General features: G+C 54.0%; 103 protein-coding genes and 15 tRNA genes (2 of these 118 running past the window's edge). 51 read left to right on the top strand and 67 right to left on the bottom strand.

Annotated elements, in window-relative coordinates:
• The 14 genes from FFR93_RS08170 to FFR93_RS08105 all read left to right on the top strand — a co-directional run.
• A protein-coding gene (locus FFR93_RS08170) for a hypothetical protein (protein WP_171049140.1) crosses the window boundary here: on the top strand, positions 1-85 show its 3' portion. It extends 506 nt beyond the left edge of the window; only the last 85 of its 591 coding nucleotides appear in the window; its start codon lies beyond the left edge, outside the window; its stop codon occupies positions 83-85.
• A gap of 232 nt (positions 86-317) precedes the next feature.
• Positions 318-2024: an ATPase, T2SS/T4P/T4SS family gene (locus FFR93_RS08165; protein ID WP_171049139.1), complete on the top strand. Its 1707-nt coding sequence runs from the start codon at positions 318-320 to the stop codon at positions 2022-2024.
• A gap of 69 nt (positions 2025-2093) precedes the next feature.
• Positions 2094-3155, top strand: a complete 1062-nt coding sequence (locus FFR93_RS08160) for a type II secretion system F family protein (protein ID WP_138392832.1) — start codon at positions 2094-2096, stop codon at positions 3153-3155.
• A gap of 9 nt (positions 3156-3164) precedes the next feature.
• A complete protein-coding gene (locus FFR93_RS08155) occupies positions 3165-4289 on the top strand; it encodes an ATPase, T2SS/T4P/T4SS family (protein ID WP_138392831.1) in 1125 nt (374 codons plus the stop codon).
• A gap of 3 nt (positions 4290-4292) precedes the next feature.
• The gene (locus FFR93_RS08150; protein WP_138392830.1) at positions 4293-4808 is read left to right on the top strand and encodes a hypothetical protein; all 516 of its coding nucleotides are present in this window, start codon (positions 4293-4295) and stop codon (positions 4806-4808) included.
• Between the two features lie 72 nt (positions 4809-4880).
• Positions 4881-6431: a hypothetical protein gene (locus FFR93_RS08145; protein WP_138392829.1), complete on the top strand. Its 1551-nt coding sequence runs from the start codon at positions 4881-4883 to the stop codon at positions 6429-6431.
• The gene (locus tag FFR93_RS08140) at positions 6356-7654 is read left to right on the top strand and encodes an SPASM domain-containing protein (RefSeq protein ID WP_205910731.1); all 1299 of its coding nucleotides are present in this window, start codon (positions 6356-6358) and stop codon (positions 7652-7654) included. The genes FFR93_RS08145 and FFR93_RS08140 overlap by 76 nt, the downstream gene beginning before the upstream one ends.
• An 8-nt stretch (positions 7655-7662) precedes the next feature.
• A complete protein-coding gene (locus tag FFR93_RS08135) occupies positions 7663-8817 on the top strand; it encodes a radical SAM protein (RefSeq protein ID WP_138392828.1) in 1155 nt (384 codons plus the stop codon).
• Positions 8814-9932, top strand: coding sequence for a radical SAM protein (locus FFR93_RS08130; protein WP_138392827.1), 1119 nt, complete (start codon positions 8814-8816; stop codon positions 9930-9932). The genes FFR93_RS08135 and FFR93_RS08130 overlap by 4 nt, the downstream gene beginning before the upstream one ends.
• On the top strand, positions 9929-10354 hold the full coding sequence (locus tag FFR93_RS08125; protein WP_138392826.1) for a hypothetical protein: 426 nt from the start codon (positions 9929-9931) through the stop codon (positions 10352-10354). Before FFR93_RS08130 ends, FFR93_RS08125 begins: the two co-directional genes overlap by 4 nt.
• Positions 10355-10369: 15 nt before the next feature.
• Positions 10370-11167, top strand: coding sequence for a hypothetical protein (locus FFR93_RS08120; protein ID WP_138392825.1), 798 nt, complete (start codon positions 10370-10372; stop codon positions 11165-11167).
• Between the two features lie 18 nt (positions 11168-11185).
• Complete coding sequence (locus FFR93_RS08115) at positions 11186-12304, top strand: SPASM domain-containing protein (RefSeq protein WP_138392824.1); 1119 nt, start codon at positions 11186-11188, stop codon at positions 12302-12304.
• The gene (locus tag FFR93_RS08110; RefSeq protein ID WP_138392823.1) at positions 12301-13110 is read left to right on the top strand and encodes a hypothetical protein; all 810 of its coding nucleotides are present in this window, start codon (positions 12301-12303) and stop codon (positions 13108-13110) included. Before FFR93_RS08115 ends, FFR93_RS08110 begins: the two co-directional genes overlap by 4 nt.
• Before the next feature lie 110 nt (positions 13111-13220).
• Positions 13221-13478, top strand: a complete 258-nt coding sequence (locus FFR93_RS08105) for a hypothetical protein (protein WP_138392822.1) — start codon at positions 13221-13223, stop codon at positions 13476-13478.
• Positions 13479-13583: 105 nt separating this feature from the next.
• Here FFR93_RS08105 and FFR93_RS08100 read toward each other — a convergent pair whose 3' ends face one another.
• The 8 genes from FFR93_RS08100 to FFR93_RS08065 form a co-directional block, all read right to left on the bottom strand.
• Complete coding sequence (locus tag FFR93_RS08100) at positions 13584-14834, bottom strand: hypothetical protein (protein ID WP_138392821.1); 1251 nt, start codon at positions 14832-14834, stop codon at positions 13584-13586.
• Positions 14834-15985, bottom strand: a complete 1152-nt coding sequence (locus tag FFR93_RS08095) for a hypothetical protein (protein WP_138392820.1) — start codon at positions 15983-15985, stop codon at positions 14834-14836. The genes FFR93_RS08100 and FFR93_RS08095 overlap by 1 nt, the downstream gene beginning before the upstream one ends.
• Before the next feature lie 133 nt (positions 15986-16118).
• Entirely contained in the window at positions 16119-17258 is a 1140-nt protein-coding gene (locus FFR93_RS08090; protein WP_138392819.1) for a hypothetical protein, read from the bottom strand.
• The gene (locus tag FFR93_RS08085; RefSeq protein ID WP_138392818.1) at positions 17255-18310 is read right to left on the bottom strand and encodes a hypothetical protein; all 1056 of its coding nucleotides are present in this window, start codon (positions 18308-18310) and stop codon (positions 17255-17257) included. Before FFR93_RS08085 ends, FFR93_RS08090 begins: the two co-directional genes overlap by 4 nt.
• Positions 18307-19104 (bottom strand): hypothetical protein, encoded by a 798-nt coding sequence (locus FFR93_RS08080; protein ID WP_138392817.1) that lies wholly within the window; start codon positions 19102-19104, stop codon positions 18307-18309. Before FFR93_RS08080 ends, FFR93_RS08085 begins: the two co-directional genes overlap by 4 nt.
• Positions 19101-20318 (bottom strand): hypothetical protein, encoded by a 1218-nt coding sequence (locus FFR93_RS08075; RefSeq protein WP_138392816.1) that lies wholly within the window; start codon positions 20316-20318, stop codon positions 19101-19103. The genes FFR93_RS08080 and FFR93_RS08075 overlap by 4 nt, the downstream gene beginning before the upstream one ends.
• On the bottom strand, positions 20315-21436 hold the full coding sequence (locus FFR93_RS08070) for a hypothetical protein (protein ID WP_138392815.1): 1122 nt from the start codon (positions 21434-21436) through the stop codon (positions 20315-20317). The genes FFR93_RS08075 and FFR93_RS08070 overlap by 4 nt, the downstream gene beginning before the upstream one ends.
• Positions 21411-22526, bottom strand: coding sequence for a radical SAM protein (locus tag FFR93_RS08065; protein WP_138392814.1), 1116 nt, complete (start codon positions 22524-22526; stop codon positions 21411-21413). Before FFR93_RS08065 ends, FFR93_RS08070 begins: the two co-directional genes overlap by 26 nt.
• A gap of 143 nt (positions 22527-22669) precedes the next feature.
• Here FFR93_RS08065 and FFR93_RS08060 point away from each other — a divergent pair, with 143 nt between their 5' ends.
• The 3 genes from FFR93_RS08060 (at position 22670) to FFR93_RS08050 (ending at position 26527) form a co-directional block, all read left to right on the top strand.
• Positions 22670-23800 (top strand): radical SAM protein, encoded by a 1131-nt coding sequence (locus FFR93_RS08060; RefSeq protein ID WP_138392813.1) that lies wholly within the window; start codon positions 22670-22672, stop codon positions 23798-23800.
• A gap of 236 nt (positions 23801-24036) precedes the next feature.
• Positions 24037-25452 carry a hypothetical protein gene (locus tag FFR93_RS08055; RefSeq protein WP_138392812.1) on the top strand — a complete coding sequence of 472 codons (1416 nt, stop codon included), beginning with the start codon at positions 24037-24039 and terminating at the stop codon, positions 25450-25452.
• A gap of 112 nt (positions 25453-25564) precedes the next feature.
• Entirely contained in the window at positions 25565-26527 is a 963-nt protein-coding gene (locus FFR93_RS08050) for a hypothetical protein (RefSeq protein ID WP_138392811.1), read from the top strand.
• 226 nt (positions 26528-26753) lie between these two features.
• Here FFR93_RS08050 and FFR93_RS08045 read toward each other — a convergent pair whose 3' ends face one another.
• A complete protein-coding gene (locus FFR93_RS08045; RefSeq protein WP_138392810.1) occupies positions 26754-27011 on the bottom strand; it encodes a hypothetical protein in 258 nt (85 codons plus the stop codon).
• A gap of 132 nt (positions 27012-27143) precedes the next feature.
• Between FFR93_RS08045 and FFR93_RS08040 the strand changes: the two genes are divergently transcribed.
• The 5 genes from FFR93_RS08040 (at position 27144) to FFR93_RS08020 (ending at position 37963) form a co-directional block, all read left to right on the top strand.
• Positions 27144-30947 (top strand): strawberry notch C-terminal domain-containing protein, encoded by a 3804-nt coding sequence (locus FFR93_RS08040; RefSeq protein WP_138392809.1) that lies wholly within the window; start codon positions 27144-27146, stop codon positions 30945-30947.
• Positions 30948-31022: 75 nt separating this feature from the next.
• On the top strand, positions 31023-33704 hold the full coding sequence (locus FFR93_RS08035) for a DNA topoisomerase 3 (RefSeq protein WP_138392808.1): 2682 nt from the start codon (positions 31023-31025) through the stop codon (positions 33702-33704).
• 94 nt (positions 33705-33798) lie between these two features.
• Positions 33799-35187 carry a thioredoxin fold domain-containing protein gene (locus FFR93_RS08030; protein WP_138392807.1) on the top strand — a complete coding sequence of 463 codons (1389 nt, stop codon included), beginning with the start codon at positions 33799-33801 and terminating at the stop codon, positions 35185-35187.
• A 4-nt stretch (positions 35188-35191) separates the two neighbouring features.
• The gene (locus FFR93_RS08025) at positions 35192-37072 is read left to right on the top strand and encodes a hypothetical protein (protein WP_138392806.1); all 1881 of its coding nucleotides are present in this window, start codon (positions 35192-35194) and stop codon (positions 37070-37072) included.
• 12 nt (positions 37073-37084) lie between these two features.
• Positions 37085-37963, top strand: a complete 879-nt coding sequence (locus FFR93_RS08020) for a hypothetical protein (RefSeq protein WP_138392805.1) — start codon at positions 37085-37087, stop codon at positions 37961-37963.
• Positions 37964-38060: 97 nt separating this feature from the next.
• On the opposite strand, the gene FFR93_RS08015 is transcribed toward FFR93_RS08020, so the two are convergent.
• On the bottom strand, positions 38061-38558 hold the full coding sequence (locus FFR93_RS08015; RefSeq protein ID WP_138392804.1) for a hypothetical protein: 498 nt from the start codon (positions 38556-38558) through the stop codon (positions 38061-38063).
• A gap of 212 nt (positions 38559-38770) precedes the next feature.
• Here FFR93_RS08015 and FFR93_RS08010 point away from each other — a divergent pair, with 212 nt between their 5' ends.
• The 6 genes from FFR93_RS08010 to FFR93_RS07985 all read left to right on the top strand — a co-directional run bounded on the left by FFR93_RS08010 (position 38771) and on the right by FFR93_RS07985 (position 45601).
• A complete protein-coding gene (locus tag FFR93_RS08010) occupies positions 38771-39469 on the top strand; it encodes a DotI/IcmL/TraM family protein (protein WP_138392803.1) in 699 nt (232 codons plus the stop codon).
• 195 nt (positions 39470-39664) lie between these two features.
• A complete protein-coding gene (locus FFR93_RS08005) occupies positions 39665-40648 on the top strand; it encodes a DotH/IcmK family type IV secretion protein (protein WP_138392802.1) in 984 nt (327 codons plus the stop codon).
• Between the two features lie 15 nt (positions 40649-40663).
• Positions 40664-41842, top strand: coding sequence for a DotG/IcmE/VirB10 family protein (locus FFR93_RS08000; protein ID WP_138392801.1), 1179 nt, complete (start codon positions 40664-40666; stop codon positions 41840-41842).
• A 15-nt stretch (positions 41843-41857) separates the two neighbouring features.
• Complete coding sequence (locus FFR93_RS07995; protein WP_138392800.1) at positions 41858-43333, top strand: hypothetical protein; 1476 nt, start codon at positions 41858-41860, stop codon at positions 43331-43333.
• A 15-nt stretch (positions 43334-43348) separates the two neighbouring features.
• Positions 43349-44077 (top strand): HNH endonuclease, encoded by a 729-nt coding sequence (locus FFR93_RS07990; protein ID WP_138392799.1) that lies wholly within the window; start codon positions 43349-43351, stop codon positions 44075-44077.
• A gap of 207 nt (positions 44078-44284) precedes the next feature.
• A complete protein-coding gene (locus FFR93_RS07985) occupies positions 44285-45601 on the top strand; it encodes a hypothetical protein (protein ID WP_138392798.1) in 1317 nt (438 codons plus the stop codon).
• Between the two features lie 15 nt (positions 45602-45616).
• Here FFR93_RS07985 and FFR93_RS07980 read toward each other — a convergent pair whose 3' ends face one another.
• From FFR93_RS07980 to dnaE, 3 genes are all read right to left on the bottom strand, one after another.
• Positions 45617-46435 carry an ATP-grasp domain-containing protein gene (locus tag FFR93_RS07980; protein ID WP_171049138.1) on the bottom strand — a complete coding sequence of 273 codons (819 nt, stop codon included), beginning with the start codon at positions 46433-46435 and terminating at the stop codon, positions 45617-45619.
• 8 nt (positions 46436-46443) lie between these two features.
• Positions 46444-47028 (bottom strand): hypothetical protein, encoded by a 585-nt coding sequence (locus FFR93_RS07975; protein ID WP_138392796.1) that lies wholly within the window; start codon positions 47026-47028, stop codon positions 46444-46446.
• A 67-nt stretch (positions 47029-47095) separates the two neighbouring features.
• Positions 47096-50767 (bottom strand): DNA polymerase III subunit alpha, encoded by a 3672-nt coding sequence (dnaE, locus tag FFR93_RS07970; RefSeq protein ID WP_138392795.1) that lies wholly within the window; start codon positions 50765-50767, stop codon positions 47096-47098.
• A 126-nt stretch (positions 50768-50893) separates the two neighbouring features.
• Between dnaE and FFR93_RS07965 the strand changes: the two genes are divergently transcribed.
• Positions 50894-52993, top strand: coding sequence for an ATP-dependent helicase (locus FFR93_RS07965; RefSeq protein ID WP_138392794.1), 2100 nt, complete (start codon positions 50894-50896; stop codon positions 52991-52993).
• Here the strand turns inward: FFR93_RS07965 and FFR93_RS07960 are convergent.
• Both FFR93_RS07960 and FFR93_RS07955 read right to left on the bottom strand, forming a co-directional pair.
• Positions 52990-53712, bottom strand: coding sequence for a RusA family crossover junction endodeoxyribonuclease (locus FFR93_RS07960; protein WP_138392793.1), 723 nt, complete (start codon positions 53710-53712; stop codon positions 52990-52992). The two genes, FFR93_RS07965 and FFR93_RS07960, sit on opposite strands and share 4 nt — an antisense overlap.
• Positions 53706-54110: a hypothetical protein gene (locus FFR93_RS07955; protein WP_138392792.1), complete on the bottom strand. Its 405-nt coding sequence runs from the start codon at positions 54108-54110 to the stop codon at positions 53706-53708. Before FFR93_RS07955 ends, FFR93_RS07960 begins: the two co-directional genes overlap by 7 nt.
• Before the next feature lie 65 nt (positions 54111-54175).
• Here FFR93_RS07955 and dnaQ point away from each other — a divergent pair, with 65 nt between their 5' ends.
• The 3 genes from dnaQ to FFR93_RS07940 are packed head-to-tail and all read left to right on the top strand — an operon-like array spanning position 54176 to position 56197.
• Positions 54176-54925, top strand: a complete 750-nt coding sequence (gene dnaQ, locus FFR93_RS07950; protein WP_171049137.1) for a DNA polymerase III subunit epsilon — start codon at positions 54176-54178, stop codon at positions 54923-54925.
• Between the two features lie 60 nt (positions 54926-54985).
• Complete coding sequence (locus FFR93_RS07945; RefSeq protein WP_138392790.1) at positions 54986-55540, top strand: hypothetical protein; 555 nt, start codon at positions 54986-54988, stop codon at positions 55538-55540.
• Positions 55541-55567: 27 nt separating this feature from the next.
• On the top strand, positions 55568-56197 hold the full coding sequence (locus FFR93_RS07940; protein WP_138392789.1) for a hypothetical protein: 630 nt from the start codon (positions 55568-55570) through the stop codon (positions 56195-56197).
• A 63-nt stretch (positions 56198-56260) separates the two neighbouring features.
• Here FFR93_RS07940 and FFR93_RS07935 read toward each other — a convergent pair whose 3' ends face one another.
• Both FFR93_RS07935 and FFR93_RS07930 read right to left on the bottom strand, forming a co-directional pair.
• Positions 56261-56824, bottom strand: a complete 564-nt coding sequence (locus FFR93_RS07935) for an HNH endonuclease (protein ID WP_138392788.1) — start codon at positions 56822-56824, stop codon at positions 56261-56263.
• Positions 56825-57095: 271 nt separating this feature from the next.
• Positions 57096-58121 carry an ATPase, T2SS/T4P/T4SS family gene (locus tag FFR93_RS07930; protein WP_138392787.1) on the bottom strand — a complete coding sequence of 342 codons (1026 nt, stop codon included), beginning with the start codon at positions 58119-58121 and terminating at the stop codon, positions 57096-57098.
• A gap of 86 nt (positions 58122-58207) precedes the next feature.
• Between FFR93_RS07930 and FFR93_RS07925 the strand changes: the two genes are divergently transcribed.
• The 3 genes from FFR93_RS07925 to FFR93_RS07915 all read left to right on the top strand — a co-directional run bounded on the left by FFR93_RS07925 (position 58208) and on the right by FFR93_RS07915 (position 61495).
• The gene (locus FFR93_RS07925; RefSeq protein WP_171049136.1) at positions 58208-59125 is read left to right on the top strand and encodes a MucR family transcriptional regulator; all 918 of its coding nucleotides are present in this window, start codon (positions 58208-58210) and stop codon (positions 59123-59125) included.
• A 67-nt stretch (positions 59126-59192) separates the two neighbouring features.
• Positions 59193-60110 (top strand): HD domain-containing phosphohydrolase, encoded by a 918-nt coding sequence (locus tag FFR93_RS07920; RefSeq protein WP_138392785.1) that lies wholly within the window; start codon positions 59193-59195, stop codon positions 60108-60110.
• 971 nt (positions 60111-61081) lie between these two features.
• Positions 61082-61495 (top strand): hypothetical protein, encoded by a 414-nt coding sequence (locus tag FFR93_RS07915; protein WP_138392784.1) that lies wholly within the window; start codon positions 61082-61084, stop codon positions 61493-61495.
• A 61-nt stretch (positions 61496-61556) separates the two neighbouring features.
• On the opposite strand, the gene FFR93_RS07910 is transcribed toward FFR93_RS07915, so the two are convergent.
• From FFR93_RS07910 to FFR93_RS07790, 24 genes are all read right to left on the bottom strand, one after another.
• A complete protein-coding gene (locus tag FFR93_RS07910) occupies positions 61557-61883 on the bottom strand; it encodes a hypothetical protein (RefSeq protein WP_138392783.1) in 327 nt (108 codons plus the stop codon).
• A gap of 13 nt (positions 61884-61896) precedes the next feature.
• Positions 61897-62526 carry a transglutaminase-like cysteine peptidase gene (locus tag FFR93_RS07905; protein ID WP_138392782.1) on the bottom strand — a complete coding sequence of 210 codons (630 nt, stop codon included), beginning with the start codon at positions 62524-62526 and terminating at the stop codon, positions 61897-61899.
• Between the two features lie 480 nt (positions 62527-63006).
• A tRNA-Thr gene (locus FFR93_RS07900) sits at positions 63007-63083 on the bottom strand.
• A 36-nt stretch (positions 63084-63119) separates the two neighbouring features.
• Positions 63120-63196 (bottom strand) — tRNA-Met (locus FFR93_RS07895).
• A 23-nt stretch (positions 63197-63219) separates the two neighbouring features.
• Positions 63220-63810: a hypothetical protein gene (locus tag FFR93_RS07890; protein WP_138392781.1), complete on the bottom strand. Its 591-nt coding sequence runs from the start codon at positions 63808-63810 to the stop codon at positions 63220-63222.
• A gap of 70 nt (positions 63811-63880) precedes the next feature.
• Positions 63881-63955 (bottom strand) — tRNA-Val (locus FFR93_RS07885).
• Between the two features lie 90 nt (positions 63956-64045).
• Positions 64046-64273: a hypothetical protein gene (locus FFR93_RS07880; protein ID WP_138392780.1), complete on the bottom strand. Its 228-nt coding sequence runs from the start codon at positions 64271-64273 to the stop codon at positions 64046-64048.
• Positions 64274-65592: 1319 nt separating this feature from the next.
• Positions 65593-65668 (bottom strand) — tRNA-Ile (locus tag FFR93_RS07875).
• A 170-nt stretch (positions 65669-65838) separates the two neighbouring features.
• Positions 65839-65914, bottom strand: a tRNA-Ile gene (locus FFR93_RS07870).
• A gap of 191 nt (positions 65915-66105) precedes the next feature.
• Positions 66106-66181: transfer RNA gene (locus FFR93_RS07865), tRNA-Ala, on the bottom strand.
• 793 nt (positions 66182-66974) lie between these two features.
• Positions 66975-67050, bottom strand: a tRNA-Ala gene (locus tag FFR93_RS07855).
• A 932-nt stretch (positions 67051-67982) separates the two neighbouring features.
• Positions 67983-68061: transfer RNA gene (locus FFR93_RS07850), tRNA-Met, on the bottom strand.
• A 184-nt stretch (positions 68062-68245) separates the two neighbouring features.
• A tRNA-Met gene (locus tag FFR93_RS07845) sits at positions 68246-68321 on the bottom strand.
• 470 nt (positions 68322-68791) lie between these two features.
• Positions 68792-68868: transfer RNA gene (locus FFR93_RS07840), tRNA-Met, on the bottom strand.
• 142 nt (positions 68869-69010) lie between these two features.
• The gene (locus FFR93_RS07835; protein ID WP_138392779.1) at positions 69011-69673 is read right to left on the bottom strand and encodes a hypothetical protein; all 663 of its coding nucleotides are present in this window, start codon (positions 69671-69673) and stop codon (positions 69011-69013) included.
• Between the two features lie 58 nt (positions 69674-69731).
• Positions 69732-69805, bottom strand: a tRNA-Gly gene (locus FFR93_RS07830).
• A gap of 709 nt (positions 69806-70514) precedes the next feature.
• Positions 70515-70589: transfer RNA gene (locus tag FFR93_RS07825), tRNA-Gly, on the bottom strand.
• Positions 70590-70838: 249 nt separating this feature from the next.
• Positions 70839-70914, bottom strand: a tRNA-Val gene (locus tag FFR93_RS07820).
• A gap of 432 nt (positions 70915-71346) precedes the next feature.
• Positions 71347-71421: transfer RNA gene (locus FFR93_RS07815), tRNA-Asn, on the bottom strand.
• A gap of 56 nt (positions 71422-71477) precedes the next feature.
• Positions 71478-71553, bottom strand: a tRNA-Ala gene (locus FFR93_RS07810).
• 626 nt (positions 71554-72179) lie between these two features.
• Positions 72180-72656, bottom strand: coding sequence for a hypothetical protein (locus tag FFR93_RS07805; protein WP_138392778.1), 477 nt, complete (start codon positions 72654-72656; stop codon positions 72180-72182).
• An 89-nt stretch (positions 72657-72745) separates the two neighbouring features.
• Entirely contained in the window at positions 72746-73249 is a 504-nt protein-coding gene (locus FFR93_RS07800; RefSeq protein ID WP_138392777.1) for a hypothetical protein, read from the bottom strand.
• Positions 73250-73259: 10 nt separating this feature from the next.
• A complete protein-coding gene (locus FFR93_RS07795) occupies positions 73260-73877 on the bottom strand; it encodes a hypothetical protein (protein ID WP_138392776.1) in 618 nt (205 codons plus the stop codon).
• A gap of 65 nt (positions 73878-73942) precedes the next feature.
• A complete protein-coding gene (locus tag FFR93_RS07790) occupies positions 73943-74776 on the bottom strand; it encodes a hypothetical protein (protein WP_138392775.1) in 834 nt (277 codons plus the stop codon).
• Between the two features lie 268 nt (positions 74777-75044).
• Here FFR93_RS07790 and FFR93_RS07785 point away from each other — a divergent pair, with 268 nt between their 5' ends.
• The gene (locus tag FFR93_RS07785; protein WP_138392774.1) at positions 75045-75239 is read left to right on the top strand and encodes a hypothetical protein; all 195 of its coding nucleotides are present in this window, start codon (positions 75045-75047) and stop codon (positions 75237-75239) included.
• 99 nt (positions 75240-75338) lie between these two features.
• Here FFR93_RS07785 and FFR93_RS07780 read toward each other — a convergent pair whose 3' ends face one another.
• The gene (locus tag FFR93_RS07780) at positions 75339-75803 is read right to left on the bottom strand and encodes a hypothetical protein (RefSeq protein ID WP_138392773.1); all 465 of its coding nucleotides are present in this window, start codon (positions 75801-75803) and stop codon (positions 75339-75341) included.
• 164 nt (positions 75804-75967) lie between these two features.
• Between FFR93_RS07780 and FFR93_RS07775 the strand changes: the two genes are divergently transcribed.
• Both FFR93_RS07775 and FFR93_RS07770 read left to right on the top strand, forming a co-directional pair.
• Positions 75968-76348, top strand: a complete 381-nt coding sequence (locus FFR93_RS07775; RefSeq protein ID WP_138392772.1) for a hypothetical protein — start codon at positions 75968-75970, stop codon at positions 76346-76348.
• A gap of 77 nt (positions 76349-76425) precedes the next feature.
• Positions 76426-76638, top strand: coding sequence for a hypothetical protein (locus FFR93_RS07770; protein WP_138392771.1), 213 nt, complete (start codon positions 76426-76428; stop codon positions 76636-76638).
• A 286-nt stretch (positions 76639-76924) separates the two neighbouring features.
• Here the strand turns inward: FFR93_RS07770 and FFR93_RS07765 are convergent, their stop codons facing one another.
• Positions 76925-77365 (bottom strand): hypothetical protein, encoded by a 441-nt coding sequence (locus FFR93_RS07765; protein ID WP_138392770.1) that lies wholly within the window; start codon positions 77363-77365, stop codon positions 76925-76927.
• 101 nt (positions 77366-77466) lie between these two features.
• Complete coding sequence (locus FFR93_RS07760) at positions 77467-77727, bottom strand: hypothetical protein (protein ID WP_138392769.1); 261 nt, start codon at positions 77725-77727, stop codon at positions 77467-77469.
• Positions 77728-78031: 304 nt separating this feature from the next.
• On the opposite strand from FFR93_RS07760, the gene FFR93_RS07755 reads away from it, so the two are divergent.
• Entirely contained in the window at positions 78032-78580 is a 549-nt protein-coding gene (locus FFR93_RS07755) for a hypothetical protein (RefSeq protein ID WP_138392768.1), read from the top strand.
• On the opposite strand, the gene FFR93_RS07750 is transcribed toward FFR93_RS07755, so the two are convergent.
• From FFR93_RS07750 to FFR93_RS07740, 3 genes are all read right to left on the bottom strand, one after another.
• Positions 78581-79339 (bottom strand): hypothetical protein, encoded by a 759-nt coding sequence (locus FFR93_RS07750; protein WP_138392767.1) that lies wholly within the window; start codon positions 79337-79339, stop codon positions 78581-78583.
• A 99-nt stretch (positions 79340-79438) separates the two neighbouring features.
• On the bottom strand, positions 79439-79837 hold the full coding sequence (locus tag FFR93_RS07745) for a hypothetical protein (RefSeq protein WP_138392766.1): 399 nt from the start codon (positions 79835-79837) through the stop codon (positions 79439-79441).
• Between the two features lie 95 nt (positions 79838-79932).
• A complete protein-coding gene (locus FFR93_RS07740) occupies positions 79933-80286 on the bottom strand; it encodes a hypothetical protein (protein ID WP_138392765.1) in 354 nt (117 codons plus the stop codon).
• A 199-nt stretch (positions 80287-80485) separates the two neighbouring features.
• Between FFR93_RS07740 and FFR93_RS07735 the strand changes: the two genes are divergently transcribed.
• Positions 80486-81058 (top strand): hypothetical protein, encoded by a 573-nt coding sequence (locus FFR93_RS07735; protein ID WP_138392764.1) that lies wholly within the window; start codon positions 80486-80488, stop codon positions 81056-81058.
• 48 nt (positions 81059-81106) lie between these two features.
• On the opposite strand, the gene FFR93_RS07730 is transcribed toward FFR93_RS07735, so the two are convergent.
• The gene (locus FFR93_RS07730; RefSeq protein ID WP_138392763.1) at positions 81107-81361 is read right to left on the bottom strand and encodes a hypothetical protein; all 255 of its coding nucleotides are present in this window, start codon (positions 81359-81361) and stop codon (positions 81107-81109) included.
• A gap of 148 nt (positions 81362-81509) precedes the next feature.
• Between FFR93_RS07730 and FFR93_RS07725 the strand changes: the two genes are divergently transcribed.
• Positions 81510-82223: a hypothetical protein gene (locus FFR93_RS07725; protein WP_138392762.1), complete on the top strand. Its 714-nt coding sequence runs from the start codon at positions 81510-81512 to the stop codon at positions 82221-82223.
• Positions 82224-82266: 43 nt separating this feature from the next.
• Here the strand turns inward: FFR93_RS07725 and FFR93_RS07720 are convergent, their stop codons facing one another.
• From FFR93_RS07720 to FFR93_RS07695, 6 genes are all read right to left on the bottom strand, one after another.
• Entirely contained in the window at positions 82267-83697 is a 1431-nt protein-coding gene (locus tag FFR93_RS07720) for a hypothetical protein (protein ID WP_138392761.1), read from the bottom strand.
• A 48-nt stretch (positions 83698-83745) separates the two neighbouring features.
• Positions 83746-84438, bottom strand: coding sequence for a hypothetical protein (locus FFR93_RS07715; protein WP_138392760.1), 693 nt, complete (start codon positions 84436-84438; stop codon positions 83746-83748).
• 93 nt (positions 84439-84531) lie between these two features.
• Positions 84532-84798, bottom strand: a complete 267-nt coding sequence (locus tag FFR93_RS07710) for a hypothetical protein (protein WP_138392759.1) — start codon at positions 84796-84798, stop codon at positions 84532-84534.
• A gap of 33 nt (positions 84799-84831) precedes the next feature.
• Positions 84832-85209: a hypothetical protein gene (locus FFR93_RS07705; protein ID WP_138392758.1), complete on the bottom strand. Its 378-nt coding sequence runs from the start codon at positions 85207-85209 to the stop codon at positions 84832-84834.
• Positions 85210-85427: 218 nt separating this feature from the next.
• Positions 85428-85919, bottom strand: a complete 492-nt coding sequence (locus tag FFR93_RS07700; RefSeq protein WP_138392757.1) for a hypothetical protein — start codon at positions 85917-85919, stop codon at positions 85428-85430.
• Positions 85920-86708: 789 nt separating this feature from the next.
• The gene (locus FFR93_RS07695; RefSeq protein WP_138392756.1) at positions 86709-87749 is read right to left on the bottom strand and encodes a hypothetical protein; all 1041 of its coding nucleotides are present in this window, start codon (positions 87747-87749) and stop codon (positions 86709-86711) included.
• A 132-nt stretch (positions 87750-87881) separates the two neighbouring features.
• On the opposite strand from FFR93_RS07695, the gene FFR93_RS41885 reads away from it, so the two are divergent.
• Positions 87882-88013, top strand: coding sequence for a hypothetical protein (locus tag FFR93_RS41885; RefSeq protein ID WP_281407899.1), 132 nt, complete (start codon positions 87882-87884; stop codon positions 88011-88013).
• Between the two features lie 76 nt (positions 88014-88089).
• Here FFR93_RS41885 and FFR93_RS07690 read toward each other — a convergent pair whose 3' ends face one another.
• Entirely contained in the window at positions 88090-88362 is a 273-nt protein-coding gene (locus tag FFR93_RS07690; protein ID WP_138392755.1) for a hypothetical protein, read from the bottom strand.
• A 162-nt stretch (positions 88363-88524) separates the two neighbouring features.
• Between FFR93_RS07690 and FFR93_RS07685 the strand changes: the two genes are divergently transcribed.
• Entirely contained in the window at positions 88525-89541 is a 1017-nt protein-coding gene (locus FFR93_RS07685) for a hypothetical protein (protein WP_138392754.1), read from the top strand.
• Between the two features lie 89 nt (positions 89542-89630).
• Positions 89631-89876 (top strand): hypothetical protein, encoded by a 246-nt coding sequence (locus FFR93_RS07680; protein WP_138392753.1) that lies wholly within the window; start codon positions 89631-89633, stop codon positions 89874-89876.
• Positions 89877-89900: 24 nt separating this feature from the next.
• Here the strand turns inward: FFR93_RS07680 and FFR93_RS07675 are convergent, their stop codons facing one another.
• Positions 89901-90665: a hypothetical protein gene (locus FFR93_RS07675; protein WP_138392752.1), complete on the bottom strand. Its 765-nt coding sequence runs from the start codon at positions 90663-90665 to the stop codon at positions 89901-89903.
• 172 nt (positions 90666-90837) lie between these two features.
• Here FFR93_RS07675 and FFR93_RS07670 point away from each other — a divergent pair, with 172 nt between their 5' ends.
• On the top strand, positions 90838-91470 hold the full coding sequence (locus FFR93_RS07670; protein ID WP_138392751.1) for a hypothetical protein: 633 nt from the start codon (positions 90838-90840) through the stop codon (positions 91468-91470).
• 221 nt (positions 91471-91691) lie between these two features.
• Here the strand turns inward: FFR93_RS07670 and FFR93_RS07665 are convergent, their stop codons facing one another.
• Together FFR93_RS07665 and FFR93_RS07660 are read right to left on the bottom strand one after the other, a co-directional pair.
• Entirely contained in the window at positions 91692-91982 is a 291-nt protein-coding gene (locus FFR93_RS07665) for a hypothetical protein (protein ID WP_138392750.1), read from the bottom strand.
• A 70-nt stretch (positions 91983-92052) separates the two neighbouring features.
• Positions 92053-92247 (bottom strand): hypothetical protein, encoded by a 195-nt coding sequence (locus tag FFR93_RS07660; protein ID WP_138392749.1) that lies wholly within the window; start codon positions 92245-92247, stop codon positions 92053-92055.
• A gap of 203 nt (positions 92248-92450) precedes the next feature.
• Between FFR93_RS07660 and FFR93_RS07655 the strand changes: the two genes are divergently transcribed.
• Together FFR93_RS07655 and FFR93_RS07650 are read left to right on the top strand one after the other, a co-directional pair.
• A complete protein-coding gene (locus FFR93_RS07655; RefSeq protein ID WP_138392748.1) occupies positions 92451-93161 on the top strand; it encodes a hypothetical protein in 711 nt (236 codons plus the stop codon).
• A 129-nt stretch (positions 93162-93290) separates the two neighbouring features.
• Positions 93291-94709 (top strand): winged helix-turn-helix domain-containing protein, encoded by a 1419-nt coding sequence (locus tag FFR93_RS07650; RefSeq protein ID WP_138392747.1) that lies wholly within the window; start codon positions 93291-93293, stop codon positions 94707-94709.
• A 280-nt stretch (positions 94710-94989) separates the two neighbouring features.
• Here the strand turns inward: FFR93_RS07650 and FFR93_RS07645 are convergent, their stop codons facing one another.
• On the bottom strand, positions 94990-96681 hold the full coding sequence (locus tag FFR93_RS07645) for a hypothetical protein (protein ID WP_138392746.1): 1692 nt from the start codon (positions 96679-96681) through the stop codon (positions 94990-94992).
• Between the two features lie 399 nt (positions 96682-97080).
• Complete coding sequence (locus FFR93_RS07640) at positions 97081-98259, bottom strand: hypothetical protein (protein WP_138392745.1); 1179 nt, start codon at positions 98257-98259, stop codon at positions 97081-97083.
• Positions 98260-98585: 326 nt separating this feature from the next.
• Between FFR93_RS07640 and FFR93_RS07635 the strand changes: the two genes are divergently transcribed.
• The 3 genes from FFR93_RS07635 (at position 98586) to FFR93_RS07625 (ending at position 109343) form a co-directional block, all read left to right on the top strand.
• Positions 98586-100085, top strand: coding sequence for a hypothetical protein (locus FFR93_RS07635; RefSeq protein WP_138392744.1), 1500 nt, complete (start codon positions 98586-98588; stop codon positions 100083-100085).
• A gap of 177 nt (positions 100086-100262) precedes the next feature.
• Positions 100263-100889 carry a hypothetical protein gene (locus FFR93_RS07630; RefSeq protein ID WP_246661281.1) on the top strand — a complete coding sequence of 209 codons (627 nt, stop codon included), beginning with the start codon at positions 100263-100265 and terminating at the stop codon, positions 100887-100889.
• Between the two features lie 474 nt (positions 100890-101363).
• On the top strand, positions 101364-109343 hold the full coding sequence (locus FFR93_RS07625) for a putative Ig domain-containing protein (RefSeq protein WP_171049135.1): 7980 nt from the start codon (positions 101364-101366) through the stop codon (positions 109341-109343).
• Positions 109344-109600: 257 nt separating this feature from the next.
• On the opposite strand, the gene FFR93_RS07620 is transcribed toward FFR93_RS07625, so the two are convergent.
• From FFR93_RS07620 to FFR93_RS07605, 4 genes are all read right to left on the bottom strand, one after another.
• A complete protein-coding gene (locus tag FFR93_RS07620; protein ID WP_138392741.1) occupies positions 109601-110089 on the bottom strand; it encodes a hypothetical protein in 489 nt (162 codons plus the stop codon).
• Positions 110090-110268: 179 nt separating this feature from the next.
• Positions 110269-110826: a hypothetical protein gene (locus FFR93_RS07615; protein ID WP_138392740.1), complete on the bottom strand. Its 558-nt coding sequence runs from the start codon at positions 110824-110826 to the stop codon at positions 110269-110271.
• A gap of 260 nt (positions 110827-111086) precedes the next feature.
• On the bottom strand, positions 111087-111323 hold the full coding sequence (locus FFR93_RS07610; protein ID WP_138392739.1) for a hypothetical protein: 237 nt from the start codon (positions 111321-111323) through the stop codon (positions 111087-111089).
• Positions 111324-111422: 99 nt separating this feature from the next.
• Positions 111423-112310 (bottom strand): hypothetical protein, encoded by an 888-nt coding sequence (locus tag FFR93_RS07605; RefSeq protein ID WP_138392738.1) that lies wholly within the window; start codon positions 112308-112310, stop codon positions 111423-111425.
• 232 nt (positions 112311-112542) lie between these two features.
• Between FFR93_RS07605 and FFR93_RS07600 the strand changes: the two genes are divergently transcribed.
• A complete protein-coding gene (locus tag FFR93_RS07600) occupies positions 112543-113073 on the top strand; it encodes a hypothetical protein (RefSeq protein ID WP_138392737.1) in 531 nt (176 codons plus the stop codon).
• Between the two features lie 73 nt (positions 113074-113146).
• Here the strand turns inward: FFR93_RS07600 and FFR93_RS07595 are convergent, their stop codons facing one another.
• From FFR93_RS07595 to FFR93_RS07585, 3 genes are all read right to left on the bottom strand, one after another.
• A complete protein-coding gene (locus FFR93_RS07595; RefSeq protein ID WP_138392736.1) occupies positions 113147-113881 on the bottom strand; it encodes a hypothetical protein in 735 nt (244 codons plus the stop codon).
• Between the two features lie 142 nt (positions 113882-114023).
• Complete coding sequence (locus FFR93_RS07590; protein WP_138392735.1) at positions 114024-114665, bottom strand: suppressor of fused domain protein; 642 nt, start codon at positions 114663-114665, stop codon at positions 114024-114026.
• A 183-nt stretch (positions 114666-114848) separates the two neighbouring features.
• Positions 114849-115343: the 3' portion of a hypothetical protein gene (locus FFR93_RS07585; RefSeq protein WP_138392734.1), read on the bottom strand. The gene runs 300 nt beyond the window's last position; the window shows 495 of its 795 coding nt (coding positions 301-795); its start codon lies off the right edge, out of view — the gene reads right to left on this strand; its stop codon occupies positions 114849-114851.

The following is a 115343-nucleotide window of genomic DNA, read 5'->3' as shown; positions in this document are numbered from 1 at the left end:
TCGCAAGGTCCTGTCTTTCGGCGACAGCGTCCCCAGCACCCGCCCGGCGCGTGGTGCATCTCCGATCACTGTTCTCTCGCAGTAATTGCGAGAGACACCCCAACTTGCGAATAGGAATAGGCGGCATGACGTTTCTGGATAAGTTTTTCAAAAAACCGAGTGAAACAGTTCAACCTGCTGTTTCTGGTCAGTCCGCCGCCGTTTCCACTCCCAATCGACCTGCGCAACAAACACAGCGCGCTCCCACTGCTCCGGGTAATGCCTTAGCGCCGGTCCATGCGCAGGGGCGCGGAATTTACAAGACCCGCGACACTGCCTTGGTTGCCAATGATCGCACTGCGGTTTCGGCTGGGGCTGCTAACAACGCGTCCCGCAACAAATCTCGCGAGGCTACTGCTGAAGAAGTTGAAAAACTTTCCAGCCCGGGATGGAAGATTATCACCGGCACGAACGGCATCGTAGAAATTACCGAGACGCAGTCCAAGTACGTTGTTCTCCTGGCATCGGAAAGAGACGGCAAGACGACCCATACGCTTGTCGTCGCCCGCGACTACGCAAGGAATTCTGAAACCTCTTCCGTGAAGATTGCGCTTCAGCGCAAGGGATATAGCTGGGTCAATGAATTCCACGTCGATCTACCGGTGATCGGTACGATCTACGAACGGACGGGTGGAAACGTCAAGGTCAAGTCTGGCGACGTCGCTCAGATGCAGAAAGCCTTTATCGATCTGGTGGCACATGCTGCCAAGCGCCGCTGTTCGGATATCCATCTCGACTACGAAAACCATCAGGGCAAAATCCGTGTTCGCGCCGACAACGTCATGATGAAGCTGACGGACTTGTTGCCAACGGAAGCCTCTGCCATGTGCCAGGCAGCCTTTGCCATGGCCGAAGCCTCCGACAGTACCTACATGCCGCAGCAGCACCAGGGTGCGCGTATTACCGAGCAATCGGTCAAAAAGAAGGGTCTCGCTCTTCCGGCTGACGTCAGTTCGCTTCGCTTGCAGTTCGACACCCTGTCACAGGGTCGTTACCTTGTCGTCCGTCTGCTTTATGCGCAGAAGGTCGGCTCGAACGAGGACGTTGATACGCTTGGCTACGCACCGAACCAGATGCGCGACATCAAGCTCATCCGTCGCCGTAAGGAAGGTGTTATCATCATTTCCGGTCCGACCGGTGCCGGTAAATCGACGACCCTGCAGCGCGCTCTGTCAGCCACAGCCCGTGAATATCCCGGCCTGAACATCCTGACCATCGAAGACCCGCCGGAATACTTCATCCCCGGCGCGATCCAGATCGCTGTCGTCAACGCAACGACTGCCGAAGAGCGTAACGAGAAGTTCCGCCAGGCGATCACGGCTGCACTTCGTTCCGACCCGAACATCATCATGATCGGCGAAATTCGCGACACCGCGTCGGCAATGCTTGCCTTCGAAGCGGCGATGACGGGTCACTTGACCTGGGCGTCTCTCCACGCCAACAACGCGATATCCAACCTTGATCGTCTACGTGACAAGAAGGTCGAGGAGTATAAGCTGTGTGATGCTTCGCTTATCGCTGGCCTTATCGCACAGCGTCTCGTGCGCCGTACCGTTCTCGACAAGGCATTGACCTTTGAACAGGCTGTTGAAGCTGGAATGGTCACCAAGGAGCTAAAGGAATACCTTCCTAAGCTCGCCGGTCCTTATCTGTCAAAGCTCCGTTTTGCGGGTGAAAAGAAATTCAATCCCGAAACCCGTGAGTGGGAAACGCTGGCCGATATCAACGAGGCTTATAAGGGCAGAACCGTTTGCGCGGAAGTCATCCGCCCGGATCAGACTTTCCTGGATTACTACAAGGACGACAGGAAATCTGATGCTCTGAAATACTGGATCGAGCACCTGAACGGGATGACGATGCGCGAGCATGGCCTCATCAAGGCTTTGGCAGGTGAAGTTTGCCCGAACGAAATCGACAACGAACTCGGCTCGCTTCTTGAAATCCCGGTTGAGCGTGTCGCGACCCTTATGAGCTACGTAGCGTGAAATTGGCGTTTCCATCGTCGATTTTTTCAGCGCTACAATAACTGAAACAATTCCTTTTGGGGTCTGCTGATGGCATTCAATATTAACCGCGCGATTATGAAAATGCAGTTCGGCTTCAAAAAGCGGATGCGCATTTATCGTAAGCTTTCGAAATATCTGTCGAACTCCTTTCCTCTCGGTCAGGCTCTCGATGAAATGTACGTCTACGCAAAGGAATCAGGTCGCTCTGCTGCGGTAGAGGCCCTCGTTCTCGATGAATGGCGCAAGTCCTATGCCAACGGTCGAGGCATCGCCCCGGCCATGGCCGACTGGGTTCCAAACAGCGAGCGCCTGATCATTTCTGGTGGTGAAGATGCCGGTAAGTTGGCTCTGGCCCTAGATAAGGCAATTCACGTCTCCTCGTCTGCGGCGAAGATCAAGAACACCCTTATCGCAGGCATGCTCTATCCGGTCCTGCTCTTCTCGCTGTCCATTGGCTTTCTCTGGATGTTCGGCACCCAGGTTATCCCGGCCTTCGAAGAAGTTCTGCCCCGTGATCAGTGGGTTGGGGTTGGCGCTCAGATGGCGGTCCTCTCAGACTTCGTCATAAACTGGCTCAAGATTACTCTCATCGCGATGGCCGGTCTTTTCGTTGTCATCGGTTACTCCATCCCTCGCTGGAAGAAGGGACTTCGCGTTCGGTTTGACCGCATTCCCCCGTGGTCGCTTTATCGCCTCGTTATTGGTTCCGGCTTCATGATCACGCTCGCGGGCATGCTGAAGTCTGGCATCGCTCTGCCGCAGGCTCTGCAGACGATGTCGCGTCATGCGAGCCCCTGGTATCGGGAACGTATCCTGAAGACGCTTTTCCTGGTCAACAACGGTAAGCCGCTCGGTGAGGCTCTTCACCAAACAGGCTACCAGTTCCCTGACCGTGAGAGCGTGCAGGACCTTCGCGCTTATTCGAAACAGGCAAACGTCGAAGACGCGCTTGAAATCACGGCAAACGACTGGCTGGAAGAGTCGGTTACCGCCGTCCAAAACCAGACGGCTCTTCTGAGAAACGTGTCGTTCGTGATGCTCGCACTGATCTTCGCATGGATCGCATCCGGCATCTTCTCGATCCAGTCTCAAATTGCGAATGCAGTGTGAGGCAAGTCGATGCAGTATAACGGCGGCAGAGGCGGTGCTGGCAAAGGTGGGGACCAACTGGTCCCTGCTGATGGACACATGAATGGACTTGACCATTCAGGTCGTCCGATGGGAAAGCGTCTCAGCGAACTCATGTTCACCGACCTCTACATTTCCCACACAGGGGAAGTGCTGATCAAAGGTGCCATGGATGACGAGCGGCCTGTAAAGGTCGCCGATGACTTTGCCATTGCCGATTTGCACGACATTCTGCAAATCCTGCTCCGTGAACAGGATAGGCACGACACCGGTGAATTCCGCGTCGAATACGATAACATCAATTATCGTGTCACGGTCATGGAAGATATCGATGAGACCTGGTTCACCTTGCGTCGCCCGATGTCTGAAATCCCGAGGCTATCGAAACTGGGCGCGTTCAACGCACCGATCATGCGTTTCATGGGGTGGCTTGGCCGCCAGACGAGCCCTGGGCTGGTTCTGATTGCCGGTCGTACCGGACACGGTAAGACCACCACAGCCTACTCGCTCTTGAGAGAATACCTGAAATCCTACGGCGATATTGCAGTCACTATCGAAGACCCACCGGAAATGCGGTTCAAGGAAGGCGATTTCCCTTTCGGAAAGTGTTTCCAGTTGACCCTCAAGCCTGGCCAAACCTTTGGTCAGCGTCTGGTGCAGTCTCTTCGCATGTCCCCGAAATACATTTTCATTGGTGAGCTTCGCCGTGGTTCGGACGCCAGCGAAGCCTTGCGCCATGCAGGCTCGGGTCACCTGATCTTGACGACGATCCATGCGGGTAATGTCATCGAAGCTGTGAATTCCTTCATCAAGCTCGCCTCATCCGAGGGTGTTTCCGAAGGATTCGTGCGCGATTTGTTCGCCCAGAGTATTTCGGCTATTATCCATCAGGAAATCCAGACGGTGAAATCGGGCTCCAGGTTCACAAAGAAGCTGAAGCTCGAAACCCTGTTTTTTAGCGCAGAAGATCATGCTGCTCGCAGTTTGATCCGTGAAGGCAAGACGAGCCAGCTCAACACGTTGATCGCTCAACAAGCCTCCCTGATGGCTAATAACGAGGACCCGACCGATTATCTTGGCAAGAAGGCCATCGCGAACAAGGACGGGAGGCGATAGCAGATGCAGTTTATCTTCATTATCGGCGCGTTCCTGTTCACCATGACTTTGATCTTTTCGTCGCTTCCGCGAACGCCTGAGCCTGTCTTCAAGGAGTCCGAGGGGCTCTTACTGAACATGGCGACGTGGCACATGGCGGCGTCCAAATATTGCCTCGCGAATACGTGCGTTTCGGGTACGGTCAATCCTTCTACAAAACTTCCCGACGTGATGGTGTCGAACCTTTTATCCCTGCAGACGACATTTGAGACGCGATACAATGCATCCACGCGTGACCTGGTAACGTATTTTCGCGCTGGCGCACTTGCAAAATTCGAGGGCCCCACTGTGGGCACGGTGACCGGCGCTCTTGGCGACGTACTTGGCGCAGCCCAAACTTCTTCTGTCGGCGTATATGACAGGTCTACAGGGAAGGTCATTCCGAATTACCGCATTCGCCTGGGTTATGAAAAATCTATTCCCGCCGCCATAGGAAACCGCATCGCCGACGGCAGCCCGATTATTGCAACGAAAATGTAATTGCAGCCGACTCAAAAGTCGCCGACGATTTAAGTTGCATATAATTTCGTGATGCAGGTCAAGGATTACGCGATGTCAGTGAAGAACTTAACAAGGAATTCCTATAGAGGGAAATACCTCCATAAGCGCAATCGCGGTTTCAGCTTGCTTGAAATCGTTTTGGTTCTTGGTATTGCCGCCTTGATGTCGGTTCTCATCATGACAACTTGGCAGCAGAGCGCTGAGCGGATTAGAGCAAAAGGTGTCGCCGACAAGCTTCAAATTGTCACTGAAGCTGCAAAATCCTATGTGAAAGCCAATGCTGCAGAGCTTCAAGCTGTGGCACCAACCAGTGGCGCTCTTTACATCCCTGTTGCCAAAACCAGCGCCACAGGGCCCATCCCTTCAGGTCCCACGGCAAAACTGAAAGGTCTGCAGGAAGGTAGTTTCCTTCCCCTCTCCTTCATTGACACCAATGCCTTCGGTCAAAATACCGCATTGCTCGTCAAGAAGAATGCCTCGGGTGATGGTCTTGAAGCGCTGGTAACGACATTTGGCGGTCGGGCGATGCCAGATGACATGCTCGGCCATGCGTCGAATAGCATGGGTGCTATCGGTGGCTATGTTCCAACGCGGTACGTCAATGCCGCTGACAGCGGCATGGTTGTCGGCAACTATGGTGGATGGCGTACGGCCGCTTCGACCTGGGGGGCCGCTTCGACGAGACCAGCGGCTGGCCATCTCGCGACGACACTTGCTTTCGACGACACTGCTCTTCTTGCAGACTATCTCTATCGCGACGACATCGGTATTCCTGTTGCCAATCAGATGAAAACCGACATCGATATGGACAACAACAATATCGAGAAGGCGGACAAGATTATTGCTGGCTCTTCCGGCACTGTCGAAGTTGTCGGCAACATACGTGCCACAATCGACATTTATGCCCGCAGTGCTTACCTGACGGATAATCTGAGCGTTGGCAAAAACGCAACTGTTGGTGGGACCCTTGGCGTTGGCGGAGCTGTCACTGCAGGTGGCAACATCACAACCACGGCCGGTGACATTACGGCGTCTAGAGGTAATCTGAATGTTACGGGATCAGGTGCCTCATCGCCGAACACAGGCGTCGCAACTGTCAACAATCTGAAAGCTACCTATCTCGATACATCGGCAATTGTGTATGGTTCTGCCGTTGCAGGAGCAAATCAAAACAGCGCGGCAAATGCTGCGGCGGCCGCAACTCCTGTTACACTTGGCGATCTCCTGCCGAAGTCGGTCGCCCAGTTCTCGTATCTGGTCATGGAAGCATCGGCGGGCAATCCCAACGCTAACGTTGTATACAAGCCGACGTGTAAAGGCGGCAATTCGCGTGCTCGCGTGATGGTGTATCCATTGACGGATTCTTGGCGTTCGACCCCTAATGTCACGCTTTCGGTGGTGAACGCGACATCAAACAGTGGGGAAACCTTTGTTGGCGCAGTGGGCGTCCAGTCCGCTACAAACGATATCGCGTCGGCAATCGTTGCTCAGACAACAAGTGTTAATGCTTCGATCTGGCGTATCAGGTGGATCGGTACGCCGGTCTCTGCAAATGGTCCCCGTCGCGCTATTGCTCAGACCTTCTGCTATTACGGCGGATAGTAATTGATTTCCTTGCAAGGAGTTTTAAAGGAGCCTATCGTTTTCTCCTGGAATTCCTTGCAAGGCGGCCTCCCATGTCAATCAGTACGGTCATTATCAAACCGACCAAATTCTGCAACGCCACTTGCACGTATTGTTCTGCTCCCCCTGAAGTGAACGGCGCTCCCAAGTGGAGCCAGGATGAATTCAGGGGGTATTTCGACAAACTTCATCCGTATTTATCGTCGAACGCCGTGCTTCTTTGGCACGGCGGTGAGCCCATGCTGATGGGGGCCGATTTCTATTGGAAAGCCTGGGAATATGTTCAGGAAACCAAGCCTGGCATTCGGTTTTCCATGCAGTCCAACATCCTTGCCTATGATCGGAAGCGCTGGAAGGATGTCTTGCAGGGGCCGTTTAACTACTCGATTTCGTCAAGCTTTGACCCGGATGAGCAAAACAGGGAGTTCAAGGGTTCGACTTCACTCTACACCCGCATCTTCAATTCCCGTCTCGACGCCATGCTCGAAGATGGCTTTCACCCAAAGGTGATCGGCACCTACACTGAAGAAACAATTCCTTTGGCGCTGGATATGTACGACCGTGCCAAGGCGACAGGGGAAGCCTGCTTTGACATCCGGATCAATTATCGCTATCCGGCCGGTCGTGACGAAGGCAACGGCGCGATGTTACTGCCGAAAACCTATGGCAAGGTCCTTCTGGAGTTGTATGACCGCTGGATTAGCGATCTACCGCATTTCGTGGTGACGCCGCTCGACGAAATGTTCAAAAAGACTATCGGCCTCGACACTTCGCGTTGCCCCTGGAGCCGTCATTGCGGCGGTCATTTCCTTGGTCTTGAGCCGAATGGCGACGTTTACAACTGCAGTGAATTCGCTGACCTCGGTGACGAGACCTATCGTTTCGGAAATCTGCGTGAACAGACCCTTCCAGAGGTTCTGGCGTCGAAAATCTCCGTCGCCACACGCCGTCGCCGTGTCGATCTCCCGATGGACTGCAAATCTTGCCGCCACTTCAACGAATGCGAAGGCGGTTGCATGCGGGATTCCGTTCTCTACGGCCGTGGCCTTGGCGGCAAGTTCTATTACTGCCATTCCTGGATGATGGTCTTCGACCGTATCAAGCAAAGCATCATGACTGGTGAAGCGGATGGAGCGATCCGCAAGTATGGCCTCAATCCAGACGACGTTCGCCGTACCCTCGGCTACGCCGCAGCGGCTTAGGAGGTGTCATGATCACCGCGTATGTAAAGCCGACCAATCGGTGTAACGTCGGATGCACCCATTGTTACCTTCCCGAAGCCGTTCGTGCGGACAAACGCAGGATGTCGGACGATATCCTTGTTACCACGGCTCAGTTCGTGGCAAAAATGCAGGAACGTGGGAGGCACTCAGGGGCACATGTTCTTTGGCATGGCGGTGAGCCTCTGGTTCTTCCTGCGGAATGGTATTACCGGGCTGGCGAAATCCTTGATCGCGAGCTTCCTGGTCATACCGAATCCATGCAGACGTCACTGATCCCGTTGCGCGAGGAACACGTTGAACTGCTGGCGACGCGCCTTGGAGGCTTCGTCGGATCGTCGGTCGATTTCTCGCAGAGGCAGATCAAGGGCTCGGTTGATGAGTATCACCGGCTCTGGATGAAGAAGGTCGACATGGCTCGGAAGGCTGGTATCGAGATCATCGCCGGTGTTGTGCCAACCACGCGCGAAATCGGACGTGAAGCTGAGATGGTCAAATGGTTCGTCGATAGAGATTTCGGCGCTTTCAATATCGACAGATACAATGCCTACGGAACCTACTTCGATGATCGGCCGAGCAACAGGCAGCACAGCCAGTTTCTGATCGGCCTGTTTGATGCGTTGATGGATGAAATGAAGCGAACGGGTGTTGCACCTCTTGTCGGTGCTAGCAGGGCTTCAATCACAGGCGTTCTTTATGGCGTCGGGGGTGATCGCTGGGGCGGCACATGCATGAGTGACTTCATCGTGGTCGAGCCTGATGGCGCTTTGAACAATTGCCCTGACAAGGCTTCGTTCGAAGAGAGTTTTGGCAACGTCGTCGATGGCTTCGATGAGTTTGCGAAGAACCGCTTCCGCAGAAAGTGGATTAAGCATCAGGCGCTAACCCATAAGGAAAGCTACTGTTTTTCGTGTGAGAACCAGCATTTTTGTCAGTCCGGCTGCCCCATTACACCGAACGGATCGGCGCATGGGGAAGACGAATGCTCTGGCTATCACTCCTATCTCGCCCACGTCCGCCGGTTCGTTTCCACGCCCGAAGGCGAAGCTCTGGCAAATGCCTATCTCAATCAATCTGGCCGTGCCAAGCTTCTGGAGCAGGCGACGGTCTATGTCAGTGAACCTTCTGGAGCCTGTGCCGCATGAGTGCCCGTGTCCCGTTTGCACCCCAGTTTTCTCATCTTGTCTACATGCGCGTCTTTGAAGGCTGCAACTTGCACTGCGAGCACTGCTTCATCCCCAAAAACCCCAAACGCATGACGCACGACGATATCGTCGCTTCCGTTCTCGATCTGAGGAAATTTGCTAAGCCTGGACAGACGATCCTTGTTCAGTGGCATGGCGGCGAGCCGACAATGTTCGGAGCCAAGTGGCTCTCTGACGCCATCGACGCTGTTGAGGCAGCGGCACCGGAGTTCAAGTTCGAGCATGGCATCCAGACTAACCTGATGACATATGACAGCGCTTGGGCCGATCTCTATCACAGGAAGTTCGGTTCCAATGTCGGCGTATCCTGGGACCCGGTTATACGGCTTCTCAACCGCAGCCAGCCTCAGAGCAACGCGATCTACGAGGAGAAGTTCTGGAAGAACCTCGCGCAACTCATTCAAGACGGCCTTGATCCCTATCTGGTTGTGACCGCGACGAAGGCCTTCTTCGACACCTTTCGCAATCCCATCGCCTTTTTCGAAAAACTCACGGCGGCAGGCGTTCGAAAGGCTCATCTCGAACGTTTGACAGAGACAGGTTATGCGCGTGACAACTGGCTGAGGCTCGGCGTCGACAACGCGAGCTATAGCCGCAACATGTCGCGTTTTATGAGAGCTTACGCGCTCTGGAAGGGCGTGGAAGGTAATGGCGAAAAGCTGATGCTCTCACCCTTTGACGGTATTCTTTCGTCGGTCGAGCAGATGCACAAAGGTTCGGTTGGCTACGGTTGCTGGTCGGGCTCCTGCGATACCCGTTTCCACACTATCGATGCCAACGGCTACAAGGCCGGATGTACTGCGTTAACGTCTGAAGTTGACAACAAAGCGGCCCAAGGCAAATCATTGAATTTAGGACAAGGATTTCAGGAAATCCGGAAAGAACGACGAGTCATTCATTGCAACGGATGCCCTTATCGTTCTGTTTGCTCCAGTGGTTGTCTGGCTCTTTCGATGGACGACGGCTCGGGCGAGTGCTCCGGTGGCCGTGGTTTCTTCGAGACAGCCTCGTTCATCGTGCAAAAAATGGATCAAACCCGAGGAGTTAACGCATGAACACTAAAACAGGCTCGGTCATTGTTTCAGCCTCCCTGGCAATGATCGCAACCCACGCCATGATCGCGGCAGCTCGTAGCAACGATGCTGGCCTCGTATCTTTTTCACAGTCGAAGGGCGAGAAGTCTGATCTACGCAAACGAATTGACTCCGTCGTTTCACAGCGCGACGCCAAGATGGAAATTTCGTCGGCAATGATGCTGCTCGCCACCAAGTTTGGCGAAAACGAAGTCTCCATTGCCGAGAAGTATTTTCCGCACGAATTCCTTGTTGTACAGGCAGTGAAACAGGGTGATGATTTTACTCTCAACGGCAATGCTGGTGTGACTGACCCAAAGGTTATTTACCCGGGCGTTACCTGCCACAGCGCATGTCACAGTGCCTGCCACTCTGCCTGCCACGGTTCACGCGGCTGGCGCTAACACGAGAAGAAAAACATGCCAAAGCTCTCTCACCTGGTCGCCGGACGAACCGAAGAACTCACGAAAAAATATCATGAATTCCTTCAGTCAGGTTCCGAAATCGTTGAGGGAGATGAAACCAGCAAGGAATTCGATCCTGATCTGGTTGATGCGGCCGTTTTTGATATCGAGGTCGATGGTGACGATCTGATCGTTCCATTTGGCCTTCGGGAAGCGGGTCTACTTGCCAAAACTGAAAACGGTGAGCTGACCGAAAACGTGCTCGATACCGCGATCAACATGATCCTGAATGGCGTCGAGGTTCTGATTGAATTCCCAAGTGATGTCGATTGCGGAGAGCCTGTTCACCTCGTCTCGACCGCTGCAGCCATTAAGGCTTCGCTTTCCTTCCTGCCGCCTGAAAACGCTTCTGACGAACAGTTCGAAGCCTGGTGCCAGCGGATCGAGCGCCTGACGGAAGCTTATCTACGTCAGCCGAACATGACACAGTTCGTCCTGCCGGTTTCCAGCTACGTCGAGTACATGTTCATCAACGTGCTCGATTCCAAGGCCGCAAAGAAGTTCAAGCCGACCGATGAGTACATCATCCGCCGCTTTCATTCAGCCATGACCGTCGCACGTGCAAATGCAATGAAGGCACGCGTCCGCAAGATCGTTCACGCACATTTCGGCGGCCGGGAAAAGTTCAAGGAATTCGCAAAGGAAATGTTCTCGTCGATCTATGAAACGGTCGTCGAGAACGTGAAGCAGCGCGCTTCCGAAATTACGCTTGCAAATCCTGCGAACGAGGTCTCAACTGGTCCGACTGAATAAGCTCGGATAGGAATTCTTATGTCTGCACATTTTACGTTGCACGCCCGCCTGATCAAGGGCTGCAACGCTGATTGCAGTTATTGCTCATCCTGGGAGGAAAACCCGTCCGCCCGGATGAGTCCCGACGAATATCGGCGATCCCTGATATTCATTCGAGACAACATCCTGCCTCAGATTACCAGAGATTGGTCTAAGGCAACTCTGACGATCCAGTACGTCGGGGGTGAAATCCTGTTGATCCCGGCAAAGGAACTTCGTGAATCGGTCTTCGCCGCGCGAGAAATTTTCTATCCCGTTTTTGCGGAGGTCGTAGATGGCGTCCAATCCAATCTGGTCGCATCAGAACGCCGGGTTAAAGAGCTTGATCTCGTGTTTTCCGGCAGGATCGGAACATCCGTCGATGGGCGAGGCACGCAGCGTACCGTTAGAGGGAGCGCCGATGCGTATCGGAAGATTTCGACCAGATCGATGGAGACAATCGCCAAGCGCCGCCGCCGGAAGCCTGGCGCTATTTTCGTCGTCGATAACCAGGGACTGGTAAATCTCCCATTCGAGATGGATGAAGCCTCTCGGCAAGGGTATTCTCTTGTACTTCGTCCGGTTTTCCAGGGCGGGTCCGATATCAGTTCAGCCTCCATCCCAGCGCTCGTGGCCGGTTTCAGTGAAGCCTTCGATCAGTGGGTAATGCGCTCCCGTGTTACGGTTGAGCCGTTTACGCATCTGTTGTCTAAGCGTCTTTTCGCTCAATCGTCCATCGGGTCTGTCTGCCCTTTCCAGCGTAACTGCGCAGATGTTTCGCTCGATCTCGAACCTGATGGCACTCTCTACACGTGCCTGGACATGGCGGATTCGGGACAGATGCCTTTTGGGAATGCCTTGGCAGGTACATTCGACCACCTCGCATGGTCGCAGCTTCGAGCGCGCATGAGTGAGGTCGACCCTCGTTGTCGGAGTTGCCCGTTCTTTGGGGCCTGTCAGGGTGGCTGCATGAGTGAAGCATTGCATCACACCGGGTCGATCTACGGCCGTTCCGATCTTTGCGCTGTCTGGACCGCTCTCTTCAAGCGGATTGATGCAGTGGCGGAAACCCATGGCCGTGATGCCGTTGGTCAGTGGCTACAGGGGTTGGGGCAATGATCCAGAGTATCGCTTTTGCGCCTTCCCATCTTTTGACGGCGGTCCACGGTGACGGTTCAGTCATCGGCGCTCGCTTTTCGGCATGCACGAATATGCTTTTGCCGCTCCATAAGGGGCGTAAGAACATCGTTTCCGCATACGCTCAGTTTGACGCAGTCGTGACAGACCACAACCCGTTTCTGGCTGCGATCAGTCTCCGCCGTCTTGTAGAGCAGGGAAAGTCGTGCCTTTTGGTTCATAGTGGCGACAGCGACGACTGGCCCTACGACCTCCTGTTTTCGACGCCGATTGCCAGCCTGCTGGCGTCGCTTTCAGCTCGGGACGATGGTTTCGAGGACGATCCCGTCCCGGTACCGACGAGGCTCATAACCGAATACCTGAGGCCATCTGCCAGCCGGATTACGGTGACCAGGGCCTATAGCGGTGTTCATCTGGCCAATCGTCAGCCGCCAGGTTCCCTGGCACTTTTCGGCAACCTGCGCCAGCGTGTTCCCGAACATGATATTGGTGCGCAATTGGGTTCTCTTCGCGCCACTCTGCATAACGTGCTGTTCTATAGCCCCAGGCTCGGCTTGCCTTCATGGGGTCGCCTGGCTCTCTTCACAAACGAATTGGTCCTGACTGGTCGGCCGCATAATTTCGGGCAGTCTGTACAAATTGACGACAAACTGGATTGGGGAAACCGTCTGATCACCCCTATGGGCAGTGCTCAGTTCGCGAACCGGACGAATCCGGAGGCTGCGCGTAAGATGCTGGAAGAGATCGTCGCACTCCACGAGGTTCGTCGATCCCTGAGGATTGCATAGGCCGAGGGGACATCTCCAGATATTGTAGCTACTCTGAACTATGGTTGCTCCATGCTGCACTCCATCAAATACTTGAGGGTAGGACCCCACCTGAGAACCGAGAAAACAAGATGACCCACGAGGAACGCGCAACGATCATGGCCACTATCAACGGTTGGCACATCGACCAGGATGACAACTTCGCTCGCGCGCTCGACGACGCCGCGCCTGATGTCATCACGAACATTGCACCGACAGACGTCGGAGCTTGGGGAATGTTGTGCGACATGGAAGGCATCGAGGTACCCGATTTCATCGATCAGAAGACTGTCGATAAAGCAAACGAGATGGGCAATCCGTTTATGCAGAGCGCCCAACCCAGGATGTAGTGTCAGAGTATACCAACGGGGTGTCCGGAATACGCAATCGTTTGCTGTCACACATACGACAATGATCTGCCTGCGCTTCGAACTAGTCGCGGATGCGCTCCGGACCTAATCTTTTTCTGAAAACCTCTTGTAGACATCCGCATTAAAGGGCTGGGCCGCATATCGCCGAATGTCTGCTTTGACCTCGTCCGTTTCCATCGCCATCGTACGCAACAGAGACACCTTGCCCTTTTGCTCTGTTTGCGATGACGTCGACCAGGCGATGCCGTAGGCTGCCGTGCGCCCTTCTGGCTGGTGGTTTTCCTCGGCAGTCGTCCAAAGGCTCTCCAGGGCCTTCTCTGACAATTTCCGATCATGTTCCAGCCTGAAGAGTGTATCTTTCAGTCGAGACCTGAACATCGGATTTGCCTGATCATTAAAGAGCAAGCATGAGGTTTTACCCGTCCAATCGGACGGGATGTCGTCTGCGGGTTCGACGAGTGCAATATCAACCCTTTCATCGAACCCTTCCTCGGCGATGGTGATTCTGGAACGCAGGCTTGGGAATCCGCTCAAAGCTGATTGAACCTGCGCCACGTTGGCGAGACTTGATATAACATCCACTTCATCGGCTGTCCGCAACACTTCCGCAATAGCATCGTTCATCGTCATCGTGATGCAATCGACGATGAGTGAAATGTAGGAAGGCAGTGTCCGTGTCGGCGGCAGCCACAGCTTGTTTTTTGACCACAAGAACCGGCCGGATGAGGCTCCGACCTCTCCGATGAAGCTGTGCTTGACTTCAAGCGATCCGAATGGATCATCGGCTGGGGAAAGGCAGAGCGCATATCTTTCGCAGAACCAGGGGTGTACCTCCAGTTCATGCCGCCCAGGTGGCAGCAAGCGCTGCGTCTCTTTTTCCTGTGTCCCTACTTTACTCTGGATGATGAGATCAAGTGGAGTTGCGGTTTCGACGACCATGGTCCAATCGTCCACTCCGGACATCCTAGATAGGAATTTTACCTCCTGCTGCGGATGAATTTCCCCTTTCAACGCAAAATGACGACCATCTTTCATTCGAAGGCCGACTTCCAACACTTCCGGGTCCGGCTTTAGTCCGTACAGAAAGACCTGAAGGACATCTTCATTGCCAAGTTTGAAAGGAATGGCCGGATCATGGTGATGCCGGTGTCTGGCTCGTTGCTGCGCGTGATCCAGGCAGACGTGATAGTCCGCGTAGTCGATTTCCTCGATCTGCCGCAGGTCTTCGAGCCGTCCAATGATCGAAACCGTCGCTTCCTCCGACCGATGTCGATCAGGACCGTTTCCTGTGTATCTGGTCAGGTCCGTCAAGTGAGGCGCGATGACGGCCCTCATCAGAAACCAAGTTCCTTGAACCCGTCGACCATGTTCCTAAGGAAAGGTCGGTCACTTTGAAACTCGCGAATGACAGGCAGATATCCATAGCAGTGCTTGCCATCGTCCTGCTGCCATTTGCGAAAGAGCGGGATGGCGTGGCTCGCGCAGAAGCTCTTGTACCGGCAACCAGAGCACTTTCGATTGGTAACGAGGTTTCTGATGACCTCGTTCAGCATCTTGTTCATGACACCGTTCGGTTCGGTGATGAACTCATGGATGGGGCGATCACGAACATTGCCCAGCGGCTCGAAACCGAAGTTTCTGTCGAGGACGTGCTGACCCATCGATTCCGACCAGACGTGAAGGTCAAGGTTGTGATCGATATAGAGTGAAGACAGGAAGATATCCTTTGTCTTGCGCCTCACATTGTCGATGTCGAATGGCTCTGGTTCTGGCAGGAGTTTCTCGTCAATCCTTCCGTCCAGGCCGATAGCTTCGACCTCATTGTACTCGTCAAGGAAGGTGACGGCATATTCTCCAATCGGAATCGGGTGAATATCGTATTTTCGGTCAAGAATTCCTCTACTGACAGCAGTCATCCATTCGACTTCTTCGTCGACTGAGACAACCTGGCTGGTCTTGAAACCGCGCGTTTTCGAGGGGGTATATCGTCCGAGCTGGAGCTGGGTGCCGATATCGCCGAGAGGGCCGAGCGCTTCCTCAACGAACCGTTCCGGGCTGAACGCCTTGATCAATCGTTGGGTGATGAGAACTTCCGGATATCCAAGAATTCCATGACTGCGCATGTCGATGATCATGTCGCGGATATCTTGGGCTTTATCGGCAACGGGATCATAGATGATTTCCAGGTAGTAACTTCCAGGGTACCTTTTCCGGAGATCGACGAATTTGTGTATCTCGTCAGATGGGGCTGTGGAAAAAACGCGGAAATCGCTCACGCAGGAACCGGCGATCTCATCGAGCATGTCAGCCGGTAGTTCCGAGTGGTTTCCAAACCGGAAAGTGTAGGAATGATGGTCTACGGTGAAGCCGCTTTTGCCAAAATAGCCCTTGTCCTGCGTGTTCACGTTTTCCTTGATCCACGCGTAGTATTCCTTCACGCGCTGATCGATCAGCATCATATCCTTCACCGGAATGATGTTTCTCATTCGCCAATTGTTTTTGAAATGCTTGTCGACGACGCATCCTGAACAGCCCCTGGCGCAACCGTCGTAGGTGTGTACGGCAACCTGGAGGTCGTCCATAATGCCCAGCGTTGATCCCCGGCGGTCGAATAGGCGATTATGAGAAAGCATGGACGGCCTCGCGGGAATTGTTCGTTTTTGCTTGTGTTGCCTTGGCGAATGATTTCTGCAAGCCATTCGGACAGGTGGTTGTGCCTTGGGTGAAGTTCCGAAGGGCGATTTGTGCAATCTTGTGCCCTCCAGCACTTACGCATGGTCCGGTAAAAGGACAGGCTGTGCAAGCCGGATTGGTCATGAACTGTCTCAGTTCACGCGCCGAGACGCCTGCCATGGTCTTATCTGTCGGCACCGGATCGAAACGGACCGGGTCCATTTCCGCAAGGGCCGTAAAGAGCCCGTTGTGCCATTGACCGTCTGGCGAGATATAAACGATTGCTTCGGACGATCTGGCGGCGTGCTGTGCTGCTTCTGTCAGGGTAGGCATGGCGACATCTACTGCAGCGCCGATACGATTGACCAGCGAGGAATCCAGGCCATGAGTGATGCTGAGGCCGTAAAAATCGGTGAGCCAGTCCTCTAGTCGCTTGAGGCCTTCTTCACTGCGTGCACCACTATCATGACCTGGAGCCCAGGCCACGTTGATGGGAAAGCCGTAGCCAATCATGCGTGAAACTAGCTTTTCAGGATTCGGCAAGCTCTCAACGCTGAGTGCGAGCTGCAGGATATCACCATTATCTTCGACCTTGCGCCCACCTCGGAATTCTTCCATGGCTCCGAGGAATTGGTCCAGGTTTGCCCAATACTTTTCCGAAACGAGCGCAGTGTTCCCGACAACGACGAATCTCGCGTCGACACCAATTCCTTCGAGAGCGATTGCCAGTTTCTTGGCTCGCTCAATCTGCGGTTCGATCTTGCCGATCAACGACGTGGAAATCTCCGCGATGATGGAGCCGTACTTGAACTCGCGTTTCGCAATTTCAAGGATTTCAACGATTTCTGCGATGGAGCTATGGGGAAGCATCAAGACGTTCGCACGTCCTATCCCAACAGCCAGTGTCTCCACATAACCATAGTGTGCTGCAGCGGCTTTCATCCCGATAGAAATCGCTTCAACTGTTGATGCAGGCCCGGTTTCGAGCCGTTCGGCCTTCCCCAGCACGCATGTCGGGCAGGTTCCCGCGCATGTCGTTGTATAATCCATCGTCACGATGAGATAAGGAAGGCCTTGGACCGTCATGCAGCTTCCTCGAAAGAAATCGGCCCGTGGCACGATCCGGTTCTGCTTTCATGACCACGATAGACGCGTCTGACAGCCCCGACGCCATGGAATGCGCATGAGGCGAAATGCCTGCAGTCATGGCAGTTGAACTCGCCTTCCGACATTCCGGCTTCCCCGAGGGCGGCGGCACGCTTTGCAGCTCTTCCATGCAGGATATCATCGAGACTTTCCTGTCCGAGCGTTCCCAGGGATTTCCCGCCGTTGCGCTCATCCATGATGACATCGCCGAAAAGTGTGTATCCGGTTTGCCAGATCGACAGGTTCGGCCCGATGTGGAACGTCTGCGCGATGAAGTCTTCGTAGTGCCTTCCGACTTCATACCGGTCCAGCTCCGCTTTTAGGAGACGCCTTCCCTCCTTGGTCGCGTTATAGAACCGCCTGGCCCATTTCGCGGCGCTACCAACCTCGTACTTGAAGTTCACGCCCTCTAGCCTCGACAGCGCTGGTGTGAAGCCGAGCGATATCGGGCGATGCTCTAATGCGTCGCTGATCTTGAGCGCCAGTTCCTCCGGGGTGTTCCTGGTCAAGACAGCTTCGGAAAGCAGCATTTGAAGGTGAAGTTCCGGAGCCAATCTGGCACCCATCAGGACACGTTCATGATAGCCTTCGTCCTTGAAGAGCCTGATCGGATCGACCGTGATGTCGAAAACCGGGTCCAGTCCCAGCGATAGAACTGCATCCAGGCCTCTTTTGTAATTCTCGATGCGATCAGGCTCTACGAACGTCATCGTGAGGCCGATAGGCAAGCCCACATCTCTTGCGGCGGCGTAATAACGGTTCTGAAGATCGACCGGCAGCCAGGGAATGTCGCCATAGACCAGGACTGGCCGGTATTCCGTCCCGGTCTTTTGTCCATAATCGGCAACCGCTCTCATAGCCTTACCAAAAGCAAAAGGTTGCATGACCGGTGTCAGAACCTTGCGCTCCGCAACGGTCAACATGCACCCGGTGCACGATCCGGAACAGTGATTGAACACTTCAATCGAAATATCGGTTGCGCCTCTACTCATTGTTCTGTCTCCGCCACCCAGTCGTTATCCAGGGCATCTGTTACCATTGCTTTTGCGACCGACCGGTTCAGGTTCCATTCGAGACCTGGTTCCGGTCGGTCAATTGAAACGTATGAACCGTCATCGAGCCAGGCGCTGGCGCTCCAGGGTCTCGATTTCCCCAGCGGGAGTTTTACCCTGTTGCCCTCAATGATCGGGAAGAATTCCTTCTCTTGCCAGTCTGCAAATCTGTCGAACCCCGGGAAATCTATCCTGACGTTCGCACTGCTTGCATTCTTCATCATCACCCTGAGTGACCCGGTGAAAGATTGCGCCGGATCAATTTCGTTCGAAAAATGCAAATAGGAAAACAGTCCTCTTTCAGGCGCGACCGTCAGGTGACAGTCCGCAACAGGAAATCTGGGCGTAATCGTCTGAATAAGAAAATCCCGGCTACGGACAGCTGCCGCACGGTCGATCTTGCCTCGATGGCGGCGTAGCTTGGGCACGCATTCGACGACATTGCCGTTGGAGCAGATAAAGCCTTCACTGTCGACCTCGAAATCCGTCGCGTAGATCAGCCCTTTGGCGACGACGCGGATTTCGTGTCTTGTTACTGACAGGGGTGAGACCTGGATTACGGGTGAGCGCTCATCAAGAAGTAGTCGTTGCCGAAACTCCTCGATCTCGTGTTCTATGAAGGCCTGTTTCGTCAGCCCATCATGCCTGGTGAAGGACGGGCTCAAGCAGCGAGCGGCTTCGCCAGCTCTTTGCGCCATGAGTGCTTCAACAAAGGTCTTGAGACGGTCGCTCATGCTACAAGCCCCCGTTCCTGATGACGTGCCATCATTTCTTCGGCAATCCGGTCGATCAAACCGAATGCGACATGTGGGCAATTACCCTGGCCGCCCAGTCCGACACCGCTCAATCGAGCCACATTGGTCGCAATGTGGAAGCCGGTACCGGCACAGACCGCAGAATACTTGCAGGTCGCACATGACCCCTTCGCATGGATTGCTGCGATCTTCCTGGCGACCTTCGGCATCGCCTGATCGATCAAGGTTGCGATTGGCGCTTCCGCGATGTGACCAAGGTTCTGCATTCCGTGTCGGTCAGCATGGGTGATGTCGCCAATCGCTTCGAATTTGGGCAGCAGGTGACCCAGATGGTCTATTTCGATGGATTTGAGGATGGTTTCAGGGACGAGGTCAGTCACTGTAGACATCAAAGAGGGAGGTGTTCCGTCATAGGTGCACATCAGGGCATCGATAGTCCGCTCGATCACGGGACGGAAGCTGGTGGTGATCTGTTCGACGCCCGCTTGTGCAAGCGCGTCGAATTCCAGGAGCCATTTCGCCATCTTTGCGTTTTCGGAAAGCGTTTTCGGGGCATTCAGGAGTGTTGGTGCCCAGTTGATCGTAACCTCGTCAAATCCATTGTCCTTGGCGAACTTCACGAGCTGAACCGGTGACATCACGTTGATGGAGTCGACTGACAGATTGGTCGACAGATCGACCTTTCCAAAGAGCGCCTTGGCCTCCAGCACCATCTCCTTCCAGAGCAGTCCGAACTTGGCTTCCTCGATCCATCGGCCGTCGAGCACCACAAGGGGAATGAGTTGGACCTCATCGCCGATCCGGCTTCGGATATCTTGCATCATCGCAATCACCTTGGACGGCTTTCCGACCAGGGATGTGGTGAAGAAGACAGCGCTATGTTGCCGATCTTCCGGGTTACCTGCCTTGATGATCTCACTGCCTCGACGGTGCAGATCAACAATGTAATCAGCCCCGATTAAGATGTGGTCGGCAATTCCGAACGTCACGTTTACCCGTTTCAGGGGAGCCATCGCTGCCGCGTGTTCCTTCAGCCTGGAAACGGAAAGATCGAGGATCGCCGGTGACATATCGGGATTGGAGACCCGCCGCTCATCGGCTGCAAGAACGCAGCCAGCACACTGACCCAGGCAAGCGTAGACATCATCGATCTGAATTTGCAGCTCTGCTGCGCGCTTTTGAACGGCCTTCATTGATGTTCGCTCTCCCAGGTCATACCGTCTCCATCGGTGTTACCGGCTGGGCGAATATAGATTTTGATTTTGGCTTCTTCGCCAAGTGTCTCCAGGCAGAATGCATCAAGGACAAACTCGCCTTTTTCGGCCTCTTCCTTCAGAGCCCTGAGATCAGCCGCTGCCGGAAAGGATATGCCCGGCCGCCTGAATGCTACACGCAGGCCTTCAAGTGCATCGAATGAGAAATCTGCGGCGCTTTGGTCAGCGTCAAAGGTCTTTTCACGTTTCCACAAATCGAAATAGAGCTTACTCTTCATAAGACCTGAGGGCTGCATCTCTGCGGATATCTGATTGAGACAGAGCGTCGGGTTGCTGGTCATGATCTCTCTAAGGGCCGCCCATGACTGAGGCTGGAAATAGGTCATCGAAGCAGCGTGAAGAGCAGCCAGTGCACGTTCTGCCCTGGAGTAGCCGCCCGCTCCGCTCAAGCCCGCAACGCCTTCGGGTGGCGCGAAATAGAGCTTCAACTCGATGCGACCATCATGTCGCAGGTCCAGGCCGACCATATCGAGCCCCAATCCAGCAGCATGACGAACTGCAGCAGTCATGGCACAGGCCTTCTTGGCTTCGAGGTGCAAGAACTCGCACAAGTGGCCGAGTACCTGCAGATCGTCTTCTAGGTCCGCTGGACTGTGGTTTATGCGGCCATCGACGAGATGTTCATCCTTAATGTTCGTTTGCAGGTAGATTTTTGCTTCTGAAAATGACTGGCCGGTCAGTTCCAATCCTGTGTGTCGGAGGGGACTGCGCAACAGGTTCAACGCCCTTTTGACGATCAATGTCGCTTCCTTGAGTTCTCCAGCTCTCTGGATATGGTCGCAGTCGTCACAGATCAGCACGACGCTCGCCGCGCGCGCCGTATTTTTCAGACCGCAGCCTTGAAGGCTATAAGCGACGGCCTTCGGAGCCTTTAGCCGGTTATCAAGCTTCAGAAAGGACAGACCCACCCCGGCGATTGCCGTGTTCCTCCCAACCGCCAGCAACTGCTGTGACGTGAACAGGCTCCTTAGATATTCGTGATTGGGGATAGTCAGCGCTCTCAGGGTCATTTCAGCACCCCATGTTGCCGCCAGCATACACGCTGTACTTCGGAACCATGCCATTCGTATGCATGGTGCGCATGTGGTCGATAAAGCCCTTGAACCCTGGGCAGTCCTTGTCGGTTTCCGGGTTCCAGTGTTTTGCCAGGACGCCGCAGCCGGATCGGCAAAAATCGTAGGCGTCACAACCGATACAGGCCTTGTGCGGCTTTGCCGCCTTGATCACATCCTTTTTGTAAGATGGCAGGTTTGCCACCTCTGAGACCGATGTCTCGATCACGTTGCCTGAGAACACGGCATCACGATTTCCGCCTGCTTCAAGACAGGTTGCCGCGTTGCCATTCCAGTCGATATCCATGCTGCCTGCGATGATCGGGCAAACGATGTCGTCCATTGGCGTGTTGGTGTGGATAGCCGCCAGCATGCTTTCTGCCGGGTTGACGTACAGGTCAGGGTCGACATCCCGGTGCCGCTTATACCATTCCGCCGCGTCGATCAGGAACTTCGACGTCTCGTGGAACTCAGGGAAGATGTCCTTGATGTTGTCGAGGCCATCGCCGCTCGGGATGAAGAAACCGAAATGGATATTCTTGATCTTTTCGATGTGGTATAGCCGCTCCAGGATTTTGTCGGCACCGAGATCGACAACCGGCTTCGTTACCGCTGTCGTTACGCCGAACTTTATCCCGGCATCCTGCAGGGCTCTGAGGCTATCCGTCCATTTCTTTTCGAGTTTTGGCTTTGGAAAGCGCGATACCGGTTCCCAGGATGTGTTGATCCGGTCGAACAGCTTCGCAAAGCGGAGGATTTCGGGGTGCATCAGGTTCGAGACCAGGCAGAGTTCAAAATGGAAGCCGTGACCGGAAAGGATTTCCCGAACTTTCGGCATAACCTCTTCGAAAAATTCAGGGCCCAGCATAGTAGGCTCGCCGCCGATCAGGTGGATTTCGGCGACATCGTAGCCGATCTCCTTCATATGCTTGGCGATGCCGCGTGCGATTTTGAGTACGTTTTCCTTTTCCATCTCGCCCGATATCTTCTTCACGAACGAGCTGATGTAGCAGTGCGTGCAGCGCAGATTGCAATCACGTGTAACGTTAATCTGATAGAGATATGTCTTCGCCATTCCACACCCAATCCTGTAAAAGGAATTCTTTGAACCAGCCACTCCAATTTCAAGCGTAAATGGCCTCTTTCTTTAAAGGATTTTCCTCCGTAATATCTGACTTTGCAATCGGCGGCGACACGATACACGGAGATTTGGCTGAAATGGCGAAAACGGGGGACAGTATCGAATCTGGCTACTTCGTATTCACGTTGATGCCGAGCCTCTATTGCCATCTTACCTGCCCCCATTGCTATCTCAGCAAGGAAGAGCGCGCCGACAAGACAATATTGTCCCCTGACATGATCGAACTCGCCTGCAGGAAGATCGATGCCTATTGGGATTCCAAGTCGGTCAAGGATCGGACGGTGATCTGTTACTGGTACGGCGGCGAGCCGACGTCTATGGGCATCCCGATGTTCAAAGAGATGGCGGATCGGATAAATGGCGTGTTCACGGCCGACAAAGGCTATTTCGTCAAGCACATCGTGCTGACGTCGCTCGTTTCCGTGCGCGATCCCTGGTTCGACGTGTTCAGGGAATATGGTGCTGGTGAGTTTCAGACCTCATATGACGGGGATATGCGAGGCGGTGCCTATGTCCGCAAGTGGGAACGTCGTGTCCGGGCTGCGAAAGAACAAGGCCTTCGCGTCTCGACGATCAGCGTCGTCAACCATGAACTACTTGAACAAGGCCCGGAGCGTACACTTGATTATCTTTCCGATCTCGGCATCAGTGAGACAAGCTGGCTCCCCTTCATGTGGAATGAGCAGAACTCGAACGGCTCCTACGACAAATATGCGCCAACGATGGAGCGCTGGTCCGAATTCATGACCGCTTTGACCCAGCACTGGCTGAGGCGGAAAGAAGCCGGGCAGCATGTACCGGAAATCGGTCAGATGCGCTTCATCCTTTCGCAGGCCGAAAGAGATGGGCTCGCGAATATTGCTGCCCAGACCCTATTTCTGATGCCAAACGGTGATTTTGTTCTCCCTGATTACGAGAACGGCTGGAAGGAATTCATGAAGCCGTTCGGGAATATCCTGACACAGGATTTTCACGAGGTCCTATCGTCACCGTCTCGTCGTTCCTATCTGCGTCGCCAGGCAACCCGTAACGGCAATCCCGAGTGTCTTTCATGCGAACACCAGGATTCTTGTGTGATGGAATTCTGGAAAGAAAACAGAGAGGGTGACGATTGCTTTGGCGGAAAGCGCTATATCGACTGGCTCAAGGGCAATTCGCAAGGAATTCTCGCCGCTTTGGGTCAGGAAACATCGACGCAGCTTTTTTGAATGACCTCATTCTGTGGGCTTTTTTCCAGAAACTCCTTGCGTTATGAATTTCTCGCCGATATTTTTTGATGGTTTCTTGCAAGAGGATCAAAAAAGATTTCCTTGCAGTTAATCTGTGAGACCTTCTCTCGATTTCACGAGTCGATTTGGTAGAAACCTCGACCCCGAATAGATTGAAGAACCCGATTCAGAATGAAAAGCACTCAGCGTTTTCGAACACAGAAAGGTCGAACAACATGGCATTCAACAAACCAGCTCGTCAGAGCAACAACAATGGCACCGGTTTCGGTGGTGGCAGCGAGACCGTCGCAGTCCGCCTTAAGTCCGTTCATCTCGTAGACTCGAACTACGTCAATGAAAAGCGCGCGCCGCAGAAGAACAAGGATGATTACATCATCGCTACCCTGCTGCAGCCCGCTTTCGGTCTCCAGGTCGAGCGCGGCGAGAACGGCGAATCCCTGACGGAAGTCAAGATCAAGCTCAAGGAACAGAAGAACACCAATCCTGACAAACAGGGTTACGGCCTCGCTGACTTCCGCAAGGGCGCGAAGAAGGACTCCGGTCCGAAGATGGGTGCCAACCCAATCATCATTCTCGAAAACGCCTCGCGCGACTTCAAGACCGACGAAATCACCGCTGGTTGGCTCCATTGCGGCCAGGCTGATTCTCGTCCTGAGCAGTACCCTGAACTTGGCGCGGTCACCGATCCGGATACCGGGGAAGTCAAGAAGCCTGCTGTTCTTGACCACATCCACATCAACGCCTGGGTCCAGGTTCAGGAAGAAAAGGAAGGCAAGGATCGTACCGGTCAGCCGACGAAGCGCCAGAACCGCCTTATGCTGCTGACCGATCTGGCAGCTCCGGTTGCTGACAAGCAGGATTTCCTTGAGAGCCAGGTTATCAACTACCTCTACAATGATCCGGATCACGGCGGCGGTTCCCCGTTCCTCGTCATTCGCCTGTCCCAGATCAACCCGCCGATGACGATGGCCGCACAGACCATCTGGCCGACCTACAACGAAGACGGCACCCCGAAGGAGCCTGTTGACGTTGTCCAGGAATTCCTGGCCAAGCAGATCGAGGAAGACGAGAGCCCTGAAAAGGATGGCAACTTCGACTTCTACCTGAACAACATCGCTGATCAGAACGCTGCCGAGGATTCGGAAGGCTACATCATCGAAGTTATTCCAGGTTACCGCTTCTCCACCGGCGCGAAGTCGCTTCCGTCGGCAATGAAGCCAGGCCGCAAGCTCGACAGCGATAACTTCAAGTCGTTCCGTCTCGACGATGAAGGCAACGCAATCGTCAAGGAAAACGGCGAGTTCGTGATGAGCCAGATGTACACCCGTGCGCACCTGACCATCAAGCGTGGCGAATTTGAAAACGGTATCGGAAACTGGTACGCAACCGGCACTCACGCTGTTCGCTCGGCCTTCAACGGTCAGCCGAACAAGCGCGCCGAGTTCCACTCGATCTTCGACATCCCGACGGACGTTACCCCGCCGGAAGTTGCCGCTCACTTCGCTTCTCTCGCTGCCAAGCGTCAGAGCCTGGCTGCCGACCTGCAGCCGAAGAAGGATGCTGCTCCTGCGGCAGACGGTCCTGCTGACGAGCAGATTCCGGATCAGACCGGTGGCCTGACCCCGAACTGATCTTGTGATCTTCTTTAATGCAGAAAGGCGGCCCTCGGGTCGCCTTTTTTGTTGACCGAATTCCATGTTGAGGCGACCATTTTTCGTCTTAATTCCTTTTGGTTTAAATTTCATGCAGAATTCCTTGGTCGCCGTCCCGACATCGCGTGTCGGGCGTTATACCGATTTGCTATTCACAGGCCGCACGAGCCAGTCGAAGCCCCTTTCTACCGATTGGTCCGATGTCGAACGCTTCATTGAAAACGCTGGAGGGGAAGTGAAGTCCGGCTTCACACGCTGGATGACCCGAAACAGCGAGAAGCGGCCCGATTTCGCCAAGTGGTATGGCGTCTACAGGGGATTTCGACACGAAACTCTATTCACAATCAAGCCCGATGAAATCATGGCACATGTCCGGCGTCTGGCTTCGATGTCAGGCGAGCACGCGCTTGGCACTTTGAAGGGTAAGGAGCAGACGAGCCTTATCAAAAACGTGACGCCGACCGCGCCCATCATGCTGAGTTTTCATACAGTTCTTGAGCTTTATAGGCGTCCCTTCTTGTGGACTGAGTTCTGGAATTTTCATCTGGAGAATGAAGACTATTTCCTTCGCCATGCACTCGACGCCATCGGCATTTCGGCCAGGGCAAAGGATGTGGATTTTGAAGGCAGCCTTCATTTGCGCACGATCCGATACCGCCTGGGAATGGGGTTCTACACGGGTTGGAAGGAAGCTTATGTTCTTTCCGTTCTTCGTCACATTCACGGGCTGGATGTGCGGTACCACTTTTTCCTGGACCTGGAATGGAAGGCCGATCTTTATGCCGGTGACCTTCTCGTGGAGATTTTCCTGAACAATGAAACCATGAAGTCGGTTGAGACAGCTAATGGACGTTTGACGTCTGAAATGACGGGCAGAAAGACGCCCTGCTCGGATCGTAATCCCGGCAAAAAGGTTCTTGTTGTTGCGAAGGATGCTGAAAACCGATTTGGCTCATGCTGGTTGCACAATAGGCCTGAGATTGACTGGATGGCGTCTCGTCTTAAGGCATATGGTTGCCCGTCAGTCGTTGGGTTTTCCAAGCCCATTCATTGAGACCTCGTTGCTTGAAAAATCGTCGATCTCGATGGACTTTCGGACCGCTTTCAAGGCAGAAGCCACTGTCATCGCCCTATGTTCGCGACAGTTGTCTTGAGTATCGAAAGTCCATCCGGACTTCAATGTGATAGTGATCCCGTCTCCGTTTGCTCTTTCGTCGCAAATATAATCGACCCTTGGGTCCTGCATCAGGACTTCGAAGGTCGACCTGAAGAGGAACCGCTTAAAGACCCGGGGCTTTCGCGTGCGTGTTCGCAAACTCGTCCTCGATCAGTTCGCCATCGACGGTCAGGACGTAGTGAAGTCCGTTTTCATGTACCGCATGAATGGCTGCGAGATTGTCGGCTGCTCTTGCCTGCGACATGATTTTCTTCGTCTCTTCCCGTGAAAAGGCATCCGCATACCATTTTGGTCCTGCGCCGTAGTCGGAAGAAAGATCGTCTCCCTCTTCGCGGTAGATCGTAAACATCGGTTCAGTCATCCGGGTCTCCTTTGCGCTGACCTTAGCCAAGCTCGTAAATATGTCAACACTTGAGTCTATGCTACGTGTCTCGACACTTTTTCTTTTCATAGATGGACGCTAGAATCAGGCATCAAACAAGGAATTCATCCCGTGAGCGAACAAATTGAGTGGGTAAACCTCGGACACGTTGGTGCTGAATTGCGTGTCGCGAGCTTTGACGACACGCCGTCGGAAACCGCACTTCTTATTCGCGCCAATTCGCCCTTTGCCGACGCTGTCGAAGACAATTTGCGGAAAGCTGGGTTCAGAAAGATCAAGGGGCCAAAGACCGTTTGGGCGCGCAGAGGACGTGATCTGAAGCTACGGGAACTCAGGGCCGCTTTCCCGCTTATGCGTGCTGTCCACATGGACCTGGACGATACGCGTTTCCGTGTTCGCGGTCCCTCGCCTTTCTACAAGGCTCCGACGAAGGTGACGCTTCCGAAACCCGTCAATCCGTTCCAGGTGAAATACCATCCCGGTTCCAAACTCGGCACACCCATCGCCATGATACCGGTGAATATGGCGGAGCCCACGCGAAAAGCCCTTGAGCGTGTGGAGGCTTTCTATGGCCCCATCGATGATTTCGTCGCCGGTCGCCTGGACATGACCGTCCATGAGATGGAGAAGGTGCTTTCCCCGGAGCAGATCGATGCTATTGCGCTTGGTATCGCTGCCACGGAACGCGGTCGTGAATTCATTCTTGCCGACCAGACGGGTCTCGGTAAGGGCCGCGTTCTTGCCGGTCTCGCTCTTGCCGCTGTCGTCTCCAACAAGCCTCTCGTTTTCATCACCGAGAAAGCCAACCTCTTCTCCGACTTCTGGCGCGATTTGAAAGACATTGGCGCGGACAAGTTCCTGGGCCAGCCCTTCCTCTTGAACAGCGGTTCAGACATTGTCGACGTCAGCTCATTGAACGGAGACATTCTTTTCCAGGCCATGGAAGACAAGGAGCTGAAGAAGGTCATCAAGTCCGGCAAGTTGCCGGATGGCATGAAGTTCATGATGTGCACCTACTCCCAGTTCAATCAGCTGCATTCTGCCAAGGGGGATTTCCTTGAGAATGTGGCTGACGGGGCCTTTGTTCTTGTCGACGAAGCTCATAACGCGGCTGGTGACGGCTCCAACACCTCGCAGACGCTTGAGATTGCACTTGCCCGTGCCTGGGGTGTCCTGAGATCGTCAGCGACGTTTGCCCGTCGCGTTTCAAGTCTCCTTGCCTATTTACGTGTTCTACCCCCTTCCCTGCGTACCGAAACCGCCAGGGAGCTTCTCCTGCAGTCCGGCAACGTTCTTGCCGAGGTGTTGTCTGAATCGCTTGCCGAAGACGGTGTTCTTGTTCGTCGCGAGCACGACCTGTCCGAGATCAACATCGAAGTCGTTTTCGACAATAAGCGAAAGGCACGCAATGCTGCGATTGCAGATGCACTGGCCCCGATCCTCGTGAAGCTGTCGAAACTGCAATACCTCGTCAATGACGAGATCGAAAACCGGAACGAAGAGATTGGCAACCCTGAGGGAAAACCGAACAAACCGCGCTGGTACACCGCCAACTTCGGTTCGCGTCTGCAGCCTTTGATGCGTCAGTTCATGACCGCACTTTCCGTCGATCATTGCGTCGAGGAATGCGTCGATTACCTCATGCGCGATATCAAGCCGGTCATTGTTATCGAACAGACGATGGAATCGTTGATGCGCGAGCTGTCGGATGACATACCATCCGCCGAGGACACCACCATCAATGATAGTTCACCCGTGTCTGCTGAGGAGGATGGCGTCGAGAATACCGACCCTTCAGCGAAGCCTCCGGCTTTCCGAGATGCATTGTCCCTGATGCTCTCTCGCATCATGGAAATGTCCTACAAAGTCCCGAAGAAGGACCCGGAACGCATCAAGGTCGATGACCCGATATGCGTTGCAGAGGCAAAGAACCTGCAGGATATGATCGACGCATTCCCTGATCTTTCCTTGTCACCTATCGATGACATTCGAGATAAGGTTGAAGCCATTTCGAGAGACCTCCACGCTGCTGGGAAAATTCCTCGTCCATGGGTCATGAACGAAATCTCTGCGCGTGGAATGCGGGTCGAGAACGGCAAGTACATCCCGTATAAGCCCCCGCTCCGCAACGAAACCATCGTTGGCTTCAACTCAGGCCGTATTGATGGCCTCGTCCTCACCAGGGCCGCTTCTACGGGCCTCTCGCTTCACGCTGCTGCTCACTTTGCCGACAGGCGTCAGCGCGCCATGATCGAGTTGCAGATCGCGGCGAACGTTGTCGAACGCGTTCAGTTCTTCGGTCGCGTCAATCGCCGTGGCCAGGTCTCGACGCCCTTCTTCAAGACCCTTGGCACCGGCTTGCCTTCCCAGGTCCGTACGCTCGCGAACGAGAACCGCAAGCTCGCCATGTTGTCTGCCAACGTGTCGGCGAATGCTGAGAATGCAACGGCTATGGATGTGCCGGATATCATCGACAGCGTTGGCAATGAAATCGCCCAGCGGATGCTGGAGGATCAGCCCCGTCTGGCCGAGCGCATGGGCATCGCGATGAAGAACATCGACCAGGAAGTCGCTGAAGCCGAACTCTATTACATCAACAAGCTGCTGCAGCGCCTGTGTTTCCTGAAAACAAGCGAACAGGAGGCAATTTTCGAGCGCCTGCAGGCTGGCTATGCTGACATGCTGGCCGGGCTTAAGGCACAGGGCAAAACGCCCCGTGGAACCCGTGAACTCAAGGGGCAGTGGAAGGAAGTTTCTCGCGAAGTCTACGAACCCGGCAACGAGGATGATGGTCCGGTATTTGGCCGGTCGGTCGAAATCGTGACAATGGAAGGCGAGAGCCAGCGCGATCCCCTATCCTCTGCTCGTGTACTGGAAACGATCCGGGAAGCGCGTGCGCGTCTCGGAAAGGCCAGCGGCAACGCGGTTGGCCCCTTCTTTGAGGGCGAGATCAATCTGATCAAGAAGAACCGTCGCAATGTCCTGCAAACTGCTGTATCCGGCCGCCTAATCTCGGTCGATACGGCTTTGAAGGATCGTGAAGATAACGCGGTCAAGCGTCTCGATACCAAGCTCACTTTCCTCCAGAACCTTATCTCAATAACAGCTCCAGGGGTCGGCATCACGGTTCCAGACGAAGATGATGACCGTAAACACGGGATCATCGTCGACGTGTTGCCGCCTGAGGTGGCTCTGTTGCACAATCCTGGCCAATGGCGTGTCCGTTACGCTTTGCCCGGGGAAGGTCACATTAAGGAGGTCTCTTTTGCGACAATTCTGCGTGATCCTCAATTCCAGATCATACAGACTCGTCCGGCTGATCAGCTTAATCCTGACCTTGCCGTCTTTGACCGGGCACCGAAAGGCAGTGTGAAGGAGATCAGGACATTCCTGTCCGGCAATCTGGTGAAAGCCGTTGCTGCTGCGACGGATGTTCAGGCCGGTTCGCTCGTTGCCTGGTACGACATGGAAGGGGTCCGCCATCGTTCGGTTCTGGTCAATCAGCGCAAGCTAAAGGCTCTGCTTGATAGAGCTTCTCGTGCATCTGACCCCAAGAAGTGTCTTGAGGTGCTTATGGGCCGTAACATCCTGTTCTCGAACCCGGCCGGTCGCATGAAAGGTCTGTTGATCGAGAAGCTGGATAAAGGTTTCCAGGTGCGTTTACCGGCAACAAAGGAATTCCAGCCTGTGTCTCCGGATCAGCTGGAGGCTTATTGTCAGACGTTCCGCACGGAAAAGGGCGAAAAGCTGGCGCGTGTGAGCGACATGGAAATCGAGCGCCTTTTGACTTTCCTTTTTTCCAAGGAAATACCCCTGCATTACGATTCCAGTCTCGATAAGCCAAAAGTAGCGCCACAGGGCTTCGGACAAAAAGGTCAGTCAGGTCCTCGCAGGGGTCCGCCGCCCAAGCGGTAAAGGAATTCGGGCAAAAATTCTTGACTGAATTCCTTATACGGTCCACGCTGTGCCTACTAAATTGGAGTGAATTCCTTGGGATACCTGTTTATTGCCGAAAAACCTTCACTTGGCCGTGAAGTTGCGAAGGCTCGCGCTTCCATGTTAGGAGTGAGAGAAGAGAGCGGCAGTGGTTATATCAAGGTCGGTCCCGACATCATTACCTGGGTTGCCGGTCACTTCTATGAGCTTCAGCCGCCTGGCTTCTATAAGCCTGAGTGGCAGTCCTGGCGAATTGAAAGTCTTCCTCTGCTTCCTGACCGTTTCCAGCGCAAGGCCAGCGACAATGACTTTGCCGTCAAGCAGCTTGGTCTGATCCGTAACTTCCTCAAGAATGTTGACTCTGTCGTCAACGTCGGCGACGCCGGTCGCGAAGGACAGTTGCTGATCGACGAGGTACTGCAGGAGCTGAAGTGGGACCCCTTCAACGCCAAAACCAAGCGCCTTTGGCTCCAGAGCTTGACCGAAAAAGACATCATCGCGGCCATCAACAAGATGTTTAACAACAGCGACAAAAAGTCGTTGTTCGAAGCTGCGTTCGAGCGTCAGAAGGCTGACTGGATGCATGGTCTAACCTTGACCCGTTTCTATACCGTCAAGGCACAGCAAGCAGGTGCCCAGGTCACGCTTTCCATCGGTCGCGTTCAGACGCCGACACTCAAGCTTGTAGTCGACCGAGACCGGGAAATCGAAAACTTCAAGCCGGTTCGCCATTTCCGTCCGATTGGACTTTTCCGCCATGAGAACGGTGCGTTTCGCGCAGCCTGGGTGATCCCGGACGATTTTGAAGGACTGGATTCCGAAGGTCGGTTGATCGACAAGGCCGTGGCAGACAAGTTGCTGGCCCGTATCGGCGGCAAGAGTGGCAAAATCACCGGTTATGAGGTTTCCAAGAAGAGCAAGTCCGCTCCCCTGCCCTACACGCTCGACAGCTTAACGAAGGCCTGTACGTCCAAGTTCGGCATGACGGGTGACGAGGTCGCAAAGACGCTTCAGAAGCTCTACGAAGAGCACAAGATCGTGTCCTATCCGCGTACGGAATGCGAATTCCTTCCGACCTCGATCCTCAAGGAAGACGCCCCGTCTATCATCGCAGCTCTGAAGGGCGCGTCCTCGACATCGCGTGCAGCCGCGAGTGCCAATCTATCGCTGCGCTCGGCCGCCTGGAACGATTCCAAGATCACAGACCACTATGGAATCATTCCGACCACCGGGTTCTCTGCTGAAAAGTATGCTCGCCTGGACAAGGCCGAAAAGGACATGTTCGACCTGATCGCGAACCGCTTCATCGAGCAGTTCTATCCTGATCAGACCTGGAACTCGACCGTCGTTAACGTGGAAGTCGACGGCCTGAAGTTCAAGGCAAACGGCCAGCAACCCCTTAACCAGGGTTGGCGTGCTGTTCAGGACGGCTTCAACGAAGATGACGATCCCGATGCCGAAAAGGAAGACGACCAGTCAATTCCGGTCATGAAGAAGGGTGATCCGGTTTCTGTGGAAGGCGGTTCCCTGAAGGACGACACCACCAAGCCACCACCGTACTTCAACGACGGTACGCTGCGTGAGGCGATGAAGTTCATCTACAAGTTTGTCACCGATCCGGAAATCAAAAAGCGCCTCAAGGATGGCGGCCTCGGAACTGCGGCAACGCGCAAGGATATCATCGAAAACCTGCTCGAAAAGGGCAGCCTGAAGCGTAAGGGCAAAACTGGTCTGACCTCGACGGACCAGGGTCGCGCGATCATCGATGCCGTTCCTGGTAAGGTCAGTAGCCCGGAGATGACGGCAATCTGGGAACAGCAGCTTGGCCGCATCGAACGCGGTGAGGCGAGTGCCGAGCAGTTCAACCAGGCCATTCGCAAGTCGCTGACTGACCTGATTGAGAGCATCCGCAACGTCGATCTCAAGATCAAAGGGACGATCAAGCCGCTGCCAGGTCATGGAACCACCTGTCCTTCCTGTGGTAAGGGCACACTGATCACCCGTCAGATCATTCTCAAGAAGGACAAGAGCAAGAAGACCATTCTCACCTGCTCTGCGAACGATCATAACGATCCGAATTCGTGCAAATACGTCGATTGGGGTGATGGTCCGAAGGTCGTCGTCGAGCCGCTGCCCGATCACGGCAAGACCTGCCCCAAGTGCGGCAAGGGCAAGATGCTGACCCGTATGATCAGCAAGGGTGAGCATACGGGGAAACGGTTCCTGTCCTGTGACCAGTGGTCCAAGGATGATCCGAAGTCTTGCAGCCATTCCGAAGGCTTGCCTGAACGCCCGAAGCCCTCCGAGACAATGGAAGGTGACGGCACGACGTGCCCTAAGTGCAAAAAGGGAACGCTTCGCACGCGTCAGTCGAAGACAGGAAAGATTTTCCTCGCCTGTGATAACTGGCGTGCTGGCGACAAGAAATCCTGTGACCATGTCGTCTGGGGTGAAGACAAGGTCGACGCTTTGGAAGGTCATGGCGTCAAATGCGGGAAGTGCGGCACCGGCGTCATGATGACGCGTTCGGGTAAGGGTGGACGTTTTCTGTCCTGCAACTCCTATCCGAAATGCGATAATGCTGTCTTCCCGGACGATTATCAGCGTCAATCCAAACCATCCGGTGGTGGCGGCGCGTTCTCGAAGGGCAAGGGCTTCCCGTCAAAAGCTCCGGCAGGAAAACCTGCTTCATCGAGTTCGGGTGCTCCTCGCCGTATCCCGACGCGGCTGAAATAGTGAATAACCAGGGTACGACACAAGGAATTCCTCAAAAAAATTGTTGACGGAATTCCTTGTGTCGGGAATTATTTCAATAATCAGGAGATTTCCCATGAAGGCCATCCGAGCAGCGCTTCTTGCTATGACTTTTCTCGTCCCGGTCACGTCGGCCGTGGCTCAATCGACCAACCCGCTGGCGGATCGTGAGGACAAGATCATTCCGGCCGTGCTTCTGTGGATGCAGCAGACCGGCGTGAAACTGACCTATCTTGGTAATACCGGTGGCCTTCGCGGATATCTCGCTGAATCTGCGACCGGCAGCATGCAGACGGTCTACGTCACGCCTGACGGCCTCAATGCGGTTATCGGACTGCTTTACGGCACCAATTATTCTGAAGCTGGCTCCAATATCACAGGCCGCCAGCTTGACGATATGCGCAAGCGGTACGACGCCGTGGCCAATGCGGTCGCTTCCGTCGACCTGAATGACAACGCCACCGTCGAACAGGCTCTGCGCGAACTTCCACTTCAGAAGCCGGAATTCAAGCTTCCGGAGTTTCCGCCTGCCGATGAAAAGGCAGACATTCTCAACAAGCTTCGTGAAGATGGCTATGAGCTGACGACCCTTGGACAAGAAGGTGGCCTGAACGGTTTCTTCGCGAAGAAATCGGGTATTGGTCAGGCAGTCTACATCACCCCGGATGCGAAGCATATGGTGGTTGGCTTCATGATTGAGCGCGGTGGCCGCAATGTATCTGGCGTACAGATCGGCGAGATGCGTGCGCGCTTTGAATCGATGGATCAGAAGTCTACGCCTGCCGACGGTGCTGCCGCTGCCAAGGAAATTCCGGCAACTACTCAAACTGCGTCGGCAGTAAGCCAGGCTTCTAATCCTGCTCTTCCGACTGAAACGCCTGAAAAGGCACTGCCAGCGCCTGTTGCTGCGGTCAATCTACCTGCGGCCACCGGTCCCGCAGAGGGCAATGAAGGTAATCCTTCGACGGTTTACCTTTCCACCATCGACGAAAATACCTTTGTTGATGCCGTTGATAAGGCCTCGTGGTTCGACGTAGGCTCTGCAACCGCTCCTAATCTTCTCTACATGGTTGCTGATCCCGGCTGCCCCTTCTGCCATCAGACCTGGGATTACATTCGTCCCTTCATCGCCTCCAATCAGCTGCGTGTTCGCGTCATCATGATTTCCTTCCTGAAGGGAAGCGATCCGAAGGCCATGGAAATCATGGCGTCTCCGAAGCCGGGTATCCGTTATATGGAAACGGATGCCGGTGCGCGTATGGGCACTCCCAAGATCGATCCGAATTCCGACCACTACAAGTCGATGGCTGGTCATCTTCTCAACAACCGAAAGTTCACCGAGAAGTTCTCAATCGAGGGAACACCTTTCCTGGCCTATCAGGATAAGGACGGCCAGTTCTACATCTCCAAGGGGCTCCCAGCCAGCCTCGCCGCCTTCTTCCATGCAGCCAATCTGAAAAAGTAAGCCAATGTCCCTCACGTCCTCGGAAATCCAGAAGAAACTCGAAAGAGGCGCGTTCTCGATTCATATCGCTCACAAGCGTATCGAAGCGCTGAAGGCGGAAATCGCTGAGCACGAAGAGCAGATGTATGACACTGCTCGCTCTCTTTACGACAATGAAGGTCTGGTTGAAGCCGCCATTGCCATGGCGCAGATGTCCATTCCTACTCTGGAGCTGCGGGCTTCAAAGCTTGTTGCCGAAAACAGTCAGTCTTCACCAAGCCCTGTTACGGGCGGAGAAGCCCTGACGCACCTGATCGATGCATCCGTGAATTCGGTTGTTCCACCGCTGGTTGATGGCGACGGCTCTTCGACTGACGAAGATGCCGTCGCCGTTGAACCTGTAACGGACGGCACCGGCCTGGCAAAGCTTTATGCCGAGGAATTCTTCGGTGTTGAGGTTCCTGCTAGCCAGATCGACTTCGCGCGCGAGATCAAGCACGAAGCCGCCGTTTCGGTGAAGCAGAACACGAAGAACAACACCTATGCGAGTGATCGCGGCAAAAACGCGTGGAGAAAGGCTCTCTTTACGAGAGCGCGGGCTGAATATCTCAAGAACGGCGTTCCGGCTGACGGCACGGCCGCCACGCCTGAAGTCGATACACCCGAAGAGACTGTTGTCGAGATCGTTCCTGAGACTGAGCCTGTCATCGCTGACATCGTTGAACAGTCTTTCGATGATGCGACAGTGAGCGAACAGGTCCCTGAAGGCGACGTTGACGAAGTAACTGAGGTCGAGGAGGCTGACGAGGTCGTTGAACCTGTGTCGGCTGATGTCGACGACCAGAACGTCGTTGATGAAGCAGACGAGGCTCTGCCCGACGATCTCGACATCGTCGAAGAAGCCATTGATGATGACCAGCAATGGTCGCCAGAAACTGAAAATGCGTTCGTATCCGAGACTTCAGAAGAGATTTCAGAGCCCGCTTCGGCCGGTTTCGCTGACATTCCATTCTTCGATGAGCCGACCACGGATGTTGCCGCCGCCGAGGAACGCACAGACGAGGTTCCGGATGAGGCAGTGTCGACGGTTAACGACGACCATACGCTCTCCATTGCCGATACATTCTTCGCCGACGACGATGTTCCGGTGCTCGATCCGATTTCGTTTGAGGATGAGACGTCAGACCATTTTGACCACGACGATCTGACCACGGCTGAGGAACCGGAGGATATCGACGTTCCAGACTTCGATCCGAATGCGGAACTGTTCGATGAAAAGACCCCGGAAAACTCTGTCGAAGACACCCCTTCCGCGCCGCGCGATGAGCCGGTTGCAGTTGAGACGACCCCGGCATTCGCGGAAGAGCGTGCTGCAGAAGCGGCTCACCAGCCTGTGCCTGAAGCCTCACGTCGCGCTGTGCCGATCTCGTCCATCCCTGCACACCAGCGCCCAGGCGCTCCGCGTCCTCACGCCGCAACTTCGGCTCGTCCGCAGCCAGGAGGGGCTCCTGGAAGGGTTGTGACCGTTCCAGGTCCTCGCCCTGCACCGTCGACACCGCAACAGCCAGTGGCGTCGACTGCTGCTCCTGCTGCCTCGCCTGCTCCAGTCTCAACTGCCGCACCAGCACCGTCAGCGCCATCGCGAGCAGTCCCCTCTCGTAGTGCACCTGCTCGCACGGGGGAAGCTCCGCCCCGTACGCATGGTTATGGTGCAAAGGTTCCTGCCCCTCCAGGTCCAGGTCTCGATGAAGCCATTCGAGAGCGAGATGCGGCGGCAGCCAAAGCAGCTACTGCATCTGCAGCATCGACGCCTTCGGCACCGGCCAGACCGGGCGCTGCACCAGTCCGGCCCGGTCCAGGTGCGCCGCGTGGGCCACTTTTCACCAAGCCCAGCTTTGGCCGCTGAGAAGTCTGACCGATGACCCACGATTCCACCGCGCTGAACACCTATTGGCCACAGCTCATCATGGTGCATGGCTTGATGGAGTCTGGGAAAAGCACCCTGGCGACATATCTGATCGAGGAACACGGCTATAGACGCGTGAAATTCGCAGATACGCTCAAGAACATGATACGCCACATCCTTCGCCGCTGCGGCGTATCAGAGGCCCGGATCGAGGATTACCTTGAGGGCAACTTTAAAAAGGTTGCTATCCCCGAACTGAACGATCCCGCACGGCCGGAACTGTTGCTCGAAAATCTTCCAGATGAAGTGATCATGGAGCTGGTCATCGGCTTGCTACGTGACGCCGGTCTGACTGATGAGAAGATCGCCTATTACTCAGACAATCAAGACGCACCGGTTGTCGAACTGCGTGGCGTCACCACACTCCGTCGGCTCTATGACACGCTACGACATAACTGGTCGCGACAGATGTTGCGTGGAGAAGTCGTGACTTGTCGTCGCATGATGCAGACGCTGGGCGAGGAGTGGCGCAATCTTCATAGCCACAAGCTCTGGGCCTATATTTCGCTCTCAATGTCGGAGGTTCTTTTTGCTGCCGGTCATCGTGTTGTAATCGATGACAATCGGTACCGCTTTGAATTCGATCCGTTCTCACATCTGCTCTATTTCAGGTTCGTCGTCACGCGCGGGGACAGGCATTTCCTTCCAGTCACGCCCGAAACCCATCAAAGTGAAATCCCGATGCCGGTTGAATGGTTCGATGCGCATCTTAAGAACGACTACACCATTCAGTCGCTCAGGGACCTCGCTCGTATTCACCTGGATTCCTTTGCTTCGTACAGACGCGTAAAAACCGTCATCGAAGGCCAATATCGCGGCATCGCCGCCTGATAACTCCTTGCCTAGTCAGACTGATCTCAAACAAAAAGCGCCCAAGATAAACATCATTGGGCGGCCCGCGTTTCTATATGGGATGATGTGTGGTTTGTTACCACTCGTATGGGTCTGAAGTCTCGGTCTTCTTGCATGCATTGCAGCGCCGGTTTCCGGCCCATTCGGACCAGAAAGACTTTTTGCATTTCATGCATTTGCGATCCATTGCCTGTTGTCGGCGGTCGGTCGACTTAACTTCATCGCATGACATGGTAGCAGCAGCGGATGCGGTGGTTGTCGCCGACGCGATGGATGTCTTCGTGACCTTGATCTTCTCGAAGAGTTTCTCTTCATCGCCGAAAAAGTCGTTTTCGGCCAATTTCGCAGCAACCGCGTCGATGGAGCGCTTTACCTGTTCGGCGATTTCGCAGATCAGGACGTCTCCATCGGCCGATGTGTTTTCCTTCAGGGCATCTCTGAGACCAGCAACATCATCTTCAGTCCATTTCCGCCGATGGCGTTCGTTATTCTCCATACGTCGCGGCAAGCCGGTCCTGCTTGCCTGGGTTTGGACGGATGACGTCGAGCGCTTCAGTTCAAGTGCAATAAGCACGATACTTCCCACTCGGGGCCACATATCGATGAGCGCGCGAGTGTCCGAATCTTGCCACTTGCGTCTGCGAAACTCAGACATCGATTAAACACTCCCGGGGGAAACATTGACTTATATAGAATGTTCGGGAGAATTGATTATGGCGTCAAGAAAAACTCTTTGAAATTCGAAAGACGTCTCGGTTCTCAAGGATTTATGGGCGGAAAACAGCAATGAAATTACTGAATTTGACCAAAGAGTCGGCCGAAAAACCTGGCGCGGCGTCACGTCGTGTAGGTGTCGGCGTTCAATCTCATGTCGACCAGGCGACCGCGATGGAACTTTCGCGGAATTCCTTGGCGCGCGCAAAGTACGAATTCCTTCTTCGTGTTACGTTTGTGCTCGCTGCCACGCAGATCATCATGGCGGTCCTGATGGTTTACCTTGCAACACGGCCGGTGGAAGAGCGGTTCATCCGCACGGATTCTCAAGGTCGCCTTTCGGAAATTCAGGTTCTTGACCGACCCATCCAATCCAACCAGGAAGTTATTCAGTGGACTGCAAGGGCTCTTACGAGCGCCTATACACTGAGTTTCGCCAATTACTCGCAGCAGCTTAACGACATCAAGCCTCATTTTACGACAGAAGGATGGGAATCCTTTAACCAGGCCCTTTCTCGCGCTGGCTTCATCGAAAACCTGCTCTCAGGCAAATATGTCACCTCCGCAGTTCCGTCTGCCGCCCCGACCATTGTCTCGGAAGGCACCGTGCTTCAAAGCTATGGCTGGCGCGTGCAAATGCCGATCACGATCAGCTATCGTTCGTCGGGCGTCGAAGAGACCCGATCTATCATGGTTGAGGTCACCGTTGTTCAACGTCCTGCTGTAGAAAACCCGTCTGGTCTGGGCATCGCTCAGATCGTTACCCGATAACTCGAACCCGGAATCGTAACAAATGAAGTGGTCAATTCCTTCCCAACCTGGTGACAAGGGTGAGGCCACCTCAAGACAATTCCTTAATTTTCTGCCCAATTGCGGTATCTTTGCTCTTGTCAGGTCGCTCGCCTCGATTGACAATTTTTCAAAGTTCGCGAATTCGCGCCAGAATTCCTTAGTGAGGACGTCCTGATGAAACGCATTTTACAGCTTGTGATGGGAGCGTCACTCGTGCTTGGCAATGTCGGCATGAGCGCACATGCTCAGGACGGCTCCGATCTCCTTCTGCCGCCACCAACATTTAACGGTAACCAGATCAATCAAACGCGCGGTGCGCAGCCGACGCAGGCTGCAGCCCAGCTCCCTGGCGCAGCTGAAGAGCCGAAGGTTCCCGAGACAAGCAAGGACGATCCCGGCTTTCAGGAAGCCCTGAAGATGATCGCGCCAATGTCTCCAGAGCAGATCGAGGAATATAATCGTCAGCTCGATGCCCGTGATCGTGCCCGTGGCAAGGAAATCGAGTCGATTAACTCGGGTACCCGTTCGGTCAGATTGTCGATGCGTCCTGGTGAGCGTCCTCCTGTCATCAAGGTTTCGCCTGGCTGGATCAGCACCTTGACCTTCTCGGACGTTACCGGCGCACCGTGGCCTGTCATGAACGTCCTTTCTGGAAACAGAGACGCTTACGAAGCCCTTAACGCTGGCGCTGCTGGCGACACGAACATGATCACGATCAGCACGAAGCAGGCCTACATCCGGTCGAACCTTGCGGTGACGCTGATCGGGGCAAGTGTTCCGGTCATCCTGACGCTTGATCCGACGGAATCGAATATCGACGTCCGCGTTGATATTCAGGTAGACCAGCGTGGTCCGAAGGCTGCCTACGACATGCTCTCTGGCAGTGGCCTTGCCCCGACCAATGACAGCACCATGCTTGCATTCCTCGACGGCGTTCCGCCGGAGGGTGCTAAGAAGCTTCAGACTGGCAGCAGCGAAGTCCAGGCCTGGCGCTATGATGAACAGCTCTATGTCCGCACGTCGCGCACCATGCTCTCGCCCGCCTATATGTCCAAGCAGAGCAATGTCAGCGGCACAAACGTTTACGTTTTGAATGAAGCCCCTGTTCTCCTTCTATCGGACAACGGCCGCATGTTCAGCGTGATGATCAAGCGATAACCGGGAGAGGGACCCATGTCACAATTTGGAAAAAACTTTAAGGCGACAGTCCTCGGAAGCAAAAAGCTTTTGATCGGCCTCTTCCTGCTGATTGTTGTCGTTATCGGTTATGTGCTGTCGAGTGCTCCCGAGCCGGTCATCCCTAAATCCCAGGTTCCGTCTTCGGGTCTGTCCGGTGATACGCCTGTTCAGGGTCTGGTCCCGAACAACCAGAAATACAACGAAGAACTCGACCAAAATGATGCCGATGTCTTCAAGGAAGCAAAAGCGACAGGAACGTCTGCCATCCCGACGTTGCGCGCCAATCCAACGCAGACTGTTGCGCCGGTTCTGGTGACCCCTGAGCCGACCCCGGCTGCGCCGGTGATTGATGAGCCAGCTCCTCAGATCACGCAGCAGCCGATCCTCGTTCAGGCTCCGATCAACAATATTCCAATCGTCGCGCCGCCGAATGCCGCCCGTGTGAACAACGACAAGGCTCGTGCTGATGGAATGATGAAGTACATGGCGGAAATGCGCCGTACCATTCCGGGTGCCTCCGTTACCAACTTCGGCGATCCAGCAAACTTCGTGAAGGAAGAGCCGCAGCAGTCTGCGTCGATTGCAGAGTCAGGCGTCAGCGCTGCGGAGCAGTCGAAGATCACGCTGCCGCTGTCAGGGAAAATCCTTTACGCTGAACTTGTCGGCCGTGCGAACTCGGATGTTCCTGGTCCTGTGATCGCCAAGGTTCTCCAGGGCGAATACGCTGGTGCTACCTTGATCGGTTCGTTCAAGGCTGCTCGCGAGCATCTGGTTATTTCCTTTGACAAGATGACCGTCGAAAAAACGGCCAATGGCGAAGAAATCAACGAGACAGTTGATATCAAGGCGGTCGCAGTCGACACCTCCAATATCGGCACCGGGCTTGCAACCAGCGTGGACCGCCACCTCTTCCAGAAGCTCGCCATAGGTTTCACCTCGGCTTTTGCTCAAGGGTTGGGTGACGCGATCTCCGACAAGGGATCGACCACGTACAACACATCTAACGGCACGATTACGACCCGTAACGGCGACCTCAACACTGAGGAGCAGCTTCTATCGGCAGGTGGTCAGGCTATCGCCCGTGGCGGTAACATTCTTGACAGCGAGTTTGGCAACCGTCCCACGACCATCATTGTCGAAGGCGGTACCGCCATCGGCGTCCTTTTCCTCTAAGATTGCGAGAAGAATATGCCTACTAAGGACAACAAGGATTTTGACGACGTAAACGGTGGTTTCGAGTTCGAAGCGGTTCCGACATGGGATGACGTCGAAGAGGAAAAATCAGGCCCGGCAGAGAAGACGGAATTCGAGACCGATTTTTCCAATCTCGAATTCGGTGGCTCGTCAGATGCGGACAACGAGAACGACAATGGCTTCGGCTTCAATTTTGACGCCATGCCAACTGAACAGTCGGTAACGGCTGATCAGCATCGCGGTGACCCCTCGTCGGAATTTGAGGAATTCGGCATCTCGCAGGACGAATATCATTCGCATAACACCGGCTTCGGGGCTTCCGATGACGACGCTTCTCATCCGTCATCTGCTGAGGAAGCCACTCAGTTCGACGAGTTTGATCAGGCGTTCTCAACGGGAGCCAATGATCATGGCCACCAGTCGACGGCTGACAATTCCTATTACGATGACGCAACGGAAGCGCTGACGAATGGGCAGTATCTCGGCGCGGCCGAAGATGATCCCTATACCCAGGTGCAGGATCAACAGTCTGTGCAACAGAGTGCCCAGGCAGCTCCGGCGTCCACCGGACAGAAGTCCCTGCTTTCCAAGCTCATTCTGCCGGTTGGTATCGGAGCAATCGTGCTCGTCGGCGGTTTCGTCGGCTATACCAGCCTGATGTCATCGACCGCTCCTGCACCGGCCGTCGTCGCCCAGACACCGTCTGTCACCGAAACACAGTTCCCGAGCGTATTGCCGCCGCAAGAAACCGCTCAGGCTCCGGTTGCCACTACTCCATCTGTCGGAACCGAAGTTGCTTCGAACCCGCCGATGAAGCAGACGAACGAACCGCAGGAATTGACGTTCGATCTTCCGGGTAACCCGTCAACTGACGTTGCATCGTCGGTCGAGACCCCGATTGTCGACACGCCGCCTGCAGCGTCCACACCGGTCAATGTAACTCCAGCCACTCAGCTTCCTGTCTCGACCCCGGTCGAGACAGCTACACCGGTCAAGGAAGCAACTCCTGTCACTCCTGTTGCGGTCCAGCCTGTCGTCGACAGCAACTTGCCCGCTGCGAAAGATATTGCGTTGAAGGCCGATCTGAAGGACGTTCTTGATCGCCTCGCCTCGCTCGAAGCAAAGGTCGACGATTTGGCCGACAGCTTCAGCGCCAAGGTGGATGTTCCAGCTGTTCCGACTCTTCCGGTTCAGACACCGCCAAGCGACGTTTCTGCCGGGTCCGGCTTGAACACGAACGCATTGCCGGTCGCGTCAATCGACAATATCGATCCACCGCTGAAGCCAATCGTTATCAAGGGCCTTACCCTTGTTGGCGTGTCGGGTGACACAGCCTGGGTCAATACGGGCAAGGATGTCATTTCCGTCAAGAAGTCGGACGTTCTGCCGAATGGTGGCAAGGTCGAGGATATTCGCCAGTACCGTGGTGATTGGGTCCTGATCGCTACCGACGGCATCGTTCTTCGCTAACCGGAGGTCACGCTGTTGGCAAAACCGCATATTTCCTTAACTCTGAGCGTTAAAGCCAAGAATTGGCGCTTAGCCGATCATCTGTCGGACGAAGCCGATAACGAGTTCGGAAAAATGCGCATGAAAGCCATGCAGCGTGACAACTATACCTGCATCGGGTGTGGGTTCCGCTCCGTCAAATGGCAGGAAGTCCACCATGTCGACGACGATCATCACAACAACGATGTGAGCAATCTCGCGACCGTCTGCTCCTTCTGTCATAGTTGTCAACATATCGGCTTCGCAGGTATCAACAAGGAAGCTGTATTGATCTGGTTGCCTGAATTCACTCAGGTGGAGGTCAACCACATCGTCAGAACAGCCCTTGTTGCAGATCGCTGGTTTGCCAATATCAAGGAAGATGTCGGAAGCGAAATCCAGAAGCTGCGCCAGGCTCGTCATTTTTCTGAAGCTGGTCAGAATATCAGAAACGCCATGCTGGAGCGGCAGACCGAGGTTCAGGCCCGGCTTGGAACTTCTGATCCGACAGAATTGGCAGAGGCTCTGATGCAACTTGAGGATCACGTCTATGATCAGCGTGACCGGTTCCTTTCTGGTGTGCGCCTGTTGCCGCTTGGCGTAAGAACGGTGGGTGGCGACGACAAAATGAAACAGATGACGCAGCACTGGCTTGAAAACGGTGGTGGGTATTACGGGTACAGGCCGACTGCCTGGGCTTCCTTGCGAAAAAATATCTTCGGCTAAAAATATTGACCGAGGTCGTATTTGTCGTATTCAATCCTATGATTTTCTTGTTAAAGTCATAGAGAAGCACAGAGTTTTTACATGGCACGCCCTTACGATCCTGACAAGAAATTCGGATTCGTCCTCTTTGACGACATCAAGGACCCGGCCTCTGGCTGGGCATCGATTGCTGGCGGCAGTGCCACTCGTATCGCCACGATTGACGACTTGTCGACCGGCGTCATCTGGTGGACAAATGTCGCTTACAATGAGTTCTTTTATGCCACCGAAATCTGGCGGAAATCCTTTCTTCGTCATGACAAGTATCTCGTAATTTCTCCTGATCGGGCTCTTGCCGAGTGGAATAACAACCCAAAAACGGCTAGTCCGGACTTCAAGTGCCTGTTCCTTGCCCAGGTTTTCAACAGGGTGATGTATGCGGCATTTAATCTAGCCCGTCGACAAATCCCGGCGATCACCATGGAGAAGCTCTTCGGTGGCCAAAAACTGGCGGACGATCTGCGGGTTCTCATGCCCGAAATGGATTATCCGCGCGGTGAAGCCGCCGCCGTGATGAAGGCCGATCTGTCGTTCTCATATTTCACAAAATCCTTGCTGCGTATGCCGTCGGATGGCGATCTCATCATCCTGCGTAAGCCACGTCTTCTTTACGCACAGACAATGCTGAATTTCCCTGTGCCGGTCGGCCCATTCGAACCGTTGACGCGTCGGTCAATGCGGGAACTTGGCGCGGGCGATGATCGCGCACAGTTCATTCGTGAAGCTGACAAGCCGTATATGGTGGAATTGACCATCGAGCGGATGAACCCTGATCTCGGCCCGATCTACAACTTCTCCAGCTCATCGGACAAGAACAAGAAAAAGGTCACGCGCAACTGGGTTGCGCATCCGGAATTCCTTTGCCTTGATACGCTGGCTGAAGTGGACGTTCGCTCTGCCTATGTCGGCGATAGTTACAAAAACCTCTATGATGAACTTGATGAGAACATCAAGGATTTCCTCAATGACGTCATGAACGATTCTTTGTGGACTTCCGGAATCATCGCCGAGACCCTTTGGCAGTGTATGCTGTTGAAGGAGTCGACGGATCGTGTCGGCCGTGCTGCTGACGGCAACGAAAAGGCGGGGACGTCCTGGGAAGGTGCCTGGCTACGTGCTCACGACAAGATCGTCATGTTTGCCCATGCAAAGGAACTGACCCAGCTCGGCTATGCCGTCGCTTCCTATGGGCCAGGCTGGATCATGTGTAAGGTTCCCCGAGAAATGAAGGCGGACTACCTCCGTGATGCCCTGTCGCTTGGCCTTGTTCCGGCCATGACGGACTTCCCCGACGGTCTGTTTGATCGTAAGAAACGTATCCCGTGGACCAACGATCCGAAGTCGATCTTCCTTGCGACCTTGCAGGCGCAGCGGCGTAACAACGCTATCTGGCTCCTGGACCAGTTGTCGGTGGTGGATGATCCCAAGCAGCGCAAGGAACTGCAGAAGCAGATCATGGAAAAAGTTACGAAGATGGGCTGGTGACCGGCAACAGGCCGGTCAGATCGTGTTTGCCTTCATCATTATTGCCTCACACCACCTGGACAGGATTGTTTCTGTCGCAGCCGCATACCAACCGGATGAATTGATCGGGTTGAACTCGACGACCTTGTAGCCATCCTGCGTTTTCGCGATATCCATAACGATGGTGCTGATAGGAAGGTGCTGTGCCGCCAAATCGGTTGCAGCTTTGAGAACCTCATGTGATGTCTCTCTCTTGAGGCAGAGTTCACCCTTGTTTCGGTACATGCTGACATTGATCAAAACGTTGTCGATGAACCAGCACCTATACTCTGCCTCGATTTCCTTGACCGGGCTTGCCCAGCATTCAAGCTGCGAATCCGGCAGAGTCTGATGCCTTTCCTGCCGCAGTTTCAGCATGTTTTCCCAGGAGGCAATGTCGTAGACCGCACCATTAAAGGCTTTATCGTCCCGGTTCGGCCTTATATGCACCCGTTCGCCGCGCTCCAGACGCCGTGTGATCTCGGAGACGGTCTGAACCTCGCCATTGCCGTTCAATGCATTCTTGCCGAAAGCAGGAGCCCAGCTTGTCGCGGCAAAGCGGTGCCTATCATAGAACGTCCAGGGAGCAAGTGCGCTGTCGGCACAGCGCTTGACCCAGCCAACGGAGCCATAGATGACCACGCCCGGTACGGCATTCCAATCGACACCAATCTTCTCCGGGTCAAATGTCTCGGTCAGTGACCTGTCGATAAATTGATGATCGTGTTTGTTACAGAAATCCAGGCACGGCTGGATCAGTCGGCCAATCTGGTCGAAATAGTTGTTCTGCAGCAGAAAGATGGGCTTTTGTGGCACTACCGCTCTCAGTCGTGAAAGCGGTAGTCAGTTTCACCAATGACCTGTTCTGTTGCCGTTGCGATGGCTCGATACCGAAGAAGAGCGTCCACGTTGGTTCCCTGATCCCATGCGGAATTCCATACGATGGTCGGAGAATGATCGACCGTGCGGAGGATTCGCCTGACCTCCATCGGGAACTCCTTGAAATTGAAGGATGCGCCGTCTTTCACGCTTTCGTCGTCATACCAGAGTTCGTCACCGTTCCGTTTTGCCGGTGTGTAATACTTCCTGCTATATTCCTCTTGAGCGAACCCCAGTGAGGGCGCGTCTCGCAGGTATCCCACGACATGCAATTCCAGTTCGCTTGAGGCAAGAATATCCCAGCTCTCGGCAATTTCAGGCGCGTTGTCGATCTGTGTCATTGCCGACGTCAGAAACCCATAGAAGTCGGAGTGCGTGCTGAAGCGCTTTACCGTATGCCCTTTCCACGAAAGCTCCATAAAGGCATAGCTCTCGCGAACCCAGGTGATATCGATTTCGGCCTTGTGCAGCGTGAACTTGTTGCCAGTAAATGACGTTTGCTTGTCGATGAAGATGATTTTCTCGCGCACGGGCGCGAATTCATGATACCCGAGAACCAGATTTTCTTTTTGCATTTGAATTTGCCCTGAACAAGAATTAATCGGAAATGGATTCCTGAACGGACACGATACCGTCCATGGATTTCAAAGTTGTCTCTGCTGCGAGCGAGATCACGTACCTACCGGCCATCGCCCGTGCATTTACCTGCTCGCCCTGGATGAGCTTCATGACAATCGGAACAGCTTTTGGGTTGTCGTCTTCCCGGATGGTTGCCGCGAAATCGAGGAACTCCTTGGCCTTTCGGATAACCGCTTCCTGTTTGATAGCGTCTTCGATCTTTGTCGCATCGTCGGCGGTGATCTTTCCGTTTTCCAGATCGATCCGCAGCTGGCTCAGCTTGCGCTGCTCCTCAACCGTCGACTTTACAAAGTCCCGATCCAGTGTGATCAGCATTTTGCCGCGTTCCTGAGAGACGAGTTCTTCTGCATCCAGGATTTGGCGACCGAAAATCGAAAGGCCGTCAAATCCCTCGTCCAGACGAACCTGGGCTTCGATCACAACCGGGCGACGGCCAAGTTTCGCGTTCGCGAGGATAATTTCGAGCTGTTCGATATGGTCGGCTGGCAGGTCTCGCCGGGAGAAGAAGCTCGCATAAAACACCGTCTTGCGTTCCTGGAATCTCGCACGCAGGTAGGGTGCCCCGTTCTTCGTGCGCTTCCGTTCGAACTCTTCGACCAGCCCTGCCATACGGACCTTTGGAAGGTCGGCAAGCCTGTTCTGCTTCATATACTCGATCAGCGACTGTTTACGCTTCACCTTGAGCTTTTCGAACTTCGGCTGGTAAACGTCGAGAGGATGGGTGCCGAAATAGAAGCCGACGGCGTTGAATTCGCGATCTGCCTTGTTTCCCCATTCGGTGACGTCAGCAACCTTCGATGGTATCTGGACAGGCTCGGAGGAGCCGAACATGTCGATCTGCGTCGTTTCTTTCTTGTTCCCCTTTGCCAGCCACTTCAGAATGCTGGTTGTCGCGGCCCGGTTTGCGTTCAAACCGTCGAATGCGCCTGCTTCGGTGAGCTTCTCGATCTGGTTGCCTCTGAATTCTCCGCCCATGCGCTGATGGAAATCGACCAGCGTGGTGAAGGGGCCATTCTTGTGAGCCTCAAACAGGGCGTCCATGTCCCCGTTGACGCCCTTGATGGCGTTCAAGCCGAAGCGCACGCCGAACGAGCCATCAGGCAGTTGCTCGGACTTGAAGCGCGGACCCGATTTGTTGATATCGGGCAGCAGCATCGGAACGCCATCGGCATCCATATCTTCCTTGATGAGCGCCATCTTTTCGGGCTTGTCCGAATATGTGAGGGACGCGGCATAGAACTGCGCGGGATAGTTCTTCTTCAGATAGGCGGTTTGATAAGAGATCACGCCATAGGCTGCAGCGTGCGACTTGTTGAAGCCGTAGTTCGCGAATTTCGCGATGGTATCGAACAGAGCGCCTGCGTCTTTCTCCGAGTGGCCGTTCTTGACGGCACCTTCAACGAACAAGACGCGCTGCTTGTCCATCTCTTCCTTGATCTTCTTACCCATGGCTCGACGCAAAAGGTCAGCGCCGCCGAGCGAATAGCCTGCGACAACCTGGGCCACCTGCATGACCTGCTCCTGGTAAACCAGAATGCCAAAAGTCTCTTCCAGGAACGGCTTGGTACCGGCAACTGGCTCCGGATATTCCGGTTCCTTGACCCCGTTCTTGCGGTCAGCGTAGAGCGGGATCATTTCCATCGGACCCGGGCGGTACAGAGCGCCAACGGCGATCAAGTCGTCGATCTTGGTTGGCCTGATCTGCTTCAAAGCCTTCTTCATGCCTTCGGATTCAACCTGGAAGACGCCGTTCGAATGGCCTTCAGCGAGCATTGCGTAGGTCGCAGCGTCGTCGAGCGGTATCAGGTCGATGTCGATGTCTTCTCCCGTGCTTTCCCTGATGTTCTTGAGCGTTTCCTTGATGACAGACAGGGTCTTCAGTCCGAGGAAGTCGAACTTCACCCAGCCTGTTTCTTCAGCCTTCTTCATGTCGTACTGGCAAACGCGCATACCCGACTTCGGGTCGTAGCCAACCGGTCCCATCCGGTGGAGCGCGCCACCACTGATGATGACGCCTGCGGCGTGCGTGCTGGTCTGTCGTTTGGTGCCTTCGAGTGCCGCAGCATTTTTTGCCAGAACACCGAATTTCGGGTCGGATTCGACAAACGCCTTGAACTCCGGGTTTGCCGGATCGTCGAGCGACTCCTGGACAGACTTGGGGTTCGGTCCATCCATCGAGACGAGCTTCGCCATGCGATGGGTGTCATACGGCGTGAAGCCGCCGAACTTGTCGGAAACCATGACGCGGCCGGTATCGTGGATCGCAGTCTTCGACTTGATTTCCGTAAAAGTCTGAATCAGGGAAACAACTTCCGAGCCGTACCGGTCACGAACATAATGCACTACCTCTTCGCGCCGGTCGGTGCAGAAGTCGATATCGAAGTCGGGCATGGAGACGCGTTCCGGATTGAGGAAGCGCTCGAAAAGCAGATTGTAATCGAATGGATTGATGTTGGTGATCTGGAGAACCCATGCAACAAGCGAGCCCGCGCCAGAGCCACGGCCTGGACCTACCGGAATTCCTTGTGCCTTCGACCATTTGATGAAGTCCGAAACGATCAGGAAGTAGCCCGGGAAGCCCATCTTGTTGATGATGCCGAGTTCATAAGCGAGACGCTCCTGGTACTTCGGATGATCTTCAACCGGGATGGAAAACTTTTCCAGACGCTCGATTAGACCCTTAGCCGACTGAACTTCCAGTTCCTCCGCCTCGGAGCGGCCACCTTCCGTTTCGAACGGAGGCAGTACAGGCTTACGTGACGGAGCCATATAGGCGCAGCGCATTGCGATATAATTGGCGTTGACGACAGCGCCTGGGAGGTCGGCGAATATGTCTTTCATGATGTCGGCCGGTCGAATGTGGAACCGGCGTTCCGAAGCAGGGACAATACCCTGGTCGGTCACGGCGACCTTTTTGCCATTGGAAATCGCATCCATCAGCTCGAACGCGTCAAAGCGATCACGGGTGGCGTACCAGATGTCGGAAAGGGCGACCAGCGGAATTTCGCCGAGGACCGTACCATCTTCGAAGGCGACTTCGTCATTGGTACGGGCAATCTCGATCAGTTGCTGCTCGATATCTTTTTCGGCTGGTGTTTCATCCCCAAAGCGGGAGATACCGATGTACAGTCGATCCTGGAAAAGCATTTTGAACCAGCCGACAGTGTTCTTTGCGTCATCATAAAGACCATTACGCAGCATCTGGTAAAGCATGCCGTCATAGCCACCGGTAATCATGATAATACCGTCGTTCGGATATTCCGCGAGAATGTCGATTGTCGTCAGACCCTCGCCACCTTCGTAGTCTTCCTCGGGGCGTGGCTGCTGAGTGGCGTCGAGGATTGCGCAGATGTTCTGGAAACCGACATCGTTCTGGGCAAGCAGGATAATGCGGCCTTCCAGGTTTTTGCCCAGCGTGAGGCGCAATGTGACGCCCATAATCGGTTGAACGCCGTATTTTGCGCCATATTCCGCAAACTTCATCGCGCCATGCATATTTCCTTCATCGACAATAGCCATGGCCGGAACTTTCAGCTTCGCAGCCTGTTCCACAAGGATTTCTACCTTGCTAACGCCCTTGGAGAGGGAAAAATCGGAATGGGCGGCTAGATGGGCAATGAAATTGCTCATTAAATAAAATTCCTCCAGGGCTTTCGAAGGATTCAACCTTAATACGGAGCCCGGCTTACGTCGATAACATTAATCTCTTGACACGTACTGGCTTATTGCGTCAACAGTTTTTGCAAGGAGTTCTCCATGAAAATAATTGACGAACTGGACCCAAATCAGTTGGCGGCTGCCACATCTAAATCCTTGAGGACAAGCATTAATGCTGGTGCCGGGACGGGCAAAACCAAGACGCTGACCGCTAGAATCGGTTGGCTGCTCTCCGAGCAAGGAATTCCCGCCGAAAATATTTTCGCGGTTACATTCACAGCCCGAGCAGCGCGTGAACTTCAGGAACGTGTCGAGAGCAATGTCGGCGGCCTGGCTCACGGACTGCGCATCGGAACCTTTCACAGTCTTGCTTCGCGCATCCTTCGCCGTCATGCGGCTCAAGGCGGCCTGAAGGACTCAACTTTCGGCATCGTTGACGAAGACGAGGCAAAAGCCATCCTGCGCGAGATCGCTGCAGACCCCCGCATCATCGGTCCCTTCGCTTCTCCCGATGGTCTTGACGAAAAAGCCATGAAGGAACTGGAAAAGGACCATGCCAGTGGCGTCGGCTCGTTCGCGGCAAATACGCTTCGCCAGATCGGTCTATGGAAGTCCTGGGGTCTAACCGAAGCTCTTGCGACGGACCCCCACAGGGAGGCTCGTGACGAGGTCACAGAGCGCATGGTGACTGCTTATGGTCTGTATCAGCATGAGCTGGAGCGCCGTAACATGGCTGACTTCGGTGACCTGATTCTGAAGGTGGTCGACATCTTCGACCGGCACCCGGAACTTGCAAGGCTTGAGGCCTTGAAGGTCAAGCATCTGCTGATCGATGAAGCCCAGGACGCAAACCCGGTTCAGATCAGGTTTGCCCACCATCTGGTCTCCCAGCATAACGGCCTCACGATTGTCGGTGACGATGACCAGAACATTTTCGGTTTCCAGGGCAGTTATGCCGGAGCCATGCTCGACCTGGCAGGTGAAGGCGCTGCGGAATTCATGCTTTCGACCAACCGTCGTTGCACGGAAGAGATACTTCGCCCCGCCAACATCATCGTTGGATATAACCGGCGACGTAAGCCCAAGCAGCTGGCATCCGGCCGACACGGAGCGAAGGTATTTGCGACTGGCCACGTGACCGACATCAATGAAGCCGCCTGGGTGGCTCAGCAGATCGGCAAGCTTGTCGAATCCGGTGTCGATCCCCAGCAGATCGCGATCCTGTTCCGCTCGAAATACACCATACCACCCTTCGAGGAAGCCTTGCTCCGTTTCGGCGTGTCCTCTCTGGTGATGTCCGGCACCTCCCTCATGGAACGCGAAGAAATCCGGGATGTGGTGGCATTTCTCCGGTTGGCTCTGAACCCCGCAGACGAAGTGTCCTTCACGCGGATTGCGAACAAGCCAGTCCGTGGCGTCGGCCCGGCAGCTGTCGAGTTTGTCGTATCCCTGGCCCGTTCGAAGTCCATCGATTACCTAGAAGCGCTTCAGATCGCGTCTGACAGCGGCAGCACTTTCAACCTGACCAAGGGTGCAAGATCGGGTATGCGGGAACTTGCAAACGCGCTGTCATTCCTTGTCGAAGACGGTCGCTGGAACCGCCCGCCTTATGACATCGTGACGACTGCGCTTACGGCAACAGGTTATCTGGACTGGCTAAAGAAACAGGATGGAGCAGACAAGCGGGTAGGCTTTGTCGAGGGGTTGCACCGTCTGGCCGAAGGCTATGAAGACCTTCTGTCGTTCCTTGGGGACATGGCCTTGATGACGGATGGCGAGGTCTCGAAGGAAGCTCAGACCGGTCGAGTGAAGTTGATGACGATCCATGCCTCGAAGGGACTGGAGTTCGACCATGTCTTCAGTGTCGGTTACGACGAGGGAGTCTTTCCGAATGCTCGTGCCATCGAAGAGAAGGTTGTTGCCAAGCCTGGCGACCCATGGAATGGCCCACAGGGTGGCGGCCTGGAAGAAGAGCGCCGTCTTTGCCACGTCGCCTTCACGCGTGCCCGCCACAGCCTTACGGTCTCGTTCCCTCATAAGAGGATCGGCAACAAAGGGAAAATGAAGGCGACCGGCCCTTCGTTCTTCATGGAAGAATGCGACCTGCCCTATAAGGAGATGGCGCAGATGTCGGCTACCGACCTCGGGCGAAAGAATGCACGTCGCGGTATGAAGACAGGTGGATATGAGCGCCGTTAGGTGTTAGCACGAGCATCCCATGCAAGCACCATGGGATGTTCCATATCTGACGGCTGCGCTGGCGACAGCCACAGCAGAAGACCAGGCTTCTCCCGGCAAATCTTGTAGCGCGTCGTCACGACCACGAAACGGTCATCCTTGAAGGCAATTTCGTTCAGTGCGTCGGCCGCAGCCTTTTCCAGGTTGTCCGCATCCCCATCAGCGGGAGATGTCGGCCAGAACTTGCGATCCCCTTTCAGGACGAAGAGCATTTCGACTTTCACCGGGCCGTCAAAGGGCAACCTGTCTCCAAGTACCTTGCGCACTTCCTTGCGGATGAAATCCTCGTATTCAACAGTGTCCTTGGGAGTGATCGTGACCTGAGCCCTGCTCTTGTTCGTGACAGGATCGCGTAGCAGCGCCTTGAACCGCCCGAGATTGCCCTTTGCGGCGAGGAATGCGTCACCGATAACCTTCATGTTCATCATCGTCCTCGGTCGCTTCTTCGGCCGAGGATCGTGTGGAAGGTCGATGTAAAATTCCATGATCGTTTCACTGCTCGCTACGATCTCCGCACGATCTCTTCCTGCCTTCTTGCTGCCCTTCGGCTTTTTGACTGCTTCCCCCGGCTCTTTGTTGACGGTCTCTGGTTTGCTTTGTCTTATCGGCTGCGCAGCGGGTGCCTGGCTGCCAGTTCTCGTTTTGAAGCGCGAGAGGACATTAGGGTTGATTTTCACCATCTCTCGTCCCTCGCCTTCATTCGTTGGCGTTCCAGGTCATTACCGTGACTTGAGATCGCAAAAGCCATTACTGAAAGAGTTTTGATGGGGCAGGAGCCGAGTTCATATCGTCTTGCGGCTTCGTCTTCGCCTGCGGAAAGACGGTCGGCTGTCGGCATCCAGTTGGCCACACGAGCTTTCAGGCCCGTCTCGACGAGGTTGATTGCGAGCGCTTCACACGCCGGGGAAAGTGGATCGATTTCACCGATATCCCGAACGATTTTCAGCGCTTTTTTATGCTGTCTGCCACCCGACAGGCTGCTTAAATCGTAGGAAACGCTGCACGCAGCGAGCCATGTTGAAGCACCAACGAGCGCCAAAAGGAAATATCGGTTTAATTGCGTCACGCGCGTTGACATCAAGGAATTCCGGTTGTTGAATCTGAGCCGCATTAAATTAAAGAATTCCTTGAGGAGACATGTCAATGTCCGCGACCCTTATGTCATCGACACCGCTACAGGGTGCCCGAAAAATCATCGGCGACTCTGAAACGACTGGTCTCGAAAAGAAAGAGGATCGCGTCATTGAACTGGCTGGTGTCGAGATCATCGGCAACGTGATCACCGGCAATTTTTATCACCAGTACATCAACCCCGGCCGCCGCAAGGTTCATGATGACGCTTTCAAGGTCCACGGTATAAGCAACGAATTTCTGGCCCCCTATCCGACGTTTGACCTGATTTACCAGGATTATCTTGCGTTTATCGGTAAATCGCCCGTGGTTTTCCATAATGCTCCGTTCGACATCGGCATGATCGCCGAAGAGTTTGCCCGTCTGAAAATTCCAATGTTCACGAACGAAGTTGAAGATACTCTCGTACAGGCCCGAAAGCTCTTCCCCGGCTCGCCAGCCAACCTCGATGCGCTTTGCCGTCGTTTTGGGATCGACAACACGCACCGTACAAAGCACGGAGCTTTGCTCGACTCCGAAATTCTCGCCGAGGTCTATATCAAGATGCACCGGCTTGATCAGCTGAAGCTGACAGTCGCCGATCAGGCCGTCACAGCAGCCGTCGCCGCGTTGCAATTCGATGCAAATTCTCCTTCTCTCGCCCCGGAAAAGCAGACGCTGATCGTATCGCCGCGCGCTGCAGAAATTGCTGCCCACAATGAATTCCTTACGAAATTCATTAAAGGTGCAATTTGGAAGGAATTCTCCATCCAAAACGGTTGACAGCCTCACGCATTTAACGGCTTATATCTTCGCACAACGAATTTAGAAAGGAATTCCTTGATGACCGAAGTTGGGTCGCGACCGCTTCTCCCTGCCGAGCAGGTTGCTACGATTGATGAAGCGCGTGCACAGAACCTCAGTGAAATCATGCAGCGCACTGCCCGGGCGATCAAAGAGCAGCGCATGCAGGATCAGAGCATGATTTCCGCGCTTCAGACATCACTCGCCGAAAAGGAAGTCGAGTTGTCGCGCGTTCGCAACGAGGCCGTTGCCATTCGCATGGAGAGCGAACAGGCGATCCGTGGCCTGCGCAGTGACCTGGCATATTCGCGCTCTGAAGCCGATGAGCTTCGCAAGAAGCTTTCTGCCGCGAATGAGCATTTCGAAAACTTCTACGAACAGGCAGGTGTTCTATGGAACACCATCGAGCAGCGTCATCGCGATTTCGTGTCCGTTGAAGAGCGCGCCGACGCCTTCTTCCTGCAGCAGGACGCCAGCAAGGCCTTGAACCGTCCAGCTCCTTTGTCGCCGACCCAGCGCGTCGACGAATTCCGCAATTTGCTGGAGCGTTTTCAGACCGAGAGTCTGGTCCCATCCGCTTCCGCCGTCTATTAATCCCACCAGTCAGTGAAAGAGAAAACCATGACAGAACAAGCACTCCGCAATCAGTCTCCTGCCGCGCCGCCGAGCGGCCTTGCCCTTTTTGAGCAGGTCAATGCAACCCTCAAGGCTTCCGAAGAGGCCAAGCGCCATCTATCGGCCCAACTGCAGAAGTACGGCGCTGCGTTTGCAAAGCTGAAGCAGGCTTATGACAAGCTGGCCGCTGCCCATGAAATTCAGACGAACGAGTTGACTGAACTGAAGGCCGCTAAGGTGACCTTGACTGAAACCGTCCGCCATCAGTCCTCGATGCTCCAGTCCTACGAGTCGCAGTTCCAGATGTTCTCGGCGGAAGTCGTTCGCTCGGACGCGCAGCTTCTCGATTGCGATAGCCTGGTGTCGCCGGTATTCGACCTGGATGCGGTGAATAACGGTCAGCAGAGCCCGGTCCTCAGTTTCGACCTGGAGCAGACAATCAACGCCTATGCTACCGATGCTGCTCCCGAGTCCACTCCTTCCGTTATGACGGTGTTTCCGACCCTGTCAGTGCCGGAAGAAGTTGCTTCGACTTTTGAAAACGAAGGTGAAGCGCTGATCACCGATGCGGACTTCAATCTCGACATGGAGGCTATCGCCCGAGATATCGAATGCGAGACCGAAAAGGCAGCCTGATCTGCCATCGCTGACTGATCACATGGAAAAGCCCCGGCGTCTTAAAGAACTCCGGGGCTTTCGCTATTTTTCGAGTGGCACGTCCCAGTATATGAAGGACAGCCAATCCTGATGCAGGGCCTGAGTGCCGTCGATTGTTCGCTGACGGACAGCGATTTCGTACGGCCTAGGTTTACGCGGCTCGGTGAGCAGCGTCATTTTCGCTTCCTTTGGCGTCCTGTTTGCCTTGAAGGTGTTGCAAGGCTGGCAGGAGCAAACAATGTTTTCCCATGTCGTGCCGCCACCGCGCGATCTTGGAATCACGTGGTCAAAGGTAAAATCACGGGTCGTCACCTCTGTTGCGCAATATTGGCAAACACCACCATCGCGAAGCCAGATGTTATAGCGATTGAATGCTATCGCACGCGAAACCTGCTGGTATTCCTTCAGAGCAATTACGCTCGGAAACTTTATCTCATGAACAGGGTGAGGAATTGTTCGGTCATATTCCGCTACCGTGATGACGCGATCCAACCAGACAGCCTTAACCGCGTCCATCCAGGACCACGTCGAGAGCGGGTAGAGAGATAGCGGCTGGAAGTCGGCGTTCAATATGAGCGCGGGGAACTGGCCAGGATGAATCGTCATAAAATAGGTCCTTTGTTACGAACCCGGACGATCCCATCTTACTCCTTAATTGGACCCGTCCGGTATAGCCGACACGGGTATTAAGGGTGAACCGGTCAGCAGTGATTGTATGCGCATTCGACAGCAAAATACGATGCCATCCCAGAGCGGTCGCCCGCCGGGAGGTTAATCGCAAGTCTGCTTGTCGTCTGCTTCGTCAACACTGCTTTATTCCTTCTTCACGATTTCACCATGGCAAACTTTTTTGCCTGGATCAACCGCTTTGTTGACATTAACGGCGAACTTGGCCCTGCTGTTGCCTTTGTTGCTCTTCCGGAAGCCTTGCTGGCTGGTATTTCTTGAGCGAGTTTGCAAGGTTCTGAAGGTTTCCCTCCTCAAGAGCGCTTCTTACCGGGTCAGTTACCTCGTTTGTCATCGTCACCTGCTCGATGAACGGGCCTCTGGGCGTCATGGTTTGATGAATTACCATTCTGACGTTTGAAGCCAGGGACCGGCGGGCGGACTCGCGCATTTCCGGCTTCAGATACTGAAGGAGAGAATTCACGGTATCTGCAATGGACGACGAGTGGATCGTGGCTACGACAAGCTGTCCGCGTCCTGCGGCAGCGATTAATTGCTCTGCGGCTTCCATCGAGCGGATTTCGCCAAAGAACATCCAGTCCGGATTAAAACGCTTTGCCTTCTTGTCGATCTTTTCCCAATCGCTTTCGCGGTGAATTTCATGCTGGAAGCACCAGGAATGCTCGCTGAGTGCGCCCGACAGCATGTATTCGACAGGGTCTTCCATCGTGAACAAGGTGCCGCCCATCTGGACGCAGAAGTTTCGCAAGAACGAGGCGGCCGTTGTGGTTTTTCCTTGTCCGGTCTTGCCGCCGATAAGGATTAGTCCCTTTTTACGGGCTTCCATCATCACCGCTTCGACAAGGCTCGGGTGGATGAGGAGTTCATCGGGCGTTGGGACGATCAGAGGAATCGGGCGAAGTGCTGCCCAGATTTCGCCGTCGGCCGCTTCGGAAATCGTGTAACGAAGTCTGAGATCGCGATACATGATGACGCCAATTTCCTTGTCGCCAATGAACGGCAGCAGCTGCATGCGGATTTCGCTTATTGGATCGGAATATTTATCCGGAACCGCGAGATTTGCCGAAATCAGCGTGGCTCGACCCGTTCTCGTAACGTCTGGCTTGTATCTGGAGCCGAAAGTCGGGTCATCTACGCGAATGTACAACTCTGTAAAAGGCAAATCCGACAACATCGCCGCCTGGCTGATTTCCTGCGCGTGGAACGATGGAGACATGGATAATTCCTTTTAGAATGTGTGGATTCATTAACCTCTTTAAAATGCTGGCATGTAAATATCGGGGCTGCAAACGCCGATGGCGCTTGCGTGACTTCAAAATTTCTGGCATCTGGCACATGAAAAGGGAGTTTGCGATGACAACGGATTCGATTTCTCGTCCTCACACCACCTCAACCGAGCGATTTCAGCGTGTTGTTCTTCCGGCGACGGTCGAACTGATCAAGTCCGCAATCGCCAGTTCTGTCGTGAATGCTGAGAACGCATCGTCGGTCGTGGAGACCATCGCGAATGCTGTCGCACGGCTATCTTCTCGCCCTGGCGCACATGACCAACCTGACTTTCCGAACAGGGATTCCGATCTGTCTGGTGTTCCTGTCGACGTCCAGCAGGTGGTGAAAAATTACCAGAAATCCTATCTGTCTGGTCGCCTTTATGTCGTTCAGCCGAAAGCGCTCGAAGAACCTGTCAAGCGTGGCCCAGGTCGCCCGAAGAAGGTGAAATTGCATCCTGTCGCGGAAGCCCGGCCACAGCCACCCGCTCCAGCTCCGGCCCCTGCTGCTCGCATCGCCACTCCGACCCGTGACAAAACAGCCACTCCCTCGGTCACTGCCCGCGCTCCTGAGCCAACAGTAAAGCCCGTGCAAGAGGTTTCTGCTCCCTCGCTTCGGATGGACATGAAGCGTCGTAAGGCAGACACAGAAGCGAAGACCAAGCCGGTCGAGAAGCGCCTTCAAGCGCCGCCGGAAAGCACCCGCAAATTGCCGAGGGGACTGTCCTCGATCAACGAAGCAATCCAGGACGATTACATCGTCTGCCTCGACGACGGCCGCAAGGTCAAGGACCTGGAAAAGCACCTCGACGCCAAAGGCGTAACGATGGAAGCCTATCTGAAGAAGTGGGGCCTTCCATCTGGCTACCCAACACGAGCCCCGAAGCTTATTCTGACGAAGGGCACGGTGTACGAGTACAATATTCATTCTGGAAAGTTCGAGACGAACTGATCCCGCCGATCCCTGTTGTTGGTTTCGCGCCCGTGAGCAAGCATTTTCCGGCAATACGGAGAATGCGATGCACCCTACTGTTCAAGCAAATATCGACGAATTGAAGCGGATGCTGTCTCCAGAAGACAGCTACCGTCAGCGACTGGGCAAGCTTAGCGTTCTGGAGGCCGAGAGCTACAGCGACGTCGCCATCCATTCGAATGGCGTGCTGAAAGTTGCTGTGCAGATCGCAGAATCCATGGGAATGAGCGAGGACCGTATCAAGGAACTTGCCTTCGGAATTCGATGGCACGATATCGGCAAGCTGGCAATCCCGGTCGAAATTCTTCGCAAGCCGGGAGGTTTCGAGGACGAAGAGTGGCAGATCATGAAGGAGCATGCCCGGGCCGGTATTGACCTGGTTGGAGAAGATGCCCCTCAGTCACTCCAGAACATCATCCTTTATCACCATGAGAAATATGCCGGACGCGGATATTTTGGCCTGAAGGGCGAAGCGATCCCGCTGGAAGCGCGTATTGCCCAGGTTGCCGACGTCTATGACGCACTTTGCAGCAAGCGTGACTACAAGTCGGACATCAGCGAGGAAAAGGTTCTCCTGATGATGACAGAAGACGGACCGCGCGGTCGTTACGAGCATGATCCCTTTATCTTGCGCCGGTTTGTCCAGCTTCGCCTGCAGGATCAGAACCTGAGGCTCGACGACAATTCCCGGGCTTATCTTTCCGAATATGCTGCATCCGACCCAATGATCGATTTTGGCAAGGGTAAGAGCGAAAACCGGAACGATATGTCGCATCTCTGGGCCAACGACGGGTGGCAGGTCGAAAAGTCCGGCCACCGCATGCTTTATCGCCTCGATGAAGTATCCGGCAACAAGAAGCTCGTCGAAGTCCGTGACCCTGCGGGTATCGTCGTTCGTCGTATCGATCCCCCTGCCCTTAACAATGAGATCGAGTTCGAAGTTCCGGCTTACGGCCGGGCATAACGAATTCACCGACAGTCCTCCCGGCGAAAAGCTTGTCGAGGCTGTCGGTTTCCGCCGCTTCCTTTAGGAACTCGACCGGAATTTCGCTGTAAACGGCCAGGACATTTACCTGCTGATATGGGCTCATGTTGTCCCACCTACTCGCGCCGTTGCCCAATCGGGTAATTAGGCCGCTGATCAGCGTGTGATAAGCCTTCGCGCCGTTCATATGGTCCGTAACCGACGGGTCCAATGCTATTTGCCGCCAAACTGGGAGTTCGGATATCGGCAACTGCTCAACCTTTTGACCCATCGTGAATTTCGTCATGGCGGCTCCAGTGTTATGTCTGCTCGACGATAAATAGGTGTTTCAGGTTCCGCTAACAACGTTTTCTATAGCGTTGGTTGTCACAATGTCGAAACAAACGAAAGCTGGAGAAACCTATTTCCAGAAACGAAAGGAATTATCTTGTCGTTACTCCTTTGTGTCCAACTCGATAGGCACAAAGACACTGGCCCCTAACCGATTTTCGGATTTCGGTCAGGGAGCCAATGCGATCACTGGCACTAATCTGCGATTGTCGACATCCGTCGGAACTCGCCAATTCCACCAGACCCACTTTCTCTCGAAAGCTTCATATTTTGCGACCGCCGGGTGTAAGGAGCGGTCGTGTTTGGTCGCCAGCTGATCCCTGGCACTCGATATTGGTCCCTTATGGACTGGCCTCGATGGACGGCGCTCGTTCAGACCTGTGCAGCTTGCGCACAACTCATTTTTAGAGCCCGTGAGGCGTATCCACGGTCCGTGCGGTCAAACCTGCACCTGGTCATGGTGCCTTCGGCCTTTGACGTGGTCAAACGCTTTATAGCCGTTCGGTGGTAAAAGCTACTCGAAGGACATCTTTAGCACCGAACGGCTATAAACTCGGCACCAGGTTGCGTTTCCGATAGCGGCAACCTAAATGAGGGGATACCGTGACCTGGATGAAAACATGAAGGCCTGCATTTCCACTGTTCAGTTCTCCTTTTGTGAAGAAGATCGAAACCAGGCCGCTCAACGATTGTTGGCGAAGCTCGCAGGTAAATACGATTATCTCTCGTCCGGACAGTATCGGGCGGTCTTCAAAATGCGTGGTGAACGTGTTCTGAAGGTCCCGCTGAGCGAGGCGGGCGAATTCTGCAATGACGGCGAAGGCTCGATCATCGACGACACCTGCGCTCGTGGTAAATGGTTGGAGATCGATGGTTTCGTCTGCGTCATGCAGGAATATGTCGAGGACGCATCCTTGTCGACGATCCGGTCCCGGCTCGGGCGTCTTCCTGATTGGGTCGCCGGGGTCGATAGCGCCCAGGTCGGCTTTACGCGATCCGGGCAACTGAAGGCTTACGACTTCGTTCACCCGTGATCGCTATGTCGACTTTCAATAAGTTTGCGTCGTTGAGATACAATAGGTTAGTGATGTATAGTTAGCCGAAGCTGCGGGTCAGGGCTGCGTCCGGATCGGCATCGTCCCAGGCTTTTTCGATTTCTACCTGGTCGACAAGCACGTGCTTTGCGGTCGATATAAAATCTAGAACTGCCTTCGCCCGGAATGCCGTGTCTTCCGACAATTCATCGAACGTCATCTTCCCCTTGCAATTACCGTCCTGGTAGAAGGTGAACGTGACATAACCGCTTGGGAAGGCTTTTTCACACGTGATGAGGTCCGAGGCTTCATGTGCTTCGATCTCCGCTACGACGTCATCGTAATTAACGACAGGGTAATCATCATCTTCGTCTTCGATATGGGACATGTGTTCGCTCCGATTATGGATCGATCATGGCGACAGTCTTTGCAGGAGACAAACCCAATGTGTCGGGGGTCTCAGTTGCCGAGGTCGTGATCCTTTTCCCGTGGAGCCATGATCCTTGCCCATTCACGGAGAACAATGGCTGATAGTGAAGAATTGTCTTATCCGGCCGGACATCTCTATGGAGACTGTCCAGGATCATCGTTCCTTTGTCGGTTGAAACCGACAGAACTGCGTGGACGAGGTTCCTCTTCGTGTCTTGTACGACCACTATCGCCATTCTCTCCCGGGGAATGCCAACCCGCAGCAACGAAGCCATTTTCAGGATGGCAAAATCCTCACAATCCCCTGCTAGTTTCGCGACGGTCTCGTTCGGTGACGCCCAATAGTCTATCCGCGCGTAAAGCGTTTCATCTGAAGCGTATTGAATTCGTTGATTGACGGCCGAGTTGATGAGTGAGAGACGCTCTTGAAGGGGTGCTTTCCTGGCCCGCTCGATCACGTTACTAAGTATACAGTTTTTCGGGCAATCAAAATCTAAGCTCGGAACTGATATTGCCGCGATTTTTGCGATAGGTATCGGAACGCTGTCGAAGGCTCCGATTGCTGAGATCGTGGCCAAAATAAAAAATGCTTGAAATGACATGCGGAGCCTCCGAGGCTTCCAGCTTCCGACAAGATATTCTTGTCAGAAATGTCACTTCTAGCAATGCACCAAAGGAGTTCTTATGCCTCCTGGCACTTCAATTCCGTTGCCAGTGCGATTTTATCGCGGCGGCGACCTCGGCGATGAAGGACTTTGGTCATTTCGGTGTGTTTTTTCTTGGAACGCCGGTTGTTATAGCATTCCAGTGAGAAGTGATCATGACCGGGGCAGCATCGAGGAAAGTCACCAGGGCCCATTCCGTAAGCACGCATGGCTATTTTCCTTATTCAAGTCGGGTGTCTTTGAAATAAATAAAGCACCTATGCGCCCCCAGCCGGTTAGCTGCTTACACAGCGGCCGTAACCTAGTCTTGGCAGAGTTACGAGGCATTCCTGCCGTCGGGTCTCAAGGCTCTCACCCTGGTGAATTTCCCTGAAAAAATCGTTTTTCAAGGTCCTCACGGACTGCGCATAGGAATTCTGGTGCTGCCGATGGGGCTCGAACCCACGAACCTCCCCCTTACCAAGGGGGTGCTCTACCAACTGAGCTACGGCAGCATGACTGCAGGTAACGTACACACGATTTACTGAAAATGGTAGCAGACGGCAGACTTGAACTGCCGACCTCCGGGTTATGAATCCGGCGCTCTCACCAACTGAGCTAGTCTGCCAAAGGGTGGACTCCAAGGAGAAATTACATTGCAAAACCGAGTTGTCTACCTTCACCTGGATGGAGGGTCAGTTCCTGTCCCATATCGGTATCAATGTACTCGGGTGCGTCTTCTTCGCGTTCATCACGCGATTTCGTCTCCACGTAGGAGCCGCTGAGGAATAAGAGCTTCCGAAGGCTTTCGCGGTCGGTGAAGTCAAAGTCAGCGCTACCTTCATTGTCGATGTCGAGCCAGACGCGCTTACCTCCCTCGACGATCAAAGTGAGTTTGCACTTCGTCTCGTCTTCGATGGCATCAACGAGGTCCGAAACGCCGACGAACTGTTGCCGAAGGAGCGGAATTGCATCGTAGGGCTTCGATATATCGATTCCTGTCGTGTCCGGACCACCTTGAATGATGGTCGCGAGCAGATATTTGACGATGTTTTCCGGCTGATAGTAGCGATACCGCTCCTCACCATAATAGCTATGTTCGCCGCACCTTATGTTGATGAAACCAGCGCGAAGGCTTTCCTGGTCAAAATTCTTATCCAGAACATCGCCCTTGCCGAGAGCGACCGAGTGGCTTGACGAGCTGTTGGTTTCGAATACCTGATCTCTGATGACTGCCGTCATTGGAAACTCCTATTGATGTGCTCACCAATGACAACCGATTGGCATGCATACAGCCAGTATTTAGAAGGAATGGTGGGCCGCACAAGGTTCGAACTTGTGACCCCTACGATGTCGACGTAGTGCTCTACCGCTGAGCTAGCGGCCCATGTTGAGACCTTGCCGAAGACGCCAGTACATCCGTGGTCGTCCTCAAGGCTAGGTCTCATCCTACGGCACGTGTTAACGCGCCGAAGTCTTATGCGTAGCGTTTAGAGATCGAACCGAATGGATCGCGATCTCTCGCCTGCTTTTCGCGAAGCATCTCTTCGCTAATTCCTTTATCCGCCACCTGGTCGACCTGCCAGCGGCCGGTGAATGAATCATCTTTAATTTCCACCGATTTGCCGACAACGGCACCGCGCTCTGGAATATATGCGGTGGTTCGTCCGGTCCCTTGGGACAGATTGCATTGGAAGTATCTCATTTTCCTGTCCTTTCTCTGGTTAGCGGAAGATGAAGTTGTAACAGCTCTACAGGTATCCCTTGAGCCAAGAATTCGAATTGTCTGAATAAGGAGGTGTCCTGGAGCGGCTAGAACGAACTTCCCGTTCCTTTCGCAATACAGCAGACCATGGACACCGCTTGTACCGCTATCCCCATCGGGGCCGCATATAGGAAAGAGGCTGACCCTCTGAAAATGCATGAGGAGCCTTGTTCCCTATCCGGGAGGCTCCATCATGGCGTCGTTATGTTTTGAAAGCCTGAGATATACGGCTTTCAGTGGTGTTCGTTAGGGTGTACCACAACCCTTTGCGGGGCTGGTTGCCTTTAATCCACGCAAACGTCTTTCGACTATCTGCGTCACACCAATGCCGCCTTTTTAAGAGGGTGGCATTTCCCTCGTCGTCAGAAGTAACTCGGTGTTCAATCTTACGCCTTCCCTGCCGGGCAATAGTTAAGGGTTCGACCCCAAACGTCGTCTTTTCCACCAATTCTCTCCACCTTCCGGGCTTCGAGAACCCAGATTGACTTTCGTCTCTGGGCTTAGGCATCTTATCACTCACTGACCGGACCAGTCTTTGGATTTTGATTTTTGCAAGAGATTATGAAGTCTCAAACATCGATCCCAATTCGATTGCCCTCGCGGGCGTTGCTAACTCACTCAAGACGTGCTGGTCCACTTGCTTCAATCTCCTTTCGGAGACCAAAATACAGGACGCCTTTGCTACCTTTCACGCTGCTAACGCTAATCAGTCATCTTTCAAAATCCGAGACATTACAGACCCGAACTTCTCAGATTGCGAACCGCCCTCACCCGCTAAGGTTTGAACCTGTTCACTACCCTTTGTCATCAGCTCTCGATCAGTTGCACAGGGCGAAAGATTTGCGGTCTTTCTTAAGCCTCACCGTTGGCCTGGCTACATTCCGCCTTGCGGGCGAAACCCTCTGATCTTCGAGCCTATCTCCACCGAAGTGAAGCCGGGTGGCCCCGTGACTAGGCTTGCGTGGATGGACCAGTTTGCTGGCGGGGGCCTGTGAGAGGTTACCCCTTTTGGTCGGTTACCCGAGTTTATCCTAATGACGCTACGCCGCCAATTCGTTGGGATGCTCACGCATCTCAAACAAGATTTCCCATTCAGGCTCTCGCCTTCGCGGGCATCGATATAAAATCGAAGGAAACCTTCCGAGCTTCAGGCAGAGCCTCGTGGCCGGTTGGTGATTTTATAATACCGAAAAGATTTCCTTTGTAAACATCTTTGCACATTTTTTTTGAAGGAATTTCCAAAGAATTCCTTTTGTAGGTGGTGCCTGGTACTGGACTTGAACCAGTGGCCTAACGCTTATCAAGCGTTTGCTCTACCAACTGAGCTAACCGGGCATCTTATTTCCATGTTCGAACTGAGAGAGGGCTGGCCCGCCGGGAATCGAACCCGGTAGAGTAGCTAACTCCGTCATCCGTAGCCTTCCGAGCAATCCAGCAACCGGTCCACCTGATTGGCAGGTGAGGAGGAATCGAACCTCCTGCATCGGGCCATTGCCCTCGTAAAATGGTGCGCCTTCCAAGGATTGAACTTGGGACCCCACGCTTATCAAGCGTGTGCTCTGACCGCTGAGCTAAAAGCGCATAGTCGTGTTGAGGCTATGTCTCGAATTCGGTTCCGATTGACGTGGGTCCGACACCTGTCTTAGTCGGCGCTCGCGGCCTTAAACGGGTTTCCGTCCAGCCAATCGGCATGCTTCAAGGGCTTCTCTCCCCTTTGTCACGTCTACCTGACGTCAGGAGCGAGCATCGTCTCGACCAGCGAAGCTCGAATGTGGTGGAACCAGGGAGAGTTGAACTCCCGACCTTCGCAATGCGAATGCGACGCTCTCCCGTCTGAGCTACGGCCCCATGAACTTGTTATGTGTGATCCTTGCGCAATGGTGGACCTGACCGGATTCGAACCGGCGGTGTCCAGGTCAATTCCCGCGTACCTTTGCGTCGCCCATACGAAGTTTTGGTGGACGAGACGGGATTCGAACCCGCCAGAACCCAGGCCCATTAATGGTGGAGTGAAACGGAATCTCACCGTCGTCCCAGAGTTACTAAGGCCTGCCCCTGCGTCAGGCAGTGTCACCCCATCATTGGCTTGCCAGGCGGGTCTCTCACCCGGGACCACCACAGCCCCTTTTTCGCAACCGTCCACCCCACTGACCATCGATGTCCTCGCTGACCTGGTTGAGGTCTAGATCGCATCGGCCGGGCCCTCACGGGTTACCCTGGTGGCTGCTCTGTCTCCCTGAGCTTGCTGGCAAAGTGTTTATCCTGTTCAAAGCAGTTACTGTGATCAGGATGTGTGTTGGTGGACTGTACGGGCAGCGAGCCCGCCTTCAGGAGCGACCTGTCCCGACCGCCGTCGACAGCCCATAAGCGAATTGGTGAGCAGGGATGGATTTGAACCATCGACACGACGGAACCACCCGCCTGCTCTACCGCGAAGCGCTTTTCCCGGGCCCTGGTACTTCGCGCTCCTCTGAGCTACCTGCGTCATACGCAGCGTCTGCTGCGAATAGCCACGAAGGTCAAATTCCGTTTCACCGGCGTTTGAAAATCGGGACGATGATCAGTCGCGTTCCCCGATCCCCTGCTTTATGACCGCGTCCATGCATTGACGTTGCGATCAGCCACAGGGCCTTCGAATTCTTGGTGGAGTTAGACGGAATCGAACCGACGACCTCTTCCATGCCATGGAAGCGCTCTCCCAGCTGAGCTATAACCCCATATTGATACCGGCGGCAGTTTCCTACCACCGGTAAGCCCTACCCTGCACTGAGGACCTTGTTGAAGGCGACGCCTGGTATGTCTGAGGCCCCGACGCCGTTCAGGCTATCTGTAATTTGGTTGAAGCGGACCGTTTTCCGGGACGTCTCCGGGCACGGACAAGTTGGCTCATGAGACACAACCCCAATTTCGCTGCACCCGGGCGTCACACCGAGCTTACCTTTTCGGTCGCTTTCTGCGCTTCGAACTGTCTAGGCGGTGTCTTGTCAGACACATCTTTGTTATCCTTCACCCGAAGGTCGGACCCATGTAAAATGATCGGCGGCTCCCTTATCCATAACGCCTCTCGATTCCTTGAGCCGTTGGACCCCGTATTGTCGAGGTGGTGAGCTAGCATCCCGTTAGGGTGTGCCGCCTGAAGGCCGCAACGTTCCGGACCATGCGCCGGGGTAGCGTTGCCAGGGAGACTGTCGTCTCAGCCCTTTCCTTAATTCCGTGGTGGAGAAGTTCGAACCTTCCCCTTTCATGCCTTTGCGACCGTCAGCCTGTATGGACCAGGCGATCCAAGCGATGGCAGCCAAATTGATGATTGTCTGCTTTATGCCTGTCGTCAATGGAATGCCGCCCAGGAATTGAACCTGGCATGGAGCCGAAAGGATCACCCAGGCTCTATTATGGATTCTGGCCACCCAGTTGGCCCATGCGACATGTTCGTTAGATAAGACGGCGCGGGTCGCTCCGTAGAACGCCCGCAATCGATCCTTTACGCCACCAGCCCTAAGCAAGGTGAATACACGGCCTGCCCCATACCACGGACCTCTGGACAGATTGGCTGTGCGCTTTTCTGGTCCGCCGACCCCGTCTTTCAGGCGACTTCCATCACCTGTTTTCATTCTGCTGTGCTGCCGTGATCGGCGCAATCAGTATGACTTGGTTGCGGGGGACGGATTTGAACCGTCGACCTTCAGGATATGAACCTGACGAGCTAATCCGGGCTGCTCTACCCCGCTTTATTCGAAAACTGCCACGATGACCGAGGACATCACCTGATTAAGGGCTGATCGCGCGTGGCTACGCATTGAAGGTATCACCTGGTTTCCGTGTTGACGGACCTCCCGGCCAAGTCCCCGAGTGATCCCGAGGGGCATGGGTGCGCATTTAGACAGCTGGCTGACAGCGCTTACCTGGTGAATTTGGTTGCGGGAGCTGGACTTTAACCAGCGACCTCCGGGTCATGACCCCGGCAAGCTTTCTCTGCTCCATCCCGCCAAAACTGATTGCCGTTTCTCTCCCCGGCCAAGTCCGGAACACCCGCTGGATGTTCACTGGAGCCTCCGAACGAAGGCACACGAAACCGTCTGAGACGGCTCGGAATCGCCAGCTCTGCCGAGCCAGCTGACCGCCATCGTGAAGATGCCGGTGTCTGTGAAAAAACTTGGACGGTAATCAGGGTGGGATTTCAACCGCACGACCTCCAGCTACAATGCTGGACTCTGACACTGAGCTACCTGACAACCTCAGACCACTTAACAAGAAGTCCTATTGGCCCCGTCCTTGTCGACATGACGCCCATTCTTTTCGCTTTGCCAGTAGACGTTTCGAACCGTACTGGGGCTACTCAACTCGGGAACCACATCATTTATCGATCACACCAGCCGTATGATCGTCCGGCCCCGGCAGATTTGCCCTCACTGGTATATCAACTACCTGCTGACTGCACCGCCTGGGTTCAACGGAATTTGGTTGCGGGAAGCGGATTTGAACCGCTGACCTAATGGTTATGAGCCATTCGAGCTACCAGACTGCTCCATCCCGCGTTATGCTGTTTGAGGCGCTAACCTCTTGAAAAACATCGATATGGTTTGGGATCAAAGTCCCTCAGGCTCCGCCCAGGATTGATGCGTTTGCAACCACACTTCATCCCTTAAGGGCAGGTTCGCATATCGAATTCCTGCAAAATCAGTCGTCGTAAGCTGAACCTGGAGGGTCCCGGAAACGAAACTTTGTTAGATTCTCGATCTCTGCCTTCATTTCCTCGGTCATAAAGACCGTCACGTAGACCGTCCCTTTCGTTTCCCACTCAGGTTTGTGAAGCGAGACCATCCCGATCTGCGCGCCTACACTGAGCGTCGCATGGAAAAAGATACCGAGCGAACTTTTCGATAGCGAAGGCGAATGATGATCATCTGAGTGAAACCAGCGAGCACCCTTCTGCTTCAATCCTATCTCTTCCGACGGCTGCCAGTCCTCGTATCGGTCAATCCTTGTTTCATCGTACTGGATGAGGCTGATCCGTGGCGGAGTCCGAAAGCGGAATTTAGTCCTGGTCTCGACCTGCTCCTTCATAGAGGGTGTCATGAAGACACTAACCGTCACCAAAGAGCCTCTGAATCGATAATTGAAGGGCCAGATCATTCCGATCTTTGCGCCAGCGCTGAGGATTTCCAGGAAAAATGTCCCGAGCGATCCAGCCCGTAATTCCGGCGACGGATTTTCCGAATGCCACCAGGATGGTTGCTCAAGGACTTCTTGTTGATCACTCATAGAGGTGCTTTCTAAATTGGAGCCGGTGGTGGGATTCGAACCCTGGGTCTGCGCAAACCCTTTCTCATCTTCCGCCAAAGGCGGCTGTTCTACCGTTGAACTACGACCGACATGAAGTGTGCATTCGCACGAAATTTGGAGCGGGTGAAGGGAATCGAACCCTCGTATTCTGCTTGGAAGGCAGTTGCTCTACCATTGAGCTACACCCGCATTTGGCACGTCCAGGCCCAACCCTCACCTGGGAGGAAGCCGCACGCCTCCTTTGATCCCAGGCTTTCCGCCTAGCGCAATGAGATCGCGTCAGATGCATGACATCCCCGATCTCCCCTACCTCGCGCCGTCCTACCGGCCAGGTAACTGGTTTCCATTAGGAAGGATACCAGCTCATTAAACTGTTCTATTCGCCCCACACCTATCGAAACCGGGAGGACACAACGCGCCGTAGCTGGCCGTGCTATCCCGTAAGGCTTAACCCCGTGAGGTTTACCCCGAAGGGTATGTTTGGCACCTTAAGACCTGATGACTTACGCCATCGTTTCTTTTTCCGCGAATAGCATGGATGAGCGACACTCATCCCCCTGCTACCAAAGCCGTCCGACCGGCTTGCAACAGCTTGCCGTGCTAGTCGGATCAGGCAAGTGCTGAAAACAAGAATTTCTCGAAAAGGAATTCCTGTCAACAGGCTTTGCGGAAAAATCGGTCGGAAGCTGAATACCTTTGAGTGGATTGCCGTCACTCGTTGAAATTCAGCTTCCTCAGGAAATAGTTGCTGCTCCTAGGCCCTCAGTTATTCCCAGACTCGGAGGGCTCCACGCCTTGTGGTTATCCGATTTGGTGTCTGGCTAGATGTCCCCATGTCAAAGCAGCTGGGAGACCCACGCTCGTGGAACAGTGCTGCGTGTTTCGCGCTCCGTGAATTTGGAGCGGGCGAAGGGGATCGAACCCTCGACATCTTCCTTGGCAAGGAAGTGCTCTACCGCTGAGCTACACCCGCATTTGACCGTAGGAGTGGCTGTCAACCCGAACTTATGAGGCTCAGGGTCACCATCATGCTCAAGCAGCGCGCGGCCTCTTAAGTCATCTTTCTACGGTCGTGGTCACTACGCAGCACCCGCGACCGGTGTTAAACACCTGTTTCTTGCCTTTCGGCCAATCTTCCCCGGCATTTATCAGACCTGCGAGTCTTGCAGATCACCTGACACCTTCAAAGAAGCATGTCGAGGAGGGCCCGAGGCCCCTTATATGGTAGGTCGTGACGGGATCGAACCGCCGACATCCTGCGTGTAAAGCAGGCGCTCTCCCAGCTGAGCTAACGACCCATTCGTTTTTCGTTGTTTATTGACTTCGCCACGCCTTTCGCCAGAAGTGGCGAAAACCACGGCGCAGCCCTTTGTTTTCGTCTGCCGTTAATATGCCCTGGCCCGCGTTGCCTTATTAATGGCAACCAGAAGCGTCGTTTTCCTTGGCCGTAGCGCCACACCGGCATCTTGATCTGGGTCGGGAAGGAGAGGCTTGGCAGTTCAGACACCAAGCCGCCTCGGGCTGTCGAAAGCCCCGCTACCCCTGCAGGCTTCCTTCCCGATTTCGTGGGCCATCGTCTCGAACGAACAAGGCCCGAGATGATCACATGCGCATGGAATTCCATGAGTGGAAAAGATAACATTCACCCGAATTTCCTCCTGCCGCGACCATATAGTCCGCAGGAATTCGGATTGCTCCGAAGTTCACAGGAGGTTTGCAAACCTCTGGTTTGGCTCTAAGGGCCGGATTCGAACCGGCGACCCCCTGATTAACAGTCAGACGCTCTACCGCTGAGCTACCCTAGAATAAACCCTTACAGAGGCGTCATCCGACGGCCCTGCGTATTTCTTTAACGAAACGGTGGTGGAGCTGAGCGGGATCGAACCGCTGACCCCCTGCTTGCAAAGCAGGTGCTCTCCCAGCTGAGCTACAGCCCCATTACCGTGTGTACGTTACCTACAATTTCAAAAAGCGCTCCAGGTTGCCTGGAGAATTCCGGTGAAGCATTTGCGCTTCGATGATTTGAAGTTAGCGGCGGCAAAAACGAAAGTCAACAGCAAAAATCAAAAAAATTATTTATTTTCAATAACTTAGGTTGATGGCGCAGGTCTTCGTTCGCCCAGTTTTCAGAGCGTTGGCAAAGTCCCGTCGTGTGATCCGAAGGGTGCGTTCAGCACCGCCCCATTACCGTCTTCGTCCATTTCGTTTCCTGTTCCCGGGCCAAAGAAAAAGGCCCCTCCGGTTTCCCAGAGAGGCCTTTTGGTTTTCACCAAACCCAGGAGTTTCAGCTTCCTTGCTTAATCTCCGTGCCTCTCTGCCATTGCGCACATACCGACGCCGCGCCCTGCCACGTTGGTGGCGGTCGCTGCGTTAATATTGGCAATGGCGAAAAAGCCGGACATGTGAATTTCAATTACTCCTGAGCAAAATCGCTCATTTCCATTTATGTCGTATCGGCGGAAAATGTCAACTCTGCATTCAATAAAAATTTGAAATGCAATTGTTCGTTTTCCTTGATGAGATGCTGTGTCGAGCGCTTTGCCTGGTGAGTTATGGGCTATTTTCAGAAGGCTGGCGCTGGTGCTGATAATGGGATGTCGGTGATCTGTAGCTTTCCACTCGATATCATTTCTACTGCCGTTTCATGCTTGATCGCGTTCAGTATCCTCAGTTGCTCGGGATAGAACATCGCAAATTCAAACATCTTTTCGCCTTCATGCGTTTCGAAGCAAACGGAATCGTATCCCTCAGCTATGAGGTCATCGGCGTATTTTATGGCTTCCTCATTGGAATAATTGCGTTCAATGATCGAGATGAAGCTCACGTTACCACGCAACGGTTCGAACTTTAATTGGTTGAAATCGCACTCTACAACGTACAGGAAGCCATCTGAGGATTTGGAATAGCGCGCAGCGTACTCGGGATTGTTGGTGACGAAGAAGCCAATGTGTTGCTGCGCGTTGTCGTAGCGAGGGAAAACGTCCTTCGAAAATGAATCAAAGCGACGATGGCTGCCGTGATAGAGTATGACCGAACTCATGCTGGTGTCTCGCGAAGTATGAGTTTTCAGTCTTGTCCGGCAAGACGGCAAAGGACAAATCGTCAGGTTGGGCAGGTCTCTTGTTCGCTTTAAAGACCTGGTCCCGGGCCGTACTCTTCTTCGATATCCCTTGCCGCCCAGGCTGACTTCAACTCTTCGACGAGTTCGAGATCACTCTGCGACAGCCGGGTACGTAGCTGGTCCAACATTTCAGCCGTGATCGGGATGGTTGCGGCCGAAGAACCATTTTCCCGATAAGCTCCAACAGCTGAATAGGTATCGGTTTCGAGATTGTAGGTGAGCTTGTAGCTGCGCGGACGAAAACGGTCCGAAAGCTCCCAGTCGATCAAGGGATGGTCCTTAATCGTATTCTTGATTATCGGAGCGGACCGGCAAACGATTTGCAGGTTGTCTATGCCCGCTCCGAACAGATCGGCGCGGTACTGATTGAGAACGTCGACCAGGCCTTCGACCTTCGTGAGGTCGCCATCGATCTCATCCAGGAGGGATGAGAGGTCCAGATCGGTTACGGCCGCGAGCTTGCACTGCAGAATGTTTCTCGCCGATTTTGTCTGCGGCTTCGGTGTCGCCATTGTTTTCTCCTCAGCGCATCACGATGCCGTGGGATCGGTACTCGGCCTCGAACATCTCAACGCGGATGAGTTGTTCCGCGTTCAGCGTCTTTTTGAGCCGCTTGACCTCGACGTCATCTCCTTCGCGCCTTTCATTTGACGCCGTACGCAGATGTGCTTTGAATTCGGCCGCCGAAAAGTCATAACTCAAGACCCAGCGCTCGTTAGCGTTGACGTCTTCGATTGTCCAATCGATAGCGTCTCCGAAAACGTTCTCTTCAACACAGATCAGACCGTCGCCCTGTTCCAGTACGATCTTTTGCAGAGCGTCAAATTGGAGACTCCAGTCGTCGAGTTGTTCCTTTTCCGTAACCGGAAGCATTGCGACGAGGGCTTCGACCTGCCCGGTCGGCAGCTGCCCGAGTTCACCCGCCCACGCAGGCTTCCCATTAATCTGCTCGATCTCCATCACGGTGGCGGCGAAGCTCTTATCGAAGAAGCGATACTGCAGGAAGACGTCAACCGGACCAGCCTCAAATCCCCAAGCGGCATTGATCTGGTTTCGGGGCCTCTTGAAATTTGGAAAATCGGGTCCTCCTCTAAAGGAGGCCAGGCCGAGATTAAGGTCGTGGTAAATCGGTGTGGTCATTAATGTGTCCTCGATCAGTATTCAGAGCATTTCTCGCAGGGAGCGGGCAAGGCTTTCCATATGCCTTAGCGGAAAGGCGCGAACTCGCGAAACATGACATGGTCCCATTCTTCGATCCGCTCCTTGTGCTCCGTCGGGAGCGCATCGCGGAAACATGCGATTTCGCGTTCGGAAGCATTTCGGAAGCTCGCGGTCGCATCGTTATGCGGAATGATTATCCGCGCATCGAATGTTTTTTCGGGCAATCGATAGGTAAGTTCGATCTGCTGGCCGCTGCCGTTCGAGAACTTCCACATGGCCTTGAGGTCATCTGTTCCGTCGTCAAGCTCTTGAAGCTCCGGAACCTCTGGGTTGTTCAGTTTCAGCGCGGTTAGGAGTTCGACCTCTTCGTAAAAGCTCTTCAAGGCGTCGCTGACCGCTTTCAGGGATTCCGCATCATCGACAATAGCGTGAAAGGCAGCGGCTTTCTCGTAACCGATAGCCTTACTCAGAACCACTGTGAGATGGTCGCGCGACGTAAGGGACGGCCGCTCGGTGAGTGCCTCCCGTTTATCCCAAGAGGAATTGGCATCGAAGCGTACGAAACCATCGTAGGGAGCAATGAGTGTGTCGGCAATTTCCTGGTTTCTGGCTTCGTCGATCTGGCCGCGAGGCGGGTTGATGGTGACAAGGGTGTAGTCCCCCTCGAAAACCTTTTCATATTCTTTGTCGGCCCCTACCGGATGGACATTGATCACTCGTTCCCGCCCATCCTCATCAAAAACGAGACTGGCCGTTGCTTGGCTGTTCGGAAGCACTTCGATCTTTATGGTACCAATGTTTTCGCCTCTTCTGAGGACCTTGAGGATTTCCAGGTAGTGAACGTCTCCGGCCAGGACAATTTCGGTTCTATCAGCCATAACAGCAACTCCAATTAGGTCGCTGAATGGTGCATGGGGTCCCAGCAAGGTTCAAAGGGGATGGGAAGAAACGGCACTAGAAGGCTTGGCTGGTCAGCGTTTACGACGCTTGGTCGCGATTAAAATGCATAAAACGTTGATCTTTTGCATGAAAAGGAGGCGGTCCCGTCTCTTTAGCGCCGAGGATTCCCGCAGTAAGCTCGCCGCATCAGGAAGCGGCACCAGACGGTCCGGGAGACTTCGCGAGCATTGCTCGATAGCGAACACGATGTTTTTGCCGATTCCTCTCGATCCGGTCGCCGTCGAAAACCCCGTGCTTACAAACCTCTGCCAGAGAAGCGTCAATCATCGCATCCGTCGGTTCTTCGGGAACGAGTTTCCAGCCAGGCGGGAGCTGAGTTTCGTTCTCAGACGTGTTCAGAAGAGCTTCTATCGCATCCACGATCTCGTTCTGGTGGAGTAACCTCCACTTGGTTCTATCGTCACCGTGCTTAGCGCGATTGACCTCCAAGAGCTTCGCGTTGACGGCAGCGAGGATATCTTCCCGGCGGACACTCATACTTTACTTCAGCCTCCGCAGTTTCGGCTGCTCAGATCGCGCGTCGAATAACGATTGCATTTGCTTCACCTGGGCGATTTCGTTTTCCGGAAGGAGTGCGTAGACCTTCTGAACTATGTCGTCGTCGAAAAACCTCGATTGGTCATTCGCGTCTCGAACTGAGTACCTCCGGAAGCCGAAGTTGTAGACGAGTTCGAACAAGGCTTCGGCCGCCTCGTCTTCTGCAGTCCAGATAACGTTTACTTTCGCAGCAGGTCTGAGCAAGTTGTATGGCCAGAGCGATTGCGTCAGCCGCAGCGCGCCCTTGCAGCGTTCTGCCGCGTCCTTGCGAACTACGGAGAGGGCGGCGATGACGTCATCGATCTTGATGACGTCGGTTCCGAGACCGGCGAGCAGACCGTCGGCGTCAGCGCCCAGCGCGCGCTTCAATGCTGCTTTTGCCTGCTCGATATCCATCTCACTTTTCACGGATAGTGCGCCTCAATGTTTCCTTTTTGATATAAGGAGAAAACTAGGCGTTGGAAAGTCGTCGGCTGTGCGCTTTAGGACTTTTGTCCTGTCGACCTTTCGAACGCTGGACAGCGCTCTCTTATCGCAAGCATAATTCCTTCAATGGAAACGGAGAGACCACCATGTCCTTTCTCGCTGAAATAAAATCCACCACTGAAGCTGTTGCGGCCGAAAAGGCTCGCCAGGAACAGGCTGCTCTCGAAGCGGAGGTTGTTCGTCTGAACCAGCGGCAGACCCGCGAGCTTGAGCGCTACTCCCTGGAGGGTCTCAAGGAAGAAATCCGCAAGGCAGCCTCGGAGGGCAGGACGCGCGCTTCAATCAGCGTTTTCAGCTATGAGGATCAAACGCCGTCGTGGTGGGAGCCTGTAAAGGAAAAACTGACAACATTGGCATCCACTTTAGAGGTGGCTGTTGATTTTGACGTGTCCTCTCTCGCCTCCAGTGGTTCTGATCCACTGTTTGATCACACAACTTATTACGGTCGCGCTTACTTCAGTTGGTAAGCTTGTCGCTTCACGGGCTCTTGTCCAAGGCTCTTGACCAGACTACGGTGTGTCATTGTCAGTGATGTGGGTGTGCGATGTCTGGTCCTTTTTCTTCTGATGCCTCCAACAGCGAAGCTCGTTTCGATGCCATTTTAGCGGCACTCGAAGACCTTGAGTTGGACGAGGATACTGCAATGAAAGTCGCGGAACGGATGGAGCGATTTGTGGCTCAAGCCGAGCGTAATGCGGCTGAAGACGCCGTTAGCGCGGAGCGAGAGTTAGAGCAAATTGTCTCTCGTCGTATTTGATGATGCCCAGCATCCTCCGCCGCGATTTGTCGACGGGGGATGGCAGTCGTCGTAGTTCCTCAGAATTTCGGGGTCAGGCCTGGTTCCTGGAAAAGATAGTTGAAAACGCGGATCGTCCCCTTGCACGGTGTGTAAAGGAGCGGCCCCAAAGTAAGCGGTCACTGTGAACATCCGCCTCATTGCCAATATGTCTTCACGTGAGACCGCATGACCGGAGCTGTAGCTCAGACCTTCACCGCTTCCATTACCTGACTATCGCGTTTGCGCGATGCTGATGCGCAGGGAGTTAGCCTGCCTCTTGAGGTTCGGCGATGTCGGTTTTCAGAGTGAGGCTGGCGTAGTTATCGCTGTTTGCTTTGATAGCGTCTCTCAATTTTACAGGATCGGTATCGTTTGCAGAGCAGATCGCAACTACTTCCAGCAGTGCCTTGCGCAGATTGGCGATGTCATCCACTGCGCCTTTCAGTTTGCGTTGAAGGCGATACTGCTCCGGGGCAAATGGCAGTGTGTCATCGACTTGTACTCCAAACTTCATGGATTGCCTGATCGCGCATGGTCCGCATCGAACCCTATCGGAATATTCAAAGCACAGGTTCTGACTCGGGCAGATGTCCTTGACATCGCTTTGACGCAGAAGCCTCTGATGGTCTTCCATCGTAAAACGAACCGCGCTCGCCAGTTCCTCACATGACATGTTAACGGTGTGTTCTTTGCAATCGTTCGCCATGAGCCCAATCGTTCTAAGAGATGTGTTTCCTATTTTGTCGCTTCCGACGGGATCATGTCTATGGTCAATCGACAGGTAATCAGACTATCCGGCAGATGCCATCAGCGGCCGAGCCAAGGTTTCCCGAGGGCACTCAGGAGGGCACGTGCCGCCAAGCGCAGGCTGGGCTCGCAATCGGTTGCCGTCGAGTCCGCGTAATGCCGAGCATCCGAAAGGAGTTCTTCCATCTTCGGATCATCGGGCCGGACAAAATAGTGCGATTTCGTGGAACGGATGATTTCAGGAGCAGGAAGATCGCGCTCCATATGGTCTATTAAAAAGGTCCGTGGAACCCGCACAACATTTTCTGAAGCTTTCTGCATGATGCCCCATCCGTTGGTTGACCGGATTTATATGGCGCATGCCCACATGTTTTACAACGAAATCGCAAGAGGTGGCCGCTATCTTGTTATTCGCGAGCCAAAGTGCTGAGGTGCTGGAACGTTTCTACGAGGTTTTATCGCCATGTCCTCTACCGATTTTCTGTTTGCGCAGTCCGCCATCGAACGCATAGGACAGCTTGAAGAACACTTTCTGCTGCGCCGCTCGAATCTGACCATCAACAGGTGTGGTGGTTGCGGTGGTCCTGCTTACCAGCAGCCCTGTTCAATCTGCAACTTTTACCCAATGGGTGAAAACAAGGGCCATTACTCTCCGAAGGTCGCAACCCTCGATCATTTCAGGTCCGCAATCGACCGTAGCGCTCCGGCTGGAATGGTGTCGAACCTCGCAACCTGGTACTTCAAGACGAGGTTCGAGCGAGTCTCTGTGTTGAAGCATATGGTGCCGGAAGCGATTTCCGAGGCCGCTAAGCTCGATATGCCCTCTGCAGATGCGATCTGGGACCTTGTCGTCAACGAGGAGCGCTCCCTTGGCAGAGAGCGCCCTCCGCTGCACATCCAGTATGGTTGGGATGCCGTCGACGGGCTCAACTATCTCCGCACTCATCGCCAGATGGATACGAAACTTGCCGCCCGTATTGGCGAAGCGGTCGAAACCTGGGTCCGGGCTGTTTACAGTGACGATCTGGACGCGACCGTATCCGCGCTCAACGAGGTCGGGCTGCTTCTGCGGAACCACACTGCACACATTGTGAACGGGAACCGCTCGGCTGCGCTCAAGGCCGCCGAGCAGGCTATCGAGAACCTCCCCTCCGCACCGGCACCGACTCCGTGATCAGGCTTTTTGCCGGGCAATCGCGAGCTTCAGCTGGCTCATTTTCGCTTTTCGGCGGTCGATCAGGGTCTGCAGGGTCTGATTCGCCCGGATGAAAACTCCGTTCTTCCGGCTGTCGAGATAGACCTCATGCTCGTTGCATGCCTGGATGGCGTCGTCGATGAGCCTATTGATTTCATCTCCGGGCAGCTTTTTGTCCATCCACTCTTCCAGGGAGAGACCTGCTTTTGCCGCCCGCGTTTCTTCATAGGTGCGCTGTGACGGATTGAGCTTGGTGATTGCTGCTGCAACGACGGCTCCTCGATCTTCGTCGGCTCGGATACGCTTGCGGCGACTGACGGGCCGGTTGAGGAAGTCGAAATCCGGCTCGAAGCTGAAGTCCCGAAGGAACAGGATAGAGGTCTCGCCGTCTGGCTTCGGGGTAACATCGATCAGCTCGCGGTTCGGGTTTTCCCAGACCATGTGGAATTCTGCCGTCCAGAACACGCCCGGCCATTCCCAGATCATCCAGCCATGAACAGGCTTTCCACCTTCCTTCTTGATCTTTTCGGCAACTGTCAGATTGCAGAAGCCGTACATTCCGTCCTGATCGGATTGGACTGGGATGAATGCCGGTTCGGACCAACAGAGGTCGATGCAGAATTCTTTGAGCGCTTCGGTAATCTCTGTAGGTGTCGTTTCAAGGACTTGGGTTGGATTTCTTCGGATGAGTTCGTCGGAAATCATCTTCGCTTGCTGAAGCTGTTGAGAATTGTTCATCGAAAGGCCTATCAGATGTCGTTGGCTCGCATTTAAGGCCCTGTCCGGTATCATTCAAGAAACCGGACAAAGGTTTTCGTGCTGAAATCTGGTTTGATTTTAAAGGATTTCCGAAAGCTCGTAGCTCTTACCTTCCTCACCTTTCGGTGTGACAAGCATGATTTTCAGGCCGCCGTCAAAGAAATCGCCGTTCCCTCCGAGCCGACGCATTCCTCGAATAAAGGCGATTGGAACGAAATCGCTGAAATCATCGAGATCAGGCTCATCGTTCCAATGATCCCACTCGTTCGTTTTGATGAATTGCAGCAAATCTCCGAGGTCGTCCCATTCGAAGAATGAAGACCCGTCTGCAAGCTCATGTTCTTGATCTCGGTACGTGGTCATCGTCTTTTCTGGATTGAGACGATGGAAGATAGCGACTTCTTCCTCGGTATTGACGTAGCGCGCGATATGATTTGTTGACGGATGAAGAAGTCCAAAGGAAATTTTTTCGACCACGATTTACTCTCTCAGATTTGATGCGAGAGAGATATTGTTCCGCCATAAATGCCGAAGATCAATGATGAAAAGGATGACGTCGTCACCCCTGTCTTTTACATGCCGGGAGCAGCGGCAGGCTGATCGAGCTGGAATTCTTCCGCAAATTTGGCCGCAACTTCTTCAACCGTTTCAATCAGCTGCGGAACAGGAAACTTCGTGTAGTCGAATTCGTGGAGGATATAGCCGTAAAAAGTTTCTGAACCTACGGCGTCCAAGCCACCTTCGGGCAGTTGAGCTCCGATCTGATCGACGACAGCAGCCATTTCGATCAATGCGTAGTGGGTGCCGCTCTGGGTAGCGTTCTCATTGAACTTCGCCAGGTCTTCATACATCTCAAGCTTTCCTTCGAATTGAAAAGCAAGTGCGAGTGCCGTTGCAGCCTGGTCTTTCGAGATCATTTCGGTCATGTGTCACCTTTTTTTGCGTTCAAAGAGATCGTTGTCCACGGTTGCGCAACCGACAAGCAAGTCTCAGTCTACTGGTGACAGCCTTTAAAGGCAGCTCTGGTTCTCTATATAGTCTCAGAATTAACCCGGACACTTATCCCCTATGCCCGTTCAAGCAGCCGTTCGAGCCGAACTCGATGAATTCGTTCGCAGTGGATGGATGGACTACGTCCTGCGTGCCGATGGCTGGTGGTATACGGGTGACGGTGCTCTCAAGTCGATCCGGCGAAGCAATGCGCCGATAGCGTTCCAGGAGACGAGGCTCTTGCTCCGCGATGACTTGCTCAAATCTCCGACGCTGTATCGTTCCCTCTTGCTGGCGAAAGATTACGATTATGCCGCTCTGTTGAATGTCCCCTATGACTTTGGGCGGTATTGGACAAACGACTGCTCTGTAGCGCACGAATACAGGCCACGTCGCTGCTATCAAACCGATCACCCAATGCCGGAGACGGGGATTCCTTATGTCGTTCGCATTGACGATGTCGCGATGGACGATGTCGATTGGATCGCAACAATTGGCTGCCGGTTGACGAATCCGACTCTCAATGAGGTTCGTTTGAAGCCAGGCTTATCGAAGATTGCTTCCAGCATCTCCAGAGCGTGGGGCTTTGATGATCGAACCGTACGGTCAACGCCTCCCGTACCTGGTATCCTTCCCGTTGCAGAGGGGCCGGGGTTTCTCGAAAATTTTACTGCTCTTAACGCAGCGGTAAGTCAGTGCGCAGGGTGATTAGTCGCTCGCCTCGTAGTCTGTCTTCGGCTACTAAGCTGCGTACATTCAGCCAGGTCTTTTTCCTAATGCCATCGGCGATTTCGGGGTGTCCTTTGGATTGAACTGGATCGAGTAGATTATGCCGACCAGCCCGATAAGGAACATCCAGTTCCCTATCGCTGTTTGTCGCCCGGCTGCCAGTTGCATAATCGAAGTAATCATTAGTGTTACCAGGCTTGCCGGACCGATAACCTGACCACCTTTTGCAGGACACATGATCCTAAGTCCGCGAAGAGGAATGAATTTGGCGAGTGACTTCATAATTGCCTCCAAGTTTTGAATAGCTTGGAGCGAGGCAGTTGTCGGCGCAAGCGCGTCTTCTTGAAGTGCAATGTGATTGCGGGAAATAGGTCACCTTGAAAATTGCAGAGGACCGCGTCAGTCTTGCCTCGTCGTGAGGAGATGGAAAATGAAGGTCGACGAAAACCTGATCGCGGTAGCCGAGATATTGACGTCGCATGTCTCTAGCGGGAAAAGCTATTCGTCCGATATTGCTGAGTTGAAGAGCTTGGTTCCTTTAGCTTATCGCAAGGCACCGCGCGACCTCTTCCGAACCGTTGCCATCTCTGTTGCAGATCATGATCGCCTCAATTCGGACGGAAGCATCAATCTCGTTTCTCCGCCATTTACCTCATGGACTTCTTCCATCGACGTCGCGGTTAGACACGCTCGCGGAATTGCACGAACCGGCAACGGGTTTGCCGTATTGGTCGTAAAACGCGAGATTGACGCGCAGCAGATCGTAGCTGACGTCGAGGCCATTTTTCGTGCAGTCGGATGGGACCATCCTGATGTGGAGGAATGGGACTTATACGCGTCCAAGGAAAAGGAGTTCATCGTTGAGATGGACGACAACCTGACAGTCGTGCGGCTGGCGGATTGCCAACACCAATTTCTCGATCTGACACATCCTTTACTTCATCCGGCACCCGGCGACCAAATCTGGTCTCAAGATGATGGTGTTTTCCTGGAGGTGGATGAAGTGATCGCAACGCTCGATGAAGATCGCCCCCTCACCTTTCGCGCCCTCGTTTCAGACGACACGGAGTGTTCGATCTCGTGGGATGCCGCGCATCTATGCTGGAACCTCAACGAACGCTTTGCCCCAACTTACGAACCTTGATCAGCAGCCAATCTGCCGATCCGGCTCACCTATGGTGGGCTGGTCAGGGTACCGGCCGTCTCGCAAAATGGTCCGAAATTTCAATGTCCTGAATACTTCCGCATGGCGACCGTTTCTTGAACCCCATTTCGTCGATTTCGTGATCACCATTGAGGACGGCGGTGAGGCGTTCCAGGTCCGTCTTTACATCCAAAGGTAGATGCGCCAGATACCTGGTATCTGCTGCCAGTGGCGTTATCTCGATTGTCTTAGAGGCGATGTCGTACGAGAAGGCTAGTCCCTCGGTCGGGAGTTCCCCGGCACGCAGCTTCCTTACGATCTCGATTTCGGTTGTGAGAGGTGGCGTGTTTGTCGCCAGGTATTCGACATATTCATTTTCCATGCCCGGTCTTACCTTCGTATCTGGGGAACATCCGAAGTTTTGCTCGAAGTTCAAGCCCCATGGGCTGGCCAGGTATACGTCCACTCTGCTCGGCTCACCTTCTTCGTGTGTGATCACCGTTGCTAAGGTAGGATCGTCACCATCGACATTGTTATTGACGTATAGCTCTCGGTCTCCAAAACGCTCTCCGAAGACGTGTACGTCTCTGTCACTATGAGCGAATACAAGTTCGGACGACAGACCCAGGTCATGGCTTTTGCTCACGATTTCCTTGATGTCGTCCATATGCTTTTTGAGGTGGTACCCGAAGGCCATCGCACAAGAGGATGCGAACAAGGCTTCAAGTTGGCTTTCACGAAGCGCTTGAAGGTGCTCCTCACCTCTGTTGATTTCGACATCTTGGCTGATGTTGAACTTTGAGAGGACCTTCTCAGCATAGTTGACGACGAAGTGGTTGCGTCCTCCGGTGCCGTCCCACATGGAAATCCCATGCGACATCTTCCTTTCCCTGCAGTATCCAAGACCGGCTGAGTATCCTTCGTTCTCTATCCTGGAGCGGTTTAGCCTCTCAACCACTTTCGACAGCGTCCTGGGAAGTTCGGAATATAGCTCTGCGCCGGTCTCATATGGAATTGCGGTGAACTTCGAGAACTTCCGGGCAAGCGGTGTCAGTTCTCGATAGGTGATGCCGCCCGCCACCGTTTCCCTCAATTCCGCCATTAATTCTGCTGGCGGTTCATCTCGCCACGGCACCGCAGCGATGATCGTGAGGTCTTTTTCGTCTTGCCAGGCAAACACGAGATGATCGCCATCGTCGAAGCGGACGGACAAGCCTTGTGCGTTCGCGAGCGTAACAGCGCTGATCTCCGTATTCTTGTCTTCCCCTCGGTCAATTACTCCGTTCTCGACGCATTCGGCCCATTTTGTCCGCAGATCGTCAATGAGACCCGCGCCAAGTGCAATGAAAGCTTCTTCATTGAAACGCTCGGTCATTACGCGATAATGATGATCGACCTGTTGCTTACCATAAGCTTTCGCCCATTCAAGCTTTTCCGAAAAGGCTCGTGCCGCGATGTCTGTATTCGTTTTCATGATCAGTCTGCCCAGTCTGAGATTTATGAGTTCTTCTGTTAACGCAGGTCACATTCCTGGTGCTGGTTCGGGAAATGCCTCTTGGAGCTTTGCAACCGCATCATCTGCGCCATAGGCCATGACGATCATCGCGACCTCCTTGAAGGGGTAATCGACGAGACTTGTTTGCTGGTATGCAAAATCGATGATCGCTGCGTATGCTGAACCTTCTTTCACCGTTGCCCCGAGCGCAAAGCTTTCGATCTGGCGTAAGAACAAGGGATATGCTTCTCCTCGCAACGTCACCTTCTGATCGTCCGAAAGGTTTTCGAAACGGGTTTTCAGGAAGATCATCTGCACATTAACCGTTGTTTCCAGGCCGGTCGCGACCTGCTCGAACAGGTCCATGGTTTTTTCTATCTTTTCCTGATTGGTTTGGTGCCAAGGAGCGCCTTCATCGGTTGGACTTGCCCCTTTGTTTGCTCGGCTCCACTCGGCCTTCAACACGCGCTCGACCAGAAATTCATAGTTCACCTTGTCGGTCGACAGCATGTATGTCTGGAGTTGCCCCTCGCTGTCGTTCGCAATCGCGATAACGCGTTCCAATTCTTTCACCATGTCGTAGTGGAGGCCGCATCCGGCCCATCCACCGTATCCAAGGGCGAAGACCCTGGCTTCGAGGTCCGGAAGGGTTTCCTTGATCTGCCTGCGCCAGGCGTAGTGATTGGCAATAGTTTCCGGGTCGAGAATGAATTCGGTCATGGAGCAATCCTGAAGTTCGTGCTCCATGATCCGGCTTCAAGGTGAAATGAACAAGTCCAGGGTTTTCCTGCCTTGAAGGCTAAAACCGGTTAATTAGCTAATCGTCGCCTCAAGATGACTAATGAACGCGGCTTTTGCCGCCTTTATCTCATCCGGGTCCCGGGCGCTGCGGCCACCAATCTCAGGATGAGCTTCATAAAAGCTTACCTCTCGGTCGAGCAGCCGCATCTGTTTGGCAAGATCGCTGTCGATTTTTCGTTCCTCAGCGGTGTCGGGAACCCATCCAAGCTGGCGGGTATTCCACTCGTCCTGAACTGCACTGAAACGATCATGTGCCTCGTCCCATATCGTGTATGACATCTGTCAATGACTTTCGCCTAGTTTGCCTCAATATCAGGCAAAAATCTCTTCACAGATAGTTTCGACACGCCGGGTTACCTCGTCACGCCTCAGAACCGGATCGCTCAGAAGTTGCTCGAATTCCGGCTCCCATCGTCCTTTGAAAGCGTATTCCTTCAGCGTCATTGAGATGTCGAGTTCCTTAGCCTCTTCACGGGGCTCGCTTTCATGGAATCCATAGAACTCGACGAGTAGCTCAACGATGTCTTCGTTTGACAGCTCGACACCACCGTCTGTGTACCGGGACGCATATCCTGCCAGGAAGGCCGCAGCTCTCGATACATCGATTTCCGATTGACCGTCCGTCGCAACAAATGCGTCGCTGAAATTCTCATTCAGGTAGTTGGTGATGCGATAGACTTGAAGCGTCATGGAGCCGTCCAATCAAGATATAACCCTTATATCGTCCGAGTTATCGATCAGGAATGCAAGAGTGGAAAAGGGTTGTTCCATTGGTATCAACTAGGATGAACGAAAGCCTACTTCCAACTCGTTAGCCAAAAGCACTGCCGCCTAGTTGTGCCGTGACCTCTGGCCCCAAGATTACGGGATTGCGGTTACGACTGCCTAGAGGCGCGACGCCTGATGCGTTAAAGGGACGGGCCGTTCATAGAGTTGACCGTTTCAATCTTTAGGAGACCGCTAAAGGCACGTTCGACAACTCTTTGAGCAACGGCGACGTCTTCATCGTCGTAGGAATCCATCGGACGATCAATTTCCTCTTGCCCTTCTTCACCCCAACATCCAACGAACTCTCGTAGATCGTCCTCAGACCACAGCAGTCGGCTACTGTATTCAGAAATTTCGTACCACGATGTCATCTCTTCAAATATGTCGTTGCGCGGGCGAATGCCCCTGACATCCCAAAATTGCCCCTGATCGTCGACACAAAATGCATGTACCGTGGAAGCGATCCAGCTAGAGCTGTCCTTCGGATCGACCCAATATGGATCGCCATCGTCCAGCACGAGATGAATCGGCCATCCAGTCATACGGTGAAGGGCGACTGCGAAAACGTGACAGTTCCCTTCGGTGTATTCCCTGATTTCAGTTGGACTTGCTTGCGATTCAGTTACTGCCATCGGTGACCTACTCCGACCTGGGTGCCGTACATTGTGCGTTGCCCTTAAGGCATGGCACAAGCACGCCACCGTCGCGTATCCCTTATCGGTACGTACGAATGGGATAAGCCTTCGCAGGGCTAGGCCCACACAGGAAGTAAGTTTTGTGCCGCCTCCGCCAACAACTTTTGCGTCAAGATACTGGAATTCAGGTGAGATGACAGATTTGCAAAAAATCACCTCGCCATCGACTTCAACCTCAACAGAGCCCCTAGAGGTGATGTTCGGGCATATAGCCTCGAACGGCAGGAATACCTCCTGAAGGTCGTTCATGACACCCTCGCAAACATATTCCTTCTGGGTCGACATTGTAGCGGTCCTCATAGTAGCGATGGCGACGGTAACCTTCGTGATTCCAGTGCATGCCCCCCTGTTGTGTTTAACACCTGTGCGAACGGCATGAGCCAAGAATTCCCGGATACCTGAGAGAAGCACCATTCAAGCGTGACGACTAAACCCGCTTCATCGACCTGGCTGTTGAGGGACTGGAACTGAAACGCGTGGACGCCAGACACAGCGCCTTGGCGGCTGGAAGATGCGGGGTGCCTGAGAATCCCGTTCAAAAGGTCCGGGTACGAGTAAGATTGTAATCCGGAGCCTTTCCGGGTACGCCCCAGCTAGCCGTCCCCCGGATTTCGCTTTTAGGCCTCCGCAGCAATGCAGGGGCCTTCACTTTAATAAGCCAGCTCCGACTGTCTGTGCGTAAAAGCACCTCAGAGCGCTTATTGACGAGAAACGTCCAAACAGTGGCTACTGATAGCGATTGGCTATCGAAAAGCTTATGGCGACCCTATCGCAAAGGTCCTTGACCATCGAAAAGCGCTTTACAGCGATGGTACGCTCTTGAACCGGTCGGCCAACGGAACAGTTCAATTGCAGGAGTGCGGCATCCTGGAAGATATTATATATGCGTGTCTGCATGCCGATTTCTTTACCAATCATCTCGCGAGTTATCGCTGCATCAATCATGACCGTCGGTGCACCGTCAATATGAACGAACTTCGAGGCGATTAACTCATCGGCTGCCCCCAGGAAATCTCGCGCACCACCTTGAGCAACCAGGTCTTCCACGTCTTTTTCGGTGATCCCGCGCAATTCTTCCGAGCTTTTTACAAGAACCGAGAAGCTCATGTCCCCGGAGCCGTTTTGGCTAGTCCATTGTTGAACTGTATTAGGTCGATCACCCTCGACCTGCCTCCAAGATATCGGAGCCGACAAACTGAATTCGATGCCCTTCGATTTTGGATGGTTGGAGGAGTTGTAGCGAACCGTATAGCCATCGACCATCTCCGCGACTGGGCGCGAGGCATATTTTAGCCAGAGAATGTTCTTCAAGACCTCCGGGTCGATCTTGCCCTCAAGCCTTCCTTGCAGCTCGGATGCAAACGTGGTGGCTTCCTGGGCGGAAAAACGACGCGCCATCGCTTGATCGACTTTTGACAAGTGCTTTTTGTGAAGGTCGCTTATCGCAGAGTGGCTAAGAGTTGCAACGAGGGCTTTCGCCCTGGCTTCAGGCCACCCATACGTGGCTGCAAACTGTTGCTCCAGCGAAGACAGCTGTCCAGCCAACTGCGGGTACTGACTGCTTAGCGTTTCGGCTGCGCGATGCTGCCCATATAGAAAGCCATACACTCTTGCAGCCTGCTTATAGGCAAGTTCGCTCGGAACATAATTCGAAACATCGACCGCTTCAGATTGAACGCTCTCTTGGGCGGTTGCGGTAAAGGAACTTGCGGTGGTCATTATAACGGCCACAGTACCAGCGATATGACCAGAACGAATGTAAGACAACTGTCGACTCCTCACTACAACTAGTTGTCGAAACATAAAGCAATTTTTATGCGAATCCACTGTGGAGTTTGCTGGTTGGCGAAAATATCCGGCCTCTCAAACCCGAAGAATCAGAGTGTCTTCCGGAACCGGATGGACGACAACATCAGCGGGCACGTCATCAAGTCCGCCCGGCAACGTGTTTTGCGTGTTGACACCCTGCCCGGTTCGGCCCGAGAATTCGAATTGGAGATGCCGAAGCACAGCGATGTTGTCGTCCTCTGAAGGATATTGGACTAAGCCTTCACGCCTACCCTCGCACGGCCGGTCTCACGGTTACGCGACATCTCCGTTTCTCTTTTTATTCCGCTTTAGACCCCATCGTCCTTTCACGATGGATTTCTCGCGCTATTGCCCAAAGCAGGCTTTTCTCATTGTCGTATTGCCCATTGCTATCCATCAACCAGAGTAGGCGAACGTCGATCTGGTAGGCCAGCTGCAGGCCACCCAAGATGAATGTTGGTAAACCTAACACTACTGCCCAGAACAGCCATCCGCTTAGCGCGTATCCAATCCAGCCGAAAAACGCGAATACGGCTCCAATGGAGATTGCGACCTTTAGAACTTCTTTCATTTTGGTGAATACCCTAACACTTCAGCTCTTTCTAGTACGCCGCAAGTCGAAAAGGGTGTCACCATCTTTCTTCTTCGCCGGGATTTCTTGTGAGGCGATCTTTCTTTTACGGCCCGTGATCGCTAAATATTCCTTTGACTTGAGGAACGGGGGCGAGCACGCATGTCGATCTATGTCATCAAAGCCGGTGCCGATAACTACTTCTGGCCGGAAAGCCGGAAACGCGGAATCGCCGCTCTCATGCTCGACAAGCCCTATTATGAGGCATGGGCGGCCAACGATCCGGACGCTCATCTCGCGGTCCATATAGCTCTCGCCGGTAAGGGTCGTGACCCATCGTCGGTAAAAGCGGAGTCGACCCGCTGGTTCAATTACGCTTCCAAGGTCTCGTCAAGCGTCGATGATATCTTCTTCAACATCGTTGGGAACGATGTCTGGTGGGCGAGGTCCCGACCGCTTCATGCGTCAGTAGCCGGGGGAGACCCCGTGATCATCCCACATATTGATCCAGCGAACGGCCAGGAGGTTGTAGCCGTCGGCGTTCAGACGGATGGATGGCGGCAATATACTAAGGACGGGGTCAAACTCCAGCTCGCGACGACCCATAAGCGGGCATGGGATTTCCTAAAGAAACAGTCCGCGCTCGCTCCAGTGGCTGATGAAGACATGAAATTGTACCTGATGACGCTCCTGGAAGGTGGGGACTTGTCGACTTGGCATAACCGGCCTGATTGGAAGGCGAAGCAGGGCGAGGACAAAGGCAAGTATCTGGCGGTGCAGGCTTCTCTTCTCGAAAACGGCCTGACGCAACTGATGCTCTCCATCGAGGGCACTGTGGCATTTGCCAATGGTCAGATCATCGACAAGAAGGTGAAGGACAAGCAGTTGGTCGGCTGTACGCCACAGGAGATGAAGCAGCATCTGAAGGCACTCTGGGACCAGCAGGATGGCAAATGCGCCCTAACGGGGATTGAGATGCACCTGCCAGGCCAGCCTGATCTCGACAAGGATTTGATGATCTCGCCGGATCGCATCGACAGCAGTGGTCATTACTCTTTGGAGAACGTTCAGCTTGTGTGCCGGTTTGCAAACTTCTGGAAGCTGGCCAGCGACAACGCGCGCTTCAAGGAGCTGTTGGACTTGGTGGTGGCGACGAAGGCGTCGCAGGTCTCCAGTTGAACCTCGTTTGGCATGTTGATGATCGAGGGGGCTTGCCCTGTGCACCCATCACGCCAATGATGACTTTAACGCAGTCGGGATTTGCAGACATGAGCACTTTGGCGGAAATCGAGAAGCCCGAGGTTGGGCTTGAAGTCATCTCGGTCATCGGCACACCTGGGAAAATTGCCGAAATCCAGGTTCTCAGCGAGCACGATGTTCGACACTGGCGTCACACGGAGGTGGGCGAACTCCTCATTACCATTAAGTGGGAACATGACGGTCATTCAACATTCCCGCAGTCGCAGCTCGACGGCATTCAGGTGAAGGACGTCGATCCGGTTCCAGTTCCCTGAGGCGTAGCATCATCGGGATGCCGCTTACCTGCGTAGCTCCGCAAGTCTCGCAAACTTGTCGTAATCGACATCATCCATCACGGCTGGCACATCAAACCAGGCTTTTTCCAGGTTGATGAAGTCCATGTTGGATTCTATCTGCTCAACTGTGCCAGCGAGAAAGTTCGCGCCACCTTCCGAGTGTGCTTCGCCTTCGATGAAAATCTCTACCTTGTGTTCCTTAAAGGATTGGCGGCTCGATGCAGGTGCTTCGGCAAGGGCGTACAAAATTCGATCCACTTGTTTACCGATTGCCCATGAAAGCGCTTGAGAGTGTCCCTCTCCTCGTCTTTCGGACGTAACGTAGACGGAATTCAGGTCCACGCGCAGGGCGATGGTTGATTGCGAGTCGGCATCTGTTTTCCCTTCTACCTCAAGTCTCGTAGCGATTACGGCAAAGCCAGCAGGCAGCTCGTCGCCTTCACGTTTCACTTCGATGATCGTTGAATGGTGGTCGAACGCTCGGTCGAGCCAGATGTCGAATGGCCACCTTTCCTTGGAGCCCGCCTGAGCTTTGAAAATCTCGGTCAGAGCGGCAACCTGCTGCCTGCCACTCACCTGGCGAAACAGGAACCCAGCCTCATCTTTTCTATCGTCACTAGGGAAGATTTCCTCGGCCGTTCCATCCTTTACGACCGGCTGCTCCACCAATTGCGCTAGCAAGCGATCCAGGTTGCTGGCGTCGATGATGGATGAGGCGTTGCTTTTTGCAGATCGAATTCTCTCCTGCAGCAGGGTGACGGTTTCCAAAGCGCTGATCTCAGTTTTTTCTATTTGGGAGTTTCATTGCGCCGAAAGCCTTTAGCAAGGAGTTCACCGACAGAGGTATTCGGTTTCTCCTTGTTGTCGGCGCTTCCACATTCTACGTTTTGTGGTGTAAGTTTTTCCCCATGCTGATGGCAGCGCACCAGGAGAACCCCGCATGACATATCAATCCCGTGGAAATATCATTTTTCCAGAATTCACCGGCGTCCGTTGCTACATGATGCCTTTTATCCAAGGGCGTGCTGACAGCTTGCCGAAGGAATTTCAGCAGTATTCCGAGATCGTTGAGCAGCTTGTTCTCGACGGCCAGGAAGGTGAAATCGGTCTCATCACCATCGACGAATCTCCGGTTGTTGCGGGCAAGTCTCAGCGTGGATATGGCGCAGGCGAGCGAACCATCCATACGGAGGCTTGCCGTACGCGTGACACCTTGAGCTGGGGCCCGCCAACATGGGGAATGCGCTCTCCGGTGCTTCTGGACCCTGATCTTCGCGTTTTGATCGCCAACAGCATCGCAGACACCTGCATGGTCTGGGATGTGGCAGTTGAAGACACTACGCCAGATGGCGATCTGTCGATGCGCGCCTCTGAGTTCCCGCGCGAGGCTGGCCGTATGATGGCGTCCGGGGAAGTGATGGAGATCGGCATCTTTACGCCGCATGAGCCTATTCCCCAGAAGGAGAGCGGCAACAGGCAGTTCTTCCGCATCGTCGGCAAGGGCGTTACCGGCCGTGAGGACTACTTCACCCGCAACGAACACCTGGAGCGTCTGGGTCTGATCGCGGCCTAATATCTTCTGGATTAAATGACTTTAACGGCTGACGTCCGCCAGCCGTTTTTTATTGACCGTCGTTTTTCCGATCCTCAGCCGACAGATCGGGATACGCCTCGAAGCGCGAGCGTCACGGGGCACTCCTCGGATACGGCGGTTTACGCTAAAGGGAGAAAACGAACATTGACCGTATAAACCTCGGAACACGAGTCGATGATGCCGGTACGTCGGACGTAGTCTCACGTGGAGTAATCGTGGGCCTCGGTGCTGCCAGCTGCCCATTGGTCGGCTAGAACGAGTTGCTGGGTCGCTCTCTCGATGATCTCTTTCCGTTCGATCTGGAAGAGATCATTTGCTACCCGTTTGCCATCGATCACCGCGCCGATGATGTTCTCATCGTGAAGGTAGTCGTCGCTTGGCATGTGGTAGTAGCCTTGGCGCACCAGCCAGATTTTATCTTCGACGAGCTTTCCGGAGTGGTGCTCAATGTATGCGATTTTCGTCCCTTTTGGGTATTTGCTGGCAGTCATTTTCACACCTGATCTAGGCAATAGACATTGATCCACTTATGGTGCAAATCATCGCACAGCAAGTGGAGGGTTAGCGATATTCCGGAGTGCAGCTCATGGGCATGATGTTTTTTCCGCCCCAGCCATCCACGCTCACGTCCTCAAGCGCAACAATTTCCGTTGCCGCCTTTTTGCACAGATCGAGATCATTGTACGGGCCGTACCTCTCGGTCGAGGTGCCCGAGTTCATCACATACGCAACAGTCAGAATCCAAACCTTAACCACAGAGAATTCCTTGATATGAGTTCAATTCTACCAATATAGTGACCGAATTTCATGATGCAAGGAACTTGCGGGGTTTACCGTCTCTTAATGCCGATAGTCAGATGAATCTTTGCTGTTACTATGTTCAGTGAGTGTTTTATGAACTTGCAACGAAAGGAATTCTCGCTATTTTGGCGGCGTTGCAATCCTTTTAAGGAATTCTCATGTCCAGCAGATTTCGTAGAGCATTTTTCCTGGCAATCGCCGCAGCTTGCGTGGCCGCATCTCCATCGATTGCCCGTGATGCCCGTAACGCGCAGATTTCGGTCGACGTCATTTCCGTGACGGACAATAATCCATTCAAAACCGTCGGCGGTTCGCTCTCTAAAATTCCTGGTGTCAAGGCCACCGCCGGAGTCGATGGAGATGACAGAAATCCGGTTACCGTCTTTGTCCTACCTGCTGGCGAAAATGCCCAGCGCCTGGTCGAGCGCGCCCTCTCCGGCTTCACAACTTCACTTGAGACATCACTCGCGGGCAAAGTGCCATTCGGGAAGTCCCTGCCGGTTCAGGTGGGCATGACACATTCCTACGTCAGCCAGATCACGAGCACAGTTGACGACGCAGGCATTGTTCATCACGCGCGTCTGATGTCTGAAGTGGACGAGGGCTTCAAGATGTCGTTGACGCCAAGGATGATTAAGGGCAAGTTCGTCCTGGATTACAAGCTCGACGTGAAGAAGTTGACTGGTCCCGATGGCGGTTTCCAGAATCTGTCCATTGGCTCCCACACCCTGCAGGGTGTGCGCGCAGCTCACCGTTCAATAACACAGAAAATCGGCTTTCCAGAGATTTCGGGGGCTGTTGTTTACGTCACGCCGGGTCTGGAGAAGAACCAATACTTCGTCTCGATTGCTCGGGCATCGAAGGCCTGATCTGATCTCCCTAACGACCCATCCACTGCTTCCAGCGGATGGGTTTTCACTCGTTTTTTATTTTCGTTGCTTCTATATAGGTCCCAGCCAGGCTGATTCTCACGCTTTGATGGATGAATAAGAGATGCGATGACGAAAAACCGTTCTCAAAGCCCTCTCACCGGGTTGCGCAAACTCTCAACAGACCCTCAAGCCGCATCAGCTATTCGCAAAGCGCTTGCCAAGGTGCTTCAGGTCGCCGCGAGTGGCGTGGCTGACGATTGGGGGTACATCCGTATAGGGACGCTGCCAGCGCCATCTTATACCTACGCCGACGCTGAAGCCCATGTGACACCAGCTCAAATCGAAACCTTTGGTTATGAACTGGTCGCGAAGGACATCTTACGCGACATTGACCGCCATCCGAACGGCGGGTTCAAATTCGTCCCGACGAAGCAGGGATGGATCGCAATTCGGAAGGGCAATAATCGGCTAACGGAAGCGCCAAAGACTGTGTTCACTACGGACGTCTCCAGTCGACAGAAGCCCTTGAAGCGCGACAAGATAGCGGAAACGTCCATCAAGGTGGCTCAAGCACCTAAGCAGCCGGATCGTTACAGTGACTCCCTGCCGACGGCTGAAGAGCTACTGATGCCCTTGTTGAGGGTGGTGGCCGGTCAAACGGTTCAGAAGAAAGTCGTCACCAAAAGGCTCGCAGATCACCTCGGCTTTCCTACAAAGCGCATTAATGTAGCTCTTCCGGCCAACACGAACCAGACATTCGGCTCCAAAGCGCAGTACGCGATTAAGTATCTGGTCAAAGAAAAATTGCTGCACACGACGAAAAAGACCCTAAGCCTTACCGCTCCTGGGCGGCAAATTCTTTCTTCATCCGGCCATCATTGGTCAAATTTTGAAGAACCCGCAGTGAGAACTGTTAAGCAGACGCCTCCTGGCAGTATGTCGCCAGGTCTCCAGATCGACATTACGCGTGTGCTGTTGAGCATACGCTCCATGGAGCCGTTCGACTTGATCTCGATGTGGGAGAACGCCCGTCGGATTCTCGACGACCCGCGCAAACACGAGCAGCACGAGAAGGTTACGACCGCCATCCGGGGGATTGAGGCTGAATGGGCGCGGCGAAACTCAAGCGGCAATCCCGACGAATATTTCGATTGGCCGACGACCGAGGCTCGTGGTGGTGACGGCAGCTTGTCTTTGGAGAATGTCCAGAAGAGTGGAGTTCTCGGTCAGCTTGACTATCATGTCGGCCGCACGTTGGGGCAACCGGATGCATATCGACGCCGTACCCTCATGAAGATTTTCGAGCGACCTATACCTCCTTCCTTGAAGGGCTTCGAACCTGATGAATGGGGTCAGCCGGGTTCGGCTCATAGACTTCGTAAAATGGCGTATTCAATCGCCGCTTTTACACGGAGTGCGAAGCGGAAAAAGCTGGCCAGCTTCGAGGAGGCTATACGGCATTGGGAGACCGATCTGAAATACCTTCACGACCAATACTATGCTGGCAAGTTTGGGTTCGCCTGGCCGTCTACACAGGTCGTCTAACACTGTCGCCTCTCTCCAATGCCACAAGAGCGGCTGCGACATCTTCGACGCCCTCGACGAGGTTCGTCGCGAGGAGAAGCGGCACAGATATCCATCCGCTAAGCCTGTCGCCGGACGAGATCGCGGCCGGATACCTGCGCCGCTTCTCCTCGCGACGAAAATCACAATTCCTCGCCGCCGGAAAGAGCCTGCGCACGACAAGGCTGCCACTGCCGCGTAACACGATCCGACCCTGCAGATCGGAATCCGACGCCGCCAGCCTGACCATCCCTTCCTCTGCTCACGCTAGGAGCCACCCCTCTGAAGGTGGGAGGGAATAATCGAGTGCCTGCGGGGTGACGTCTGGCGGATGGACCTGGTTGAGGTAAGCCTCGCCAGCGGCCTTTCGCACTGCCGGATCGACAAACTCGTCGTAGACCCATGCGGTCGCGAATGCTCCCGCCGCACCGACTGCGAAAGCTCCCAGGACGGGTGCGCCCATACCCGCAGCGGCCAGACCGACTGCGAAGGCCACACCGTCACTGGCAAGGTACTTTACGGCTTGGCTCGCAAGATTCTCCGTTGCCTGCAAATTGGCCGTTTCACGAATTTGATCAGCGAGAACCGGATCGCTCTTGTCCAGCTTGTCGGCCAGCTTGAAGGCAGCGGACCATTGTTGCGTGATAGCGCCCGCATCGATGACGACACCCAGTTCTTTTGCCACGACCCCGAGTATCTTCGCTGCCTGCGCCTCTGGAAGATTTTTGCGGGCTTCTTCGATTTGTTCGCAGAAATCAAACCACTTCTCGAACCCAGACACCCAACGGGTTGCCGTCGTTGCGTCTGTAGGCATTCCTGCCGTGCCGTCCAGAATGCCCTGCGCGACATCCCGAAGCTCCAGTGCGAGGGTGGCTGACTGGTTGCCGGAGCCCTCCAGCCCGAAATATATCTTCTCATCGCTCCCCAGTGCGGTGGCTGTAAAGGTGAAGGTTCCCTGTTCCGGTCGCTCCAGGATCGCGTCGCGAAGCCCAGCCACCAAGGGCGACTCCCAGTAGGTAGTATTTTCAGGAATCACGATGTGCTGCGAGAAAAGCACGTCGTTCTCCCATCCCTCTCCAGAAAGGCTCACGTTGAGATCGATGGCGTAGTCCACCGACTCGGAGAGTTGGATGCCTATCTTTCCGGCAAGCCCCTGCTCGTAGATCAGAACTTTGTCCAGCGATCCGGTGAGCGACCCGATTGTCAGATAGGGGCCGTCATCGTCTGTCACCCGGATTTGACTGGGGTCGTAACTTACGCCGCTCGTTACATCTACGGCGAACGTTTCGTCAGGTTCGTGTAGCGCATCCCCCTTGAGGATGAAGGTGACGGTCGTGCTCGTCTGCCCGGCGGGCATCGTCACCGAATGGTCGGGATCGATGAAATCGGCGGTGGCGAGTTCCCCATTCAGGGTGACCCGCAGCGGAATCTCGTAGGGGGCATCCAGCGCTTTGTTGGCCGTGACGGTCAACTGCACCACCTGCGTGTCGTTGGTCTCGGTGACATCGGCGGAGGAGAGGACAAGATGGAGAGGTTCGTCCGGATTCGGCGGGGGAGGAGGCGGAGGCGGAAGCGGCTCGTATGTCGCCACCCAAATCCAAGACCAGTCCGAATATGAGAACGAATAGGAGGTACCGGTCCTCCAGTCGACTACGACGGGCGAAGCAACGTCCTCACTCCAGAATACTTCCGGATCGGGGCGGCTTCCCACCTCGTAGTAATCAACAATTGATGCGCTCCAGTTTACATATGTAAAGTTTTCGGGGGAGGTCTCTGCACCATACCAACTGACTGGGTTGTAATACCAGAGGGTCATGACATTGGTGCCCCCTGTCAAAGATACGTTGTAGACATCAATGGGAAGGCGAAGTCCCTCCAGTTCAAGAAATTCGCCTCCCGACTCGAACCCACCTACGGTCGCGTTCCAATCAACGAGAACCCAATAGTCGGACATACTAACCTCCCTCAAAATTAGATAAACCTAACAAATACAACCGCAGGAACGAAAGTCGTCTATATTAGGTATAGGTGCAGCCTTCCAAACCTCCCGATCAGGGGTAGTTCTGAGTCTTGAATTAGAGGCGATGGTCAAACTTTGCATCCGAGAAATCGGCCTCTTCGTGGCCCCGCTGGAAGTCTCTGCAAGATCGGATCGAGGATCAAAGATCGCGGCGGAAATCGCCTGTGCGCGACAAAGTTCGCAAAATTCCGGCATGAGGCGATACTGGCTAACGAATCTGCGCAGCCTGCCCAGTAGCGGCCGGATCGACCTGAAATTGGAGCCGAAGTCATTTTACTCTTGCCATTGCCTGCGTGTTGCCTGGCCTAAGCTTACACTCCAGAGTTAATTGCGTCACATGCTCATGCCGCGTCCCATTGACATTACCTGCTCATGTTTTGGCGCTAGACGGGCCATCTCCATCGTGTTGAACTCTTCTCGGGAGAATGTTTCCACTCGTCCGCGCCATAGCGTTCTCGTGATAGTCTGACCATCTTCCGACAGCTGATAGTGATATCCATTCTGGTCGTGAATGCCTTCCGGCTTCTTTTGAATCATATCGAGGATGTTTGTTTTCCTGGCCTCATGCGCTTCAGAGAACCGGCGAGTCTTCTCGATGAACGCCTCTTGCTCAGCAGGAGACGGCATCTGGTCACGTTTAAAGGGATACTCGATTTCATATCGGAACTGTTTGTCGTCCTTGCCGAAGGAGAGGAGCAGCCTCCCTTGAACCAGTGTCAGTGTGCCGTCTCCTTTCGCCTGTGAAGTTTTTTCGACGAAGGTAGCGGGAATCTTTGCCCCAGGTCCCATCTCGCTCAGTTGTTCGGCAGCTTCCTTGATCGCAAGGCCGTTCCTCACATCTTCAAACTTCGCTTCCTTTGGCCAGTGGCCAACCGAGATCACTTGAGACGGCGCAGTGGCGTCGAAGATGAACCATTCGGTGTCGGTGACCATGGCTAGTTCATCGCCATGTACGGAGAACTGACCGACGTGCCGGGCTCCATTACGGAGGCTGATGAAGGAGGCTTGGAAACTCTTTCGCTGTCCTTGAGCGATCAGGTCATTCACATAGCGGAGAAATGTCTCATCGGCTTGCGCCCTGCTCTGCGCGGACATGTCGACCTGCACCGGTTGTTCGTTCTCGACCTTAGGCTTTGTTGCGGTCGCATCTGCCTTGATCTGCGGGCTGCGCAAGCGCCGGAAGAGCGTCATGATCATTCCACCGCCATCATCGTTCTTCGGATCACTGTCTTTCTTGTATCGAAGGTACTCCTCAGCCACCTGAGGATTACACATGACATGCTTCTCGATTGCAGGAAGAGGTTTCCCGGCGACATCACGCATGTATTCGAAGACGACGCGGGCGTTCTTCTTGCTGTAGGCATCCACCTCCCGCGCTTCCAGATAGCTTTCGAAGTGTGGCAGCCTGGCATTGATTTTCTTCGCGTAAGCGAGTGTGTCGGCCCATTCTCTCGGAAGGAAGTTGGTGAAGGTCTTTTCGGTATCCATTTGTCGTCCTGCAGGAAGTTCCATTGGAAATATCCTTCGCAGGGTCGCTTTTGACAAAAAGGCGACCTACCAGGCACATCCATCAGACCTTTGCCGGTGTGGATGCGCCGATAACACCTGTTATCGCTTCCTCTGGCGCGAACCGCGAACTTCTTGACGGCCGGGGAAATCCGCTTCTAAATAATTGAAGGCTTGGCTGTGCCCTCAGCCCCCGTCCGGAAACGGACACGGTAGAACAGCTGAAAACAAACGAAATGAATTTGCACATGCGATCACTCTCAACCAATCGGCGGAGGCGTATGGCAACGGGGACACCAGAGAAGCCATAGTCCGTCTCGCGGAGTTTGAGAATGAGTAAGTTAGTATTGCCAGCGGTCGACGCTGCGCGTGCAAAAATCCTGGCGAGAGCTGTCCAGCGTCGTCATCAAGAACTGGGAACGACTGTTTCCTTAAACCATGCCTATGAAGTTGTCGCCACAGTATGCGGCTTCGAAACATGGTCCAGAATGAAGTCTCGTCTTCACGAATGTGATGTTGAGGGCGAAGAACCTGCAAAGCTTGCGCGTGGAAACCCTGAGCGTGTCCTGGCTGAATCCACCCTGTCTTTTGAAGATTTTGTTCCTCACGATGTTACGCCCTCAGTTGTCGTGTCGGGACCTGATGGTGCGGTGAAAACAAAAATACTTACCGAGCTGATCTCTAAGTGGCGTCATAACCACGGCTCGCAAGCGCGAGTACGTCTTGTTACTAAACGTCCTAAACCCCATTATATTGAACAACTGAGAGGGGTTTTAGCTTCAGGAAATCGAGGAGGCATCGATGCCAATCTCGAAGTGCTGCGTATCAGGTCTATGGGTAGAATAAGGTTGAACCCATTTGATACGCCTCTGGGCGAGCGGCAGCCCAATTCAGCTCACCGGGCCAGGTTGGTCGACTTGATATCTGTGATCATAAACGAGGAAGCGTGGGAAACCCCGGGCGTAAAGTCTTTGGCTGGGCTACTCATCGATATGGCCTACGACGCCGTCAGCGACCGAACGCGTGACGGTAAGCCTAATCTCTTTGTTCGTGGCACGGATAAAAAGATCGACGGTAAAGTCTTTGGCAACGACGGTGTTGCCACCTGGTGGGACGTTGCTGAAGAGCTTTCACTGCGTGGAGACAGAGATTTGGCAGTCCAAGCTCAAGCCTATGCAGTGCCTAAGCTGGACATAATGATGCGGCTGCTTCGTAGTGATCAAGTGGACTCCACGTTTGGGTCTGCTATGGCGTTAAACGGGGAAACGCTGGTGAACCAAGCTGCTCGCAGGATAGCCTCGGCAATTCGGGAATGTGTCTCTCTTCAGTCCCCATCCAACACAACAATCGATCCAAACATCCGCTCGATCATCATCGATCTGGACGACGATGATGAGGCTGGGTTTTTTGGAAAATTGACAAGCAGGATATTCTCAGACCTGTGCTTCTCATTTGAATCTCTGTTTGGGCAATCGACTTCGAAGGAGCGCACTCTCATTGTCCTCGACGGCTTGGACGATGCCAGCTGCCAAAATTTCCTGATCAATATCGACCCTGTACTTAAGGGGCCCGAAAGCAAGAAGCTTCACATGATTGCCTCGACGCGTTCGGCTCAACAGGCCGAAAGGCATTCTGATGCCTCTTCGTTCCTGTTGCATGGCTTTGAAAGCAGAGCGGAAGTGAATGACTTCCGCAAGATGATTGAGTTTGGCGACGATGCGTTCGAAAACGCTCACAACTTCCTCTTCGATCCAGAGCAACCTCAAAGCGTAGCATTGGGCGTCCGACGGGGTTTCCGCACCGTAGCTGATGGTATGGTTGCCATCCCTTAGCCTCGACGCAGAATCAATGATCGGCAGTTCCTATCCTTCACGAGGGCTGCCGTTCCCATCCCCATAGAACATCCTAGCCCTTCTCGAACTGAAAATTTGGCCAACACGCCCGCTTGACATATGTCATGGGTGTGTTATTTCACAGGTAAGAGCATACGGACCTACGAGGGGAAGATGATGAGAGATTTTGAAAATCACGTCGACAGCGTCATTCTAAACTTCGACCTAACGGGCTTCACGTACGATCCACAAAACTTCCGAGAGCTTTACGAAACCGACCTTGGTGCTGCGGCTCTCATTTTCATGACCCGCCCGGCCGCGATTGCGCTGATGTGCGCTGCAACGGACATCGAACGTGCTGCCGTGGAGCCTCTCGCTCCATTCCTGGTTCAGGTCTTCGGTGACGCGGCCATAGACGACCGGTTCAAGCAGATGATCGGCCATATGGCCCGGCAGGTTCTCGAACACATCGGTTACTACCATGACCGCAAGTCGGTGCAGATCACCCGCGCGAATCTGTTCAGCACTGCCAGCGGTTACCGTAAGTCCCCAAAGGATAAGAATACTATGCGGGTTACGCCTGAACAGCGGGCGGCCTGGCTGATGAACACGGCCAAGGGGCCGTTCAATCAGTGGCTCGATGGTCAGGTCAAAGTCGATGGTGTTTTCGACCTCAAGCGTCTTTACGAAGTCGCCGAGAAGTGGGGCGTTACCAAGCGCTATGACCACCTGAACCCTGGCCAGCAGCGCATGAACATCGGCGTCGCACTTCGGAAGGTGGTTCCGGAAAGCGAGTATACCTAACAGCCTCGCGATGTGAGACCGCTCTTCGACTGTGCGTGCGATATGCCACGCCGTGAAATGTCCTCTAGTCGAGACTCGGTTATGCCTGTTATCGGCTGGATGGGTCGCTACTACTAGCCATAGCCGATAACTTCAGCCTCGGGCCATCAGTGTCCGTCCCTCATTTTCCACGCGACCCGATCCTTCGCAAACGGTCTTCATGTATTGGTTCTTTTCCGCTCGGGCGCTTTCCACATCCCATATAACCCCATGGATTTCTTCTAAGGAGATTCGCTTTGCGACAAGGGACTTGGCTTGAGCGTACGTGGTTGCCTGGTTGCCTGCCACGAGAAGTCCTCCATCGCCTTCACATAAATTCTTGCGCCTAGTATCATGTTGACACCGTAGCAACGGTGCAGTGACATTGCTGATATATTACCTTGATTAATGCCCGCCCCCGGACAATCATTTCCTTTACATGCCGAGGGTCGAGCAATGTTCCGTAAGATTTTTTCCACACTGATCTCTGTGTCGCTGATCGGGACTCCAATCAGCGCCTCCTCTCAGGAGTATTTCTTTCGGTACAACGTTTCGAGCGTTATAAAGGCAGAGACACCGACTGAAGAGGAGCCGGATTTTGAACCCGGCAACGACATTTCGGTCTATTTTGTATCGCCGGTAGGGGAGGCGTTTACGCGCGAACTCCCAGTCGCCACGCGGAATGTAGTGCTTTGGACGCTGGACAGCGGCTCTGTCCCAGCTGGATTTTCGATCAGCCGTGCCAGTGGCGTCATTTCGGGAATTGGTGAGCAAGCGCAGAAGTCGGTTGTGACCTATGTCGGCTACGATAGCTATGGAAACAAGATCGCACGCGCTAAGGTAAACTTCACCATTTTTGAGCGGATTGGCGTTGGCACGTCGGTCGACTACTACACTCACACAAACGAGTATTTTTATGCACAAATTCCGACGCCTGGTGGAGTAAATGTTGCCCGCTGGGAGGCATTCCCTGATCTAACCAATCCAGATGGGATGACGACCCGCAATGGGGCATTCGAAGGAATTCCGACGAAAGCAGGTACATATGCGGTTGGTTGGCAGGGGTACGATTATCTCGACCGTCCAATTGCTTATGCATATGGTAGTTTCCTGGTCGAAGACGGCCCGAAAGTAGTTGATATCGCGGACCAGACGATTGACCTGAACAAGGGGGAAACCTTTAAAATACAGGCCTCGGTTGAGCGTTCAGTCGGGACAATGACCTACAAGCTGGTTCCCGTGACTGTTCGGCCGAGTGGAATCACCTTCTCTTCGCTAACGGGCGAGATTGGTGGTGCATTCACAACATTCGACACATCGGCGCAATTTCAGATCGAGGCCCGGGATACTGCTGACGGCGCAGTCGGCCTTTCGAACGTCTTCACATTGAAGACAACAGCCGAGGAACTCTCACTCGACCGCATGGGGAACCTTTCCGGAACGGTTGGTAGCTACTTCGAGCGCACGTTCCCGACCGGATTGGGCAATGCCACATACACCGTTGTTTCAGGAGAATTGCCTCCAGGGATTTCGCTTTCTTCGACCGGCGTTCTTGCGGGTACGCCCACGATGAGTGGAGCGTCCTCCAATATCGTAATCGGCGTTAGTGGGCTCGGTGTTGAAGAAAAGACTTCAAATCCGTTCGCGTTTTATGTGTCGGCAGCGCCGTTTTCGGCCCAAGGGACATCTCTACATGTCCGCACGAACCAAGCGTTCGCGGTCCCCTTGCCAACCGTCAATGGAGCGATGGCGGAAATAAGTTATACGCTCAAACCGAGCACCACTCTTGTCGGCGATGTGACGTTTGCAGACGGCCTGTTCTCATCGCAAGCTGGCATCGCAGAGGCCGGTAATTACACTTTCGGAGTTTTGGTTTCGTCTGGCGGACATACCGTGTCGGCATACAACTACGTGACGGTTCATGACCCGTTGTCGCTACAGTATGCGTCGTCCACAGCTGTGAAGCGCCGCGAGCGTGTCTTTATCCAGCCTACCTTCAATTTCCAGAACACCTTCGGCGAGGCCCGCTTCACGGCGTCTGGTCTCCCTTCTTGGATAAAATTGAGAGCGACTTCAGGAGTCATTACGGTCGAGCCGAGTGCGTCTGTTACACCAGGAACTTACGGTCCCTTCAAGGTTACGGTAACGGATGATTTCAATACTCCGGTTGATTCCAATAATTTCAATATCGTTGTGGAGGATCGTGAATACGTTGAAGGGACGCTCGTAGACACGACGGTTGATCGGTTCGTAATGAATGGGTTCAGCTTCACCAGCCCTCTCGGCAAGATCGACAATGCGGTAGGTGAGATCAGTGTTAGCCTGGTTGGCGGCGACCTTCCAAGCGCGTTGAGTATCGAAAAGGCCTACGTCAATTACATCTTTGTACGTGGCACGACGTCGGACCCAGTCGGCACCGTTTACGAAAACCTTCGGGTGAAGGTGACCGATTCCGACGGAGACAAATATTCCTGGACGAGCGAACCATTCGACCTTGTTGTTGTTGAGCCCCAAGCTCCGCGCCCAATCAATGGAGACCTTAATTTCGAGCACACGTGGTCAGTTAATCAGGAAATGACCCGCCTGGCCCTGCCAGAGGTCTCCAATGCGTACGGCAACGTGACGTACGCATTGGATGCGGAAGATGCGGCAACCTACGGACTAACGTTGGAAGACGGAACGATTGGGAATAGCGCGACTGTTCGCAAGCTTGTCAAAGGAACTTTCACGCAGGCTGGAACGTACCGAGTTGGCTACCAGATTAAGGACCAATTGGACCGCGATCCGGTTTCCGGCACGATTACCATTAAGATTTTGCCTGAAATGACGCTTTCGATGCCGACAGAAAATGGGAAAATCACCTTCAATCGTGGGACTTATGGTGAGTTCACGTCGGTGCGAACAAATGGCGTGCCGAGTTTCGTTTATAGTTCCCTCCCAAGTGATGTGAAACTTCCGGACGGCCTGGTGTTTGATAGATGGACCGGGCGCATTTACGGTACACCATTGAACGAGGGGCAAGCGGAAATCAGCATTCGCGTGACGGACGTGACAGGTGATTTCGCAGACACGCTTACGTTCGTTGTTGATGTCGACCCACCGCTTCCTTTCTCGTTCTCCTTCCCAGCGTTGCCGCTTACGGCTGGCAAGCCTTCGACCTTGAGCCCGACGCTGATCAACGCCATGGGCACAAAGGAAGACATCGTCTGGACGGTTTCCGGCACGCTGCCGCCTGGTATGGAGTTCGTGAATGACGTTTCATCGAACCGCTATGGCAGCTTCTACGGCACGGTGAGGACACCTGGCATCTACAGTGATGTCTACGTTTCGGCTTATGACCGCAAAGGAAAACTTCGCTATCCGGAGAGTGGCTCGGAGCGAGTGACGATCAAGGTTGCGCCGGAAAAGGCCATCGAATTTGCTACCCAGACGTTCTACGCCCGGGCGGGCGCTGCAGCACGAACATGGACGCTATCGCCAAATTATGTGCTCGCACCCCTCACCTTCACTTTTGCTGAGGGAGCCGATCTCCTTGCGGAATATGTATCGATGGACTCCCTGACGGGTTCGATCACTGGGTCCTTCCGCGATCCGAATAACTACGGCACGTCAGTGACTATCACGGATACGCTTGGCCGCACAAAGACAGCAGCGGTGAACTTCATGGTACGGGGGGACCTGTCGGTTTCAGTTCCAGTGGAGACGATTTTCAACCAGTATGATGAAGCCGACCGGCTGGTTCCTGTTGCCACGAATGGTCTTGGCAGCCTCAGCTATGAGTTGACGTTAGACAGCCCATCCCTACCTGCTGGTCTCAAAATCGATCCAACGACAGGAGTAATCAGCGGACCTGCGACCGGTACAAATGCGACTGTGAGCGGTTTCAAGATCAAGGTTGCGGACAGCTTCGACGGCACCACAGCCATCAGCGGTCCGTTTAGCATCACGGTGACACAACGTGAGCACCTTAACGTCGCCGACATGGACATCACCGCTAAGGCCTTCGATGAAATTGACCGACAGATTGGGGTTGAGAAAGATTATCCTCCTGTCACGTTCACGTTCAATCCAGTGCTTCCGGAAGAGTTGGAACTGGTCAACGGTCGCCTTTCCGGATCGTTCAGTGGGCCTTACTCCCAGACGTTCACGGTAACCGCCGTTGACGCCAAGGGTGGGACACTGGGTACGGATACGGCGACGATAAACGTCAATGTGACGAACCGGGACCCCTTGACACTTGTCGGCGACGTCCGGACCTACACCTTGAAGCAGTATGGAGATGTAATACCGTTCAAACCGTTCGCGGCCGAGCATGCTCTTGCCGACGTGAGCTGGTCTATCAGTCCAGACTTGCCTACCGGTCTAACGTTCGACAACGGTACGATCTCGGGACGTTCAACCGTTGCGCTGAACGATGAGACCTTCACGATCACAGCGACAGACGGAAAAGGTTCTCTTGGCACAGACCAGGAGGCCATCCAGCTAAAGATCGATCCGCGTGATGCGCTTAATCTTATCGGCCCTGAGACGTTCACCTTTAGCCTCTATTTCCCAGGTTATTTCGATCTCGCTAGCGAGAACGAGATTGACGGCGCGACATTCTATGTTGAGCCCCCGCTTCCTAGTGGCTTCGCTCTCGATGCTGCTACCGGGCGGGTTTCGGCCCAACCAACTGCAAAATTCGACGCAGTGTCTTATAACTTCCGCGTCGAAGACGGCGTTGGCGCGTTGAAATCGAAGGCTATCAGCCTGAGCGTTGGGGATCGCCTGGCCCCGGTGGTTACGACTGATGGGTCTTCACCTCTCATGGGTATCGCGAACCTCTCGATGAGCCAGCCAGTTTCAGCAACCAATGTCATCGGCATTCCCGCCTGGCAGCTGATTTCTGGCACGCTTCCGTCGGGTGTTGCTTTCGACACCGTATCTGGGGCGTTCACGGGTACGCCGACTGTCATTGGCCTGTTTGAGGATATCGTTGTTCAGGTTGGTGACACCTATGAAGGGGTTACGACCTGGTCTGCTCCGAAATCGATAAGCCTGCAGATCGTTGAGGACGGCAGTGTGATGACTGTTGCAGTTGAACCTGCAGTTCAACGTGTCGGGCAATTGCTGAAAACAACCGCACCGGTTATCGAGAACAATATTGGCGCACTCTCCTATTCGGCGACGGGACTTGAGGGAACCGGCCTGACGTTGGACCCAAAGACGGGTGTGATCAGTGGAACGCCGACCTCAGTCAAAATCATTCCGGTGACGCTAACGGCAAAAGACTCAGCGGGTCGCGAGGCTTCGACTACTTTCGAAATCAGCGTTCTTCCGACACTAATCCTTTCGATGTCCACGAATACCGACCTTCTCTACAACTATAGCTTCGTGGATGCCGGTGCTTTCCAGCCGCGCGTAGAAAACGCTTATGGTTCGACGAACTGGGCTTTGTCGGGAACTGAAAATCTGCCACCTGGCATCAATTTCGACGTGACCACCGGCACCTTCACTGGCACTCCTACCGCCGTTGGATCGTTTGGACCGTTCTCTTTGACGGTCGGTGACAGTCTAAGCGGAACGACGTCAAAATCAGGCCTTTACATGACGGTCTACATGAACGAAGACCCGATCAGCCTCGATGTATTCGATGTCGTGACGAAGGTCGGCTACGCGTTTGAATCTGCGGCTCCGGTGATCAGCAACACGCTTGGCACTTATCGCTTCTACTCCCTCGACCTTGGATCGACCGGGCTTTCGGTCAACCCCGTAGATGGCAAATTGTCTGGCACGCTAGGTTCGGTGCAGGACACGAACTTCAACATTTCAGTGACCGATGAAACGCTACGCGTAACATCGAAGCCCCTCCGTGTCCAAGTTCTGCCAAATATGACGCTGACGGCTCCAAACCTGATTACGGTTTCTGCGCAGGAGCCAATGAAGCCTATAGCCGTGACGCGAGCAAATGTGGTCGGCGAGGCTGTTTGGAACCCGCTTCCTGATGGAGTTCTGCCACCGGGTGTGACCTTCAACACCTCGACTGGTATATTCGAGGGGACACCTGAGGTCCTAGGCACTTTCGGACCATTTACCGTTACCAGCACTGACAGCCTGGGCGACACGGGTGTTTCGAACGAAATCACCATTCGCTCGCAAGCAGGTGCGCTTTATCTTCGTCTCCTGTCCAGCGCTCTGCCGGAAGGCACGAAGCGAATTGCCCCCTACTCCTTCGACTTCAAGAGCCTTGTCGAAATCGACGGCATGGATGCTTCCGAACTTACCTGGGTGATTGAACCAGCACCTGCAGGTCTGACATTCAACACCGCGACCGGGGTCTTGTCCGGCACGCCGACAGCTTCGGGAAATTTCGGCTTTACGGTAACGGCAAGCGGCAACGGCAAGTCCTCGTCGGCAAATTACAGCCTCGCGGTAAAACTGCCGACAACTGGTCTCGAACTTGCGGATTCCATTCTGCCGACTGTAAAGCGTGCGCGGTCTGGTGTTGATAACAGTTACAGCTTCGACTTCAAGACGCTCACCACGGTCAACAACATTCCGCTGGCTGACGTATCCTACAAGGTCGAACCCCTTGCCAGTGGCGAAAGTCTGCCGACCAATATCACGCTGGCGAGCAATGGCGTTCTTTCTGGCCTGACAAACGACGCGGAAAGCACGCATACTTTCCGCGTAACGGCCTCTTACCAAAACGGATCAGACGAGAACTTCTCCTCTACCAAAACCTACATTTTGAACATCAAGGATGAGATTAAGTTCGAATTTGGCGATGCCGTTCTCAGCTCGGCTTTCAAGCGTGCGCCCTACACCTTCGACCTGATGGGTCTTCTTGATCCGTCAAAGACCGAAGGGATAAACACCAGCGATCTTACATGGACGTGGGCAGTCAATCCGAACCGCGACACGGCGACCACTATGTCGACCCTTCCAGCCGGATTGACTGTCGATGGATCAACAATTTCAGGAACGCTCGCCAACAGCGGCACCTATGATTTGATTTTCACCGCGTCTTATGACGGCCGTACCCGCTCGAAGGTCTTCATCCTGCAGTCCGATCTGCAACAGATCAGTCTGAGTTTCAAGGATACTACGCTTCCGGCAGGCGAGGTGAACAAGACCTATTCGCTGGCGTTGAGGGATTACATTGATGCGACCAACCTCCCGGTTGCGGACGTAAAGGATTTCAAGGCCAACGCCACCACCGTAGACAGCGGCGAAGTAAGCGGTTTGCCGAGCGGTCTTTTCCTGAACACGAATACAGGCATAGTTTCAGGGACTGCGACGGCCAAGGGCAAATATAAATTTGAGGCCCAAGCCTCATGGTCCAATCAGGCCGCGCAACCCGAAAGCGCGACCGCAAAGCACGTTTACACAATCACGATCCAAGGCGTTACCTTCAAGTTCACACAGGTCGAGACCGGCACGGCGCACAGCTGCGGTATTACTGTCGAAGGCGGCGTGAAGTGCTGGGGCAGCGGCGGCGTGGGGCAGCTAGGTAACAGCAAAATGGTGAGTAGCCTCACGCCAGTGGATGTGACCGGATTAACTTCCGGGGTTGCAAGCATCAGCTTGGGCGCATACCACAGTTGTGCGGTTACATCGAACAATCTTGCCAAGTGCTGGGGGATGGGCGAACACGGCCAACTCGGTAATGGCCAAGTCCTCAGCAAAAGCAGCCCTCAGTCAGTCACTCGATCCGATTGGGCACAAATTGCTGCTGGAAGCAACCACACCTGCGGCATGACCACCTCGGGGTCCGTCTATTGTTGGGGGCTAGGCTCGAATGGCCGGTTGGGCGTTAACGCTGCTGGTACGGTCGCTGGCCCAAATCCGGTTTCGGCACTGGACGGGATCGCAGCTCAAATAACAACTGGTGTTGACCATTCCTGCGTGTTGACGAAAAGCGGAGGGGTAAAGTGTTGGGGTGTCGGCATGTATGGAAAAGTCGATGGCGCAAGTACCAACAATAAAACTACGCCAACCGATGTGACTGGGGTCACATCGGGAATTGTAAATGTCGCGGCCGGGGGAAAACACACCTGTGCGATCCGGACTACGGGAGCATTGGCGTGTTGGGGTAATCCTGGCAATGGTACCCCAAACCCACCTGCGCCCCCCACGAATATCAGCGGGTTCACAAGCGGAAATGTCGACCTGGAAGCTGGAGAGGAGCACACGTGCGTTATTACGACCAGCGGTGCAGCGAAGTGTTTGGCGCTCAATAACGCCTACGGTCAGATTGGAAACGGGACAACTGCTAGAACTCCCAACAATGTCGTAGGCTTGAGTTCCGGAGTGGTCCACATTAGTGCGGGCGGAAATACCACCTGTGCCGCTCTGAGCGATCAGACATTAAGGTGCTGGGGACAAAACAGCCAAGGTCAAGTCGGTGACGGAACGACAACTGACCGATGGGCTCCGGTCGGTGCAGCAAATTGACGATGGGTCGCGAAGGAACGGCCAGCCGACTAGTCGGCTGGCCGTCGGTAAGCGCTGTAAGCCGATGCTTCTGGAACTGAAGAACGACATCATGAACACCACGAGAATTGGGTCTTACTGGACAGGAAGAGTGCCGCTATTTTGTGGTTACCGCCTGGCGAACGGGATAACCCTTATCTGAATTAGCGGCCTACTTTGCTGAGGGATGATAACAGCTCTTATCGGCCGTTGCAGGTCGACCCTGCCGTACCGCAAGTTTATTCGCCGCCCATGTCCCAACCGGCTTTTCGGAAAATTTCCTTCAACTGCCCCGCCATTGGCTCAGGGTCCCACTCCTTCTTCTCAATTCGGCTCTTAAATCGATCCATTGGCTTCATCAGGATTTCTGGGTCGAGACCGCTTTGAGGATCAGCCGCCATCTCAGTGATTTCCGCTATTGCAGATGTCACTGCCGGGGGTGCGTTGACCGGAACATCAAATTTCCAATGGGCGAAAGTCGTGTCGAATGGGTCATCGTGGTCGGATATAAACCCGACCAAGCCCGACAGGGTTTCGTTTTCCTGAATGTACCTCGAACGATGGCCACCCCCGGTTCTCGTCAGTATCACTAGTTTTGGTCGACCTGGCTCATCGATATCAAGGTATGCGTCACGGAAACGCGGCACCTGCCCATGTTCTAGGTTGAGGGCATGAAGTACGAGACCTGCCAACTTGTTGGTCCCTGCGACCATACTGAAAGCGCTCATCCGTGATCTCCAAAGTGTTCCGAACCACCCTTTTTATGGTGAAACCGTCGAGCTAACAAGATTGATCTGACAGACGCCGCCGACGCATTTCTTCGTCGCATCGGGGTGCGATAGTATATCGCTGCCGCAGTGCGTTAATTTATACCGCAAATGATTCTGGCCATCGGCACGTCATAACCCTAGCGTAGCAAATATGCTCGCACAGGCTCTTCGCCTGGCCTTGGGGAAATCGCGAAAATGGTATTGTACGTCCTAAACCCCATTGTAGAGAACTTTACGAATGAACCGGACTTTTCGTCTGTCTGGCTTGCAACCTCCAAGAGGCCGAGAGCGGTTAATTCTTCGACACCTTTCAGTCCAGTTGTCTCCACCCCCTCGTGGTAGGGGCTATCCGTGATCCTACCAAGGGTCCCGACCCATCCATCCCAGCCGAACTCTTCAAAGTTCACGCAGATAGGGAAGAGTTCGTGCAAAAGCTCCAGGTTGGGCCTGTAGATCGCCTCTGCAATGAAAGCGCGGACCCCACCGGATACAGAAGTGCCAAATACCTCGGAGAAGCGATTGTCATACCTCCAAAGGGAGCAGCCAGGGTGCTGCTTCATAAAGGCATCAACGTCGAAATCTAAGACTGCCTGGATGACAGTATTCTTGAAGGGTTCCAAGACGTCGTCAGAGGCTGCATCCTTGAAGCGGAAATTTGCCATAAATGATCTGACGACGTCGTGACCAAAGTTCATAATGTCGCCTAACGGATTTGCATTAAGCACGACGTTGCCCTCACAAGGAAATCTTTCACCTATTTAACTGTCGTCATGGTTTTGTCAAATCAGTCATAGACTTTTAGCGGCACAGAAATCCGTGCGATACCCTTGTGCTGAGGTAAGGTTCTCGAACTGTTTGTTCGATAGATAGTGAAATCGCGTCAGGAGTAATTTCTGGCGAAACGCGATGTATTGGATCGTCGATAAGGCCTCTTATCGGCCTTTGTCCGAAATAATCAGAGGCGCATTCCGTTCGAAACGGGCATGATGTCCGTCATCTTCACGCCCTTTAACTGCAGCAGGCTTTCGAGTTCGTGGTAACCGCCATTGCTCGTCGGCTGATCGCCGGTCGTCACCTGAAAGACGTCTCGACCGTCGGCATCGTCGTACTTCCAGATCGTGCGATCCGTCCCGTCGATGGAGATGGTGCCAAATTTCTGCCAATCAGGCGCTGTAGTCGTGGAGTTCGACATGTTGTTCATCCTGTTTTCGATGGTAGACGATCACTCCGCCAGCAGCTTAAAACAATGCTCATCTCTGCAATCAGTCGTCTTAGTCGATCTGCAGACACCTCACATGGTAAGTCGCTGTTCAGCTGCGAGGACGTCCTGCCAGCTGGCGAACATCACCGGGTCGGTTTCACCGTTGTTTTCCGGTGCTTTCAGCGTCTCGTGATTTTCCAGCGCAATGCGCAAGTCGACTAGCTCCGCGACGCTGGCAAATCTTTCTCCGTCACCTTGATAATTGATGGCGATTACCGACCACCACGGCTGGTCCGCATAGGTGTAGGACGTAACACCGTCAGCAGAAGCGAGAATCCAGAACGCATCTTCCTGGTCTGGGATCGGCTTGATCAGGTGCTGCTGATAACGGTGTGGGCTGCAGGAAAGCCGGAACCCTGCGTCGATGGCTGGCTTCATAGGGCTTTCCGCGATTTCCTTTTCGGTCCGCCGACGGATCACTTCCAGTTCACTAACGCAGGTTTCAAGTTGTTCGCGGATGCTATCGATCATGGGGCCGTTCAGCCCGAGGTAAAGCAAATGGTCGAACTGCCGTGCCGCGATATCGACATCTGAAACGGCGACCCCATAGTCGACCTGTGTCAAACGTTCTCCAACGTGGAGCATATAGTGTTGGACGGCCTGCACCATCGCCCACTGTTGCTCCTCCTGCTGGCTTCGCCGTACATCGTTGTCAGCTGAGGGTATGTTCGTTCGCAGCGCCTGGTTGACCAGATAATTATCCCACTTCGGAAGGTTCACCGCCGCTGGGTTATTTACGTCTCGCAGCTTGTCTGCAACAGGCTCGTCGCCTGGCCGCGCTTCACTGTTTCTTCCGAGCAGAATGTTATCTGCAATCGGAGCTGGACCTACCGTCGGCGGCAGGTCTTCAAGCTTGAGACGACTGTTGTTGGCAGCTCGCTGATGGATGCGGTTTCTCATGTGTTCGGTGAAGGACATTTGTCGTCTCCTGCTGCTCTCTTAGAGCTGTATATCAGGGTAAAGCTTGAAACAACGATAAAGGAGGCGGCTGCTCCTTGTCGATCAAGCAGTTCTCATGGTTCACAGGCACCGAAATGTAAATTCTTCTAAGTCACAGATCATCGCATCACAGAATTCCTTGATAAAAAGTACCCGACCCTCTATCTGCGATGAAGTGAATTCGCCTGCATTTGGTGTGAGGATGTGACTGATGGCTATGGAACCAGGCTATGATGGCGGGCAATTTCCGCTTCGCCGAATTATTGTCCGCCACTGTAAAAATGACGATGGCACCATCACCACGACAGTCGAAGGTGCGGGACCGTGGTATTCCAGGCAGTCGACTACAACCAGCCGGACCGGCAAAGTCACGACCCAGCTTGGCGGCGAAATCTTCGGCACTGGTCAACAGACCGTCTCTAGAATTCTCATCGAACACCTGAGTGGCTTCAGTGCTGTGGTCAATGTGCCGTGTATCGATAAGTATGGTCACCCCTCATCGGAGGGACGAATTGTTACTGAAGAAGACCTTGAGGGTATCGCCAGGACTCTTGATCACGGGGTTCCGCTAGTCCTTAGTCTCTACGACGAATTCAAAGCGGTTCTCGTCAAGAAGCTCGGGGTGTCCGCTCCAAGCGAAGATGATCTTTACGGTTGGTGCTGCCTCGTTTGTAAGGCGTCTGACAATGGCATTATGGAAGAGGTCTTCCAGCATTTTGCCGGGAAGCCGACGACCCATTGATCGCCGAACATTGATTTTCCAACGTCGGCGATCATACCATTAAAGATTCAGGCAGACTTCCTTATGAGTGATGTCAGTGCTCTGCCATATAATCAGGCCACTTCGGGTCGTTGTAACGAGTTTCCATAATTTTGTGCCAGTCCTCGGCCTTCCCCATGGCGGACATGGTTTTTAGGAGATCGTGGTCATCCTGCTTTTGCTGCAGGTATACCAGGTAGGAATTGTAGTCTGAAACGCCTGTCATCGACATCAATTTCCAGTTTTCGCGCTGCCAAACATAAGCTGCCCCTATCGCCTCTGGAGAACGCATACCCTTCAGTTGTCTGATTTCCGACACATGTCCAAGCGACTTCATCGAGAGATCAAGACGCGTAAGCGCAGGACCAGCATAGGCAACAGCGCGAGCATTTATCTCGTCTAGTCCGCCGCGCCCTTGTGTCATGAGTACGAGAGCGATGATTCCTGCGACAACGGCTGCGTTACGTGAAAACTTCCCGTCGACCAGGAGCCTGAAGAGAATGCCCGCGCTGAAGGCTATCGGTGCAATCAGGTACGGCGATGTGGTCGTGAATAACTCATTCTCCGGATAGGTAGTAAATTCGCTAAATGGTCGAGCTATAAACCATACCCACGTCGCCCAGGCCAATGCAAAAGGCGCAGCAATCGCCGCAGACCGTCTCGAAGTCACAAGAAGGCCCAGCGCGAAGGATAGATCGACAAAAAGCGCTGATACGATTGCAGCGCCGTGGAGGTATGCCCCGTTCTTTCCAAATTTTTCGAGATATAGAGCAACAACTTTATTCAACATGAGCAATTTCCCTTTGTCGATAATCAAGTCTCCGGTCTGTTTGAGGAACTGTCAATAAAGCTCGTATGCTTGTCTAGAATTTCCGCGAGGTCGGCTCAAGCTGATATCGAGGTCCGTGGCTGTGCAGACCCAGGATTTCGTTTTAAAACAGAGACTGTCGCCATGGGTCATTGATCGGGTGGTGACCGGCATCGCTTAGCTGTTCGATAAGGAGATCAGCTCCTTCCTGTCTCAACAGTTCCCATTCTTTATCGCTTATGGCTGTGAGGCTTCTTACGGTGACCTTTCCGGCTGGAGTATCGAAACTCGGGTATGCGGCGGATTCGGTGATCACCAATGTCCGGAGGCTGCATCGAGGATCGCCATTCAATGGCGCATGCATTGGGATTCTGTCATAGAGACCGAGCGGCTCGCTTCCAGGATAATGACCAGCACACAGGAGAGTGTCGAACGCTAAAACAGATTGGAGGCATCGGATCGCCCAGTCGCCTGGCTCGGTCACCGCGAGCGCGAACTCTACACCTGCCTCGTCACGAGCTTCCTCGTCGTCTTCATCGATATCGTATGGATTGGAATGGCCGGAGGTGATGTAAATCCAGGAGGCTCGCTCCTGCGTAGGTGCAAACTCGAAAATGCCATGGTGACGCCAGCGAGGGTCGATCTGTGTAGCGCCAAATTTCTGGAACAGGTCCCATTCCAGCGGGAATATACCTCGGGAGTGCGGTCCAAAGAGGCCAGGATAAATCTCCTCTTCTCGTATTTCCCAGACGGTTTCTAGGTCCATGTCATTCCCGACGAATTGATGAATACCTCACCAGACTAGCATCGATGTCGATCTCGATCAGCCGATAATGACCCTTATAGGCTCCATCGCAGTCAAATCTTTGGGCCGGTAGCACCCGCATATTCTTCGCGCGGCCCGATGATCCAAGACATTTCTTCTATGTTTTCATAGGCCTGGAGCGCCTCAATCGATTGGGTCCCGCCGAAATCGTGGAATCGCCAGAAGTGGCCGTCGCATTCCAAAACCATCTCTTCTCGGTTTGGATTGATTGTGTCTTCCTTCGCGGATGTGAGTGGGGTGGAAACCATAGCCCTCGTAGTCTGTGCCGTCGGGAAGCTTCCCGTATCCGATCACGGACAGCATAGAGCGATCCACCTTGTATACCGGAATGCGATCATAGTCGGGCATGTAGGTGTCGCCCCAACCGTCTTTGAACTTTTTGCGCATGCCTACGGCAAGGGTAAATTCGCTATTGTGACGAAGACCGGTCACAACGCCGATGGACCCAGGAAGCGGATAACTTTTCCTGTCGTCTGAGAGCTGGAGCGAATGTTCATAGTCGGGAACACCTTCAAATCGAACTATGGTACCGATTGGTAGAAAGGCATCTATTGGGTTCTGTTCGAGGAGTTGCAGCTTGACGTTCAAAGCTTCGATATGCCGCTCGTATTTTCTTAG

The organism is Rhizobium sp. MHM7A (genome assembly GCF_005862215.1).
Classification (GTDB): domain Bacteria; phylum Pseudomonadota; class Alphaproteobacteria; order Rhizobiales; family Rhizobiaceae; genus Rhizobium; species Rhizobium bangladeshense.
The sequence above is the reverse complement of the archived record's forward strand: the minus strand, read 5'-3'. Positions and strand labels throughout refer to the sequence as shown.

What these genes read in the sequence shown, in the direction of transcription:
- FFR93_RS08160 (WP_138392832.1), top strand. Translation starts at nt 2,094, where the DNA reads ATGGCATTCAATATTAACCGCGCGATTATGAAAATGCAGTTCGGCTTC.
- FFR93_RS08155 (WP_138392831.1), top strand. Translation starts at nt 3,165, where the DNA reads ATGCAGTATAACGGCGGCAGAGGCGGTGCTGGCAAAGGTGGGGACCAA.
- FFR93_RS08150 (WP_138392830.1), top strand. Translation starts at nt 4,293, where the DNA reads ATGCAGTTTATCTTCATTATCGGCGCGTTCCTGTTCACCATGACTTTG.
- FFR93_RS08145 (WP_138392829.1), top strand. Translation starts at nt 4,881, where the DNA reads ATGTCAGTGAAGAACTTAACAAGGAATTCCTATAGAGGGAAATACCTC.
- FFR93_RS08135 (WP_138392828.1), top strand. Translation starts at nt 7,663, where the DNA reads ATGATCACCGCGTATGTAAAGCCGACCAATCGGTGTAACGTCGGATGC.
- FFR93_RS08130 (WP_138392827.1), top strand. Translation starts at nt 8,814, where the DNA reads ATGAGTGCCCGTGTCCCGTTTGCACCCCAGTTTTCTCATCTTGTCTAC.
- FFR93_RS08125 (WP_138392826.1), top strand. Translation starts at nt 9,929, where the DNA reads ATGAACACTAAAACAGGCTCGGTCATTGTTTCAGCCTCCCTGGCAATG.
- FFR93_RS08120 (WP_138392825.1), top strand. Translation starts at nt 10,370, where the DNA reads ATGCCAAAGCTCTCTCACCTGGTCGCCGGACGAACCGAAGAACTCACG.
- FFR93_RS08115 (WP_138392824.1), top strand. Translation starts at nt 11,186, where the DNA reads ATGTCTGCACATTTTACGTTGCACGCCCGCCTGATCAAGGGCTGCAAC.
- FFR93_RS08110 (WP_138392823.1), top strand. Translation starts at nt 12,301, where the DNA reads ATGATCCAGAGTATCGCTTTTGCGCCTTCCCATCTTTTGACGGCGGTC.
- FFR93_RS08105 (WP_138392822.1), top strand. Translation starts at nt 13,221, where the DNA reads ATGACCCACGAGGAACGCGCAACGATCATGGCCACTATCAACGGTTGG.
- FFR93_RS08100 (WP_138392821.1), bottom strand. Translation starts at nt 14,834, where the DNA reads ATGAGGGCCGTCATCGCGCCTCACTTGACGGACCTGACCAGATACACA.
- FFR93_RS08095 (WP_138392820.1), bottom strand. Translation starts at nt 15,985, where the DNA reads ATGAGAAACATCATTCCGGTGAAGGATATGATGCTGATCGATCAGCGC.
- FFR93_RS08090 (WP_138392819.1), bottom strand. Translation starts at nt 17,258, where the DNA reads ATGACGGTCCAAGGCCTTCCTTATCTCATCGTGACGATGGATTATACA.
- FFR93_RS08085 (WP_138392818.1), bottom strand. Translation starts at nt 18,310, where the DNA reads ATGAGTAGAGGCGCAACCGATATTTCGATTGAAGTGTTCAATCACTGT.
- FFR93_RS08080 (WP_138392817.1), bottom strand. Translation starts at nt 19,104, where the DNA reads ATGAGCGACCGTCTCAAGACCTTTGTTGAAGCACTCATGGCGCAAAGA.
- FFR93_RS08075 (WP_138392816.1), bottom strand. Translation starts at nt 20,318, where the DNA reads ATGAAGGCCGTTCAAAAGCGCGCAGCAGAGCTGCAAATTCAGATCGAT.
- FFR93_RS08070 (WP_138392815.1), bottom strand. Translation starts at nt 21,436, where the DNA reads ATGCTGGCGGCAACATGGGGTGCTGAAATGACCCTGAGAGCGCTGACT.
- FFR93_RS08065 (WP_138392814.1), bottom strand. Translation starts at nt 22,526, where the DNA reads ATGGCGAAGACATATCTCTATCAGATTAACGTTACACGTGATTGCAAT.
- FFR93_RS08060 (WP_138392813.1), top strand. Translation starts at nt 22,670, where the DNA reads ATGGCGAAAACGGGGGACAGTATCGAATCTGGCTACTTCGTATTCACG.
- FFR93_RS08055 (WP_138392812.1), top strand. Translation starts at nt 24,037, where the DNA reads ATGGCATTCAACAAACCAGCTCGTCAGAGCAACAACAATGGCACCGGT.
- FFR93_RS08050 (WP_138392811.1), top strand. Translation starts at nt 25,565, where the DNA reads ATGCAGAATTCCTTGGTCGCCGTCCCGACATCGCGTGTCGGGCGTTAT.
- FFR93_RS08045 (WP_138392810.1), bottom strand. Translation starts at nt 27,011, where the DNA reads ATGACTGAACCGATGTTTACGATCTACCGCGAAGAGGGAGACGATCTT.
- FFR93_RS08030 (WP_138392807.1), top strand. Translation starts at nt 33,799, where the DNA reads ATGAAGGCCATCCGAGCAGCGCTTCTTGCTATGACTTTTCTCGTCCCG.
- FFR93_RS08025 (WP_138392806.1), top strand. Translation starts at nt 35,192, where the DNA reads ATGTCCCTCACGTCCTCGGAAATCCAGAAGAAACTCGAAAGAGGCGCG.
- FFR93_RS08020 (WP_138392805.1), top strand. Translation starts at nt 37,085, where the DNA reads ATGACCCACGATTCCACCGCGCTGAACACCTATTGGCCACAGCTCATC.
- FFR93_RS08010 (WP_138392803.1), top strand. Translation starts at nt 38,771, where the DNA reads ATGAAATTACTGAATTTGACCAAAGAGTCGGCCGAAAAACCTGGCGCG.
- FFR93_RS08005 (WP_138392802.1), top strand. Translation starts at nt 39,665, where the DNA reads ATGAAACGCATTTTACAGCTTGTGATGGGAGCGTCACTCGTGCTTGGC.
- FFR93_RS08000 (WP_138392801.1), top strand. Translation starts at nt 40,664, where the DNA reads ATGTCACAATTTGGAAAAAACTTTAAGGCGACAGTCCTCGGAAGCAAA.
- FFR93_RS07995 (WP_138392800.1), top strand. Translation starts at nt 41,858, where the DNA reads ATGCCTACTAAGGACAACAAGGATTTTGACGACGTAAACGGTGGTTTC.
- dnaE (WP_138392795.1), bottom strand. Translation starts at nt 50,767, where the DNA reads ATGAGCAATTTCATTGCCCATCTAGCCGCCCATTCCGATTTTTCCCTC.
- FFR93_RS07965 (WP_138392794.1), top strand. Translation starts at nt 50,894, where the DNA reads ATGAAAATAATTGACGAACTGGACCCAAATCAGTTGGCGGCTGCCACA.
- FFR93_RS07960 (WP_138392793.1), bottom strand. Translation starts at nt 53,712, where the DNA reads ATGGTGAAAATCAACCCTAATGTCCTCTCGCGCTTCAAAACGAGAACT.
- FFR93_RS07955 (WP_138392792.1), bottom strand. Translation starts at nt 54,110, where the DNA reads ATGTCAACGCGCGTGACGCAATTAAACCGATATTTCCTTTTGGCGCTC.
- dnaQ (WP_171049137.1), top strand. Translation starts at nt 54,176, where the DNA reads ATGTCCGCGACCCTTATGTCATCGACACCGCTACAGGGTGCCCGAAAA.
- FFR93_RS07945 (WP_138392790.1), top strand. Translation starts at nt 54,986, where the DNA reads ATGACCGAAGTTGGGTCGCGACCGCTTCTCCCTGCCGAGCAGGTTGCT.
- FFR93_RS07940 (WP_138392789.1), top strand. Translation starts at nt 55,568, where the DNA reads ATGACAGAACAAGCACTCCGCAATCAGTCTCCTGCCGCGCCGCCGAGC.
- FFR93_RS07935 (WP_138392788.1), bottom strand. Translation starts at nt 56,824, where the DNA reads ATGACGATTCATCCTGGCCAGTTCCCCGCGCTCATATTGAACGCCGAC.
- FFR93_RS07930 (WP_138392787.1), bottom strand. Translation starts at nt 58,121, where the DNA reads ATGTCTCCATCGTTCCACGCGCAGGAAATCAGCCAGGCGGCGATGTTG.
- FFR93_RS07920 (WP_138392785.1), top strand. Translation starts at nt 59,193, where the DNA reads ATGCACCCTACTGTTCAAGCAAATATCGACGAATTGAAGCGGATGCTG.
- FFR93_RS07915 (WP_138392784.1), top strand. Translation starts at nt 61,082, where the DNA reads ATGAAGGCCTGCATTTCCACTGTTCAGTTCTCCTTTTGTGAAGAAGAT.
- FFR93_RS07910 (WP_138392783.1), bottom strand. Translation starts at nt 61,883, where the DNA reads ATGTCCCATATCGAAGACGAAGATGATGATTACCCTGTCGTTAATTAC.
- FFR93_RS07905 (WP_138392782.1), bottom strand. Translation starts at nt 62,526, where the DNA reads ATGTCATTTCAAGCATTTTTTATTTTGGCCACGATCTCAGCAATCGGA.
- FFR93_RS07890 (WP_138392781.1), bottom strand. Translation starts at nt 63,810, where the DNA reads ATGACGGCAGTCATCAGAGATCAGGTATTCGAAACCAACAGCTCGTCA.
- FFR93_RS07880 (WP_138392780.1), bottom strand. Translation starts at nt 64,273, where the DNA reads ATGAGATACTTCCAATGCAATCTGTCCCAAGGGACCGGACGAACCACC.
- FFR93_RS07805 (WP_138392778.1), bottom strand. Translation starts at nt 72,656, where the DNA reads ATGAGTTCGGTCATACTCTATCACGGCAGCCATCGTCGCTTTGATTCA.
- FFR93_RS07800 (WP_138392777.1), bottom strand. Translation starts at nt 73,249, where the DNA reads ATGGCGACACCGAAGCCGCAGACAAAATCGGCGAGAAACATTCTGCAG.
- FFR93_RS07795 (WP_138392776.1), bottom strand. Translation starts at nt 73,877, where the DNA reads ATGACCACACCGATTTACCACGACCTTAATCTCGGCCTGGCCTCCTTT.
- FFR93_RS07790 (WP_138392775.1), bottom strand. Translation starts at nt 74,776, where the DNA reads ATGGCTGATAGAACCGAAATTGTCCTGGCCGGAGACGTTCACTACCTG.
- FFR93_RS07785 (WP_138392774.1), top strand. Translation starts at nt 75,045, where the DNA reads ATGTTTTTGCCGATTCCTCTCGATCCGGTCGCCGTCGAAAACCCCGTG.
- FFR93_RS07775 (WP_138392772.1), top strand. Translation starts at nt 75,968, where the DNA reads ATGTCCTTTCTCGCTGAAATAAAATCCACCACTGAAGCTGTTGCGGCC.
- FFR93_RS07770 (WP_138392771.1), top strand. Translation starts at nt 76,426, where the DNA reads ATGTCTGGTCCTTTTTCTTCTGATGCCTCCAACAGCGAAGCTCGTTTC.
- FFR93_RS07765 (WP_138392770.1), bottom strand. Translation starts at nt 77,365, where the DNA reads ATGGCGAACGATTGCAAAGAACACACCGTTAACATGTCATGTGAGGAA.
- FFR93_RS07760 (WP_138392769.1), bottom strand. Translation starts at nt 77,727, where the DNA reads ATGCAGAAAGCTTCAGAAAATGTTGTGCGGGTTCCACGGACCTTTTTA.
- FFR93_RS07755 (WP_138392768.1), top strand. Translation starts at nt 78,032, where the DNA reads ATGGGTGAAAACAAGGGCCATTACTCTCCGAAGGTCGCAACCCTCGAT.
- FFR93_RS07750 (WP_138392767.1), bottom strand. Translation starts at nt 79,339, where the DNA reads ATGAACAATTCTCAACAGCTTCAGCAAGCGAAGATGATTTCCGACGAA.
- FFR93_RS07740 (WP_138392765.1), bottom strand. Translation starts at nt 80,286, where the DNA reads ATGACCGAAATGATCTCGAAAGACCAGGCTGCAACGGCACTCGCACTT.
- FFR93_RS07735 (WP_138392764.1), top strand. Translation starts at nt 80,486, where the DNA reads ATGGACTACGTCCTGCGTGCCGATGGCTGGTGGTATACGGGTGACGGT.
- FFR93_RS07730 (WP_138392763.1), bottom strand. Translation starts at nt 81,361, where the DNA reads ATGAAGTCACTCGCCAAATTCATTCCTCTTCGCGGACTTAGGATCATG.
- FFR93_RS07725 (WP_138392762.1), top strand. Translation starts at nt 81,510, where the DNA reads ATGAAGGTCGACGAAAACCTGATCGCGGTAGCCGAGATATTGACGTCG.
- FFR93_RS07720 (WP_138392761.1), bottom strand. Translation starts at nt 83,697, where the DNA reads ATGAAAACGAATACAGACATCGCGGCACGAGCCTTTTCGGAAAAGCTT.
- FFR93_RS07715 (WP_138392760.1), bottom strand. Translation starts at nt 84,438, where the DNA reads ATGACCGAATTCATTCTCGACCCGGAAACTATTGCCAATCACTACGCC.
- FFR93_RS07710 (WP_138392759.1), bottom strand. Translation starts at nt 84,798, where the DNA reads ATGTCATACACGATATGGGACGAGGCACATGATCGTTTCAGTGCAGTT.
- FFR93_RS07705 (WP_138392758.1), bottom strand. Translation starts at nt 85,209, where the DNA reads ATGACGCTTCAAGTCTATCGCATCACCAACTACCTGAATGAGAATTTC.
- FFR93_RS07700 (WP_138392757.1), bottom strand. Translation starts at nt 85,919, where the DNA reads ATGGCAGTAACTGAATCGCAAGCAAGTCCAACTGAAATCAGGGAATAC.
- FFR93_RS41885 (WP_281407899.1), top strand. Translation starts at nt 87,882, where the DNA reads ATGGACGACAACATCAGCGGGCACGTCATCAAGTCCGCCCGGCAACGT.
- FFR93_RS07690 (WP_138392755.1), bottom strand. Translation starts at nt 88,362, where the DNA reads ATGAAAGAAGTTCTAAAGGTCGCAATCTCCATTGGAGCCGTATTCGCG.
- FFR93_RS07685 (WP_138392754.1), top strand. Translation starts at nt 88,525, where the DNA reads ATGTCGATCTATGTCATCAAAGCCGGTGCCGATAACTACTTCTGGCCG.
- FFR93_RS07680 (WP_138392753.1), top strand. Translation starts at nt 89,631, where the DNA reads ATGAGCACTTTGGCGGAAATCGAGAAGCCCGAGGTTGGGCTTGAAGTC.
- FFR93_RS07670 (WP_138392751.1), top strand. Translation starts at nt 90,838, where the DNA reads ATGACATATCAATCCCGTGGAAATATCATTTTTCCAGAATTCACCGGC.
- FFR93_RS07665 (WP_138392750.1), bottom strand. Translation starts at nt 91,982, where the DNA reads ATGACTGCCAGCAAATACCCAAAAGGGACGAAAATCGCATACATTGAG.
- FFR93_RS07655 (WP_138392748.1), top strand. Translation starts at nt 92,451, where the DNA reads ATGTCCAGCAGATTTCGTAGAGCATTTTTCCTGGCAATCGCCGCAGCT.
- FFR93_RS07650 (WP_138392747.1), top strand. Translation starts at nt 93,291, where the DNA reads ATGACGAAAAACCGTTCTCAAAGCCCTCTCACCGGGTTGCGCAAACTC.
- FFR93_RS07645 (WP_138392746.1), bottom strand. Translation starts at nt 96,681, where the DNA reads ATGTCCGACTATTGGGTTCTCGTTGATTGGAACGCGACCGTAGGTGGG.
- FFR93_RS07640 (WP_138392745.1), bottom strand. Translation starts at nt 98,259, where the DNA reads ATGGAACTTCCTGCAGGACGACAAATGGATACCGAAAAGACCTTCACC.
- FFR93_RS07635 (WP_138392744.1), top strand. Translation starts at nt 98,586, where the DNA reads ATGAGTAAGTTAGTATTGCCAGCGGTCGACGCTGCGCGTGCAAAAATC.
- FFR93_RS07630 (WP_246661281.1), top strand. Translation starts at nt 100,263, where the DNA reads ATGAGAGATTTTGAAAATCACGTCGACAGCGTCATTCTAAACTTCGAC.
- FFR93_RS07625 (WP_171049135.1), top strand. Translation starts at nt 101,364, where the DNA reads ATGTTCCGTAAGATTTTTTCCACACTGATCTCTGTGTCGCTGATCGGG.
- FFR93_RS07620 (WP_138392741.1), bottom strand. Translation starts at nt 110,089, where the DNA reads ATGAGCGCTTTCAGTATGGTCGCAGGGACCAACAAGTTGGCAGGTCTC.
- FFR93_RS07615 (WP_138392740.1), bottom strand. Translation starts at nt 110,826, where the DNA reads ATGAACTTTGGTCACGACGTCGTCAGATCATTTATGGCAAATTTCCGC.
- FFR93_RS07610 (WP_138392739.1), bottom strand. Translation starts at nt 111,323, where the DNA reads ATGTCGAACTCCACGACTACAGCGCCTGATTGGCAGAAATTTGGCACC.
- FFR93_RS07605 (WP_138392738.1), bottom strand. Translation starts at nt 112,310, where the DNA reads ATGTCCTTCACCGAACACATGAGAAACCGCATCCATCAGCGAGCTGCC.
- FFR93_RS07600 (WP_138392737.1), top strand. Translation starts at nt 112,543, where the DNA reads ATGGCTATGGAACCAGGCTATGATGGCGGGCAATTTCCGCTTCGCCGA.
- FFR93_RS07595 (WP_138392736.1), bottom strand. Translation starts at nt 113,881, where the DNA reads ATGTTGAATAAAGTTGTTGCTCTATATCTCGAAAAATTTGGAAAGAAC.
- FFR93_RS07590 (WP_138392735.1), bottom strand. Translation starts at nt 114,665, where the DNA reads ATGGACCTAGAAACCGTCTGGGAAATACGAGAAGAGGAGATTTATCCT.